At 51.3% G+C, this 115,343-nt stretch carries 97 protein-coding genes and 1 pseudogene (1 of these 98 running past the window's edge); 55 read left to right on the top strand and 43 right to left on the bottom strand.

The features are described from left to right. From BMY16_RS05380 to trpA, 9 genes and pseudogenes are all read left to right on the top strand, one after another. A pseudogene (locus tag BMY16_RS05380) lies at nucleotides 1-2,211 on the top strand (SusC/RagA family TonB-linked outer membrane protein); it begins 456 nt to the left of the window's first position. A 5-nt stretch (nucleotides 2,212-2,216) separates the two neighbouring features. Then, nucleotides 2,217-3,866 (top strand): RagB/SusD family nutrient uptake outer membrane protein, encoded by a 1,650-nt coding sequence (locus tag BMY16_RS05375; RefSeq protein WP_091840700.1) that lies wholly within the window; start codon nucleotides 2,217-2,219, stop codon nucleotides 3,864-3,866. Further along, nucleotides 3,866-4,660, top strand: coding sequence for a C1 family peptidase (locus BMY16_RS05370; protein ID WP_091840699.1), 795 nt, complete (start codon nucleotides 3,866-3,868; stop codon nucleotides 4,658-4,660). Before BMY16_RS05375 ends, BMY16_RS05370 begins: the two co-directional genes overlap by 1 nt. Nucleotides 4,661-4,885: 225 nt before the next feature. Then, entirely contained in the window at nucleotides 4,886-6,091 is a 1,206-nt protein-coding gene (gene trpB, locus BMY16_RS05365; protein WP_091840697.1) for a tryptophan synthase subunit beta, read from the top strand. 16 nt (nucleotides 6,092-6,107) lie between these two features. Beyond that, a complete protein-coding gene (locus BMY16_RS05360) occupies nucleotides 6,108-7,499 on the top strand; it encodes an anthranilate synthase component I family protein (protein WP_091840696.1) in 1,392 nt (463 codons plus the stop codon). Further along, nucleotides 7,496-8,059 carry an anthranilate synthase component II gene (locus tag BMY16_RS05355; protein ID WP_091840694.1) on the top strand — a complete coding sequence of 188 codons (564 nt, stop codon included), beginning with the start codon at nucleotides 7,496-7,498 and terminating at the stop codon, nucleotides 8,057-8,059. The genes BMY16_RS05360 and BMY16_RS05355 overlap by 4 nt, the downstream gene beginning before the upstream one ends. 59 nt (nucleotides 8,060-8,118) lie before the next feature. Beyond that, nucleotides 8,119-9,117 carry an anthranilate phosphoribosyltransferase gene (gene trpD, locus BMY16_RS05350; protein WP_091841031.1) on the top strand — a complete coding sequence of 333 codons (999 nt, stop codon included), beginning with the start codon at nucleotides 8,119-8,121 and terminating at the stop codon, nucleotides 9,115-9,117. A gap of 6 nt (nucleotides 9,118-9,123) precedes the next feature. Further along, nucleotides 9,124-9,729: a phosphoribosylanthranilate isomerase gene (locus BMY16_RS05345; RefSeq protein ID WP_091840693.1), complete on the top strand. Its 606-nt coding sequence runs from the start codon at nucleotides 9,124-9,126 to the stop codon at nucleotides 9,727-9,729. 12 nt (nucleotides 9,730-9,741) lie between these two features. Then, nucleotides 9,742-10,521 carry a tryptophan synthase subunit alpha gene (gene trpA / locus BMY16_RS05340; RefSeq protein WP_091840691.1) on the top strand — a complete coding sequence of 260 codons (780 nt, stop codon included), beginning with the start codon at nucleotides 9,742-9,744 and terminating at the stop codon, nucleotides 10,519-10,521. Here trpA and cysS read toward each other — a convergent pair whose 3' ends face one another. After that, nucleotides 10,522-12,033: a cysteine--tRNA ligase gene (cysS, locus tag BMY16_RS05335; protein WP_091840690.1), complete on the bottom strand. Its 1,512-nt coding sequence runs from the start codon at nucleotides 12,031-12,033 to the stop codon at nucleotides 10,522-10,524. Between the two features lie 22 nt (nucleotides 12,034-12,055). Then, nucleotides 12,056-12,748, bottom strand: coding sequence for an SIR2 family NAD-dependent protein deacylase (locus tag BMY16_RS05330; protein ID WP_091840688.1), 693 nt, complete (start codon nucleotides 12,746-12,748; stop codon nucleotides 12,056-12,058). A 179-nt stretch (nucleotides 12,749-12,927) separates the two neighbouring features. Here BMY16_RS05330 and BMY16_RS05325 point away from each other — a divergent pair, with 179 nt between their 5' ends. The 9 genes from BMY16_RS05325 (at nucleotide 12,928) to BMY16_RS05285 (ending at nucleotide 21,964) form a co-directional block, all read left to right on the top strand. Continuing rightward, on the top strand, nucleotides 12,928-13,533 hold the full coding sequence (locus BMY16_RS05325; RefSeq protein WP_091840687.1) for an FKBP-type peptidyl-prolyl cis-trans isomerase: 606 nt from the start codon (nucleotides 12,928-12,930) through the stop codon (nucleotides 13,531-13,533). Between the two features lie 55 nt (nucleotides 13,534-13,588). Beyond that, on the top strand, nucleotides 13,589-14,467 hold the full coding sequence (locus BMY16_RS05320) for an FKBP-type peptidyl-prolyl cis-trans isomerase (protein WP_091840685.1): 879 nt from the start codon (nucleotides 13,589-13,591) through the stop codon (nucleotides 14,465-14,467). Next, the gene (locus BMY16_RS05315; RefSeq protein WP_091840684.1) at nucleotides 14,467-15,315 is read left to right on the top strand and encodes an FKBP-type peptidyl-prolyl cis-trans isomerase; all 849 of its coding nucleotides are present in this window, start codon (nucleotides 14,467-14,469) and stop codon (nucleotides 15,313-15,315) included. Before BMY16_RS05320 ends, BMY16_RS05315 begins: the two co-directional genes overlap by 1 nt. A gap of 113 nt (nucleotides 15,316-15,428) precedes the next feature. Next, the gene (locus tag BMY16_RS05310) at nucleotides 15,429-15,908 is read left to right on the top strand and encodes an Lrp/AsnC family transcriptional regulator (RefSeq protein WP_091840682.1); all 480 of its coding nucleotides are present in this window, start codon (nucleotides 15,429-15,431) and stop codon (nucleotides 15,906-15,908) included. Beyond that, nucleotides 15,905-17,626, top strand: a complete 1,722-nt coding sequence (locus BMY16_RS05305) for a membrane dipeptidase (RefSeq protein WP_091840681.1) — start codon at nucleotides 15,905-15,907, stop codon at nucleotides 17,624-17,626. The genes BMY16_RS05310 and BMY16_RS05305 overlap by 4 nt, the downstream gene beginning before the upstream one ends. A gap of 7 nt (nucleotides 17,627-17,633) precedes the next feature. Next, complete coding sequence (locus BMY16_RS05300) at nucleotides 17,634-18,665, top strand: M28 family peptidase (protein ID WP_091840680.1); 1,032 nt, start codon at nucleotides 17,634-17,636, stop codon at nucleotides 18,663-18,665. A gap of 49 nt (nucleotides 18,666-18,714) precedes the next feature. Then, nucleotides 18,715-19,305, top strand: coding sequence for a GNAT family N-acetyltransferase (locus BMY16_RS05295; RefSeq protein ID WP_091840678.1), 591 nt, complete (start codon nucleotides 18,715-18,717; stop codon nucleotides 19,303-19,305). Then, nucleotides 19,292-21,019: a hypothetical protein gene (locus BMY16_RS05290; RefSeq protein ID WP_091840677.1), complete on the top strand. Its 1,728-nt coding sequence runs from the start codon at nucleotides 19,292-19,294 to the stop codon at nucleotides 21,017-21,019. The genes BMY16_RS05295 and BMY16_RS05290 overlap by 14 nt, the downstream gene beginning before the upstream one ends. Beyond that, nucleotides 21,020-21,964 (top strand): lysophospholipid acyltransferase family protein, encoded by a 945-nt coding sequence (locus tag BMY16_RS05285; RefSeq protein ID WP_091840675.1) that lies wholly within the window; start codon nucleotides 21,020-21,022, stop codon nucleotides 21,962-21,964. It abuts the gene before it with no gap. 5 nt (nucleotides 21,965-21,969) lie between these two features. On the opposite strand, the gene BMY16_RS05280 is transcribed toward BMY16_RS05285, so the two are convergent. Then, entirely contained in the window at nucleotides 21,970-23,106 is a 1,137-nt protein-coding gene (locus BMY16_RS05280) for an ATP-grasp domain-containing protein (RefSeq protein ID WP_091840674.1), read from the bottom strand. 143 nt (nucleotides 23,107-23,249) lie between these two features. On the opposite strand from BMY16_RS05280, the gene BMY16_RS05275 reads away from it, so the two are divergent. From BMY16_RS05275 to BMY16_RS05250, 6 genes are read left to right on the top strand one after another with little or no spacing between them, the layout of a single operon-like run. Next, nucleotides 23,250-24,143: a glycosyltransferase family 2 protein gene (locus tag BMY16_RS05275; RefSeq protein ID WP_091840672.1), complete on the top strand. Its 894-nt coding sequence runs from the start codon at nucleotides 23,250-23,252 to the stop codon at nucleotides 24,141-24,143. After that, entirely contained in the window at nucleotides 24,127-24,921 is a 795-nt protein-coding gene (gene kdsA, locus BMY16_RS05270) for a 3-deoxy-8-phosphooctulonate synthase (RefSeq protein ID WP_317614774.1), read from the top strand. Before BMY16_RS05275 ends, kdsA begins: the two co-directional genes overlap by 17 nt. A gap of 11 nt (nucleotides 24,922-24,932) precedes the next feature. Then, a complete protein-coding gene (locus BMY16_RS05265) occupies nucleotides 24,933-25,790 on the top strand; it encodes a class I mannose-6-phosphate isomerase (RefSeq protein WP_091840668.1) in 858 nt (285 codons plus the stop codon). Next, nucleotides 25,787-26,440: a ribulose-phosphate 3-epimerase gene (locus BMY16_RS05260; protein WP_091840666.1), complete on the top strand. Its 654-nt coding sequence runs from the start codon at nucleotides 25,787-25,789 to the stop codon at nucleotides 26,438-26,440. The genes BMY16_RS05265 and BMY16_RS05260 overlap by 4 nt, the downstream gene beginning before the upstream one ends. 9 nt (nucleotides 26,441-26,449) lie before the next feature. Beyond that, complete coding sequence (locus tag BMY16_RS05255) at nucleotides 26,450-26,929, top strand: KdsC family phosphatase (protein WP_091840665.1); 480 nt, start codon at nucleotides 26,450-26,452, stop codon at nucleotides 26,927-26,929. Between the two features lie 5 nt (nucleotides 26,930-26,934). After that, on the top strand, nucleotides 26,935-28,908 hold the full coding sequence (locus tag BMY16_RS05250) for an LTA synthase family protein (RefSeq protein ID WP_170836014.1): 1,974 nt from the start codon (nucleotides 26,935-26,937) through the stop codon (nucleotides 28,906-28,908). Here BMY16_RS05250 and BMY16_RS05245 read toward each other — a convergent pair. Genes BMY16_RS05245 through BMY16_RS05235 form a run of 3 tightly spaced genes read right to left on the bottom strand, consistent with a single transcriptional unit; the run spans nucleotide 28,862 to nucleotide 31,626 of the window. Next, nucleotides 28,862-29,845: a lysophospholipid acyltransferase family protein gene (locus BMY16_RS05245; protein ID WP_091840662.1), complete on the bottom strand. Its 984-nt coding sequence runs from the start codon at nucleotides 29,843-29,845 to the stop codon at nucleotides 28,862-28,864. The two genes, BMY16_RS05250 and BMY16_RS05245, sit on opposite strands and share 47 nt — an antisense overlap. Before the next feature lie 21 nt (nucleotides 29,846-29,866). After that, nucleotides 29,867-30,997, bottom strand: coding sequence for a glycosyltransferase family 4 protein (locus BMY16_RS05240; protein WP_091840660.1), 1,131 nt, complete (start codon nucleotides 30,995-30,997; stop codon nucleotides 29,867-29,869). Next, the gene (locus tag BMY16_RS05235; protein ID WP_091840659.1) at nucleotides 30,994-31,626 is read right to left on the bottom strand and encodes a DUF4294 domain-containing protein; all 633 of its coding nucleotides are present in this window, start codon (nucleotides 31,624-31,626) and stop codon (nucleotides 30,994-30,996) included. Before BMY16_RS05235 ends, BMY16_RS05240 begins: the two co-directional genes overlap by 4 nt. 1,210 nt (nucleotides 31,627-32,836) lie before the next feature. Here BMY16_RS05235 and BMY16_RS05230 point away from each other — a divergent pair. Next, nucleotides 32,837-34,822, top strand: coding sequence for a ComEA family DNA-binding protein (locus tag BMY16_RS05230; protein ID WP_091840657.1), 1,986 nt, complete (start codon nucleotides 32,837-32,839; stop codon nucleotides 34,820-34,822). An 18-nt stretch (nucleotides 34,823-34,840) separates the two neighbouring features. On the opposite strand, the gene BMY16_RS05225 is transcribed toward BMY16_RS05230, so the two are convergent. Continuing rightward, nucleotides 34,841-35,230, bottom strand: coding sequence for a GtrA family protein (locus tag BMY16_RS05225; RefSeq protein ID WP_091840656.1), 390 nt, complete (start codon nucleotides 35,228-35,230; stop codon nucleotides 34,841-34,843). A 110-nt stretch (nucleotides 35,231-35,340) separates the two neighbouring features. Here BMY16_RS05225 and BMY16_RS05220 point away from each other — a divergent pair, with 110 nt between their 5' ends. The 3 genes from BMY16_RS05220 to BMY16_RS05210 are packed head-to-tail and all read left to right on the top strand — an operon-like array spanning nucleotide 35,341 to nucleotide 38,223. Then, nucleotides 35,341-36,393, top strand: a complete 1,053-nt coding sequence (locus tag BMY16_RS05220) for a CDP-glycerol glycerophosphotransferase family protein (RefSeq protein ID WP_091840654.1) — start codon at nucleotides 35,341-35,343, stop codon at nucleotides 36,391-36,393. 4 nt (nucleotides 36,394-36,397) lie between these two features. Further along, a complete protein-coding gene (locus BMY16_RS05215) occupies nucleotides 36,398-37,498 on the top strand; it encodes a pyridoxal phosphate-dependent aminotransferase (RefSeq protein WP_091840653.1) in 1,101 nt (366 codons plus the stop codon). Further along, on the top strand, nucleotides 37,495-38,223 hold the full coding sequence (locus tag BMY16_RS05210) for a phosphocholine cytidylyltransferase family protein (protein WP_091840651.1): 729 nt from the start codon (nucleotides 37,495-37,497) through the stop codon (nucleotides 38,221-38,223). Before BMY16_RS05215 ends, BMY16_RS05210 begins: the two co-directional genes overlap by 4 nt. Here BMY16_RS05210 and BMY16_RS05205 read toward each other — a convergent pair. Beyond that, on the bottom strand, nucleotides 38,215-39,258 hold the full coding sequence (locus BMY16_RS05205; protein WP_091840650.1) for a glycosyltransferase family 10 domain-containing protein: 1,044 nt from the start codon (nucleotides 39,256-39,258) through the stop codon (nucleotides 38,215-38,217). The genes BMY16_RS05210 and BMY16_RS05205 overlap by 9 nt on opposite strands. A gap of 104 nt (nucleotides 39,259-39,362) precedes the next feature. Between BMY16_RS05205 and BMY16_RS05200 the strand changes: the two genes are divergently transcribed. Next, entirely contained in the window at nucleotides 39,363-40,352 is a 990-nt protein-coding gene (locus tag BMY16_RS05200) for a lysophospholipid acyltransferase family protein (protein WP_091840648.1), read from the top strand. On the opposite strand, the gene BMY16_RS05195 is transcribed toward BMY16_RS05200, so the two are convergent. From BMY16_RS05195 to miaB, 4 genes are read right to left on the bottom strand one after another with little or no spacing between them, the layout of a single operon-like run. After that, nucleotides 40,341-42,281 carry an LTA synthase family protein gene (locus BMY16_RS05195; RefSeq protein ID WP_091840646.1) on the bottom strand — a complete coding sequence of 647 codons (1,941 nt, stop codon included), beginning with the start codon at nucleotides 42,279-42,281 and terminating at the stop codon, nucleotides 40,341-40,343. The genes BMY16_RS05200 and BMY16_RS05195 overlap by 12 nt on opposite strands. Further along, nucleotides 42,278-44,101: an LTA synthase family protein gene (locus BMY16_RS05190; RefSeq protein WP_139207129.1), complete on the bottom strand. Its 1,824-nt coding sequence runs from the start codon at nucleotides 44,099-44,101 to the stop codon at nucleotides 42,278-42,280. Before BMY16_RS05190 ends, BMY16_RS05195 begins: the two co-directional genes overlap by 4 nt. 2 nt (nucleotides 44,102-44,103) lie before the next feature. Further along, a complete protein-coding gene (locus BMY16_RS05185; protein WP_091840643.1) occupies nucleotides 44,104-45,930 on the bottom strand; it encodes an ABC transporter ATP-binding protein in 1,827 nt (608 codons plus the stop codon). 20 nt (nucleotides 45,931-45,950) lie between these two features. Beyond that, the gene (gene miaB, locus BMY16_RS05180) at nucleotides 45,951-47,312 is read right to left on the bottom strand and encodes a tRNA (N6-isopentenyl adenosine(37)-C2)-methylthiotransferase MiaB (protein WP_091840642.1); all 1,362 of its coding nucleotides are present in this window, start codon (nucleotides 47,310-47,312) and stop codon (nucleotides 45,951-45,953) included. 343 nt (nucleotides 47,313-47,655) lie between these two features. Between miaB and BMY16_RS05175 the strand changes: the two genes are divergently transcribed. Beyond that, complete coding sequence (locus BMY16_RS05175) at nucleotides 47,656-48,885, top strand: site-specific integrase (RefSeq protein WP_091840640.1); 1,230 nt, start codon at nucleotides 47,656-47,658, stop codon at nucleotides 48,883-48,885. A 4-nt stretch (nucleotides 48,886-48,889) separates the two neighbouring features. Next, nucleotides 48,890-49,264 carry a hypothetical protein gene (locus tag BMY16_RS05170; RefSeq protein ID WP_091840639.1) on the top strand — a complete coding sequence of 125 codons (375 nt, stop codon included), beginning with the start codon at nucleotides 48,890-48,892 and terminating at the stop codon, nucleotides 49,262-49,264. Nucleotides 49,265-49,328: 64 nt separating this feature from the next. Here BMY16_RS05170 and BMY16_RS05165 read toward each other — a convergent pair whose 3' ends face one another. The 5 genes from BMY16_RS05165 to BMY16_RS05145 all read right to left on the bottom strand — a co-directional run bounded on the left by BMY16_RS05165 (nucleotide 49,329) and on the right by BMY16_RS05145 (nucleotide 54,699). Then, entirely contained in the window at nucleotides 49,329-52,175 is a 2,847-nt protein-coding gene (locus BMY16_RS05165) for a TOTE conflict system archaeo-eukaryotic primase domain-containing protein (protein WP_244512912.1), read from the bottom strand. A gap of 5 nt (nucleotides 52,176-52,180) precedes the next feature. Next, nucleotides 52,181-53,215 carry a nucleotidyl transferase AbiEii/AbiGii toxin family protein gene (locus BMY16_RS05160; RefSeq protein WP_091840636.1) on the bottom strand — a complete coding sequence of 345 codons (1,035 nt, stop codon included), beginning with the start codon at nucleotides 53,213-53,215 and terminating at the stop codon, nucleotides 52,181-52,183. After that, on the bottom strand, nucleotides 53,208-53,813 hold the full coding sequence (locus BMY16_RS05155) for a DUF6088 family protein (RefSeq protein ID WP_091840634.1): 606 nt from the start codon (nucleotides 53,811-53,813) through the stop codon (nucleotides 53,208-53,210). The genes BMY16_RS05160 and BMY16_RS05155 overlap by 8 nt, the downstream gene beginning before the upstream one ends. Before the next feature lie 204 nt (nucleotides 53,814-54,017). Beyond that, a complete protein-coding gene (locus BMY16_RS05150) occupies nucleotides 54,018-54,329 on the bottom strand; it encodes a helix-turn-helix domain-containing protein (protein WP_013064966.1) in 312 nt (103 codons plus the stop codon). A gap of 31 nt (nucleotides 54,330-54,360) precedes the next feature. Then, nucleotides 54,361-54,699 carry a helix-turn-helix domain-containing protein gene (locus BMY16_RS05145; RefSeq protein ID WP_091841030.1) on the bottom strand — a complete coding sequence of 113 codons (339 nt, stop codon included), beginning with the start codon at nucleotides 54,697-54,699 and terminating at the stop codon, nucleotides 54,361-54,363. A gap of 1,083 nt (nucleotides 54,700-55,782) precedes the next feature. On the opposite strand from BMY16_RS05145, the gene BMY16_RS05140 reads away from it, so the two are divergent. The 3 genes from BMY16_RS05140 to BMY16_RS05130 all read left to right on the top strand — a co-directional run bounded on the left by BMY16_RS05140 (nucleotide 55,783) and on the right by BMY16_RS05130 (nucleotide 57,861). Beyond that, complete coding sequence (locus BMY16_RS05140) at nucleotides 55,783-56,313, top strand: DUF3408 domain-containing protein (RefSeq protein WP_244512910.1); 531 nt, start codon at nucleotides 55,783-55,785, stop codon at nucleotides 56,311-56,313. A gap of 205 nt (nucleotides 56,314-56,518) precedes the next feature. Continuing rightward, nucleotides 56,519-56,905 (top strand): plasmid mobilization protein, encoded by a 387-nt coding sequence (locus BMY16_RS05135; RefSeq protein ID WP_091840633.1) that lies wholly within the window; start codon nucleotides 56,519-56,521, stop codon nucleotides 56,903-56,905. After that, nucleotides 56,902-57,861 carry a relaxase/mobilization nuclease domain-containing protein gene (locus BMY16_RS05130; RefSeq protein ID WP_091840631.1) on the top strand — a complete coding sequence of 320 codons (960 nt, stop codon included), beginning with the start codon at nucleotides 56,902-56,904 and terminating at the stop codon, nucleotides 57,859-57,861. Before BMY16_RS05135 ends, BMY16_RS05130 begins: the two co-directional genes overlap by 4 nt. Nucleotides 57,862-57,875: 14 nt before the next feature. Here BMY16_RS05130 and BMY16_RS05125 read toward each other — a convergent pair whose 3' ends face one another. Together BMY16_RS05125 and BMY16_RS05120 are read right to left on the bottom strand one after the other, a co-directional pair. Next, complete coding sequence (locus BMY16_RS05125) at nucleotides 57,876-59,039, bottom strand: ABC transporter permease (RefSeq protein WP_091840630.1); 1,164 nt, start codon at nucleotides 59,037-59,039, stop codon at nucleotides 57,876-57,878. Further along, on the bottom strand, nucleotides 59,036-60,214 hold the full coding sequence (locus BMY16_RS05120; protein ID WP_091840628.1) for an ABC transporter permease: 1,179 nt from the start codon (nucleotides 60,212-60,214) through the stop codon (nucleotides 59,036-59,038). Before BMY16_RS05120 ends, BMY16_RS05125 begins: the two co-directional genes overlap by 4 nt. Before the next feature lie 136 nt (nucleotides 60,215-60,350). Here BMY16_RS05120 and BMY16_RS05115 point away from each other — a divergent pair, with 136 nt between their 5' ends. Beyond that, nucleotides 60,351-61,283, top strand: coding sequence for a helix-turn-helix domain-containing protein (locus tag BMY16_RS05115; RefSeq protein WP_170836013.1), 933 nt, complete (start codon nucleotides 60,351-60,353; stop codon nucleotides 61,281-61,283). Here the strand turns inward: BMY16_RS05115 and BMY16_RS05110 are convergent. Further along, nucleotides 61,280-62,125, bottom strand: coding sequence for a patatin-like phospholipase family protein (locus BMY16_RS05110; protein WP_091840625.1), 846 nt, complete (start codon nucleotides 62,123-62,125; stop codon nucleotides 61,280-61,282). The genes BMY16_RS05115 and BMY16_RS05110 overlap by 4 nt on opposite strands. A 186-nt stretch (nucleotides 62,126-62,311) precedes the next feature. Between BMY16_RS05110 and BMY16_RS05105 the strand changes: the two genes are divergently transcribed. The 3 genes from BMY16_RS05105 to BMY16_RS05095 are packed head-to-tail and all read left to right on the top strand — an operon-like array spanning nucleotide 62,312 to nucleotide 64,487. Continuing rightward, complete coding sequence (locus BMY16_RS05105) at nucleotides 62,312-63,019, top strand: NTP transferase domain-containing protein (RefSeq protein ID WP_091841026.1); 708 nt, start codon at nucleotides 62,312-62,314, stop codon at nucleotides 63,017-63,019. Then, nucleotides 63,016-63,810 carry an ATP-grasp domain-containing protein gene (locus BMY16_RS05100; protein WP_091840623.1) on the top strand — a complete coding sequence of 265 codons (795 nt, stop codon included), beginning with the start codon at nucleotides 63,016-63,018 and terminating at the stop codon, nucleotides 63,808-63,810. Before BMY16_RS05105 ends, BMY16_RS05100 begins: the two co-directional genes overlap by 4 nt. Further along, complete coding sequence (locus BMY16_RS05095; protein ID WP_091840622.1) at nucleotides 63,807-64,487, top strand: HAD family hydrolase; 681 nt, start codon at nucleotides 63,807-63,809, stop codon at nucleotides 64,485-64,487. The genes BMY16_RS05100 and BMY16_RS05095 overlap by 4 nt, the downstream gene beginning before the upstream one ends. Here the strand turns inward: BMY16_RS05095 and BMY16_RS05090 are convergent. From BMY16_RS05090 to BMY16_RS05045, 10 genes are read right to left on the bottom strand one after another with little or no spacing between them, the layout of a single operon-like run. Continuing rightward, complete coding sequence (locus BMY16_RS05090) at nucleotides 64,467-65,405, bottom strand: CDP-alcohol phosphatidyltransferase family protein (protein ID WP_091840620.1); 939 nt, start codon at nucleotides 65,403-65,405, stop codon at nucleotides 64,467-64,469. The two genes, BMY16_RS05095 and BMY16_RS05090, sit on opposite strands and share 21 nt — an antisense overlap. Then, nucleotides 65,402-66,403, bottom strand: a complete 1,002-nt coding sequence (locus BMY16_RS05085; protein ID WP_091840618.1) for a lysylphosphatidylglycerol synthase transmembrane domain-containing protein — start codon at nucleotides 66,401-66,403, stop codon at nucleotides 65,402-65,404. The genes BMY16_RS05090 and BMY16_RS05085 overlap by 4 nt, the downstream gene beginning before the upstream one ends. Nucleotides 66,404-66,408: 5 nt before the next feature. After that, a complete protein-coding gene (locus tag BMY16_RS05080; RefSeq protein WP_091840616.1) occupies nucleotides 66,409-67,734 on the bottom strand; it encodes an inositol-3-phosphate synthase in 1,326 nt (441 codons plus the stop codon). Nucleotides 67,735-67,744: 10 nt separating this feature from the next. After that, nucleotides 67,745-68,317, bottom strand: a complete 573-nt coding sequence (locus BMY16_RS05075; RefSeq protein ID WP_091840614.1) for a LolA family protein — start codon at nucleotides 68,315-68,317, stop codon at nucleotides 67,745-67,747. Nucleotides 68,318-68,334: 17 nt separating this feature from the next. After that, on the bottom strand, nucleotides 68,335-69,066 hold the full coding sequence (fabG, locus tag BMY16_RS05070; RefSeq protein ID WP_091841024.1) for a flexirubin biosynthesis SDR family reductase FlxB: 732 nt from the start codon (nucleotides 69,064-69,066) through the stop codon (nucleotides 68,335-68,337). A gap of 56 nt (nucleotides 69,067-69,122) precedes the next feature. Further along, nucleotides 69,123-70,520 (bottom strand): phytoene desaturase family protein, encoded by a 1,398-nt coding sequence (locus BMY16_RS05065; protein ID WP_091840612.1) that lies wholly within the window; start codon nucleotides 70,518-70,520, stop codon nucleotides 69,123-69,125. 2 nt (nucleotides 70,521-70,522) lie between these two features. Then, nucleotides 70,523-70,969 (bottom strand): hotdog family protein, encoded by a 447-nt coding sequence (locus BMY16_RS05060; RefSeq protein WP_244512907.1) that lies wholly within the window; start codon nucleotides 70,967-70,969, stop codon nucleotides 70,523-70,525. Continuing rightward, nucleotides 70,966-71,208, bottom strand: coding sequence for an acyl carrier protein (locus tag BMY16_RS05055; RefSeq protein WP_091840611.1), 243 nt, complete (start codon nucleotides 71,206-71,208; stop codon nucleotides 70,966-70,968). The genes BMY16_RS05060 and BMY16_RS05055 overlap by 4 nt, the downstream gene beginning before the upstream one ends. A gap of 5 nt (nucleotides 71,209-71,213) precedes the next feature. Beyond that, nucleotides 71,214-72,440 carry a beta-ketoacyl-[acyl-carrier-protein] synthase family protein gene (locus tag BMY16_RS05050; RefSeq protein WP_091840609.1) on the bottom strand — a complete coding sequence of 409 codons (1,227 nt, stop codon included), beginning with the start codon at nucleotides 72,438-72,440 and terminating at the stop codon, nucleotides 71,214-71,216. Between the two features lie 18 nt (nucleotides 72,441-72,458). Next, nucleotides 72,459-73,610 (bottom strand): N-acetyltransferase, encoded by a 1,152-nt coding sequence (locus tag BMY16_RS05045; protein WP_317614773.1) that lies wholly within the window; start codon nucleotides 73,608-73,610, stop codon nucleotides 72,459-72,461. Between the two features lie 131 nt (nucleotides 73,611-73,741). On the opposite strand from BMY16_RS05045, the gene BMY16_RS05040 reads away from it, so the two are divergent. The 3 genes from BMY16_RS05040 to BMY16_RS05030 all read left to right on the top strand — a co-directional run bounded on the left by BMY16_RS05040 (nucleotide 73,742) and on the right by BMY16_RS05030 (nucleotide 77,903). After that, complete coding sequence (locus BMY16_RS05040; RefSeq protein ID WP_091840608.1) at nucleotides 73,742-76,303, top strand: DUF5686 and carboxypeptidase-like regulatory domain-containing protein; 2,562 nt, start codon at nucleotides 73,742-73,744, stop codon at nucleotides 76,301-76,303. A 20-nt stretch (nucleotides 76,304-76,323) separates the two neighbouring features. Beyond that, the gene (locus tag BMY16_RS05035; RefSeq protein WP_139207128.1) at nucleotides 76,324-76,899 is read left to right on the top strand and encodes a hypothetical protein; all 576 of its coding nucleotides are present in this window, start codon (nucleotides 76,324-76,326) and stop codon (nucleotides 76,897-76,899) included. A 116-nt stretch (nucleotides 76,900-77,015) separates the two neighbouring features. Further along, complete coding sequence (locus tag BMY16_RS05030) at nucleotides 77,016-77,903, top strand: Abi family protein (RefSeq protein WP_244512905.1); 888 nt, start codon at nucleotides 77,016-77,018, stop codon at nucleotides 77,901-77,903. Between the two features lie 62 nt (nucleotides 77,904-77,965). Here BMY16_RS05030 and BMY16_RS05025 read toward each other — a convergent pair whose 3' ends face one another. Together BMY16_RS05025 and BMY16_RS05020 are read right to left on the bottom strand one after the other, a co-directional pair. Then, nucleotides 77,966-78,949 (bottom strand): HlyD family secretion protein, encoded by a 984-nt coding sequence (locus BMY16_RS05025; protein WP_091840604.1) that lies wholly within the window; start codon nucleotides 78,947-78,949, stop codon nucleotides 77,966-77,968. Nucleotides 78,950-79,088: 139 nt separating this feature from the next. Further along, entirely contained in the window at nucleotides 79,089-80,546 is a 1,458-nt protein-coding gene (locus BMY16_RS05020) for a TolC family protein (RefSeq protein WP_244512942.1), read from the bottom strand. Between the two features lie 190 nt (nucleotides 80,547-80,736). On the opposite strand from BMY16_RS05020, the gene BMY16_RS05015 reads away from it, so the two are divergent. The 4 genes from BMY16_RS05015 to BMY16_RS05000 all read left to right on the top strand — a co-directional run bounded on the left by BMY16_RS05015 (nucleotide 80,737) and on the right by BMY16_RS05000 (nucleotide 83,239). Further along, on the top strand, nucleotides 80,737-80,952 hold the full coding sequence (locus BMY16_RS05015) for a winged helix-turn-helix domain-containing protein (protein ID WP_091840600.1): 216 nt from the start codon (nucleotides 80,737-80,739) through the stop codon (nucleotides 80,950-80,952). Further along, the gene (locus BMY16_RS05010; protein ID WP_091840599.1) at nucleotides 80,952-81,779 is read left to right on the top strand and encodes a metallophosphoesterase family protein; all 828 of its coding nucleotides are present in this window, start codon (nucleotides 80,952-80,954) and stop codon (nucleotides 81,777-81,779) included. Before BMY16_RS05015 ends, BMY16_RS05010 begins: the two co-directional genes overlap by 1 nt. Beyond that, nucleotides 81,754-82,446, top strand: a complete 693-nt coding sequence (locus BMY16_RS05005) for a hypothetical protein (protein WP_139207127.1) — start codon at nucleotides 81,754-81,756, stop codon at nucleotides 82,444-82,446. Before BMY16_RS05010 ends, BMY16_RS05005 begins: the two co-directional genes overlap by 26 nt. 304 nt (nucleotides 82,447-82,750) lie before the next feature. Beyond that, nucleotides 82,751-83,239 (top strand): hypothetical protein, encoded by a 489-nt coding sequence (locus BMY16_RS05000; protein WP_139207126.1) that lies wholly within the window; start codon nucleotides 82,751-82,753, stop codon nucleotides 83,237-83,239. Between the two features lie 11 nt (nucleotides 83,240-83,250). Here the strand turns inward: BMY16_RS05000 and dgt are convergent, their stop codons facing one another. Further along, entirely contained in the window at nucleotides 83,251-84,588 is a 1,338-nt protein-coding gene (gene dgt / locus BMY16_RS04995; protein ID WP_091841019.1) for a dGTP triphosphohydrolase, read from the bottom strand. A 120-nt stretch (nucleotides 84,589-84,708) separates the two neighbouring features. Between dgt and dut the strand changes: the two genes are divergently transcribed. From dut to BMY16_RS04975, 4 genes are read left to right on the top strand one after another with little or no spacing between them, the layout of a single operon-like run. Next, nucleotides 84,709-85,146 (top strand): dUTP diphosphatase, encoded by a 438-nt coding sequence (dut, locus tag BMY16_RS04990; RefSeq protein ID WP_091840594.1) that lies wholly within the window; start codon nucleotides 84,709-84,711, stop codon nucleotides 85,144-85,146. Further along, nucleotides 85,146-86,798 (top strand): tetratricopeptide repeat protein, encoded by a 1,653-nt coding sequence (locus tag BMY16_RS04985; RefSeq protein ID WP_244512903.1) that lies wholly within the window; start codon nucleotides 85,146-85,148, stop codon nucleotides 86,796-86,798. The genes dut and BMY16_RS04985 overlap by 1 nt, the downstream gene beginning before the upstream one ends. After that, entirely contained in the window at nucleotides 86,795-87,652 is an 858-nt protein-coding gene (locus tag BMY16_RS04980) for a lipoprotein insertase outer membrane protein LolB1 (protein WP_091840590.1), read from the top strand. The genes BMY16_RS04985 and BMY16_RS04980 overlap by 4 nt, the downstream gene beginning before the upstream one ends. A 33-nt stretch (nucleotides 87,653-87,685) precedes the next feature. Next, nucleotides 87,686-89,299, top strand: a complete 1,614-nt coding sequence (locus BMY16_RS04975; protein ID WP_091840589.1) for a murein hydrolase activator EnvC family protein — start codon at nucleotides 87,686-87,688, stop codon at nucleotides 89,297-89,299. On the opposite strand, the gene BMY16_RS04970 is transcribed toward BMY16_RS04975, so the two are convergent. Continuing rightward, complete coding sequence (locus BMY16_RS04970; RefSeq protein ID WP_091840587.1) at nucleotides 89,296-90,360, bottom strand: M20 family metallo-hydrolase; 1,065 nt, start codon at nucleotides 90,358-90,360, stop codon at nucleotides 89,296-89,298. The genes BMY16_RS04975 and BMY16_RS04970 overlap by 4 nt on opposite strands. Nucleotides 90,361-90,366: 6 nt before the next feature. After that, nucleotides 90,367-91,314, bottom strand: a complete 948-nt coding sequence (locus BMY16_RS04965) for a TerC family protein (RefSeq protein WP_091840586.1) — start codon at nucleotides 91,312-91,314, stop codon at nucleotides 90,367-90,369. Nucleotides 91,315-91,421: 107 nt separating this feature from the next. On the opposite strand from BMY16_RS04965, the gene BMY16_RS04960 reads away from it, so the two are divergent. Further along, complete coding sequence (locus BMY16_RS04960; protein WP_091840585.1) at nucleotides 91,422-92,618, top strand: ComEC/Rec2 family competence protein; 1,197 nt, start codon at nucleotides 91,422-91,424, stop codon at nucleotides 92,616-92,618. Nucleotides 92,619-92,717: 99 nt separating this feature from the next. Here the strand turns inward: BMY16_RS04960 and BMY16_RS04955 are convergent, their stop codons facing one another. Both BMY16_RS04955 and BMY16_RS04950 read right to left on the bottom strand, forming a co-directional pair. After that, nucleotides 92,718-93,617 carry an AEC family transporter gene (locus tag BMY16_RS04955; protein ID WP_244512901.1) on the bottom strand — a complete coding sequence of 300 codons (900 nt, stop codon included), beginning with the start codon at nucleotides 93,615-93,617 and terminating at the stop codon, nucleotides 92,718-92,720. A 48-nt stretch (nucleotides 93,618-93,665) separates the two neighbouring features. After that, on the bottom strand, nucleotides 93,666-96,389 hold the full coding sequence (locus tag BMY16_RS04950; RefSeq protein ID WP_170836012.1) for a triple tyrosine motif-containing protein: 2,724 nt from the start codon (nucleotides 96,387-96,389) through the stop codon (nucleotides 93,666-93,668). Between the two features lie 266 nt (nucleotides 96,390-96,655). Here BMY16_RS04950 and BMY16_RS04945 point away from each other — a divergent pair, with 266 nt between their 5' ends. The 5 genes from BMY16_RS04945 to BMY16_RS04925 all read left to right on the top strand — a co-directional run bounded on the left by BMY16_RS04945 (nucleotide 96,656) and on the right by BMY16_RS04925 (nucleotide 109,042). After that, nucleotides 96,656-99,793, top strand: a complete 3,138-nt coding sequence (locus BMY16_RS04945; RefSeq protein WP_091840580.1) for a SusC/RagA family TonB-linked outer membrane protein — start codon at nucleotides 96,656-96,658, stop codon at nucleotides 99,791-99,793. Nucleotides 99,794-99,824: 31 nt separating this feature from the next. Next, complete coding sequence (locus tag BMY16_RS04940; RefSeq protein WP_091840578.1) at nucleotides 99,825-101,498, top strand: RagB/SusD family nutrient uptake outer membrane protein; 1,674 nt, start codon at nucleotides 99,825-99,827, stop codon at nucleotides 101,496-101,498. 33 nt (nucleotides 101,499-101,531) lie between these two features. Beyond that, nucleotides 101,532-102,131 carry a hypothetical protein gene (locus tag BMY16_RS04935; RefSeq protein WP_139207125.1) on the top strand — a complete coding sequence of 200 codons (600 nt, stop codon included), beginning with the start codon at nucleotides 101,532-101,534 and terminating at the stop codon, nucleotides 102,129-102,131. A gap of 108 nt (nucleotides 102,132-102,239) precedes the next feature. Beyond that, nucleotides 102,240-106,835, top strand: a complete 4,596-nt coding sequence (locus BMY16_RS15965; protein WP_411267765.1) for an alginate lyase family protein — start codon at nucleotides 102,240-102,242, stop codon at nucleotides 106,833-106,835. A gap of 2 nt (nucleotides 106,836-106,837) precedes the next feature. After that, nucleotides 106,838-109,042, top strand: a complete 2,205-nt coding sequence (locus BMY16_RS04925) for a glycoside hydrolase family 2 protein (RefSeq protein ID WP_091840574.1) — start codon at nucleotides 106,838-106,840, stop codon at nucleotides 109,040-109,042. Nucleotides 109,043-109,217: 175 nt separating this feature from the next. Here the strand turns inward: BMY16_RS04925 and rseP are convergent, their stop codons facing one another. From rseP to tsaB, 6 genes are read right to left on the bottom strand one after another with little or no spacing between them, the layout of a single operon-like run. Then, on the bottom strand, nucleotides 109,218-110,648 hold the full coding sequence (rseP, locus tag BMY16_RS04920; RefSeq protein ID WP_091840572.1) for an RIP metalloprotease RseP: 1,431 nt from the start codon (nucleotides 110,646-110,648) through the stop codon (nucleotides 109,218-109,220). A 24-nt stretch (nucleotides 110,649-110,672) separates the two neighbouring features. Continuing rightward, nucleotides 110,673-111,830, bottom strand: a complete 1,158-nt coding sequence (locus BMY16_RS04915) for a 1-deoxy-D-xylulose-5-phosphate reductoisomerase (protein WP_091840570.1) — start codon at nucleotides 111,828-111,830, stop codon at nucleotides 110,673-110,675. Beyond that, a complete protein-coding gene (gene rimM / locus BMY16_RS04910; RefSeq protein WP_091840568.1) occupies nucleotides 111,827-112,336 on the bottom strand; it encodes a ribosome maturation factor RimM in 510 nt (169 codons plus the stop codon). Before rimM ends, BMY16_RS04915 begins: the two co-directional genes overlap by 4 nt. Then, the gene (gene murA, locus BMY16_RS04905) at nucleotides 112,336-113,652 is read right to left on the bottom strand and encodes a UDP-N-acetylglucosamine 1-carboxyvinyltransferase (RefSeq protein ID WP_091840567.1); all 1,317 of its coding nucleotides are present in this window, start codon (nucleotides 113,650-113,652) and stop codon (nucleotides 112,336-112,338) included. Before murA ends, rimM begins: the two co-directional genes overlap by 1 nt. Then, on the bottom strand, nucleotides 113,653-114,249 hold the full coding sequence (locus BMY16_RS04900) for a DUF4290 domain-containing protein (protein WP_091841017.1): 597 nt from the start codon (nucleotides 114,247-114,249) through the stop codon (nucleotides 113,653-113,655). It lies immediately after the preceding gene. Nucleotides 114,250-114,275: 26 nt separating this feature from the next. Continuing rightward, nucleotides 114,276-114,965, bottom strand: a complete 690-nt coding sequence (gene tsaB / locus BMY16_RS04895) for a tRNA (adenosine(37)-N6)-threonylcarbamoyltransferase complex dimerization subunit type 1 TsaB (protein ID WP_091840565.1) — start codon at nucleotides 114,963-114,965, stop codon at nucleotides 114,276-114,278. Nucleotides 114,966-115,343 lie beyond the last annotated feature (378 nt).

Raw genomic sequence — 115,343 nt, 5'->3', positions numbered from 1 at the left:
CGTGGCAAGGGGCAGCCGTTCCACATTTCCTACGACGGCAGCATAGGCTTTGAGTCGGTGTTCAAACGGGTAGAGATGCTCAGCGCCGACGAGTTCCGTAATACGGCCCGGCAATACGGATTCGACATCATCGACAGGGGATATGACACAGACTTCAACAAGGCCATCGAGTGTACAGGCTTTGTGCAGAACCACCATGTCGCCTTCGGCGGCGGTAATTAGAAGGCCAATTATCGTGCCTCTGTGGGCTTTCAGCGCCATAAGACAGTGATTAAGACGCAGGACTACCGTAACATCATTGCCAAGCTCGACATCACCCAGATGGCCTTCGACAACCATCTGACGGTGGACCTCGGTATGGTGGGCTCTGTGCAGAAGCGCGACTATCTGCCTTTCCCCCAGCAACTCTATTATTCGGCGGCCACCTTCAACCCCACCTTTCCGGACTTTCCTGAAGTTGACGGGAAATATGATCAGGTGACGGAAGCCCTCTGGATCAGCAACCCCCTCTCGCTGTTGGAGATGAAACAGAACGAGGACGGCGGCCATTTCAACATCCACATGAAGGCGAAGGTGGACATCACGAAAACGCTGACCCTGAGGGCCTTCGGATCGTACTCCTACAGAACCGACGATGACTCTCACTACTATCCCACCACGGTGTGGAGCAAGGGTGAGGCCTATCGCGATCATGAGAAGAGCGAGGACCTGAGAGGTAACCTGTCGCTGACCTACGCCACCAAGAAAAAGAACTTAGAGCTGAGCGTGATGGCGCTCGCCGAGGCCGAACTGCAGAGGAAAACCGGATTCAACGTGACTGTAACCAACTTCTCGACGGATGCCTTTGGCTACGATAAGCTGTCGGCAGGTGCCACGCGCCCTTGGGACGGTACGGACTCCTACTATAGGGAGGCCCGTATGGAATCGTTTCTCGGACGTGCGCAGGTGACCTTATGGGATCGATACACGCTGACGGTCAATGCCCGTGGCGACGCCTCGTCGAAGTTCGGAAGGAATCACCGCTGGGGTTTCTTCCCCTCCATCAGTGGAGCCTGGGTGATCAGCAGGGAGCGCTGGATGCAGTCCCTGAAGTGGCTCTCAAACGCTAAGCTGCGTATCGGCTACGGTCTGGCAGGTAGTCAGGGCGGTATCGACTCCTACAACTCCATGCAGCTTCTGGCACCCAACGGTGTGGTGCCCTATGCCGGCTCCATCACCACCACCCTCGGCATCATCCGCAATTCCAATCCCGACTTGAAGTGGGAGGTGAAGAAGACCTTCAACGTGGGTCTTGACCTTTCGATGTGGGAGAAGCGCATCGCCTTGAGCGTAGACTACTACCGTTCAAAGACCACCGACATGCTCTATGTCTACACCGTTCCTGTGCCGCCATTCCCCTACGATAAGTTCCTGGCCAACCTCGGTTCGATGCAGAACAGTGGTCTTGAGATAGGCTTTGGCATCACCCCCTTGCGCACGAAGGACGTGGAGCTGACCATCAACATGAACTGGTCGTTTGAGCGCAACAAGCTGCTTGCCCTCGACGGCGACTATAACGGCCAGCACCTGACGGCTCCACAGTCGAAAGGCATCTCTGCCCTCTGGGGCGCAGGCTTCCATGGATCGAGCACCGTGGTGAAGCAGATCGTAGGAGAGCCCCTGGGTGTCTTCAAACTGCCGCACTGCAAAGGCATCGTAAAAGATTCCGAAGGTTTGAAGTATTATGACGTGACGGACGAAAGCTATGTCTGTGGACAGGCCACGCCCAAGGCCGTCATGGGTTCGAACATCGCCCTGCGCTATCGTCATTGGGACATCACCACGCAAATCAATGGTGCCTTCGGACACAAGATTTACAACGGTACGGCCCTCTCGTATATGAACGTGCTCTCGTTGCCCAACTACAACATCATGAAGGGTGCGCCCGAAGAGGCGATCATGGATCAGACCATCAGCGACTACTGGCTTGAGAACGGCGACTACGTGAACTTCGACTATGTGACCGTAGGCTGGACAATTCCCATCAGGATGAAATACATCCAGGGGCTTCGCCTGTCTGTCTCAGTCAACAACCTCGCCACCATTACTGGCTACAGCGGGGTGACGCCGATGATCAACTCGAGCGTCATCAACGGCACCCTCGGCATCGACGACAAGAACGTCATGCCTGCCTATCGCAGTTACACTTTCGGTCTCAGCATGAAATTTTAAGCACTATGAATACAATCCATCAGATAGTATGTAGGGGGAGGAGAAGTCTTTTGCTTCTTGGCTTTTTTGCCCTTTTGCCCGCATCCTGTTCGCTCGAAGAACATCCTCAAGACCAGATTGCCGACGAATTGGCCCATGCCACCCCAGAGATGCTTTTCAAGAATACCGTCACCACCTTATATAATTATGTGGGAGGTGCTACCGACGGCCAAGGACTGCAAGGCACGTGTCGGGGCATCTATGACCTCCAGACCTTCGGATCGGACGAAGCCATTATCCCCACCAGAGGCCACGACTGGTACGACGGTGAGATGTGGCAGCATATGTACAGGCACTCATGGGACGGCGATCACGAGCTGTTGTACAACTCCTGGACCTATCTCTATAAGGCCATCACACTCTGCAACCGTTCGATAGAACACCTTGCAGAAAGCCGCAACATCATCTCCGACCAAGAATACAAGGCTTATACGGCCGAAGTGCGCGCCCTCAGAGCCATCTACTACTGGTATCTGCTCGACCTCTTCGGACGTGTACCCATCGTCACGAACACCCGCCTCTCGATGAATGAAGTCCTTCAGTCGGAGCGCAGCGAACTGTTCCATTTCGTCTACGACGAGCTCGTCGAGGCCAGCTATGATCTGGAAAAACAGAACAGTGTGTCGCAAGGCGATTACTATGGCCGTGTCACCTTTGATGTGGCGCTCTTCGTCTTGGCTAAGCTCGCCCTGAATGCAGAGATCTATCTTGATGACGATTGGACGGACAAAGAATACCTCGACGGCAAGGAGATCATGTTAGACGTCTACGGACAGAAGATGAATGCCTGGGAGACGGTCATCTTCTTCTGCAACTACCTGGCGAACAATTATTATCTAGAACCTGTCTACAGTATGAATTTCGTGGTGCGCAACGAGAACTCCGCCGAGAATATCTGGGTCATCCCCATGGATAAAGACCTCTATGGCAACACACAGCAGAATATCATGCGCTCGTGGCACTATCGTCATGCAGATGCCTATGGTATCACAGGCGAAAACGGCTCATGTGCCACCCTGAACACCCTTCGTGTCTTCGGCTATGGCACGGATGACGAGGATCCACGTTTCGAATTGAATTATTGGGCAGACGAGGTGTATGACCGCAATGGGGAGCTCGTCCTCGATCGCACAGGAAACCCTCTTGTCTACTATCCAAACGCTGTGAAGATGGATCTCAGCTACGATCCCTTCGTGGAAACGGCTGGTGCCCGAATGAAGAAATACGACATAGACAAGAACGCCACGAAGAACGGCATTCTCATGGATAACGATATTGTGCTCTTCCGTTTTGCCGATGTCCTGTTGATGCGTGCTGAGGCTAAGTGGCGCAATGGCCAGGACGGTAGCTTCGACTTCAATAATGTACGTGATCGTGCGGGGGCCAGTTTTCGCGAGTTGACGGCGGAGACTCTGCTCGATGAACGGCTGCTCGAACTCTGCTGGGAGGGGTGGCGACGTCAGGACATGATTCGTTTCCGTCAGTATAAGAGTCTCTTCACGGGTGATGAGTTCGATGATCCTGTCGACGAAAGCGACGGCCACACCACTGTATTCCCCATCCCCAAGGATATGCTCATCCTGAATCCTCACTTTACACAAAATCCGGGATACTAATGAAGAAATTGGTCATCATAGGTCTTTTAGTATTGTTCTGCGGGTGTGCTGCCCAACAACAGAAGACCTATCATCACGAAGTGCTGAACCGCATGACCCCTATCAAGGATCAGGGCGAGAGTGAGACATGCTGGATCTATGCCATGCTTGCTGCCATCGAGACGGAACATCTGGCATGGGGCGACTCCGTGAACCTCTCACCTTATTATATAGAGAAGATGCTGGAGCAGGAACCCAATGCCCCCAAGAGCAAGCGCGGTGAGTGTGCCACCCTGCTCAGACTGATAGAGAAATATGGCATTGTGGGCTACGACGCCATGCGGAAGGTAGATACCCCGGCTCCTAAATGGGTGTTCATGCTCGGTGCCACCTATACGCCACAGGAGTTTGCCCGTAGCGTATGCAAGCCGGGGGAATATATCCAGCTGATGAGCAATAGCCGTAAGCCTTACTATCAGGAGATGGAACTGGAGGTGGAGGACAACTGGCTGCACGACCGTTACCTGAACATCCCCATGGACTCGCTGATTCTTAAAACCGAACATGCCGTGCGACACCATCATGGCGTTTGTTGGGAGGATGCCGGCCACGGCATGGCCATCGTGGGTATTGCCCATGACGATCAGGGGGAGAAGTATTTCATCATGAAAAACTCATGGGGCACCAACGGTCCTTACAAGGGGTTGGAATACCTCTCGTTTGAACAATTCAGGAAAACCACCGTTGCCGTCGAGATGACAAATGAAGCCTACTATGAAAAAAAATCGCCGAAAAATTTGGCAGATAGAAATTAAATGTTTACCTTTGTCGCCGAAATGTTACAAAAACGACGCTAAATTAGAAATAATGATAAGAATGGCAAATAACTATTGGTGGTGGCGCAGCTCAAGATTCGAAAGATCGTGAGAAGATAGCCCGTACCCAAGCATTTGCTAAAAAAGATACTGAGAGGCCTGTCGTTCTTGCGACGGGCCTCTTAAATTTTTCCATCAGCACTCAACAATATAAAACTAAATAATATGAGCAAGTATCAAGTTGACAAAAACGGTTTCTACGGAGAGTTTGGCGGTGCATATGTGCCAGAGATTCTCTACAAGTGTGTTCACGACCTGCAGGAAGCCTACCTCCCCATCATCGAGTCGGAGGATTTCAAACAGGAGTATCATGCCCTCTTGAAAGACTATGTGGGTCGTCCCTCACCACTCTATTTCGCCAAGCGCATGAGCGAGCAGTACGGCTGTCAGTTGTATCTGAAGCGTGAGGACCTGAACCACACGGGTGCCCACAAGATCAATAATACCATCGGTCAGATTCTGCTGGCCAAGAAGATGGGAAAGACGCGTATTATCGCTGAGACAGGTGCCGGACAGCATGGTGTGGCCACAGCCACAGTCTGTGCCCTGATGAACATGAAGTGCGAGGTGTTCATGGGTGCCACCGATGTGGAGCGCCAGCATACCAACGTGGAGCGTATGAAGATGCTGGGTGCCGAGGTGCATCCCGTCCGTACTGGAAACATGACGCTCTCTGATGCCTGCTCTGAGGCTATCCGCGACTGGTGCTGTCATCCTGCCGATACTTTCTATATCGTAGGCTCCACAATGGGTCCCCATCCTTATCCCGACCTTGTGGCCCGTATGCAGAGTGTCATCTCCGAGGAGATCAAATGGCAGTTGAATGAAAAGATAGGCCGCGACTATCCCGACTATCTCATCGCCTGTATCGGCGGTGGTTCGAATGCCGCTGGCACCATCTTCCACTATATGGACGACGAAAGGGTCAAGATTGTCTTGGCCGAGGCTGGTGGCCACGGTTGGGAGACCAACTACACGGCAGCCACCATCCACAAAGGCTCTACGGGTATCCTGCATGGTGCCAAGATGCTCGTGATGCAGAATGAAGACGGCCAGATAGAAGAGGCTTTCACCATCTCTGCCGGACTCGACTACCCCGGTGTGGGCCCCATGCATTGTAACATGGCCAGGCAGGGACGTACCCAGGTGCTCTCTATCAACGACGACGAGGCTATCTATGGCGGTTATGAACTTACCCGTATGGAGGGCATCATCCCTGCCATCGAGAGTGCCCACGCCATCGCTGCCCTGAAGAAACTCTCCTTCAAACCCACGGACGTGGTGGTGCTCACCGTCAGTGGTCGTGGCGACAAGGATGTGGAGACCTATCTGAACAACAAACAGATGGCTAAGGAATATGGTAATTTCTAATGGACAATTGAAAATTATGAATACATTCAAATATACGACAAGCAGCAAGACTATTCTGGCGGATCTGTATACGCCTGTGGGTGTGTATATGCGACTGAGAGACCTCTATCCGCAGAGTGCATTGATGGAGAGCTCCGACTACCACGATGCCAACAACTCACGTTCGTTTATCGGTATCAACCCCATCGCCAGTGTTGCCATCGGACATGGCGTCGCCACCGTCAGCTATCCTGACAGCAGCACCATGACCCATGAAGTAAATAAGGACTACCGTTCTGATAAAGCCATCCACGCCCTCATCGACCGGATAGAGGTTTCGGGGGCTGATGCCAAGGACTGCGGTCTCTTCGGCTATACTTCGTTCAATGCCGTGCGCTATTTCGAGGACATCGCCGTGAAGGATGAGACCCAGGCCAAGAATGATGCCCCCGACCTGCTCTATATATTATATAAGGTGGTGATCGTGTTCGACCATCATAACAACCAGCTGAAGGTGGTGACACTGGGTGAGCCTCAGGACATCGATGACATGCTGAAGGCCATGAACAAGGCCAGTGTGAAAGCCTATGACTTCCACCCCGTGGGTGAGACCACCAGTCCGCTCACCGACGAGGAGCATAAAGCCAATATCCGCCGCGGCATCCGGCATTGTCTGCGAGGCGACGTGTTCCAGATCGTGCTCTCGCGCCGTTTCGTCCAGAAATATGAAGGCGACGACTTCAAACTGTACCGTGCCCTGCGAAGCATCAACCCCAGTCCCTACCTTTTCTACTTTGACTTCGGTGGTTTCCGCATCTTCGGTTCCTCACCCGAGACCCACTGCCGGATAGAAGGTAAGAAAGCGTATATCGACCCCATTGCCGGCACCACGAGACGTACGGGTGACGAAGAGGCCGACCGCCAGGGTGCTGAATACCTGCGTAACGACCCTAAGGAGAATGCCGAGCATGTGATGCTGGTAGACCTTGCCCGTAACGACCTGAGCCGCAACTGTCACCATGTCAAGGTCGACTTCTATAAAGACCTGCAGTACTATTCTCATGTCATCCACCTCGTCTCTCGCGTCAGTGGCACCCTCGACGACTGTGCCGACCCCATCAAGGCTTTTATCGACACCTTCCCTGCCGGTACCCTCAGTGGTGCCCCTAAGGTACGTGCCATGCAGCTCATCTCCGAATATGAGCCCCACAACCGTGGTGCCTACGGTGGCTGTATCGGTATCATAGGCCTCGACGGCTCGTTGAATCAGGCCATCACCATACGTACCTTTGTCTCCCGTAACGGTGAACTGTGGTTCCAGGCTGGTGGCGGCATCGTGGCCAAGAGTGATGAGGAGTACGAACTCCAGGAAGTAAACAACAAATTAGGGGCTTTAAGGAGGGCCATCGAAAAAGCAGAAGCATTATGAAAATAGTCATCATCGACAACTACGACTCGTTTACCTATAACCTGAGTCATTTGGTCAAGGAATTAGGTGCTGAGGTCACCGTACTGCGTAATGACCAGTTCCAGCTTGCCGACCTCGAGCCCTATAGCAAGATTATCCTCTCGCCGGGTCCCGGCATCCCCTCTGAGGCAGGTCTGCTGCTCGATGTCATCCGTACCTATGCCGGCAAGAAACCCATCTTGGGTGTCTGCCTAGGGCATCAGGCTATTGGCGAGGCTTTCGGGGGAAAGCTCGAGAACCTGAGCGATGTCTTCCATGGTGTCGCCACCCCCTGTCACATCATCAGCGACGACCCCCTCTTCAGTGGTCTCGACCACGATATCACCATCGGCCGTTACCACTCGTGGGTGGTCTCTAAAGACGGTTTCCCCGACTGTCTGGAGGTGACTGCGGAAAGTGACGAGGGACAGATCATGGCCCTGCGCCACAAGACACTGAACGTCCGCGGCATTCAGTTCCACCCTGAGAGCGTGCTCACCCCCGACGGACGCAAGATGCTGCAGAATTGGATGTTTCTTTAAGATTGAAAATTGAAGATTGAAGATTGAAAATTGAAAATTGAATAAATATGGCACAGACAATGAAAGACATCCTCAACAGGATGCTGAACCACGAGGAACTCTCTCGTGAAGAAATGAAGAATATTCTGGTGGGCATCACTCAGAGTGAGTATCCCACCGAACAGATCACTGCCCTGCTCACTGCCTTGCAGATGCGTGGCGTCACCGTCGACGAGCTGTTGGGCTTCCGCGATGGTATCCTCGAGACGGGTGTTCCCGCTATCCTCAATGCCGACCGTTATATCGACGTCGTTGGCACCGGTGGCGACCGTAAGAACACCTTCAACATCTCCACCACCTCCTGCTTCGTCATCGCCGGTGCTGGCTATAAGGTGGCCAAACACGGCAACTATGCAGCCACCAGTGTCAGCGGCGCCTCAAACGTCATCCAGCACCACGGCATTAAGTTCACCGACGACATCGACCGCCTGAACCGTTCACTCGATGAGGCCGGCATCGTCTATCTCCATGCCCAGCTCTTCGCCAAGGCCATGAAGTTCGTGGGCCCCATCAGGAAAGCCCTGCAGTTCCCCACCATCTTCAACCTCCTGGGGCCGCTGGTCAACCCCAGCCAACCCAAGTGCCAGCTCTTAGGTGTGGCCAACCTCGACCAGATGCGCCTCTATCATCAGGTGTATCAGAAGATTGGCATCGACTACGGTATCGTGAACTCCATCGACGGCTACGATGAGATCTCTTTGACAGGCGACTTCAAGGTTACCACCCGTCAATACGAACGTATCTTCAAACCCAGCGACCTCGGTTTCGAGATTGCCAAGCCCGAGGAACTCGTGGGTGGTGCCACGGAAGAAGAGGCTGCCCAGATCTTCGACAGTGTACTCGAGAACCGTGCCTTGCCAGCCCAGAAAAACATCGTGTTGGCCAATGCCGCCTTCGGTATCCAGGTGCTCGAGAAGGGTGAGAAGTCTGTCGAGGAGTGTATCGCCATTGCCCGTGAGAGCATCGACAGCGGTGCAGCCCTCCGTACCTTCAAGAAGTTTGTCGAACTCAACTCGTAGGCGACCATGGTCATTAAGGTATGTGGCATGCGTGAGCCGGAGAACATCCGTGAGGCCGAAGCCCTCGGTATCGACCTCATGGGATTCATCTTCTGGCCGAAGTCCAGTCGTTTTGTCAGTGAGCGACCTGCCTATCTGCCTACAACATGCAGGCGGGTAGGGGTGTTTGTCGATGAACATATAGAGGAAGTGCAGCGTATCGCCGGGGAATATGCCCTCGACATCATCCAGCTTCACGGCCATGAGTCACCCGACTACATCCGCCAGCTCCATCTCTCATGTTCGCTCATTAAAGCCTTCAACATCGCCACGATCGACGACTTCACCGCCTGCATCCCCTACGAGGGACTGGTTGACTACTTCCTCTTCGACACGAAAGGCCAGCGTGTTGGGGGCAATGGACAGAAGTTCGACTGGAGTGTGCTCAAGGCCTACCGTTGTCAGACACCGTTCCTGCTCAGCGGTGGCATCGGCCCCGACGATGCCTTACGTATTAAGGCTTTCAGTCATCCGCGCTATGCTGGCATCGACCTCAATTCCCGCTTCGAGTTGTCCCCTGGCCTCAAAGACATCGATAGCATCAAGAGTTTTTTGGAAAAGGTAAAAAGGTAAAAAAGTAAAGATATGGCAAATAAAATCAATCAGTTATTCGAAAATAGCAAGGACCGGAAGCTCCTGTCGCTCTATTTCTGTGCTGGCTGTCCTACGCTCGACGGCACAGCCGACGTCATCCTCACCATGCAGCGTCGTGGCATTGCCATGATCGAGGTGGGCATCCCCTTCAGCGATCCCCTCGCCGACGGCCCCGTCATCCAGAGTGCTGCCACCCAGGCTCTCCGCAACGGCATGACCCTGCAGAAGCTCTTCGGTCAGTTGGCTGCCATCAAGGATCAGGTTTCTATCCCCCTCGTGCTGATGGGCTATCTTAATCCCATCCTTCACTATGGCATCGAGGCGTTCTGCAAGAGTTGTGTGGAGAGTGGTGTCAGTGGCGCCATCATCCCCGATCTGCCCTTCGACGACTATCTGAACATCGTCAAGCCCGTGGCCGACAAGTACGATCTGCGTATCATTATGCTCATCACCCCGGAGACCAGTGGGGAGCGTATCCGTTTCATCGACGAACATACCGACGGCTTCATTTACATGGTATCCTCTGCCGCCATCACCGGTGCCCAGAAGAGCTTCGACGAGGCCAAGCAGGAATACTTCCGTCGTATCAACGCCATGAACCTGCGCAATCCCCGTATGATAGGCTTTGGCATCAGCAATGCCCAGACGCTCAAGGCTGCCCAGGACAATGCCGCCGGTGCCATCATCGGCTCTAAGTTCGTAACCCTCTTAAACGAAGCCGAGGGCCATGCAGACATAGCCCTCGACAACTTGTATAAAGCGTTGGAGTGATTACTTATTCAGCTTCCAGGTGACACCGTCCTTGGTGTCCTTCACCTCAAAGCCGGCAGCGGCGAGCTCATCGCGGATCTTATCCGAAGTAGCCCAGTCTTTGTCGGCTTTTGCTTTGGCTCTCAGTTCCAGCACCATGTCCATCACCTTGCCGAAAGCTTCCTCACGGGCATCGTTGGAGCCCTTGTTCTCGGCCTTCAGTCCGAGGATGTCGAAGGCAAAGAGGCTCATCGTCTCCTTCAGCTCCTTCAGGCAGTCGGCACAGATGGTGGCCTTATGGTCCACGAGCTTGTTGATGGTGGTGCAGGCCTCAAAGAGATAGCTGATCACCTGAGGTGTGGCAAAGTCGTCGTTCATCGCGTCGTAACACTTCTGGCGCAGTTCCGTCACCACCTTCTTCGTCTCGGCGTCACACTCTGCCGACGCCTGTACGCGCTCCAGGTCGCTGATGGCGTTCAACAGCTTCTCCAGTCCCTTCTCGGCAGCCACCAGGGCCTCGTTCGAGAAGTCCACGGTGCCACGGTAGTGGGCACTCAGCACGAAGAAGCGGATGGTCATCGGCGAATAAGCCTTCTCCAGCAGCGGGTGGTTGCCTGTAAAGAACTGCTCCAGCGTGATGAAGTTATTATACGACTTACCCATCTTCTGTCCGTTGATGGTCAGCATATTGTTGTGCATCCAGTACTTCACGGCCTGATGTCCCATCGATCCCACGGCCTGTGCTATCTCACACTCATGGTGGGGGAACACGAGGTCCATGCCGCCACCGTGGATGTCAAACTCCTCACCCAGATACTTGCGCCCCATGGCCGTACACTCACAGTGCCAGCCAGGGAATCCGTCGCTCCAGGGTGATGGCCAGCGCATGATATGCTCTGGCTGTGCCTTCTTCCACAGGGCGAAGTCGGCCTGGTTCTTCTTCTCTCCCACACCGTCTAGCTCACGGCTGGCATCCTTGATGTTCTCCAGCGAACGGCCAGAGAGAACACCATACCTGAACTGGGAGCCGGTGCTCTCCGCTCTCTTATTATACGCCTCGATGTCGAAATAGATGCTTCCGTTGCTCTCGTAGGCAAGGCCGTTGTCCAGGATCTGCTGCACCAGCTGCTGCTGTTCGATGATATGTCCTGAGGCGTGGGGCTCTATCGAGGGGCGCAGCACGTTCAGTGCATCCATCGCAGCATGATAGCGGTTCGTATAATATTGGGCTATCTCCATGGGCTCCAGCTGCTCCAGTCTTGCCTTCTTGGCAATCTTATCCTCTCCCTCGTCGGCATCGTGCTCCAGATGTCCTACGTCGGTGATGTTCCTTACATAACGTACCTTATAGCCCAGGTGCTTCAGATAGCGGAACACCAGGTCGAAGGTGATGGCCGGACGGGCATGCCCCAGATGGGGGTCGCCATACACTGTAGGACCACACACATACATACCCACATGGGGTGCATTCAACGGCTCGAAGCGCTCCTTCTGCCGTGTCAACGTATTATAAATGACCAGTTTAGAATCCATATCTTTCTGTTTGTTCTTTTTCTTACTTCATGAGGGTTTCCATTAGCTCCTTCATACCCTCCGAGGCTCCCTTCTGTATCTGCTTGACGCGACTGCCTGCATTCACGGGGTTGGGGTCGATGAGGTAGATGGGGGTGTCGGGCTTGGCATAATGCATCAGTCCGGCAGCGGGGTAGACCACCAGTGAGGTGCCGATGATGATCAGGATGTCGGCCTCTTGCACCTCTTCGGCAGCGATGGTGATATTGGGCACGGCCTCACCGAAGAATACGATGTAGGGGCGCAGCAGCGAACCGTCACCGGCCTTGGTGCCCGGCTCTACCTCACAGTTGTCTGCCGTCAGCTGTATCTGATAGCGCGGGTCGTCGACGTCGCGGCTCGAACACACCTTCATCAGCTCGCCGTGCAAGTGGATTACCTTCTTCGAACCTGCCATCTCGTGGAGATTGTCCACGTTCTGGGTCACTACGGTCACGTCATATTGCTCCTCCAGCTTTGCCACGAGTTTGTGGCCCTCGTTGGGCTGCACGTTCCAGCACTTCTTGCGGAGCATGTTATAGAAGTTTGTTACAAGTGTCGGGTCAGCCTCCCATCCTTCATGGGTGGCCACCTTCGATACGGGATAGTTCTCCCAGAGACCGTCGGCATCGCGGAAAGTCTTCAGTCCGCTCTCCACCGACATGCCTGCACCGGTCAATACAACAATCTTTTTCATGTGTTTATTTGATTTACGACGGTGCAAAGATACGAAAAAAATAGAGTTAACCGTTAAGAATTAAGAAAAAATGTGTGGCGGTAGTAAAATTTTCACCTTTCACTCTTCGCTTTTCACTTTTTTGTTGTACCTTTGCGCCCGAATTTTGAGAGATAACACATTATTTATATAAAGAAAGAATGGATAAATTAAGTTATGCTTTGGGTCTGGGCATCGGTCAGCAGCTGTCCCAGATGGGTGCCAGTGACATCAGTGCCGACGATTTTGCACAGGCCATCAAGGATGTGCTCGAGGGCAACGAACTGCAGGTGTCTCACCGTGAGGCTCAAACGATTGTACAGGACTATTTCCGTAAGCAGCAGGAGAAGCTTCAGGCCGAGCGCGCCGAGCAAGGAAAAGCGCATAAGGAGGCTGGTGAGAAATACCTCGCCGAGAACAGCAAGAAAGAGGGCATCGTCACGTTGCCCAGCGGTCTGCAGTATCAGGTACTGAAAGAGGGCAACGGCAAGAAGCCTAGTGCTAAAGACACGGTGATGTGCCACTACGAGGGAACACTCATCGACGGTACAGTCTTCGACAGCAGCTATCAGCGCGGCGAGCCTGCCACCTTCCCCTTGCAGCAGGTCATTGCCGGTTGGACCGAGGGTCTGCAACTCATGCAGGAGGGTGCCAAGTATCGTTTCTTCATCCCCTACCGTCTGGCTTACGGCGAGGGTGGTGCAGGTGCCTCTATTCCCCCGTTTGCAGCCCTGATCTTCGATGTTGAACTGATTCAGGTCGTGTAAAGGTAAAAGGGTAAAAAGGTAAGAAGGTAAAAAAGTAAAATAAACAATTACGAAAATGAAAAAGATTACATTTGCTGCGATTGCAGCTGTAGCTGCCGTGATGATTGCGTCATGCGGCAACAACACTCCCAGAGCAAGTCTGAAAACTGATGTCGACACCCTGAGCTATGCGCTCGGTATGTCTCAGACACAGGGTCTGAAAGAGTATCTCGTTGGTAGCCTTGAGATGGACACCGCCTACATGGCCGACTTCATCAAGGGTCTTAACGAGGGTGCCAACGCTGGCGACAACAAGAAGAAGGCCGCCTACTATGCTGGTATCCAGATTGGTCAGCAGATCTCTAACCGTATGCTGAAGGGCATTAACCACGAGGTATTCGGCGACGACTCTACGAAGTCCATCTCCCTGAAAAACTTCATGGCTGGTTTCGTCAGCGGAACCACTGGCAAAAAGGGTCTCATGACCGTCGACTCTGCTCAGATGGTAGCCCAGCGCCTCATCTCTGTGGTGAAGGCCAGGGAGCTTGAAAAGACCTACGGCCCCAACAAGGTGGCTGGTGAGAAGTTCCTCGCCGAGAATGCCAAGAAAGAAGGTGTGAAGACCCTCGCCAACGGCGTTCAGTACAAAGTCATCAAAGAGGGTACTGGTGCCATCCCCACCGACACCTCTCTGGTGAAGGTTCACTACGAGGGCCGTCTGATCAACGACTCTATCTTCGACAGCAGCTACAAGCGCGGCGAGCCCACCACATTCCGTGCCAACCAGGTCATCAAGGGTTGGACCGAGGCTCTCTGCCACATGCCTGCCGGTTCTGTATGGGAGGTTTACATTCCTCAGGATCAGGCCTATGGCGAGCGTGAGCAGAACATCATCAAGCCTTTCTCTGCACTGATCTTCAAGATCGAGCTCATCGAGGTTAATCCTAAGAAGTAATGAAGAAGTTCATCATGATAGCACTCGCCCTCGTGGCGGGTGCTTCTTCGTTTGCACAACAGCTGAAGACCAGTAGCGACTCGGTCAGCTACACCGCTGGCATGACCATCACCAACGGTCTTGTGCCCTTCCTGCTCCAGCAGAAAGTCGACACCACGCTGATGGCCGACTTCGTGCGTGGTTTCATGGATGCCGTCAAGGTCACCTCCGACCCTAAGCAAAAAGCCTACATGGTCGGCATGAACATCGCCCAGCAGGTCAACGAGCGCATGTTCCCCGGCATCCGGAAAGACTTCGAGCAGACGCCCGACTCCATCAATGCCGACCTCTTCTACCGCGGCTTTGCCGACGCCCTGCTCGGCGACACCACCCGTTTCACCGTGGCGGCTGCTGAGACCTACTTCACCACGAAGCAGCAGGCCGACAAAGCCGCCCGTGAAGAGCGCCTCTACGGAGCCACCCGCGACGCAGGTCGAAAGTTCCTCGAAGAGAATGCCAAGCGCGACGATGTCGTCAGTCTCCCCAGTGGTCTGCAGTACAAGGTGCTCGTCAAAGGCCAGGGTGAGGTGCCCCAGTCGTCCGACAAAGTGAAGGTCCACTATGAAGGTCGCCTGCTCGACGGCACGGTCTTCGACAGCAGCTACAAGCGTGGCGAGCCTGCCGAGTTCACCCCCATGCAGGTCATCAAAGGCTGGACCGAAGCCCTCACCCTCATGCCTGTGGGTAGCAAGTGGCAACTCTACATCCCCTACGAGCTGGGTTACGGCGAGCGGGGAGCTGGAGAAAACATCAAACCTTACAGCATGCTCATTTTCGATGTCGAATTACTCGAAATTGTGAAAGAATAACCAAGTGTGTCACGGAAGTGGCACACTTTTTTTCAAATTTTTCCCTTAAAAGTTGCAAAGTTCAATAAAATTGCTTACTTTTGCTGACAAATTGTAACTAAAAGGGAAAGAAGATGGACAAAATTGATTTTCTTGACAAGAAGATTCTGAGCATTCTCTCCAAGAACGCCCGAATCCCGTTTAAGGATGTAGCCGCCGAATGCAACGTGTCGCGTGCCGCCATCCACCAGCGTGTTCAACACCTCATCGACGCTGAAGTCATCACCGGCAGCGGCTTCGATGTCAACCCCAAGAGTCTCGGCTACAGCACCTGCACCTATGTAGGCATCAACCTCGAGAAAGGCTCGATGTACAAAGAGGTGGTAGAGTGCCTGCGCCATATCCCCGAAGTGGTGGAGTGCCACTTCACCACCGGCCCCTACACCATGCTTGTCAAGCTCTATGCCCGCGACAACGAACAGCTCATGGAGCTGCTCAACGGCAAGCTGCAAGGCATCCCCGGCGTCGTGGCCACCGAAACGCTCATCTCCCTTGAGCAGAGTCTCAAGCGCGAGATTCCCATTGCTCTCGACGAAGACGAACGGAAGTCATGAAACACTTCGAGCTAAAAACCTACCTCGATGACATCTATGCCCGCTTCCCCGAAGCCGACGGGAAGCCCGTCATCGGCATCACGGGCAACTACGAAGACCTCACCTGTAAACTCGGCCAGGGCTACTATCAGTCTGTGGTAGCCGCCGGTGGTGTACCCCTCGTGATACCCCCTGTTGACTCTGCCGACGTCATCATCAACACCCTCGACCGCATCGACGGTCTCATCCTCAGCGGCGGTGGCGACATCAACCCCCTCTGGGCTGGTGAAGAGCCCTCGCCCCTGCTCCATGGCATCAACAAAGAGCGCGACCTGCCCGAGCTACTCATCGCCCGTCTGGCCTACAACCGTCAGCTGCCCATCCTCGGCATCTGCCGTGGCATCCAGACCCTCGCCGTCGCCTTCGGTGGCAAGGTCTCTCAGGACATCGGTGCCACCTGCACCATCAAGCACTCCCAGGATGCCGACCGCTCCGAGCCTACCCATAGTGTGAAAATAGAGCCCGACTCACTCATTTCCGTGGCCTACCGGGCCACGGAAATGAGTGTCAACTCCTTCCACCATCAGGCTGTCAGCGACCCCGGTCCGCTCTTCCGCACCGTGGCCACAGCCCCCGACGGCATCATCGAAGCCATGGAGAGCAATGAATACAAATCCATCCTCGGCGTCCAGTGGCATCCCGAATGCCTTGCCGACGGACTGCCCCTCTTCCAGTGGCTCGTCGGCGAAGCCGCCAGCTACCGTGCCGCCCACCGTGTCCACGACCGTGTACTCACCCTCGACACCCACTGCGACACCCCCATGTTCTTCCCCGAAGGCATCCACTTCGACCAGCGCGACCCCAAGATCCTCGTCGACCTGCAGAAGATGACCGAAGGGCGTCAGGACGCCACCATCATGGTGGCCTACCTGCCGCAGCCCACCGACCATCCCACCGCCTTTGCCGACCGTATCTTCGACAAGATAGAAGAGATAGTGGCGCAGAACAGCGCCCATATCGCCCTTGCCCGGACTCCCGACGACCTCTGGATCAACAAGCACCGGGGGCTCAAATCCATCATGCTCGGCATCGAAAACGGCATCGCCCTTGACGGACAGCTGCAGAACCTGCAGCACTTCCACGACCGTGGCATCGTCTACATGACCCTCTGCCACAATGGCGACAACGACATCTGCGACTCCGCCTCCCGTAGCAACGCCACCCATGGCGGTGTCAGTGCCTTCGGCGAGCAGGTCATCCACGAGATGAACCGCCTGGGCATCCTCGTCGACATGAGCCATGCCGGTGAAAAGAGCTTCTACGATGCCCTCGACATCAGCCGTGTGCCCATCGTATGCAGCCACAGCAGCAGCCGGGCGCTCTGCGACCATCCCCGCAACCTCACCGACGATCAGATGCGGGCCCTCGCAGCCAAAGGCGGTGTGGCGCAGACCACCATCTACAATGGCTTCCTGCGCCGCGACGGTCAGGCCACCATCCTCGACGTCCTTGCCCACCTCGAGCATGCCATCCAGGTGATGGGCATCGACCATGTGGGCCTCGGCACTGACTTCGACGGCGACGGTGGCGTCCCCGGACTCGCCAACAGCTCCGAGCTCCTCAACTTCACCCGTCAGCTCCTTGCCCGCCGCTACAGCGAAGCCGACATCCAGAAGATCTGGGGCGGCAATTTTCTCCGTGTCATGCGCCAAGCGCAAGAAAATGAAAAAATGAAATAATGAAATAATGAAAAATTTATTTTTGCAGCAAGTAAAAACGCCAAAGGTAATAACCTTTTTACCTTTTTACCTTTTTACCTTTTTACTTTTATCCTCCTGCGGCCTTCGCCAGCAGACGTCCGTCGTTGCTGCCGAAACCACCGAAGAGCCCGTCGGCCCTGCTTTCTGTGCCGATAGTGCCTACGTCTTCTGTGAACAGCAGTGTGCCTTCGGTCCTCGCATCATGAACAGCGAAGCCCACGATCGCTGTGCCTCCTGGATAGCCAACAAATTCCAGCGTTATGGCCTCACGGTCACCCCCCAGCATACCAACCTCCGCGGCTACGACGGCACCACGCTACGTGCCACCAACATCATTGCCAGCTACCGTCCCGACCTCAGCGAGCGTGTCCTCGTCTGTGCCCACTGGGACAGCCGTCCCTGGGCCGACAACGATCCTGACCCCGCCAACCACCGTACGCCCGTCATGGCGGCCAACGATGGTGCCTCGGGTGTTGCCGTCATGCTCGAGCTGGCCCGTCAGCTCAAGTCGGAGAGTGCAGGCATCGGCATCGACTTCATCTGCTTCGATGCTGAAGACTGGGGCACGCCTCAGTGGAGCGATGTGGCCGACGCTGGCAACACGTGGGCCCTCGGCTCGCAATACTGGGCTGCCAATCCCCATGTCGCCGGTTACAAAGCCCGTTACGGCATCCTGCTCGACATGGTAGGCGGTCAGGGCGCCATGTTCTTCAAGGAGGGCATGTCGATGCAATACGCCCCTGATGTGGCCGACCGTGTATGGCGTGCAGCCCAGGTGGTAGGCTTCGGCAGTATGTTCCCCAACAAGCCCGGCACCTACGTCACCGACGACCATGCGCCTGTCAACAGCGTGGCCCATATCCCGTGTATCGACATCATCCCCTACTATCCCGCCTGCGAGCAGAGCAGCTTCGGTCCTACGTGGCACACCGTCAGCGACGACATGCAGCACATCGACCGCACCACCCTCCAGGCCGTCGGTCAAACGCTCATCCAAGTGCTCTACTCTGAGAAGTAAGTTCTTTCATTGCTGTGAGTAGAATTTTTTAGTGATAATTATTGCTAAAATGACTATAATTAAACAGATTCACGAAACAGCAGTTACTAAAGAAGCCTTGTATGCATTAGCCAATAAGGCGTTCAGCATGTGGTCAGATTATCATTTGGAAGAAAAGTGGATGTACCGTACAATAGAAGAGTTCAAGAAGGCAATAGAAAACGCAATGATTTTTGTTGCACTTGATGCTGACAGCGAGGAATTGTTAGGTATGCACTGCTTTAGGGTGAACATGAAAAAAAAACGAGCATATAGTTTTTATCTGGCTGTATTGCCAAAGGTTCACAGACAGGGAATCGCCACAAAGATGATAGCGTATGAGTCAGAAGTACTACGTCGTATTGGTATGACACACATTAAAAGTAGCACTACAACTGATGCCAACTGGTCTGTACAATGCCATCTGAAGAATGGATACAAGCTGATTGGTTTCAAGAAGTCAGATTCCGATGGCCATAAAAGCTTTATCTTTCGAAAGCAATTGGAACCAGTAATGCTCAACACATGGTCTGGGGTGTTGGCCGCTATCCGCCATCCCATCTATTCTCTTTACAGTTCTGCATTTTTTTGTCACTGCCGTTTTTTGTATGATTACAAGTGACAATGGTGTGTGGCAGCTATTCTCTTTTAGAAATAAACAAATGCTGTTCAAAATTCTATTTTATATTAGGTACTATCGTAAAAAAGTAAAGTTTTTACTACAACGACTCTTTAAAAAGAAGTATGTTGTTTATCATCTTTTCCCCTTCAATACCTTAAAAGTGACGTTGAAGGATGAAGATGTACATGAGCTTTATCAAATCTGCGAGATACTGGATAAACATGGCATCCACTATAGACTGACCGATGGGCTTGCACTGGGCCTATACAGGGAGCATCATTTCATCCGGCATGATAACGACTTCGATTTCGATCTGATGGATTTTGATGCGTTGGACGTTTTGAAGGAAGAGATGTTGCAGCGTGGTTATAAGGTCGGAAGAGAAGCATATTTTTTAGAGAAGCTTCAGCAAATTGTTTTTTATAATAAGGATAGCCTTATTGTCGATTTCAGCATTTGGTTCAGAGAAGACGGTGTATTAAAGCATTATGGTGAGGAACACTTTGTACGGATTCAAGAATTGAAGTATTTTGAGACATTGACTGATTATGAATGCTATGGCTATACCTTTAAACTCCCTGGTCACATGGAAGACTGGTTAGTCAAACGATTTGGTGAAGATTGGCGTGTTCCTAAGACTTATAAAGGTGATTGGAAACAGGAATGTAAAGATATACATCGTTTTTTTACTTGGCTAATAGTCGGTATAGTCCTCTCGACGTATCAGGTATCCTATGCGCAGGAAATAGGGTGGGAGGTTAATGCCCGGGGGTTCTTCAATAATTTGGAAGGGAAAAAATCTTCATACCGTCAGGCAAATACTTATGCTGGATTCCGAATACAACCCCAGGTTTCATTGGGCGTCAAAGAAAACACCCATCAATTGGTGGCTGGTTACGATGCGTTGATTGATTGGGGGGGCGAGAACTATCTGGATAAGGAGGGTTTTTTAGCTTACTACAAATATCAGAATCAATACTTAAGGGTTTTATTGGGGAAATATCCTCGTCGTTTGATGGTAGAGGAGATGCCTGAATATCTGATTTGCGATTCCATACAGATCTACCGGCCGAACATGACGGGTTTTGACTTTCTGTATAAGACGAAGAGCGGCTATATCGAAGCATTCCTTGATTGGACCTCTAAACGTGGAGCCGATTCACGTGAGCAGTTTATGGCTGGTGGTATGATCCAGTTCAATGTCGGCGGATTCCTTCTTGGTGCCAATGGCTATTATTATCATTATGCTTTGGAATTTGGAGGTGAAAGTTATAAAGTCCATACGATGCACGACAACACGATGATTCATCCTTATGTGGGACGTAACTTCAAACTGTCGGCAACGACCGACTCCCTGGGTGTAAGAGTAGGAACTATTATCAACTTCGATAGAGACAGGGGCCTTGAGAAGCAGCCTCAGGCTCGTATGGGTTTTCTTGGCGAGGCAGGCTTGAGATGGAAAAAATGGGGTGTGAATGAGACTTTCTATTGGGGTGCTGGTTTGCAACGTTTAGGTGCGGATGGCTTTGGCGAGTATTATTGGGGTGATCCTTTCTACCGTTCTCCAATCTATAATCGTACCGATTTATCATACTTGATAACCTTTGACCGGTATGCCACGTTGAAGGTTGGTTTTATTATCCATATCACAGACAAGGGTGTTCAGACAAGTCAGCTGCTGACATTAATTGCTTCACTGCCTGGAAAAAAGTAAATGAAGGAAATCGGAGTTAAAATACTTATTGGCCTATTGGTGATCATAGCAAGTGTGCCGCTGGGTCTGCTCTACATACTCAGTGACATATCGTATGTTATTATTTATCACCTCTGGGGTTACCGACGTGAGTTGGTTAGAAAGAATCTTCGGCGCTCTTTCCCGGAATATACGGACAAGGAACTGCTTATGATAGAACATAAATTCTATCACCACTTTTGTGATCTGATGGCAGAAGGACTGAAAATGTTGAATATGAGTGACAAAGAGCGTGAGCGTCGTGTCGTCATAAAAGGTGTTGAACTCATTGAACAGGCAGGAGCTGAGGGAAGACCGGTCTTCGTGTATTTTGGACATATTGGCAACTGGGAATGGGTGCCTGACATATCTAGCCGTGTCAATCCTCCCCTTCCCAAAGCTGCTATCTATGAGACCCAAAGAAATACTTTCTCCAACAATGTGATATTACGAGTGCGCGAACGAATCTATCCTCATGCCATGTTGTTCTCTCAGAAAAAAGCTGCACGGGCTTTGCTCAAACTTAAACAGAAGTATGGTAGCTTTCTGTTGGGGTTGATCTCAGACCAATGTCCACCCTATCACCGATTGGTCCACTGGACGACTTTCCTCAATCAGGATACACCTTATATTACGGGTGGGGAGGCGATAGCCCGTAAGATAAATGCAAAGATACTGATGGCCCTGGTCTCAAAACCACGTAGAGGGTATTATGACATAACTGTAATCGATGTGCAGCCTACGGCAGAAGAACTGGCCGATGATGGCGGCTATCCCTATTCTCTGGCTTTTATGAGATTGTTGGAGGAGAATATCCGAAAGCAGCCGGAAATCTATCTCTGGACGCACAACCGATGGAAGTATCGTCGTGAGTACTATTCAGAAAGAAATTGGAAGATCATCGATACCAGGAAGAATCCAGATTGATGATATTAGGGAATATGAGTGAAACGCAAACACTCTCTGCGCGAGCTCGTAAATAGCCATACAAGAACGGGCATTGGGTCTCTAAGGTTGAGTAGCATATATTTGTCTGTACGACAGAACTGCCAGAACCATTTCAGGGGATTCATGGATCCGTGGGCAACACTCGACTTGAAATCCTGAATCTCAGTCATGCCCGTAAAACGTTGTTTCCTGGTAGTGAGGGCTTCTGGTAAATCTTTTTGAGCCATATTGACCAGTCTGCACCATTCCGCAGGTAAATTAATGCCAGGGGTTACCTTGTAGATACCCCCGTCAACTCTGAAGTTCACCTCCATGAAATAGCGTTTACCGTTGACATCTTCTAGGAATTCTATATCAAAGAGTCCTTCATAGCCTATCTCTTTCATCATGGCAGTACATTTTTTCCAGAAGTCGTCATGTTGGCATTTGATGATGTCGCCATAATAGCCAAATGCATCATTTGAAAAACGACTGATAGCATCATAATAGTCGATGTAAACCCTTCCCTTCAATGCCATCCCGAAATAGTCAATCTCGTATTTCTTCTGAATATACTCCGTAACAAGGAATCTGTCTGAGGCAATGATCTTTCGTTTCTCCTCCAGTTCCTCCTTGCTCCGACAGATACTTTCGTCTCCTTTCCCGCCATCAACAGTCCTTATGCTTTTTGTAAAGACGGGATATCGGATAGAGTCAGGAATCGCCTCTTCTCTCGACAGTTCTATAGTCCAAGGGATGGAAAAACCATGTTTCTGGGCCATTTTGGCCATGTTTCTTTTATCCATCCAATAGCCAAGCTTACCCTGTTCACTGGCATTCATCAGCACAAATTTCTCTTTCAGTTCATCTAAATGCTGGTCTATCAGGAAAGCAGGAACATCTGGTATGGTCAGAAGGATAGGCTTTTCATCGTAGTAAGGATAATGGTGTAGCAGATGGTCAAGAATGGCCTCGGCAGATTCAAATTTTTTCCCTTTACTGATGTATTTACTCGAAAGAATGAGGTCGCATTTATGACCAAAGCAGTAACACTCTGGCCTATACCCGCCTTCACCAAGGCATCTGATTAAGCCCAGGCTGTGATATCCGTTACCACAAAATACTACAACTCTTTGATCCATCCTATGATATAGACTCCCTAATATACTGTTTGCAAAGATAGTCATTTCTTTTATATCATGGACTCTTTTATTAAAAAATCATCTATTTATTTGTTTTTTTATTTAATAATATGTATCTTTGTCGCTTGTAATAGGAAACAGATATGCGAAAGTTCTCAATACTCATTCCTAGTTGGAATAATCTTGCTTATCTTCAGGTTTGTGTACAAAGCATTGAGCGGAATTCTGCTTGTAGTCATGAGATCCTTGTTCATGTGAACGAAGGTAGCGATGGCACTTTGGAGTGGGTCCGACAAAAAGGCTTGAGATATACCTATTCCGATCAGAATGTTGGTGTCTGCTTTGCATTAAACTCACTTCGTACCCTGGTGACGACCGATTACATGGTGTTCATCAATGATGACATGTATCTGTTGCCTGGCTGGGATTCTGTTTTTGACGAAGAAATCAGTCGCGTGGGGAACAATCGTTTTTTTTTCTCTTCAACAGTTATCCAGCCCAAGCCCGATGTGCTGAAGCATTTGAGTGTGCTTGTGGCAGACTATGGTTCGTCCCCAGAGTCTTTTAGAGAAGAGGAACTCCTGGCGCATTATCAGGATATGCCCTGTGAAGACTGGCTTGGCGCCACGTCACCTCCAAATATCGTGCATCGTGATATCTGGGATTTAGTGGGCGGCTATAGCATTATCTATTCGCCAGGCGAGGCATCGGATCAGGATTTCTCTGCCAAATTGTGGTTGGCTGGCATCAGGGATTTCCGCGGATTGGCCCATAGCAGATGCTATCATTTTATGAGCAAGTCTGTCAGTCGTATGAAAATGAACTGGGGCGGTCTTCAGTTCCTACGTACTTATGGACTTACACTCAGGTTGTTCAGAAGAAATATTCTTCATGTCGATGATCCCGTTTCTGCTCCTGTAGACAGATATTGGGATTTCTTGTTTAATTTGTTGCGTAGCAGGCTGAAGAGACTATCTACGGCATGTCGTGATACAAAAGGATTAAAGTTGTTAGATGAGTATGGTAAAAAACAATAAGTTCAAGCTGTTGGCAGGTCCTTGTGTGATTGAGTCCGAAGAGCATGTGATGTTCCTGGCTGAGGCTCTGAAATGCATTACGGAAAAGTTCGATGTGGATTTCTATTTCAAGGCTTCCTGGGATAAAGCCAACCGTACCAAGGCCACCAACTATCGTGGTCCCGGACTTCAGGAGGGCTTACGTATCCTTGAGAAGGCCAAGACCGAGCTGGGTGTCCGTATCGTCACCGACATCCATCTGCCCGAACAGGCTGAGGCAGTGGCCCAGGTGGCCGACATCATCCAGATACCCGCCTTTCTATGTCGCCAGACCGACCTGTTGTATGCCGCAGCCAAGACCGGACGCACCGTCAACATTAAGAAAGGCCAGTTCTCCAGTCATGAGGAGATGAACAATGTGGTGGGCAAGATGGAATACTTCGGCTGCAGGGATTTCATGTTGTGCGAACGTGGCAATTGCTTTGGTTATCACGATCTCGTAGTCGACATGACCGGCCTTGTCCGATTGGCTCAGATCGGCTATCCGGTCATCTTCGATGCCACTCATAGTGTTCAGGTGAGCGGCGGTGGCCTGAACCATGGCAATAGCGGCAACAGCGCCTATGTGCCTTATCTGGCTAAGGCCGCAGTGGCCACAGGTGTGCTGGCGGGTCTGTTCATGGAGGTTCACAACGACCCGTCCATGGCCCTGTGCGACGGCAGTTGTATGCTAAGGCTCGACGAGACTGAAAAACTGCTGAGTCAGATCATGCGCATCCGTGCCGTTGTCATGGAATAAATAGATGAGATATGCTGATACTGAAGACGATCATACACAAGACCATCTGGGGCGGACATCTCTATTCGCTCTATTGCCGCGAAGGGATATCCAACGAAATTCTCAATGGGGCATGGAAAGGCCAATGTCTCAACGATGTGTTCCCCCTTTTTAAGGCAGACTTCCACCTTGCCCATTATCCGTACTTTCCACTGACGCTGGCATTGACCGAGGCCCGTCTGAACCTGAGCATACAGGTGCATCCCAACGATCAGACGGCCAATCAACTTGAGCATCTGCCCCGTGGCAAACGCGAGTCGTGGTACTTTCTCAAGGCCCCTCATTCTGGCACCATCATCAACGGGTGTACCTGTCGCGACAAGGCCGAAGAAGAGATGATGATCCGTCATGGTGAGTTCCTGAAGATGGCCGATACGCTGCCCGTCAAGGTGGGCGACTATGTCTTTGTCGAGCCGGGAACGCTTCACGCCATCACTGCCGGCAGTCTGGTCTTCGAGATTGAAGAAGGCTCCGATTCCACCTATCGTTTCTATGACTACGACCGTGTTGGCGCCGATGGTATCCCCCGTGAGCTCCACCTCGACAAGGCCAAGGCTGCCCTCGACTTCCGCCTCAAGTCCAAGGTGCAGACTTACGGTGGCCGTGAGATCCGGGAGAAGACCTACGCCACCCGGCTCATCAAGGATACAGCAACTTATCACAACGAAAGCGCTACGCTGGAGTGTTTCACCCTCGTGGAGGGTTCTCTTCTTTGTCACGACCTTCAGGTAGACGAAGGCTCCACGCTTCTGTTGTGGCCTGGCGAAATTCTCGATACCAGTCAGGTCCGACTCGCTTTCATCTCTAAAATATTGGAGGAAAGCCTATGATCTATTCACCCTCACTGATGTGCGCCAGCTTCGACAATCTAAAGGCCGAGGCACTGAGTCTGGAGGCTGCCGGTGCCACCCGTCTGCACCTCGATGTCATGGACGGTCAGTATGTTCCCAATTTTGCTTTGGGTCTGGGTGATGTCAAGTCTGTATGCCGCAACACGTCGCTTGTCACCGAACTCCACCTGATGATCTATCATCCCGGCCAATACATCAAGATGTTTGCTGATGCAGGTGTCGATATCATCTATTTCCATCCCGATGCCGACGACGACCCTCAGGCCGTCATCCGTCGCATCCGTGAGCGTGGTCTACAGCCTGGCATTGTCATCAATCCAGAGGCCACCATCGAGAGTCTGCAGCCATACTATGAGTTGGTCGATCATGTATTGGTCATGGGTGTCAAGCCCGGTCATGCTGGTCACCTCTACCTGCCCCACGTCGATCAGAAGCTCGAGGAGCTCATCGCCATCAAGAACCGTTACCATTTGGAAATCATGATAGATGGCGCCTGTTCCCTGGAACGGATGGTCAAATGGAGCAAACGGCATGTCGACGGTTTCGTCTTGGGAACCTCGTCGCTCTTTGGCCATCGAGGGTCCTACAAAGATATTATTGATCATATAAAGCGCGCTTGCGGAGAATAGAGAGAAACTATGGATAGGAAAATCAAGATTTTGGTGATGGATGTCGACGGTACGCTTACCGACGGTAAGATCAACATCGGCCCCAACGGTGAACTGTTCAAGTCGTTCGACATCAAAGATGGTTATGCCATCAACGAGCTGCTGCCCGCCCATGGCATCATCCCTGCCATTATCACTGGCAGGATGTCGCAGATTGTGGAAAACCGGGCCCGTGAGTTGCATATCACAGAGCTCTACCAGGGACGTCACGACAAATTAGACACCCTCAAAGCCCTCATGCGGAAATACGGTTGTACGAAAGAGAATGTGGCCTATATCGGCGACGACATCCTTGATATCGTCTGTATGAAAGAATGTGTGTTAGTGGGTTGTCCTGCCGATGCCTGTCAACAAGTGCGCCACCTCGCCCACTATGTCTGCACCTGTAAGGGCGGTGCCGGTGCTGTCCGGGAGTTCATCGAGTATGTGATTGATTATAACGGCCAATGAACACCATGAAAAACGATCTCAGCCGTCAGCCGGCCATCATCATGGCTGTCAATTTTCTTATCCTGATGGTCATCTACATGCTGTCCCGATGGTTCTTCTTCTACATGAACCTCGACAGTTTCCCTGATGTCACCTTCCGTCAACTGCTAACCATGTCGTTGGGAGGCCTGCGGTTCGACCTCAGTGCCCTGCTGTTTCTCAACCTCCCCTGCATCGTTCTTCAGTTCCTGCCCCTCAAATGCCGCCACACCGTTGGTTATCAGCGCATTGTCAAGGTGCTGTTCCTCATTCTTAACAGTCTCGGCATTGTCATCAATATGGCCGATGTCGTCTATTTCCCCTTCGGTGGCCGCCGCGCCACCTCTGTTGTCTTCTCTGAATTCAGCTCAGAGAGCAATCTATTCACGATTCTGCTCCATAGTATGACGGGCTATTGGCCTGTCTGGCTGTTTGGCATCGCCATGATAGCTGCCCAAATCCTATTATATGTATCTCCCATCAGCGACAAAAGACTTCAGCCGTCCTTCCCCCCCGACAAAGTGTATTACCCTCTCCATACGGTGATACTCCTGATGGCAGCGACACTGGTGGTGGGAGGTATCCGAGGGGGATATGGTTTGAAGATGCATCCCCTTCGTCAAGACTCTGCCAGCATCTACTGCAAGAATCCCTTGGAGTCTGCCATAGTGCTCAATACCCCCTTTACGCTCCTCTCCACGTTCTACATGACCGGCTATGATGATCCTCACTTCCTCCCCGACGAATCTCTCGATGGCATATTCAGCCCCATCCGCAACAAAGAGCCCAAGGGTGGTCAGATGCAGCGTCTCAACGTGATCGTCTTCATCATGGAGAGCTTCTCAAGGGAGTATATAGGTTTTTTCAACCGCGACAACGCCGGTGGGCTTTCTCAGAGTTACACGCCCTTCCTTGATTCGCTGCTCACCCAAAGCTACAGCTTTGAGTATGCTTTCGCCAACGGCACCCGTTCCGTTGATTGTATGCCCGCCACCTTTGCTGGTATCCCCCGCTATATTGAGCCTTACTGCTACTACGTCTACTCCACCAACACCCTTCAGGGCCTGCCTGCGATGCTCCGTGAGGAGGGTTATACCACCGCCTTCTTCCATGGTGCGCCCAACACCACCCTCGGTTTCAAGGGCTTTGCCAATGCCATCGGCTTTGAACACTATGATGGTATGGATGAATATGGCAACGACCAGGATTTCGACGGCACCTGGGCTATCTTCGATGAACCCTATCTGCAGTACTTTGCCCGGAAGAGCGACGAGATAGCTCATCATGGCAAGCCTTTCCTCCTCACAGTCTTCACAGCCACCAGTCACGATCCTTTCCGTATTCCCGACCAGTATAAATCTACCTTTACCCGTGGTGAGATCCCTATTCACAAGACCATCAGCTATGCCGACTACGCCATCCGCCGCTATTTCGAGCAGGTGCGCCACAAACCGTGGTTCAACAACACCGTATTTGTCTTCACCGCCGATCATTGCGGCCCTGCTTGTCGCCAAGACTATCACAACGAGATGGGGCGTTTCCTCATTCCCATCTTCTTCTACACGCCTGGCGGCCAGCTTCCTGTTGGCTGTGACTCCACCCGCCTCATCCAGCAGACCGACATCACGCCCACCCTGTTAGGAATGCTCAACTACCAGAAACCCTTTTTCTCTTTTGGAAAAGATGTGTTTTCCACCAGCCCCTCCTATCTTAACTATGTCTTTTACGATCACAACGGACAGTCGATGTACTACCTCGACGACCTGATGATAACTTACCACGACAACCGTCTCATCGGTATTTACGACTATCGTCATGACTTCTCGCTCACTCACAATCTGATAGGTCATAGGTCTCGTTATCCTCAGCTACCGTTCATGCAGCGTCAGCTTGAGGCCATAATCCAGCAATATGTCACGAGGATGAAGAGTAATGCCCTTCACCAATCCTCTTGGCGATAATATACTGCCTCATATACTCGGGTGTTGTCTTCCAGCGTAGGTGCCCCCACACCCACTGGTCGGGATATTCCCTGATGATGCGCTCCAGTGCGTCGTTATAGTTCTGGGTGTTGTGCCTGAACGTTTCCAGGTCGGTCTCCTTTCTTTCAAACGGGATCTCCGGCAGGATCCTGAAGGTGTAGCGGTCGCTCTCTTCATGGCGGATGGTAAACATCGGCAGCACAGGTGCTCCAGTAGCCAGAGCCAATCGGGCGCATCCAATGGGCGTATAAGCCCTTTTCCCGAAGAAGCTGAGGAACTCGCCGCGTATATGGACGTTATCCTGGTCAATCATAATGATCAGGCACTCCCCTTTCTTCAGTCTTTCCACGAGGGTGTGGAAACAGTGGTTACGCTCGATATTTGCCATGCCGCGTTTCTCCCTGAGCCCCACCATCATCCTGTTCAGGGCGGGGTTGTGTATTCGGCTGCTTACGCCCATCGTCCTGTAGCCCATGATGGGCGGCATGATGGCTGAGAACTCCAGTCCCGGTGTGTGAGGCACCAGGCACAGCACGCCCCTTCCTTGCTCGTAGGCCGCCTTCAGAAACTCCTCTCCTTCAATGGTGAAATAGCGCTCAAACTGCCTCCTCGTCTTCAGGTGGCTCATCAGGGCGTAGTCGGTAAACGCCTTGGCAAAGCCCACATGGGCTCTTCGCCCTATCTCCTGATAGGAGCCCGCCACCGTCTCCTCTCCGAAAGCTGTTTCCAGATTCTTCCTCACTATTGTGCGGGTATGCTTTGACAGACTGTAGAAACATGTCGCCAACCATCCGTGCCACCACAGCACCAACTGCCTCGGCAGCAGCTTTCCCACCACCATAAACGACACGACGACCCCATAGACAATCAGACCCCTGACTGGCCTAATGAAATAGATCCTGAACTTCGATGTCATCTTTGCTTGGTCTGGAAAAAGTTAAAGCAACCTTTCGTAGAGAGCTGTCATCTGGCGGGCGATGTCGTTCTCCTCGAAACGCCGTACGTAGTCCTGGCTATTGACAATGCGCCCTTCTCGGCCTGGTGCTCCTCGTAGCGATTGCCTGATGGCCTCGGCCATGGCCTGTTCATCATCGGGTGCCACATAGAGGCAATCGGGGCCGCCCGCCTCCTCCAGACTCGATCCCGTGCAGGCAACAACGGGCAGGCCGCAGTGGATAGCCTCCACCACAGGGATGCCGAACCCCTCGTACCACGATGGATACACAAACACCTCGGCCATTGTGTAGAAAGCCGGCAGGTGCTCGTCGGGTACGTTGTGTAACAATATGACGCGGTTCTCCATCCCGTGTTTCGCTATATAGTCGTTCACCACCTTCGTATACTGTTTATAGCTTCCCACCACCACCAGTGCCAGGTCGTCTGGCAGATGGTGCAGGGCCTTGACGGCCAGCAGAATATTCTTTCGCGTCTCCACAGTCCCTACGCTCAGCATGAATCGTGCCGGCAGGCTGTATAGTGTCCTTACGCGCTCCTCCAGTGCCTGATTCCTCACAGCCGAGAACCTTGGTGCACATGTTTGGTAAATCAGTGTTATCTTGCTCTCGTCCACGTGGGCATAGGTCATCAGGTCGCGCTTGGTTGTCTCGCTGATGGCCACGAAGTGATCGGCCTCCTGTAAGGTGTGTCTGAATTTCCATCGGTACACCCATCCGTCGTGCTGTCTGTAAAACTCCGGATGGTGCAGGAAGATCACATCGTGAACGGTCACCACGCTCTTAATGCCGCTCTTTCTGATGCCGATGGGCAACTCACCGGCGATGCCGTGGTAGAGCTCTATGCCGTCGCGCTTCAGGTCGCTCACGATGCCGTAGCTTCGCCACAGTCCGCTGCCTAAAGCCTTGGGCAGGAATCCTTTCTTCCAATAGTGAAACTTCACGTTCTCTCGCTCAGCTATTTGTCCTCGTAGGGCGTCTCTTCCCTTGTTGGGTGCATAAAGGTGCAGGTCCAGTCGGCTGTCAGCTGCCAGTATGTTTGTCAGTGTACGGCCATAGCTTCCCAGGCCCGCCGTATTATTCACAATCCTCTTTGCGTCAATTCCTATTCTCATATCTGTCCTGCCTCTACCATCAGCACGATGCGTTCTGTCAGGCGGTCCACGCCCTCGGGTTCATACTCCTTCTTCAGGCTGGCGCCGAATCCCCAGGCAAACACCTGCCAGAACCCGGCGCGCAGTGGTCCCATAAAGGCCTTGATCATGTCGTAGCTCGACGAGTGGCACTCGCGGTCGATCAGTTTGATCAGCAGCTTGCCCTGCGAATACGACAGTTTCTTCATCTTGGGCTTATAGGTCTTGAAGATATCCTCCTCCACGCGCTTGATGTGTGCGTCCTTCTCCTCCTTGGTGGGCAGTGTCTCCAGATACTCCGTGGTCTCTATCAGCATCTGTCTGGCCTGCTTGGCAATGGGCAATACGGCCTTCACGTTCCTCACCAGCCGCATATAGCTCTCTGCCTGTTTCCGGTTCTTAAACGTCAGCTCGGGGTACACATACACGTTGTTCATCTCCATCAGCTGTATGCTGTCGCCTTCGTAGAATGTCTTGCCCACCCTCACCGTCGGCACAAACGTAGGCGAATCCATCTCCGCCAGCACCTGCTCTGCGGTCATCCGCTGCTCCTGTGCCTGCCCTGGCAGCCACATCGCCAAAACCCATATCGTAGACAAAACCTTCTTCATTTCGGGTGCAAAAATAATAATAAGTGTTCAAACTCCAAAATATAAAAACATTTTTTTATTTTTATTCTCGTACGAAAAGACTAATCAACTCAAACTTGTGATCCTCATAAATAGCCTTACGAGTTTCGTTCAGTCCGCATCCGGTCGGCTCGAATCTGAGTACAAAGTTAATGCTAAAACGGCCTCAGGAGCCAGTCCCCATGGCTGGCGGTGTGGCTGGCCCTGGCCCATGGCTGGCACATTCTTCTGTTAAAAAGTTCAGTTACAAATGGGAATAAAAGAGAAATTAAGGGAACGTTTCCTGAAGATGCCATCGATTTTTACGTTCGATGCTAAGCGAATCATCGCCTGCCCCTTTTCTTGTCATCTCGAACGTAGTCGAGAGATCTCTTTCTTTCCTGTCATTCCGAGCGTAGTCGAGGGATCTCATGAGATCTCTCCATGCGCTCCGCTTAGTCGAGATGACAAAGGAAAATGTGCAAGCAAATTCTCCACCCACGAAATAGTTTAAAAATGGCTTAAGCCGTCACCACATGGCCTTTCCTGCTGACTATCAATATATTAAATGGTGACGGCTGCCCTTTTGAGCCGTCACCCTGCCATCACCACAAGTCGATTTTCAAATAAAATTACCATATCTTTGCCTCTTTCGGATATTGGTTTCTCGTTGTTCCCACCATGGGAATAGTTTGTTCCCATTATGGGAACTACTATATTCCCCCGTTTGGAACAACTTGTTTCCCCTATGGAAACAAACTTTTTCCTTTTATCTTTGCTGTTAGGGAACTGCTTGATAACCAATGTTTTAAGCCTTGTTAAAGCCCATTTTTGTCCGTATCTCTTACCAAAAAGCCGCTTCGGTGACGGCTGGGTGACGGCTCAAAAGTGCAGCCGTCACCACTTAAAACATTAAAAATCAGTTGTTTAACCATCGAGGTGATGGCTTAGACCTATTTTGATCTTATTTGTTGTTAGTTTTTTCATGTTGTTGACACTTGTAAATAAACATTACTTGTTCTGCCTCTACTCGAAAAAAGGCAATTCGGAGATACCTATCCAGCCATGGCCGCAGAAGAATGTCATCTTGACTAGGTTTGTTCCGAAGGTCTCAAGAAAGCCGAGTGCTCACGTTCGAAAAAACTCAAATAAAATTTGGTTTTGTTCTCGTTTTTTTGTACCTTTGCAGCGTTAAACTTAAAATGAGTTGCTGATGAAGGCACAAATTCTATTTTTATTGTTATTGGTGGTCTCGGGCGCCTGCGCTCAAGAGGAGCGGCCTTGGGCACAATACTTCAATGAAGTCATGACGGCTGAAGATGTTGAGTCGTCGTCGTGGGAACAGACCTATGATCTGTTGTGCGAGCTGGAACAGAGTCCGCTTGACGTCCGGACTTTGACGCGTGAACAACTGGAGGAATTGCCCTTCCTCTCTGCCCTGCAGATTGAGGAAATCATGGAGTACCTCTATCGTTACGGGTCCATGAAGTCGTTAGGGGAACTGCAGATGATCCGTTCGCTCGACTATACTCGTCGACAGTTGCTTACGTATTTCCTGCAGATCAATGATGAAGAGCCATCGCAGGGGCTCCGTTGGCATGATGTGATGCGATATGGCCACCATGAGCTGATGGCTTCAGGCCGCATCCCCCTCTACGAACGGAAGGGAGACAGCGACGGCTACCTGGGCAGTCCATACCGTCACTGGCTGCGCTATCAGTTCAGTTATGGCGACCAAGTGAAAATAGGGCTGGTGGCAGCACAGGATGCCGGAGAGCCTTTCTTCTCAGACCGTAACAGCTGGGGATATGATTTCTATTCCCCTTATCTGCAAATCAGGAATTGGGGGCGCGTGGAGAGCTTGGTGATAGGCAACTACCGGGTGTCGATGGGCATGGGACTGGTGATGAACAACGGTTTCAGCCTCGGCAAGGTGTCGATGCTCCAGAACCTGGGGCGCGCTGCCAATACCGTCAGGGCCCACTCCTCACGCTCCGACGGTTATCTGCAGGGAGCCGCAATGGCACTTCGTCTGGGCAGAGACCTGAAGCTGACGGCCCTTGTATCCTATCGTGGGATGGACGCCACACTGAACATGGACTCTACGGCTGCCACGATTCTCAGCGACGGCTACCACCGCACGAAAACGGAGATGAAGAAGAAGCACAACCTGCATGTGCTTAAGACGGGCGGTAGCCTGCGATACCAATCCCGCGGCTTCCATCTGGGCGTCAACGGGCTCTATGTCCATCTGAACCGTGAACTGAACCCCAATACCCGCCAACTCTATCGCCGGCATTATCCGCAGGGCAGCCACTTCCTCAATGCCAGCCTCGACTATGGCTATGTAGGTCATCGCCTGGCCCTGAATGGCGAGACGGCTGTCGACGGTGGCGGTCATCTGGCAACCATCCATTCGCTGAGCTGGCGGGTGAGCGACGAACTCAGCCTGATGGCCCTCCAGCGGTTCTACTCCTACAGCTACACCTCGCTCGATGCCCAGAGCTACAGTGACGGCGGGCGGGTGCAGAATGAGAGCGGTGTCTATCTCGGACTCTCGTGGCAACCGTCGCCCGCCTGGCGTGCTGACTATTATGCCGACTTTGCCTATTTCCCTTGGGCCCGCTATCGGGTGTCGCAGTCATCGCATTCGTGGGACCATCTGCTACAGCTTACCCATACCGGCCGACATTGGACGATAGGGGGCAGATACCGTCTGAGGATGAAACAACAGGATAATGCCGACAAGACCGCCCTGGACCATCTCTGGGTGCATCGTGCCCGTCTGAGTGCCGACTATACCCATGACGGCGGCTTCGGCTGTCGCACGCAGTTGGATGGCGGCTACAGTGCCTATGGCGAGGGCGAGTGGGGGGCTATGCTGAGCGAGAGTCTGTCGTACACCTCTCACTGGCTGCGGCTCAATGCAGGTGTAGGCTATTTCCATACCGACAGTTACGACAGTCGTGTCTGGCTCTATGAGAGTGGGCCGCTCTACACCTATTCGATGGGACAGTATTATGGCGAGGGCATCCGCTACTGGCTGATGGCGAAGGCCCAGATAGGCCGGCATCTGACACTTACCGCCAAGGTCGGGGTGACAGACTACTTCGACCGCAACCATATCGGCAGCAGCTATCAGCAGATCGACGCATCGTCCCAGACCGACATCGACCTCCAGCTACGCTGGAAATTCTGAAAAGTGACAGATGGGGGGTCAGGGATTGTGTTTCTTGAAGTGCTTGAAGACAAAGCGGACGACGAGGAAGTTGACAGGGACGGAGATGCAGAAGACGGCAAAGGGTGCCAGGATGCGGTGGACACCTACCCACAGGAAGAAGTTGAAGAGACCCAGCTGCAGGAAGTAGTTGAAGATGTGGGCACCTGCAAAGCCGGCACCGTTGCGCGTGCTGGTCTTTTCACGGAACGTGAAGTGGGCGGAGAGGTAGTAGTTGGCAAAGAAACTGATGATGTAGCCGATGGTGAAAGCGACGTTGAGGTCGATCCAGTATTGCAGCAACCAGTAGATGGCGTAGTGGATGGCTACAGCCAGTACACCGACGATTCCAAAGCGGATGAGTTCGCCAAAGGTCTTTTTTTTGTCCATTTCCTTTCGTTTTAGACTGCAAAGGTAAGGCAAAAGAAGCGATTTTCCAAATAAATTTGCATATTTCGAAGTTTTATGCTATCTTTGCAGCGATTTATGCACCAAAGATAATGAGAATCGTATTGTTCTGTGAGAATAAGTATGCCATCGACATCCTGAAGCCCATCCACGACGAGGCAGTCAGGGAGGGCGGCAATGAGATGCTGTGGTATGTACACAGAAAGCGCATCAGCGAGTTTCCACTCGACGGAGAGGTGGCATGGACCCACGACATGCAGGCCATCTATGATTTCCAGCCGGAGGCCGTGTTCGTGCCGGGAAATATCGTGCCGTACTACCTGCCCGGCGTGAAGATACAGGTGTTTCACGGCTATGCCGCCGAGAAGAAGGACCACTGGGTGATACGACGCTATTTCGACACGTATTTCACACAGGGACCTTTTTTCACCAAGGGCTTTGAGCGCCTGGCGAAGAAGTACGGCGACTTCGAGGTGCTGGAGACAGGATGGCCCCGGCAGGACTGGATATACCGCAACCTGCACACCTTTGACGGTGAGCGGGAGCGGCTGCTGAAGGAGAGCGGCAGGAGCAGGATTGTGCTGTATGCCCCGACATTCTCACCCTCGCTGACGTCGCTGCCGTTTATGCAGCAGGCCCTGGTGGACCTGGTGAGGCAGCGCGACGTGCTGCTGCTGCTGAAGTTCCACCCCCTGACGAAGCCCGAGATCATGGAGGAGTACCGACAGTTGGCCGCCGAGACCGAGGGCATGTTGTGGATTGACGATTATACTGTGACGAAGTATATGCTGATGGCCGACGCGATGATCAGTGATACGTCGTCGACCATTTACGAGTTCCTGCTGCTGGATAAGCCGGTGATCACCCTGCGGGCTGCCGCGAAGGAGATCTACTGGCGCGACATGGCGCAGCCCGAGGAGTTGGTGGAGGCTTACGACGAGGTGACACAGGGTGACGGCATGGCACAGCTGAGGCGCTGGGTGATAGAGAATTACGACCCTTACCTGGACGGACAGGTGGGGCACAGGATGCTCGAGGGGGCGCGCGATTTTATCCGCCGTCACGGGGTGCCTACACACCGGAAACTGAACATCTGGCGTAAGTATACAAGTATCAAGACGTTTGGAAGAGTTAAGAAAGATTGAAGATATGAACTATTTAGACAGGAATGAGTTTAATTTCGAGCCGAGCCAGAAGGTGGTGGAGGCCATCAGGAATTTCGACCCGAAGACACTGTGCTTCTATACCCGTATCTACGACCAGGGAAAGAAGAGCGTGGTGTCGGTACGCCTGAGCGAGATCTACGGCGTGCCCGAGGAGCAGGTGCTGCTGGCTTACGGCGGCGAGGATATCCTGAAGAATGCCATACATTATTACCTGATGAAAGACCCGAGCAGCGAGAGCCATCCGAGCGAGCTCGAAGATGGCCGAGTCGCGAGGGGCTTAGGTGCAGCCAAGGGGGATAATAAGAAGATACTGATTCCCGAGTTTTCATGGTGGTATTATAATAAGGTAGCGGCAGAGTGCTACGGCACGTTCGAGATGTATCCCCTCCACGAACAGGAGGACACGTTTGCCTACGACGTGGACGAGGTGATAGACTATACGAACCGCATACACCCGAGGATGCTGCTGCTGGCCTCGCCGAACAACCCGACGGGTAACAGCCTGACTCCCGAGGAGATAGGACGTATCATGGAGCATATCCCCGACGACACGATGGTGCTCATCGACGAGGCCTATGCCAGCTTCATCACGAGCGACACGGATTATATCGCACCGCTGGTGAATAAGTATAAGAACCTGATCATCTCGAGGACGCTGTCGAAGTTCTACGGACTGCCCGGACTGCGCTGTGGATTCGGATTCATCGGGGCAGGCCACGACCATTTCGTGAGTTATATCAATAAGTATCTGGGGTATAACCGTTTTTCGGAGGCGGTGGCATTGGCAGCGCTCGACAGCGACGACCATTACCGCCATGTGGCCGACGAGATGGAGTGGGGGCGCCAGCTGTATAAGAAGGCTCTGGGCGACAAGCCGGGCTTTAAGGTGTATAAGAGCGTGGCGAACTTCATCCTGATCAAGTACCCGACAGCCATCAAGGAACGGCTGCAGAAGGCACTGGCCGAGCAGGATTATAAGATTAAGTTTATGACCGACAAGGGTCTGGAGGACTGCCTGCGCATCACGCTGGGACGTAAGGAACAGACACAGACCGTGGTCGATACCATATTGCGCTGCTTATGATAGGAGTGATTTTGGCGGCGGGGATGGCGAAAAGGCTAAGGCCCCTGACGGATAAGGTGCCGAAGTGCCTGCTGAAGGTGGGCAACAGGACCTTGCTGGAGCGTACCATCGACGCGATGGCCGCGGCGGGCATCACAGAGTTTGTGATCGTGACAGGCTATAAGAGTCAGATGATGCAGGCATTCCTGAAGATGCATTATCCGCAGGTAAAGTTCCGCTATATCCATAATGCTGATTACGAGCACAATAATAATATCTATTCACTCTGGCTGGCCGGACAGGCGGTGAGGGGGCAGGAGTTCCTGCTGATGGACAGCGACATACTCTGTGACCCGAAGGCCGTGGCCGCCGTGGCGCAGCAACAGGAGCCGGCACTGGCACTGAACCGCCACGAGCTGGGCGAGGAGGAGATGAAGATAGTGGTGGACGGGGATAACCGCATCACGGAGATCAGCAAGACCTGCCGCGTGGAGGATGCCGTGGGCGAGAGCGTGGGCATCGAGAAAATGACGGCTGACTATAGTGAGGCCCTGTTTAAGGAACTCGACCAGATGATTGAGAAGGAGATGCTGATCAATATCTTTTATGAGCGGGCCTTTGAGCGCCTGATTCCGCAGGGACATACGTTTAAGGTCGTGGACACGACAGATTTCTTCTCGTATGAGCTTGATACGCCGGAGGATTTCGAGAAGGCTACCGCGCTTTTGCCAAAGGACTTACTTTAAGGTGTTGCCTTTCCTCAGGTAGTGCAGCTTCGTGAGCAGCTCGTAGTAGTTGCGCTTGAAGGTGTAGTTGAAGAAGTTTTCTGGGGCAAGGCCGGAGCGACAGGGCTGGATGGTGACGGCCTCTTTCGGGGCGTTGGGATTGAGCGTGTCGCAGAGTCGGGCCACATATTCAAACATATTATATTCGTTGAGCACCTTGAGCTTGCATTCGGCGAGCACAGGGGCAGTCTGTTCGTAGCGCTGTGAGGCGATGGCGGCATCGATGAGGGCGATGGCCTGTTCAGGACGGCGGATGTCGATGCGCTCGAAGGAGGCATCGGGGAAGTAGTCAGTCAGGTTGGTGCAGCCGTAGTAGAAGGGAAAGGTCTCGGCGAGATAACAGTCGGAGATCTTCTCGGTCCAGTAGTAGGGCTGTGAGGTGTTTTCAATCACGATATGGTATTTATAGGGGCGCAGCACGTCCCATTTGTCATCGAAGTCGCGGAAACCACGTCCGAAGACGTCGAGACGGTCGCCGTAGTGGGCCTTGAGCTGTTCGACGAAGCGGATGCGGTCGAGGTGGCCGCGGGTGAAGGCTTTGTTGCTGGTGATGACAGAGATGAGGCGGGTCTTCTCGGCAGCGTCGGAGGGCTGGATGAGGCGGTCGTAGTCGAGGGTGTAATGGCAGTGGCCCTCGGCATCCTCGGTATAGCCCACGAACCAGGGCAGGATGGCGGGTCCAAAGTGGACACGGGGGTGGTGCGTCTGGGGCTGACAGGTGCATACCATGCCGAACTGCCGGAGGTATTTGTCGGGGTAGACGAGTACTGAACGGGGTTCGGTGGTGAGCATGATGGTGTTTGCGGGGGCCACATGGCACGTCTGGGGTTCGCGGACACCTTTACCCTGCACTACCCAGAAGTCGGGCGACTCACAGCTGTCGTCGAGGATGAACTGGTAGCGTCCGTCAAGCGAGATGAGGCCGTGGCCCTTGGTCTGTCGGCTCATGATGGTGCCTAATTCCTTGCGATAGGGGGTGAATCTGATTTTATACATGTGTGCAAAAGTACATATTTTCCGCCATTTGTACAAATAATCGCCTAATTATTTGTGTATTCGGCGCGAAATGCCTACCTTTGAAGCCAAAATCGACTGACCGTATGAAGATTCTGTATTACATCATCTATCCGTTGTGGTACTCGTTCTCCTTGTTGCCACTGTCTGTGCTCTATGTCGTGTCCGACCTGCTGTTCCACCTGCTCTACCATGTGTTGCGCTACCGGCGCCATATCGTGAGGAAGAATCTCGTGGAGTCGTTTCCGGAGAAGAGCGAGAAGGAGATACACCATATCGAGCGCGGGTTCTACCACTTCTTCTGCGACTATCTGGTGGAGAGCATCAAGATGATGAGCATCACGCCCGAGGAGATGAAGCGGCGCATGACGTTCAAGGGTACGGAGATCATTAATGCAGTCCTCAAGTCGGGCGGTTCGGCGGCCCTCTATTTAGGTCATTTCTGCAACTGGGAGTGGGTGTCATCGCTGCCGTTGTGGTTTACGAAGGAGGCCGTGTGCGGTCAAATCTACCATCCGATAGAGAATAAGGACATCGACCGGCTGTTCCTGAAGCAGCGTGGCAGGATGGGGGCGGTGTCGATACCCATGGAGTCGACGCTGCGTGAGATTCTGCGCTACCGCAGTGAGAACCAACCCGTGGTGATAGGCTATATCAGTGACCAGGCACCCCACTGGCGCAATATCCACCACTGGTGTAACTTCCTGAACCATGACACACCAGTGCTGACGGGTACAGAGCGTATCATCAGGAAGATGAAGCATGAAGTGTTTTATTTGGATATGAGACGGGTGAAGCGCGGCTATTATGAGGGAGAAATCAGACTTGTTACCCGCGAACCCCTACATCTGGCGGAGTATGAACTGACCACTAAGTATTTCAACCTGCTCGAGGCTTCGATACGCCGGCAGCCGGAGCTGTATCTCTGGAGCCATAACCGCTGGAAGCGTACGAGGGAAGAGTTTAATGAGAAGTATGAGGTGGTGAACGGCAAGGTGGTGCCGAAGGGCGACGAGATAGAACGCCTCCACAGGATTGAGGCCGAAAGGCGCATGAAACAGGCGTTAGGGGGTTAACCTGTTCTGGGTGATGCGCTCCATGTATTGTTGGATGATGGCCTTGAGTTCGAGTTCCATCTGAGCCTGTTCCTTGACCTTTCCGAGAAGATTTTGTTTCATCAGACTGTCGTCTAAACGATAGACGGCCTTGGCATGTTGTCCGTCGAACTGCAGCACATAACCGTATTTCACGTATTGGTAGATGCCGTTGAGGTAGTTGACAGCCCAGGTATCTTCGGCAGGTGTCTTCAGAAGGTCAATGCCGAAGCCGAGGTAGGGCTGGTCGTAACCGAGGTAGCCGAGGATGGTGGGCATGATGTCAATCTGCTGGGCAATGGCGTCGCGCATGCCGACACCCATCTCTCCCGTGGGATCGTAGAAGATGACGGGCGAGCAGAAGCCACCGAGGTCGGTCTTGTATTCCTCGTGGTTGGACATGTTGGTGTGGTCGGAGGTGATGGCGAAGATGGTGTTCTCGAACCACGGTTGTTTCCTGGCACTCTCGAAGAAGAGGCGCAGGGCGTTGTCGGTATAGCGGATGACCTTGTGGATGGGTAGCGCTTCTTCCTTATACACATCCTTATAGGGGGCGGGCACCCGGAAGGGATGGTGGCTCGACAGGGTGAAGACGGCGGCCATGAAGGGCTGCGGCGTCTCGGAGAGCTTGAGGTTCATATATTGCAGGAAGGGCTCGTCGCTGATGCCCCACCAGCCGTCGAAGGCTTCGTCGCCCACCGTCCGTTTGTCGGCCACGAAGTCTTCACGGCCATAGTAGTTCTGGAACTTAGTGGCGCGGGCAAAGGCCATGAATCCCATGGAGCCGCGTTCGGCACCGTGGAAGAAGGCGGTGGAGTAGCCCTTGCCATTGAGGCAGTCGGCGATGCCGGAGATGGCGTTGTTGGAGTAGGGCGAGAGGAAGAAGGGCTCGACGAACATAGGTATCGATGAGAGGATGCTGGGCATGCCGTCGATGGATTTCCGGCCGTTGCAGTAGCTATGTGTGAACGTGAGGGAGTGTGCGATGATGGAGTCGGCAAAGGGGGTGTAGCCTTTGTAGTGCCCGCCGTCCAGGTGTTTGTTGTAGGCTCCGATGTATTCCCGTCCGAAGCTCTCGATGATGATGACCACTACGTTTTTCTTTTTGAACGTGGAGTCGGTGGGGTGATGGATGGGGTCAAAGATCTGTGCCATTTCGGCTTCATCGGAGAAGTAGTCGGGCACCTCGAACTCATTGAAGCCGTAGGTGCGGATGAGGGCGAAGGGGGTGTTGAGCACGATGCCGGCCTCGGTGGGACGGTCGCAGTAGTTGTTGGCATTGGAGATGGTGATGGGGCGCACGTCACGGGTCCAGCCGCCTCGCATGCCAGCCACACAGAAGGGGGCATAGGCGAGCAGGGAGAGGAAGGTGGCGACGGCATAGGGTTTCCACTTCAGCTGTCGGTAGTCGAGGCGTGGCGTGATGTATAGTCGCCACATGCCATAGGCCAGTACGGCTGCCAGGAGGAAGAAATACCAGTGGGCAAGGGCTTCCTGACCGAAGATGCTGCCGAGGTTGTTTTCATTGCCGAACTCATGGAATATGGTGACGGTGGTGCGGCGCATGGTGTACTGGAAGTAGACGGCATCGCAGAGGTTGATGATCAGGGCGAAGGTGTTGACAACGACAAACACCCAGCGGCACAGCGTGTGGTAGGTGGGGTTCTCCTTACGACTGACGGGGAAGAGCATCATCACCACCCAGAGAACGTTGGTATAGAGGATGGCGGAGGTGTCGAAGACGATGCCGCCCCTCAGCAGTTCGAAAAGATGGGCATGGGTGAGGCCCTCGGCAAAGAGTCCCCAGTTCTCGAAGAGGAAGGCCAGACGGGCCACAAAGTAGACCACGTAGGCGATGAGGAGGTTGCCGAGGACGGCCACGAGGGGGTAGAGAAGCTTGTATTGTTTCATTGCAGTTGTTTCAAGTCTTGTGATGTTGTCTGAAGGATAGCCTTGCCGAGGGTGACGGCCGACTGGTTGTCACCTACGATCATCTGCTGGCTGTTGAGGTCGAAGACGGTGAAGCCGGTGCTGTCGACCATGGAGAAGCCGTTGTTATAACAGTGGAAGGCATAGGGACGGGTATAGTTGCTGCTCAGCACATCGCGGCTGAAGCGGTAGTCGTGGTGGGGGAGCCCCATCTGTCCGAGGAGTGTGGCGGCGAGGTCGCTCTGGTTACAGAACGTGGTGATGTGGCGTGGTGACTTGACAGCCCCGCCAATCCAGACGAGGGGGATATGGTTGCGCTCCTGACGGGTCTCGTCGAACGTCTTGTAGTTGATGCCGTGGTCGGGGAGGAGCACGATGAGCAGGTTGTCCCAATAGGGTGTGGCCTTGAGTTGGGTGACAAAGTTGCCGAGACAGTCGTCCAAATAGCTGAACGCATTTTGAATCTCATCAAAGTCTCCCTGTTTCCTTGTCTCCCTGTCTCCCTGTCTCCTTGTCTTAGGTACATCCCAGGGCTCATGGCTGCTCAGGGTGGAGTAGCCCATGAGGAAATGGCGGGCGGTGTCGGCGGTGCAGATTTGCTGGAAGAGCGTCTGGAAGGTGATATCGTCGCGTACACCCCACTTGGCAGATTTCTGTTCCTTATTGGTGTAGTCGGCTTTCCAATGCAGTTTCTCCCAGCCAGTGGCTATCAGGTAGCTGCGCATATTCGTGAAGTTGATGTCGCCTCCGTAGAGGTAGCTGGTGGCATAGCCCTCATGCTGCAGGGTGCGGGCGATGGAAGGCAGGGCTGCGGCACGGTTGGCCATCTTCATCACCGACATGGTGGGGAACGATGGATAGCCGCTGAGGGTGCATACCGTACCTCGGTCGGTGCGGTAGGTGTTGCCATAGCAGTTGTCGAAGGTGATACCTTCCTGCTTCAGCTGTTGCAGTCGGGGCATGGCTTTGGAGAAGACCTCGCCGGCACTCTCCATGAGGATGATGACCACGTTGGGGCGCTGGGTGTTGAGCAGCGTGTCTGTGAGGATGCTCTCCGTGGGATAGCAGTCTTTCAGGAGTGCCTGACATTTTGCGTCGTCGAAGAACGGGTATTCCACAATCTCGCTGACCGTCTTCTCGAACGACTCGAAGAAATTGAATACGGGGTTGACGGCCGAGTGGTTGAGGAACTGGTTCTGTGAGTAGTAGACCTGTCCGATGTTGGTGGTCGACTCATCGAGTCCGCCCCGGATGCCGACGATGAAGACGGGTATCAGCAGCAGGTCGATGATGGTGGCCGCCGTATTGTTCTGGGGTTTTTTGCTCCAGAGGCGAATATGGCTGTAGAGCCACCAGAGGGCATAGGTGCCCAGGAAGAGGATGATTAGTCGGATGGCCATATAGAATCCTGACACGCTGGCCCGCATCTCGGCAGGTGTCTCCAGATACTGCAGACAGGAGCCGTCGAGCTTATAGCCCCAGAAGGAATAGAGGCTGGTGTCGGCGATGAAGGCGAGCATTAAGGCCGTGGCGATGAGGGCGTAATAGATGCGGAGGATGAGGCTTTGCCACTTCTGATTGTCCCACCAGAGCGATGCCAGGGCGATGACGAAGGGGAAGATCAGCAGATAGAGGCTGGTGGAGAGGTCGAGGGTGAATCCGTGGCAGATGACATCCCACACGTCGCCAGCGGTAAAGGTGTGACCCTCGCTGTTGACCAGCATAAACACTACTTTGGCGGCAATGAATACCACTGCTGTCAGCAAGTATACCTTAGCTAAATATATCAGTCTTTGTCTCACTTCTATTGTTGCATTTCATGCAGGCGTTTGTAATAGCCATCCTGTGACAGCAGACCCTCGTGGGTGCCGCGCTCCACAATCCTGCCTTCATGGAGCACACAGATCTCATCGGCATTCTTGATGGTGGAGAGACGGTGGGCGATGGCCACGGTGGTACGTGTCTTCATCAGTCGTTCGAGGGCATCCTGCACCAGTCGCTCACTCTCGGTGTCGAGGGCCGAGGTGGCCTCGTCGAGGATGAGGATGGGAGGATTCTTGAGAATGGCACGGGCGATGGAGACTCGTTGGCGCTGACCGCCGGAGAGACGGCCGCCACGGTCGCCGATATTCGTATCGAAGCCTTGTTCGGAGGCCATGATAAAGTCGTAGGCATTGGCAATCTTTGCGGCCTCCTCAATCTGCTCCTGGGTGGCGTTGTCGACACCGAAGGAGATGTTGTTGCGGAACGAGTCGTTGAAGAGGATGGCCTCCTGATTGACGTTGCCGATCAGTTGGCGCAGGTCGTAGATGCCCAGATCCTTTACGTTGATGCCGTCGATGAGTACCTCACCCTCCTGGACATCGTAGTAACGGGGAATCAGGTCGACCATCGTCGACTTGCCACTGCCGCTCTGTCCCACCAGGGCAATGGTTTTCCCCTTGGGAATCACGAGATTGATGTTTTTCAGTACATATTTCTCACCATAAGCAAAGCTAACATTCTTGAACTCTATCTGGTGCTCGAAACTCTTGATGGGCTTGGGGGTGGCCGACTCCTTGATGGTGTTCTCGGCCATCAGGATCTTGTCGACACGCTCCATGGAAGCCAGTCCCTTGGGAATGTTGTAGCCCGCCTTCGAGAACTCCTTCAGCGGATTGATGATGGAGTAGAGCATCACCATGTAATAGATGAAGATAGGTCCGGAGAGGGTGTGATTGTTGAGTACCAGTACACCACCGAACCACAGGACGATGACAATCATCACCGTGCCGAGGAACTCACTCATGGGGTGGGCCATCGACTGACGGACGTTCACCCTTGTAACATCGTTGCGGTAGGCCGAGTTGATGGAGTCGAAACGACGGTTCATCTTCTCTTCGGCACAGAACGCCTTGATGATGCGGAGGCCGCCGAGGGTTTCCTCCACCTGACTCATCGTGTCGCTCCATAATGCCTGGGCCTTTACGCTCTGGGCCTTCAGCTTACGACCTACCCAACCCATGAACCAGCCCATGATGGGGACGATCACCAGCGTAAACACCGTCAGCTGCCAGGAGATGAATAGCAGCATGGCGAAGTAGCCGATGATCAGGATGGGGTTCTTGAAGAGCATCTCGAGCGATGACATGATGGAGTTCTCAATCTCCTGTACATCGCCGCTCATACGGGCTATGATGTCGCCCTTGCGCTCTTCAGAGAAGAAACCGAGGGGCAGGGAATTGATTTTCTGATAGAGTTGGTTGCGGATATCACGCACCACACCAGTGCGGATGGGTACGATGGTGGCTGAAGAGAGGAAGTAGGCACCCGTCTTCAGGAACGTCATGAAAGCCAGGAAAAGACCGATGACGAGTAGCGTGGTGGTGGGGCCTACCTTGGCAATCAACAGGTTGACGTAGTAGTTCATGTTGTTCATCAGCACCTCCTGAGCATTTGCCCAGTCCCATGCCATCAGGGCAGTGGCTGTCTCGCCGTCGCCCGTCTTGAAGATAATCTGCAGGATGGGGATGAGGGCTGCAAACGAGAAGACGTTGAGGATCACCGAAAGGATATTGAACACCACCGATGCCACCAGGTATTTCTTATATGGCGGTACAAACCGCCTCAGGACATTCAGAAACTCTTTCACTTTTTTACTTTTTTACCTTTTTACTTTTCAACTGCTTCTCCTAATAATGTGGCACTTGTTGACCCTGTGATGCGGACGCGTACCGTTTCACCGATATGATGGCCTGCCTTGTTGAAGACCACCATTTTGTTTTGCTCCGTACGTCCACAGAGCTGTTCTCTGGATCGTTTTGAGAACCCTTCCACCAGCACGTCGAACTCCTTTCCCTCGTCGGCTTTATTGCGGATGGCACTCATCTCTGTCTGCAGGGCAATGAGCTCGTTGAGTCGGCGAATCTTCTCCTCCTCGGCTACGTTGTCGGGCAGATGTTTTGAGGCATAGGTGCCTGGGCGCTCCGAGTATTTGAACATAAAGGCTGAGTCGTAGCCTACCTCGCGCATCAGACTCAACGACAACTGATGATCCTCCTCCGTCTCGTCGTGGTAGCCCACGAAGATATCCGTAGAGAGACCACAGTCAGGGATAATCCTTCGGATGGCTGCCACACGATCCATATACCACTCACGGGTGTACTTACGATTCATCAGCTTCAGAATCTTGTCGCTTCCGCTTTGTACGGGCAGGTGGATGTGCTTGCAGACATTGGGCACCTCGGCGATGACTCGTAGTGTCTCGTCGCTCATGTCCTTAGGGTGAGAGGTGGTAAAGCGTACACGCATCGTAGGCACCTCCTCGGCCACCATCCTCAGCAATTGCGGGAAAGTAATGTCTTGTCTCCCTGTCTCCTCGTCTCCCTTAAAAAGATACGAGTTCACATTCTGTCCCAAGAGTGTTACCTCTTTATAACCCTTGTCTCTCAGGTCTCTAACCTCTCTTAAGATGCTCTCCACGTCTCTGCTTCGCTCCCTACCACGAGTGTAAGGCACAATACAGTAGTGGCAGAAGTTGTTGCAACCTCGCATGATGCTCACAAATCCACCAATCTTGTGGCCCATGGCGATACGCTGGGGCACCACATCTTTATAGGTCTCTGTGGTGGAGAGTTCAATGTTCATCGCCTTATGGCCCGTCTCTGCCTGGGCTATCAAATCGGGCAACGACAGATAGGCATCGGGACCAGCCACGAGGTCGCAATGATGATTGTCCAACAAATCCTGTTGGGCTCGCTCCGCCATACAGCCCAGAAGACCAATGATCAAGGGGTTCTTATTGTCTTGCGATTCCTTCTTGCGCTTGCGACGCTCTGCATCGAGCGCCTCCAAACGATGATAAATCTTCTGCTCTGCGTTATCCCTAACAGAACAGGTGTTCAGGAAGACGGCATCGGCCTCTTCCAACTTCTCGGTGGTCTCATAACCGGCCATCTGCATCACAGATGCCACCACCTCTGAGTCTGCCACATTCATCTGGCAGCCATACGTTTCAATATACAATTTCTTCATTTCGGGCGCAAAATTACAAAATAATGCTGATGTGGCAAAGTAATTTTAGAAGATTAACGCAAATCGGCCTTAAAATAAGGGCAATACGAAGAAATATGAGGAATATTGGAAAATGGTAGGATGCAAATTTGGGAGGATTGATGAAGGAGTTAGGTTGCCAAATCGTAACCCGTTTACGACCTTGTTGACAGTTAAACTTTTCTAAATCCGAAGGGTGTAAAATCGCAGAATGACGCACTTCACTCCGATTGGTTTTCAATGATACGAACTGCACTGTTTTGCCGAAAAAGCAATTCGGAAATTGGTATTATCTTTGCAGCCCGAATAAAAAAAGGATTGAAGTATGTCAAGAAGCACATTCAACATTCTCTTCTATGCCAACAAGAGCAAGGAGAAAAACGGAATTGTCCCTATCATGGGACGAGTAACAATCAACGGATCGCAGTCGCAGTTCAGTTGTAAGAAGAATATCCCACTGACCATGTGGGATGTAAAGGGCAATTGCGCCAAGGGAAGAAGCAAGGAGGCTTTGCAGATTAACCGTGACCTTGATAATATCAAAGCGCAGATTATCAAGCATTATCAGCGTCTGGCTGACCGCGAGGGATTTGTAACGGCCGAGATGGTAAGGAATGCCTATCAGGGATTGGGCAGCGAATATGAGACTCTGCTCGGAGCCTTTGATAAGGATGTCGCCAATCTGAAACGCCGTGTAGGCAAGGACAGGGCAGAAGGAACCTACAAGATACAGATGAGGTCGAGGAACTACATTGCAGATTTCCTTCGGACAAATTACAAGCGGAACGACATTGCCATGCAAGAACTGACACCTGACTTTATCAAAGAGTTCAGTGTGTACCTTAGCAATGAACGTGGCTTGGCGCATTCCACCATCTGGCTGTCGTGCATGCACCTGAAAGGAGTGGTAGGCAGAGCACATGATAATGGCAAGATACAGCGCAATGTCTTCGCCCAGTTCCATATCAGCCCTAAATGCAAGGAACGTACATTCCTGACAGAAGAAGAGTTAAAGACGGTGATGACACATGAGTTTGAAGATGGCAATCTCGCCTTTATCCGTGACTTGTTCGTGTTCATGAACTTTACGGCCCTCTCGTTTGTGGACTTGAAGGAACTGACAACGGATAATATTGTGGAGATTGAAGGTGACAAGTGGATAGTAGGCAAGCGTCACAAGACAGACGTACCCTATCAGGTGAAGCTGTTAGATGTTCCCTTGCAAATCATCGAACGTTATCAGAACTACCCCAAGGAGAATCCCAAATCGATATTCGGTGAGGTCAACTATTGGAGTGTCTGCAAGAAGTTGAAAACGGTGATGAAGGAGTGTGGCATAGACAAGCCTATCTCCGCTCATTGTGCAAGACACGGGTTTGCCACAATGGCTTTAACCAATGGCATGCCCATAGAAAGCGTGAGTCGAGTACTGGGACATACGAACATCGTTACGACTCAGATTTATGCACGTATCACGACCAAGAAGTTGGATAATGACCTGACGATGTTGGGTAACAAGCTAAATGCATCATTCAGTAACATCAAAACAGCATAGACACATGGAACAGAGAAACATCATTGAGTGGAGTGAGCATAGTGAGTACAGGGAACTGACTATACCGAGTGGAGAGATTTGGATGAGTGAGTCCGAACTGGTTGACCTTTTCGGAGTGTTCATCCCGAAACTAAGGAACACCATCCAAACACTCTACAAAGAGGAACTGGTGAAACCCTACGAGACAGAGCGGACTATCAAACAAAGCCGAAACCTGTACCTCACCGTATATGACATGGAGGTTGTTCTGCTGCTTGCCTTCCGTCTTAACTCTTATCAGGCAAGGGCTGTCCGCAAGGAACTGATGGTACGAATTGAACGAGACCACAAGCCGTTTGAGGTGATATTTACAAATGTAGGCCGTAAACAATTCCAATAAAGGGACGATTTGGATTAAGATATTGTTGCCAGTTTACTTCTATATGGAGGAACTGGCAACAATTCTATTTCTCAATAATAGAGGCTAATAAATTCGTGGCTATCTCAGCATTCTTGAATCTAATGAGATTGTCTTCAATAGAGTGGTAACCAAGGATGTTGACGCTGCCATACCATATAATGCTCTTGTCGATAATAGCAGTATGTAGGGAAAGACGGTCAATTGTGATAATCTGCATCCCTTGATGTAGCAAACGAAGAGTATCATCGTTCTCTTCTTTTGTATAGAGTACAACTTCTATTCCATTTGCAGTTAAATCAATAAGTCGCTCTGCTATTTGTGTGTTCCTACCAATCTTTACTCTGGGACATGAAATTACTATAGAACGTTTACACTGAGTCAAGTCTGAAATAAATGGTTGCACGAAGTTCTGACCATCATAGATTAAGTCTGCTGTTGGGAACAGACTTTCAAACATCTCATTATTTCTGATTCTATAGCCGATTGAGGCATATCCTTTCAGACGTTTACGATACATGGATTCGCAAACAGGGACTCGTATGTCGATATAGTCATAGACTTGTACATCCTTTTTCCCCTCAAACTCACGATGCAGTCGGCCAGCGTATTGTTGTAGTCTGCCTTTCCATGCTATGGGCGATACCAGAAACAGCGTATCGAGACGGGCATAGTCAAAGCCCTCGCCGACATACTTGCCTGTGGCAATAATAACAAGTGGCTCAGTGGAAGGAATAGAATGCAGTTGTTCCATCTTCTGGCGTTTCTCCTTGATGCTTTCAGAACCAACAAGAGTAATCACGTTAGGGCAGTGAGGTTTCAGAAGTTCTGCCAATATTGTAACATGCAAAGTCCTGTCAGTTAATATTATTGGCAAACGACCTTCTTTTAGGGCCTCAATAACATCCTTGACTATAAACAAGTTACGATATTCGTCCTCTGCCAGTTGTTGAGCAACTTTCGTAAACGAAAGGTCTTCACCATTTACAGGTCTGAATGGAGTAAACCGAGGCACAAGCAGACGCTGGAAGGTCTGGTTCTGCATCTGGGCTTTGGCATCAGTAGCATATCTGATCGGTCCACATTGCATGAAGAGAATGGGCTGATGCCCGTCTTTGCGAAATGGTGTCGCAGTCAGACCATATACATATCTGGCATTTACTGCCTTCAAAACCTGTTCGTAATTTACAGCCGATATATGATGACATTCATCAGCTATGACCATACCGTAGTCTTTCACAAAGTTTTTTACTTCGTTATCCGTCATGCACGATTGCAAAAGGGCTATGTCGATGATACCGTGAAGTCTGTTTCCCGCTGACGAAAGAGTGCCAATAGGCGAAAGAACTTTTTTCCGTCTGTGTTTTCCAACCTCAACTTCAGGAACATCGTCTATTACAAGAAATTGCTCCAATCTCTGAACCCATTGGTCAAGTAAGGCTTTGGTATGAACCAATATCAGAGTGTTTACGCCATGCTTGACAATAAGGGCAATACCTGTCGTCGTTTTTCCGAAAGCAGTCGTTGCAAAGAGCACACCTGCGCTATTTGCAGCCAAAGCATTAACCGCCTCTTGCTGATTATCTCGGAGTGTGCCGATGAAATGAACAGAAATTGGCCTACCGTGATTAGTCTTGTCATCGTAGCGATAAGTAACCCCTTTCTCTTTAAGCAATGTAGTGACGGCATCCTCACATCCACGAGGCAAAGCAAGATACTCATCTGTTAAGTCAGCACACGAAATGATACGTGGTGTTGAATAGGTGGAGAGTCGCATTGCCTGTTTGCTATAGAATTCAGAATTGCGGAATGAGGCGATACGTCTGAGGTGGTTAAGAACCTTTGATGACAATTGGCTCAATGGTATATAGAGCATATTCGAACGAGTGACAACAACCTCTGACGAGAAGTCTGATCTTTCAATCTTGGTTGCAACGGGGATCTCCCAAGGCTTGTTCTCGCTGGTCTTTGACAATTCGCCAAGTGGCAGGATGTTAGAAGTCTGCCTCAATATCTCTTCCAAAACATCCTCTGAGAGTTTCTTCACATTCAGTAAGTACTCCCATTGATCATCGTATGGCTCGAAATACTCATTCACGAACACACTGTTGCCATTTTTACGAGCATTGCCTTGTAAGGGAAGAGCTACAAGATTACCAAGACCTCCATCTGGCAATGTGTCCTGATTAGGAAAGAATCTGTCATATGACTTGAAATCAATCTTCCCGTTTCTATTCATTGCTTCTGTAAGAATGGCATTGCCCAATCTTCTGGCTTTCACCGCCAGTACAGGAGTCCCAAAGAATATCCACACATGAGCACCATTGCCAGAACGTGAACGCTCGACTGAACAAGGAATGCCCCAACTCTTACATACATTGACAAATGCCAATACGTCTTCCTGATAGCCATGTTCACAGTTCTTATCGTCAAAGTCGGTGCATAACAGGTTGCATGTATTATCCTCCTTGAGGACATATAGGCCAATAACATCTTCACCATTGACATTTTTTCCTTCCAAATGATGGTAAAAGTCATCGTATGTCAATGGCAAGAACTGACGATTTGGGCATTCTGCACATTTATGAGCTTTCTTGTCGCAAAGCAGACGGTTCCACTCATTCTGACAAACAGGCTGATAACCAGACTTACCGCTTGCTTTGCTATACCAGCGTCTGGCGAAGACATCCTCACGTCCTTTGAACAGATTCCGAAACAGTTCAATCTTTTCCTGTAGCGACAATTTTCGCATGGCTGTCGGCTCCTGAACAGCAGGCACAAAATCTTCACCAAGTCGTTTCCTCAACTCGGTATTTTCGACTTCCAGCTTCCTGATTCGTTCAAGAAGTTGTTGCCGTTCAGCCATCCACTCCTGATAATTCTCTAATGGCATAGATATTATAACACCATTTGCCGGAATCGTTTTTGTAACTCTTCAAGCCGCTTTAACAGTGCATCAAAGTCCAAAGGATTGCCATAGATAAAACTCGACTTCATGTTCTCGTAGTCACTACGGAATCTGTTTTGTATCTCCCCAACGGGACAAAAAGAAATCTTGTCTGGCATATCCAGTGAATAGTCAACGCCACCGACGTGATAGAACTTTTTGCGATGCTCCACAATCTCGGTATATAGAGGCACATCCTGCAATGCAGATCTCGCGTATTCAGTATCCATCAGTTTCTCCAAGTCGTAGAGGTGTCGGCTCATGCGAAGTGTCCTGGGATTCCTGCGCTGGTATTCTTCATTCAAGAGAAAGGCTTTCTCAAGAAAGGTGCGCGATGGGGATATGGTAGCAATATCGGTCATTGTTTCACTGTCATCATTCTTGAACTCATCAGAAATCAACGAAGAAATATGCTTCACCTCAAATGGTTCTTTCATTGACAGACAACTGATCTCAATCTTCACCACGGGCTTAACATACGAATGACCAGAATTGAAGATGCCGGGGTAGTGTACCAATAGCACTGTCGGGTCTGCGTCATGGTCAATAGGCTTTTCACCCTCTGCTGTCATGTGAGTTGTGACAGCTTCCACCTTCACGCTAAGACCTATACTTTCCAGTTTCTTTTCAAGCTCACTTTTCAGTTCACCATGCACGAAGTCACGAGAGGCCTTTCGTAGCATCTTTATCTGGTTGTTGTTCTCGCATCTGGCACACGCGACACCTTTTTCTATTAGGAAGAAGTCACGATATAGAGCAATGTCAATGTCTTCACTAAATCGGTTGATGATGTTCCAGCCCTTGCTCAGACTTGTACCTCCCTTGAAATAAGTGTACTTTGATGTACTCAGTTCGAACAATGCCTTTAATACGGTTGTCACCCACCAGTCTTTTTCTATTGATTCTTGGTCGATGTTCTTCAAGTCCGATATACGGTTGACCATATAAAGACGGTCTGCCAAGTTATTATCTATCCATCTACTCATGGTTAATCTCTTTTTTCAATGTTGTTACTATCTTTCGAATCCAGGCAGGTGCAAGTTGCAAATCCTTCTGCCACGTCTTTTCTTCTGGGTGCTCTGTCAACAATTTGCGTATGATGCCGATATGTTCGTCTGTCAGATCTTCTTTGCCAATAGCCTTCAGTGCCTGTACAAGAACGGGCATCAGCTCACCTTTATAGGCAAAGTTCTTGGGGACGCTACGCCTGAGCCGGATAGTACGATTCCCTAATTTAATCTCCCTTGCAGAGCCGCTGGTTATATACTCCGAATTCATAGGCACTTGTGTTGACAGTCCTAAAAGATTCATTGCAGTATTGCCAGTTGGCAGAATCTTGGCTTTGTCGCGTTTGGCGATAGCCTTTATGATGTCGCCCACAGGAGGAAAGACAATGCCAAACTTGCTCCGCATAGGCTTGACATAGATTCCGTAGGAGATTCGCGAAATCAATTCCTGTCCACATAACTCAGACAATATCTGTCTTACATAGACATCATCATAATTTGGGAAACTGTTGTTGAAAAACAGACTTCCATTCTGACTTCTGTTAATCACATTCGTAATGCGCTCTTTTACTGTCATTTATGATATGATATTTATGTTCGCAAACATACAAATATCTGCAAAATTTGTTAGTTCTCGACTGCAAAGATAATACATTTTTCTTAAATGAGAGCAATGTAAAACATATTTTTTCTGGGGGAATGATAGAAAGAAGGATTTTCCATGCCATTCCAAGTGAAATGACACAGAAAATCCAAAGAAAAGACAAGAACAATCATTTTTCTAATCTTTACGGTATGCAGGATGATAGCACTCCTCCAGTAGCTTCTCAAGGTCACTCTCACGATAGAGCACCTTGCCACCCAACTTAATGTAAGGTACAATACCACTGTCACGATATTCCTGCAATGTGCGACGGCTTATCTTCAGGCGATGCGACACTTCCAAGTCCGACAAGTACCGCTCTCCGTTCAGCAAGGGACGGTAGTTGTATGTCACCTTGTCAAACAGCGTCTCAATCTCCTTCATCGACTTCATGGCATCCACCAAGCCGTCAGTTCTCAAAGTAATCAACTCTTTCAGATAATTCTCCATGTTTTACTTTTGTTTATTATTCCATTCCACACTAAACCATTACAGCCCCGTTGGTTCTTGGCTTTCGAGGCTTACGCCATGCAGCATCTTTCTTCCTTTCCGCGACAACCTTCATGATGCTCTCCACATCCTCCGGCTTGTAATACGTCTTGTGACTAATCTGAGAATATGCCAGAGTGCCATTGTCCCTCAGCGTCTGCAACGTTCTCGGACTGATGCGCAACCTGTCGCATACCTCCTGATTGTCCATCCACTCGCCCAGACGCTTGTCTGAGCCACGCTTACCCATCTCCATCATCTTCTTGACGAAGTGATCAAACTGCCCTGCGAACTTCTCGTAGGCATCCTTTTCGATATTTACAATCTCCATCACTATTATATTTTTTAAGTTATACTTCATTTTTATCCAGCTCTTCTTTGAACCGTCGACAAAGGTACTTCAAAAGTTCCTGTTGCCTGTTGCTTGGAAGTTTTCTTGTCTGAATTAACACTTCAGCTTTTCTTTATTCTAATGCCTTCAGAGCTTGCTCACCAGAAAGCGAACGCGCACCTTTGTGTGGCACATGCCAGAAAGGTGCGTATTAGGCTACACCCTTCTATGGCACCTGATTGCGGCATTGCAAGCAACAGGGGGTAGTAGGCTACTCCTATTGTGGGTCGGTGCAAGCACCTTTGTGCCCATTTCCTTCTTGTCGATGCGAAGGTACTACATTCTCTCCATTCTTATTGCCTTTCCAAAGCAAGTGTCACCGAATGTCTCACTAAAACGGTGACATTGGTGACACGATTTCTTCAAATCCAGTGCAAAAGTAACGTTTTCCATGCCTAACTGCTACATTTCTTAGACAACTTGCGCCGTTTTGCCCTCAAAATCGGCGCAATCAGCGCAAGCAAGGCATCTGCCATTTGTTCAATTGCGGTGCGAAATTACAGATTCCTGATGTAACCACCAAATTTTTAGAGGCGGTTGGCGCTCATGGCGTAGATAATGGGTGCCACGTGTGCCACCTCTTTAGCTGAAATCGGGAAAATCAGTTGCTAAATTGCTAAATCAATCAGCCGTTAAACTGATTGTACGTACTAACATTCAAACGTACTAACTTACCAACGTACCAACTTACCAACGTACCAACAATCAAACGTACCAACGGACTTACATACCGACGGACTTACATACCAACAAGCACTACACATTATTATATATATTGGGTACAGTGAAGTCACCATAATCACTGTAGCCATTATATCCATGCAATACAATGTATCCACTATAGCCACTCGGAAAAACAGGGAACCAATCACCAGAAAATCCGCACATCCTCCACGATATATGCAGAATGGGGCAGCTTAATCCAAATGCTTGGAGGGTAATTCCAATCATCTTACTTTTGCCCAGAAAAACGGTCATCAGCGACAGCTCTGACCATAGTAGTAACAATTAAACCAAAATCAAATGACAACTAAAAAGACCAAGAATGTATCTCCGACAAAGGAAGAGAAGGATGAGGCATTGAGAGCCTTCATGTATGGTGACATACCTCGCCCATTAATCAGCATGGATGAACGTTACCCAGATCTTGAAGAGAGCGATAACTCCGTCATCTCCACTGGCATCAATGCAGTGATTTCACCCACTACAAAAGAAGAAGTCCAGAAACAAGAGACTCCGCCAAAGAATGAACAAGAGGAAGAAGCGCAGCCGAAACCTGTTTCTCTTCCTGATGGCAAGCAGACACCTGCCCACCGTGTCAGCAGCAAGCAGCGTAGGCTTTCACTCGATGAGTACGGCACCGTCTTTCTTCCTGTGCCAAAGATTGATCACCCAAAGCCCGTGTTCATCAGCGAGTCACTACGCGACGAACTTGACAAGGTGGCACGAAGGCTTGGAGGCAAGCGTATGAGTGCGTCAGGCATCGTGGAGAACATGGTTAAGCACCACTTTGGCAACTACGGAGAGGATATGGAACAATGGTTTAAACTGTGAGCGATAAGACTGGAGCCTGTGACCAGACTGACGTGGTTTGACACCGAAGGTGGCACAATCGTCTGGAAACTACGTTTGAGTGCGGCGAGGTTATGTTTTCGGCATCCCGAAAACCATCTCGCTCGCACCCACGACGCGAGGGAATCCGCTCCCCATTGGTCGCAGATTCTGTGAGTACAGTCACTAAAGTGAATACACTGGAATTATGATAGCAACAAGGAATCAAGAAAAGAAGAAATCGAAAGGCAGACCGACCGTTGCCGATGCAAGGCGACTGTCAAAGGCTGTCACGGTCAAGTTTTCAAAGATAGACTACGAGATTTTGAGAACAAGGAGCCGTAAGGCGAACAGGCGTTTGGCAGAGTATATCCGAGAGTCTGCCTTACAATCCGAGGTCGTACAGCCCCGTACTGAGGCAGATCTGAAGGAGTATCGAACATTGGTAGGTATGGCGAACAACCTCAACCAACTAACGAAAATGGCTCATCAGGACGGCTTTATCTACCTATACTCGCCAATAGACAACCTGCTTGGAGAGATTACTGATGTGATAAGAGAGTACAAACAAGGTACTAACAAGAAGAAAAGATGATAGGGAAAATCATGAAAGCAGCATCGTTTAGTAGATGCGTCCACTATGTGACAGGCAAGGAAGACGCAAGAATCCTTGCCTCCGATGGCGTATTGCTGACCACGACACAGGACATTATCGACAGCTTTGAGTTCCAACGGCAGATGAATCCCAGAATCTCAAAGCCTGTAGGCCATATCGCCCTGAGTTTTCTGCCAGAGGACAAGGACAAACTGACCGACGAGACGATGACGAAGATTGCCCGTGAGTACATGGAACTGATGGGCATCAAGGACACCCAGTTTCTTCTTGTTCGCCACTTCGATAATGGCAATCCTCACTGCCATCTGGTCTATAACCGCATCAACAACGAGGGCAAGACCATCACAGACCAGAACGATTTTAGACGGAATGAACAGGTCACGAAACAGCTTAAACGGAAATACGGACTGACATTCTCAAAGGGCAAAGGACACACTAAAACCGATAGATTAAGAGGAACTGAAAGGACGAAATACGAGATATACCGCATTGTCATTAACACATTGGCACAGTCAACGTCATGGAAAGAGTTCGTAGGACATCTAAAGGAAGAAGGTGTAGAAATGAAGTTGGTGATGCGAAGGAAAGACAGCCGAGCCCCAAAAGATATACAGGGTATCTGCTTCACAAAAGACGGCTACACCTTCAAGGCTTCACAGATAAGACGTGGCATGGCCTTTGATAAAATGGATGCTGTCATCAAAAAGAATGCACACAAAGCCCAACAAGAGGCGAAAGGTAATCAGCCGCAAACAAGGCACTACGAGCAGCCAAAGGAAGAGCCAAATTCCAAACAGCAAGAACGCAATGAGCCATCTATAGGCATTCCTTCATTGGGCCTGTTCGATTCCAATAATCCCGTCTATGATCCTGCCGAGGAAGAATTCCGCCGACAGATGCTGCGAAAGAAAAAGAAACGGGGGCCAAGACTATAGAAGTGATAGAGGTATCATCCCTGTTTGCCCACCATCTTTATAATATGTCGGCGATACATCATGCAGGCGGTGGTGAAATAGATGGCAGCCTGAATCCAGAGGGCTATGTATTCGGTTCGGATTTCATTGAGTGTGCAGCCCATCGAGGCGATGCGGACATAGCCGTTCATGCCGAAGGTGGAGGGGAACAGGCAAGAGACGAGTTTCCAGAACGGTGGCATAGCAGAGGTCGGCCACGACAGGCCGCTCAGGAACAACATGGGTACCGAGAGGAATACGAAGATGAGGATGCAGTCTTCGCGGCGATATATCAGCGAAGAGAGCGTCATGGCAAAGAAGATGCAGGCCAACAGGTAAGGGACGAGGAAACCGAGGAATGTCAGGTAATCGCCCAGTCGAGGCAGTTGGAACCAGCTGTTGACGCAGGTGAAGGCGTAGATTCCCATGACGAGATAGATACCCAGATAAACCAATGCCTTTCCAACGACAATGTTGGGTGCCCACTTATAATGGCGGTCGAAGGGGATAGTAAATCCTTGCCAGCGTTCGCGAGTGCGCCCCATCTGCATACCAATGCCCAGGAGCAGAGTCTGCTGGAGGATGAGCATCAGCACAGGCGGAATCAGAAACGAGGCGAAGCCTGAAGACGGGTTGTATAGTTTCACATGCTCATACTCTACAGGCATCTTGGTTATCTCTTTATCGCGTTCAGTCATTGACCCTAACCGCTCTATCTTGATGTCCTTGTTCATCTCCAGCGACACATCGGTAGCAGCCAGATACAGGGCTTTGTAGTAGAGCATCGACGACATGTCGCAATAGCAGCCGATGGTGGTCTGACGGTGCTGCCAGATATCGAGGGCAAAGTTGCGAGGAATCTGATAGATGCCGTAGGCCTCGTGGCGCATCACCCATCCCTTTGCCTCCTCCGTCGAACGGCAGCGGGCAACAATACGCACATCGGGCGAGGCATCAATACTACGGATGAATTCTCGGCTACGGATCGAGCCCGACTCATCGACGACAACGGCAGGCACCTCGCGCACCACTTCGTTGGTATATACCCACGAATAGAGCAGCGGATAGGCCAATGGCACGAACAGGATGAATATGAGGATGCCAGGGTCGTGCAGGATGTCCTTCAACTCACTGTAAAATATGTAGGTTATCTTCTTCATGGCAAATATTCGAATTTAAGGAATGCCTTGCGATAACGATAGTGTACCAACAGGGGCGATACACAGAACGCAACGAGCCAGCATACCGATGACCATACATAGCGGACGGGGAATCCGTCGAGTGCCTGGTTGACATAGATAAGGTAGTAATGGCGCAGCGGGAACCAAACTGACAGCGCCTGCAACACGGGGTGCATGTCGGTGACGGGATAGGTAAAGCCTGCCAGCGAGAACGACAGGATGCCCCATAGCGAACAGATGCATAGAGCCACGCGCATCATGCCAGCCTGAATGCCGAACAGCAGTACGCCGAAGCCCTGCGATGCCAGCACCGTGAGCAGTCCGATGAGCATCATCATGCCCAGTCCACACTGACATGGGAACCCGCAGTGGACAAAGAACCACCAATCCATCAGCCACCATTGAACGGTGTAGATTGCGGTCTGCGGCAGCAACTTTGCCCCCAGCGCAATAGACACCCGCTGCCCCGCCATCTGATACCACGCCTTCTGCGTCTGCTGCTTCCACTCGAAGCCGATGGTATAGACGGTGGTCAGCAGGATGAGCAGAATCAGAATGCCCGGCACCACCATGTTCGACAGATATACATTATAGTCAAGTGTTGGATTGCCAATCGGGTGCGGCTCTATCTGGATGGGCTGCAGCCACGCCATCATCTCCGTCTCCGGCAGTCCCTTCGCACGGAGTTTCTCGCGGGTCAGTGCCAGCGGTATCAGTTCGCCCGTCATCTTCATGTCCTTCATAATCAGGTTGCCCGGCACCAGGTAGGCATCGTTAGTATAGAACGACACCTTGGGCTGCCGCGTGCTGATGGCCTCGGCAGTCGTTCCCTTCGGAATGTAGAAGAACGCATAGATTTCGCCCCGCCGCATGGCCTCGTGCGCCTCGCTGAACGAGTAGTACTTCCGGCTCACGTCGGCCATCTCCATCACGTCCAGCACCCGTACCAGTTTGCGCGTGGTCGGCGTGTTGTCCTCGTCAACCACCGCCGCCGGCATGTCCGTCGGCAATCCTTCGGCCATCAGCGAGGTGAAAAACACGACACACAGCACGGGTGCCAGAATCATCACAAAGAGGAATACAGGACGATGAGCCAACATCCTGCATTCCCGCCTTGCGATGGCATATACTAATTGTAGTCTGCTCTGTTTCATGCTGCAAAATTGCAACAAAAATCCCTATCATCGGTGTTCCCGACTTCTCAGATATTGCCCCCGACGGCAACTGCTTCCCGTCCGGAACAATTCTTTTGAAGAAAAAAGTAGCAAATCGCCGGATTTATTCGTAAATTTGCACCAGAAATGCAAACAATATGAAGAAAAGATGAACAGCAACAAGTACATCCACGAGGTCAGCATCAGCGCCATCCGCGACCGCAGCGTCCGCGAGGTCTATGCCGACGGCGACATTGCCATCATCGACAACGTCCGCGAACTCACCGAACTTAACCCCGTCCGCGCCCAGATGAATTTCATCATCCTCTGCTGCGAGGGCCGCATACAACTCGACATCAACGGCAATCGCCGACAGTTGGAGAAGAACGACGTGCTGTTCAGTTGCCCCGATGTGGTGCTCTCCGACTTCATGATTTCCCCCGACTTCGAGTGCAAGATACTCTGCCTCTCCGAGCGCATCATCCACGAACTGCTGCGCGAGCACATCGGCGTCTGGAATCGCGCCGTCTATATCCGCCGCACCAACGTCGTCAGCCTCACCGACGACATCGTGCGCCAGCACAGCCTCTACCACGCCCTCATCAGCCAGTCCATGCACATGCCCGACAGCCAGTTCAGCAAGCAAGCCATGCAATCGCTCATCCAGTCGATGCTCTTCTGCCTGTGCAGCATCCTCTACGAGTCCGACACCGCCGAGCCCCAGACCTACCAGACGCAGAGCCGCCAACTCTTCGACCGCTTCCTCGCCACGCTCACCAAGGAGAAGGTGAAGCGCCGTCCCGTGGGCTACTATGCCGACCTGCTCTCCATCACGCCCAAGTATCTGACGATGGTCTGCGAGCACGAGAGCGGCAAGCCCGCCAAGGACTGGATCAACCAGTACGTCGTCGAGGACGTGCGCTACTACCTGCGCAACACCGCCACCCCCATCAAGGAAATAGCCGACCGCCTCGGCTTCGCCAACATCTCCCACTTCGGCTCCTACGTCCGCCGCCACTTCGGCATGTCGCCGAGTGCGTGCAGGAGCCAGAAGAAAGCGGAGGACTAAAACACCATTGACATAATTTCCGGCAGTTTCTTCTCCGCTGCCTTTCTTCCAAGATTATAGGTCTCTCTCATCTTTGCTCTATCATGGGTAATGTGGCTGATGGGCAGAGTGCTTTCCGGCTGTATGACGATGACATTTCCCTTTGATTCCTGTTCAGCCACATAGAGAAGTTGGCGGTTATACATCTCGTGTCTGTGCGCTAGCGCCTTGCACAACGCAGGATATTTCGAGAGCCGTTTCTCGATAAGCCATTGCATTTTCAAAGGAGTCTTGCGGTACAATGACGGCTGTGTCAGCACAACAAGGTTGCGCTCATATCCCAACCCCTGAAAGTATCGCAGCGGTATAGAGTCCGCTATACCGCCATCTAACAACTGATAGCCATCGACATCTACAATCTTTGATAATACAGGCATTGCCGATGAAGCACGTAGCCATTCATACAGGTTAGTTCCTCCCTGGCTTATCTTCCGATAGACGGCACGTCCCGTATGCACTTCAGTTGCCACCAGATGGAACTCCATCGGATTTCTTTCAAATGCCACATTGTCGAAAGGGTCCAGTTCGTCGGCAATCGTATGGTAGGCAAACTCCGCTCCAAACAGGTTGCCAGTCCTGATGAGTGACTTCAAACTGCAATACCGCCAATCCTTGGCGTATGTCTCATTATAGCGGATGACACGTCGTGTCTGATAGCTCTTGAGATTGCACCCAAAGGCTGCACCAGCCGACACACCTATCATGCCATCAAAGGTCACGCCGCTTTCCATGAGTACATCCAGTACACCTGCCGTAAAAAGTCCCCGAAGCGCACCTCCTTCTAATACCAATCCTGTCTTCATTTCTGCTTCTCTATAGATTTTTGTTTGCAAAGGTACTCCATTTCTATGTCATAGCGGTGTCCCTGACTTCTTCAGAATTGTTTTCGATGGAGAGAAACGACGGAATGTTGCACTTTCACGGAAAAGCAAGACACCACTATTTCCAACCGATGCACTACCTTTGCAACAATGTATAAAGACAAAAAGATGAAATATGCAATCATAGCAGCAGGCGAAGGCTCGCGATTGGCTCATGAGGGCATGACGGTGCCGAAGCCTTTGGTGATGATAGACGGTGAACCGATGATTGACCGTCTGATTCGCATCTTCCTGGCCCAAGGTGCGACAGAGATTGACGTCATCTGTCGTGAGCGCGACGTGCAGACCTGCCATCACCTGCGCCAACTACAGCAGAACCCTGACGTGCCACTGCGATTCATTGCGAAAGACACCCCGAGTTCCATGCACTCACTCCATGAGTTGTCGCCATTCCTGCAAGACAGTTCCTTCATATTGACGACGGTAGATACTATATTTCGTGAATATGAGTTCGCTCAATATGTCTCCGAGTTCCGTCGGGTGTTAGCATCCGGAGAAGCCGACGGACTGATGGCTGTCACCGGCTACATCGACGATGAGAGTCCGCTCTATGTCAAGACCGATGCCACGCTCCGCATCATGTCATTTCTGGACTCTGACCCGCAGCCGAGATACATCAGCGGTGGCATCTACGGACTGACGCCACGCTCCCTCACGACACTCCGCCAGTGCATAGCCCGTGGCGAGAGCCGTATGCGTAACTTCCAGCGGGCATTGCTGGCCGACAACCTGCGGCTCTGGGCCTATCCTTTCACCAAGATTCTCGACATTGACCACCGTGCCGATATATCGAAAGCTAACCGTTTCCTGCAATGAAGATACTCGCCATCACCCGCGCCCCACAGTTCTCACCTAATTCGGTGGAGAGCGACCGCGCCATCATGCAGGCTGTGGCCGACAGGCTTGTTGGCAAGGGTTATAGTGTGACCATCATTTCTGAGACGGAACTCTCAATGTTCAATGTTCAATATTCAATGTTCAATGGAACCATTCTCTCCATGGGACGCCTGCCTCACACGCTGGCCTGGCTCAGTCGTCAGCCTTGCCGTGTCATCAACACCCCTCAGTCCGTCACCGCCTGTTCCCGTTCCTCGTTGGAGCAAATCATGCTGCGCCACCACCTGCCTTGTCCTCCCAAGTGGGGCGACAAAGGCTATTGGCTGAAGCGCGACGATGCCTGTGCGCAGCAGCCCGACGACGTACTCTTCTGCAAAGATGAGCAGGCCGTCGCCGAAGCCATTCGCCAATTCAACCGGCGTGGCATCGCCGACTACGTGCTCAGCGCCCATGTCGAGGGCGACCTGCTGAAGTTCTATGGCGTACAAGGCACCGATTTCTTCCGTTGCTACTATCCCACCGACGATGGCAAGACGAAGTTCGGCCTGGAACGCTACAACGGCAAGGCACGTCACTTCCCCTTTCCCCTCAGCACGCTGCGCCACGATGTTGAAAGGCTGGCCTCACTGGTGGGGTTAGACATCTATGGCGGCGACTGCATCGTACGTCCAGACGGCACCTATTGCATCATCGATTTCAACGACTGGCCCAGTTTCTGTCGCTGTCGTGACGAGGCTGCCGATGCCATCGCAAAACTGGTTACGAAATGATAAAAGCATTGATTTTCGACTACGGAGGCACGCTTGATACGGGTGGCAACCACTGGGGCCAAGTGCTTTGGCATGCCTATCAGCGGTGCAGCGTTCCCGTCAGCGAGCAGCAGTTTCGCGAGGCATATGTACAAGTAGAACGCCTGTTGGGTAGCCAACCTGTCATCCAGCCCGACTTTACCTTCCGTCAGACATTGGCAACAAAAATATCGCTACAGATGCAATTCCTGGAACTAAGTCAAAGTTACGGGCCCACTCTGGTCGATGCTGTCTATAGACTAACGCAGCAGCATACTGCCCATAATGTCGAGGTTCTTACCCAGCTGAAGTCCCGTTACGTCTTGATGTTGGTCAGCAATTTCTACGGCAATCTGTCCGTCGTGCTCCGCGAATTCGGCTTCGACGGCTTGTTCAGCAAGGTTGTCGAGTCTGCTGCTGTAGGCTACCGCAAACCCGACCCTCGCATCTTCCAAATCGCCATCAATGCGCTTGGCCTCCACCCCAGTGAGGTGACCGTCATCGGCGACTCCATCAAGAACGACATCCTGCCAGCCAAAAGCCTTGACTGTCACACCGTTTGGTACAAAGGAGAGCAGTGGACTGACGCTCCCTCGCACCAAATGGTGGTAGACAGGATCATCACGGATTTGGCAGAACTATCGCAAATCATGCGCTAATTCCCAGCACATTCTTTCGTGTCGGCGGCGCATATACTCGCAGAGGGCTGCCATGATGACAATCTCGAAGACGAAGTAGAGCCAGGGGAGGTCGAACAGACAACAGGTGTATAGGACGATGGCACGGGTGTTGAACGTCAGGATGTTGGTGAGCGGCATCAGGGGGAGCGAGAGGGTGCGGAAACGGTCGCGGAACTGCTGTGGGACGGCATCGATGGTGCCATAGCGGGCACGTAGTCTCTGCATCAGTTGCTGGAAACAAGGGGTGCGACGCTCCTGCCCCCGTGTGTAGTTGACGTAGGTCTTCAGGAATGCCTTCCACACGATGTTTCCTTTCCACGGCGTACTGTCGTAGAGCAGTTTCTGTTGTGCTGAGGTGTCGAGTTCGCTGCCAGCCTTGCCATTCAGGAAGTAGAGGTGAATCTGGCGGTAGTAGTCGGCCAGGGCACACTGTCCTGCATGGCAGTGGAAGCCCGACCAGAAGACAGCCACCAGCAGCACCAGCGTGAGCCAAAGGGCGTGGGTCTGACCGAAGCGCCAGACCAGAGCCAGATAGATGGGGATGAACCACACCTCGCTGGCGGCTCCGTCGAGGATGCGCCCCAGACGGGTTTTCTTGCCCGTCATGCGGGCCAGTTGTCCGTCGGCAGAGTCGTAGAAGTTGGCCCACATCAGCAGCAGAACGCCTGCAACGTTATACCAGAGACCGCCGATGCCCTCTGTCCAATAGGAGCCGTGGGCGAAGCAGAGAGCTGACGAAGCGCCGATGATCATCGACAGCACGGTAACCACATTGGGGTGAACGCCGAGCCGCTGGAAGAACTTTGCCCACAGATAGCCTATCGGACGGGTAAAGACACGGTCGAGCCACTCCTCCGTGTCCTGCGATTTGTAAGTTGACTTGATTTCTTTTTTCATTTCAATTTCATGATTACTATACCAATAATAGCCCATACTATTTCACGAACGCGACAGATGATGCTGATAATAAGTCCACCTTCGGGAGCCAGGCCAAACAAGGCCATTGTTAGTGCAAAGCCTCCCTCGCGCACACCTAACTGCAAAGGAATAAACCCTGCAAGATTTGCAAACAGCGAAGTGAAAGCAATGATTAGAAATGCAAATAAGAAGGTAAGAACACCTGCATATTGTCCGAGCATTACAAGTATAAAAAACACCTCTAAAGCCTGAAGCCAGCGACATAAATACTCTAGCAGAAGACTTTGACGGAAAGCTTTCTTGTTATGATTCCAAAGGGCGGTGATTTGCTGATCTATATCAACAAAGCTTAGTCTGTGATTGTCGTAAAACCTACCGACTTTATGATGCAGACCTGGTATTTTCCCTATTAGTAGCACCATCTTTGAGACGAGACCATAATGGTAGCATTTACGAAAAAGCCATATCCCGCCACACGAAATGAGACTCGTCAACACCAACAGTAAAACCATTGTAGAGTCAATAGACCATGTGGCAACAAGTGCCAATATCAAATAGACGGCTACTCCAGTTAGCCAAAACCAGAAATGGCTGAATACATGCATCATGGCAAATAACACCACCGATGATGTAGCCCGCTTTGTGCCGATGAGTCTGGATGTTTCCAGAATTTTGTATGGCATTCCGCCCACACCACCCACAGGAACAGTTGCATTGAGGGCATACCCGGAGACTGTCAGTTGCCAAATCTTCCAGACACTAAATGGACATGGGCCACTGCAACGCATTATAATACGCCAAGCCTGAGCATTCAAGGCATAGATACCTGCCCACAGCAAGATAGCAGCCATTATCCAATAGCCTGCATTGCTGATATAGCCCCATAGTTCAGAGAAACTCACGTCAAAAGTGAGGATCATCACAAAGATGGCAGCAATACCAATTAGGAATAGAAGGCGATTTATTTGCTGGCGCATTGTTTTTAATCCATTTCTTCGTCAGCCTCGTAGCCGCCCATTTCGCGGATGGCGTTTCTCAGCATGGTGTGCTGCTGGAAGAGATTGTTCACGGCTTCCTCGCCCTGCGTATAGTCGTGCATGGGCGATTTCAGGAAGAACGAGAGGAAGCGTTGGATGCCGTAGCGTCCGGCGCGGGCCGCGAGGTCCATCAATAAGCAGAGGTCGAGACAGACGGGAGCGGCCAGAATAGAGTCACGGCAGAGGAAATTGATTTTTATCTGCATGGGATAGTTCAGCCAGCCGAAGATGTCGATGTTGTCCCACGACTCCTTGTTGTCGTTGCGCGGTGGGTAGTAGTTGATGCGTACCTTATGGTAATACTGCGTGTCATCCTGGTTGCCATGCCCGTAAAGGTCGGGCTGCTCGCCAGGCTTGAGAATGGTTTCAAGCACTGACAACTTCGACACCTCCTTCGTGCGGAAGTTCTGCGGTTCGTCAAGCACCAGTCCGTCACGATTGCCGAGGATGTTGGTAGAGAACCATCCGCTGAGTCCGAGGCAGTGGGCGCCAAGTATGGGGGCAAAGCCCGACTTCACCAGTGTCTGCCCCGTCTTGAAGTCTTTGCCACAGATGGGCATCTGCATCTTTTCGGCCAACTGCCACATGGCAGGAATATCGACCGCGGTATTGGGAGCACCCATAATGAAAGGGCAGCCCTCGCTGAGCGCAGCGTATGCATAGCACATCGAGGGGGCGATGTGCTGGCGGTCATCGCCCTGCATGGCCGCCTCTAAAGCCTCTAACGAATAATGCACCTCCTTGTCGATAGGCACATAGATTTCTGTGCTCGCCGCCCACAGCACCACGATGCGCTGACAGCCTGTGTGCGCACGGAAACTGCGGATGTCCTCGCGCAGCATCTCCACCATCTCCCAACGGGTCTTGCAGTCCTTCACGTTGTCGCCGTCCAGTCGCTTGGCGTAGTTTCTGTCGAAAGCTGCCTTCATGGGAACGATGCGCTCCAGTTCCTCGCGTACCGGCTCAATGTCCTCACGCTTCAGCACCTTGGCATAGACGGCACTCTGATAGGCATTCTGCGGATACACGTCCCAGCAGCCAAACACGATGTCGTCGACCGAGGCCATCGGCACGATGTCGGCATAGCTTAGGTATCTTTTTGCCTTTCCCTTCCCTATCCGTATCTTGTCATACTGTGTCATCGAGCCAATAGGCTTGGCTAGGCCCCTGCGGGCCATCAATACACCTGTCATCAACGTCGTGGCCACGGCTCCGCAGCCAACCACCAGAATTCCTAATTTGCCCTCAGCAGGCTTTACGTTTGTTTTCATAAGCTTGTTTCTATTTTGTTTGTTTCTTGAATTTGAAATCTGTAAAAGTATATGTCGTGCTATTGCCACCCCGCTCTTCCATCTTCAGCGTTTTGAACGCGGAGGTCTGGGTGTCGAGGACGAGGACAAACGACTTGAACAGACCACGCCGCCAGAAAGGGCCGGCTGGTGGGGTGATGGTGATGACGACGGTCTGTCCGCTCATTGCTACCGTCACGTCTTTCAGCGAAGAAACGTCTGCCGTGCTGCCGTTGATGAGGCTGGTCAGCACAGTGTGGAAGGTGGTAAACTGCTGATTCCGCCTGCTGTCAGTCTGCATGTCACGCCCTCCGTAGGTCATCGTAAAGGTGGTGCCCTGCATGACGAGTTTTTCCTGATTCCCATTCGTCGTGATGCTCACCAGGTCGGGCTTGCGGATGGTGAGTGTCCCGTGGGTGGTTGTACCCTTAGACGGGGTTTTAGTGACTGTAGCCGTTGCCGACTGGATGGTTTTATAACGTGCTGCCACGCTCTGGAAAGTGGATGTCTGTGCATGAACGATGGTGCAACAGAGGCAAAATAGAAATAATAATGTTTTTCTCATTGTTCTTATTCGTTTTGTCAAGTATAAAGTCCACCATTGACTGAGATTGCTTGGCCTGTGATGTAACTGGCATTCTCAGAAACGAGGAAGGCAACCAGGGTGGCTACCTCTTCAGGATTGCCGAAACGACGGGCGGGAATCTGCTGGCAGAGCGTCCGTTCGTCGAGACCCACGGTCATGTCGGTACGGATGAAGCCGGGGGCGACGGCATTGACGGTGATGCCGCGCGAGGCCACCTCCTGCGCCAGTGCCTTCGTGGCGGCGATGAGTCCGCCCTTTGCCGCCGAGTAGTTAGTCTGTCCGGGCAGACCGCGCAAGCCGCTGACACTGGCAATGTTGACGATACGACCGAAACGGCGGCGCTGCATCTGCGGCAGCAGCGGTTGGGTGACGTTGTAGAAGCCACGCAGGGTGGTGCCTACGACACTGTTCCAATCGTCCACAGGCATCAGGGCCAGCACGCTGTCGCGGCGGATGCCCGCGTTGTTGACAACGACTTCGATGTAGTCCTCAGGATGCGTTTCTTGCCAAGCCGTCAGATGTTGCTGAACTTGCTCATGGTCGGCCACGTCGAACCGCATCAGTTCGCCGTCGCTACCCAAGGCACGAACAAGCGCCAAGGTCAGTTCTGCCTCCTTTTCGTTGCTGGCAAAGTTGATAATCACCTGATAGCCCATCTGGGCCAGTTCTATACAGACGGCACGGCCTATGCCCCGACTGCCGCCAGTCACTAATGCAAATTTGTTCATAGATTTCTTATATTTGTTGTGCGGTAGCAAATTCTTCATTCTTCACTCTTCATTCTTCACTTCAAAATTTCACTGCACGTCTCGAAGGCGGTCTTTACCACTCCTTGCAATCCATGCAGCACAAGGCTCTGCCCGGTCAGCAGCAGGTTGGGGATAGGTGTTCGCGGCGATAGCATCGTCATCATCGGTTGGTGGTAGTCTTTACGCATGCCGTAGGCAGAGCCGTCGGGGGTGGCGGTATAGTCGCGCCAGGTCAGCGGTGTGCTGATATACCGGCGATCGTACTTGTCAGAGAGGTTGGGGATGAAGCGCTCTGCCAACTGGATGCACTCGTCGGCCAACCGGCGCTTCAGGTGTTCGTAGAACATAGGGCGACGCCTTGCACCAGAGTCTTTCCATTCTTCCCACATCGTCCACCTGACGGGTGTCAACAGGTCTATTTGCTCTGTCCAGACACCCTTCTCGGGCACCCTGCAACTGACCATCACACCACCCACGCCGCCGACATCCTCCATGAACGTCCAGACATTAGGTTTGCGATAGATGTACTGGTTGTAGTTGAAATAGGGCACCCGCTGGGGCTTCGTGCGCAGCGATACGGTGAACATGCCTTGCGTATTCTGCTGCGTCACAATCCGCTGGCGGAAAGTGTCTTTCAGTCCCGTCTTTACAAGGCCGCAGGTCAGTGCCGGGTGCAGGCTGCTGATGAACGTGCGACCCTCGAACGTCTCTCCGTTCCGACATCGGGCAGCGGCCACCCTGCCGTCGCGCACTTCCAATTCCTCCACATCGGCACCGCACAACACCTGACCACCGTTTTCGCGGATGGCACTCATCAGCCGTCGGACTATCATGCCGCCGTCGCCACGGAGCCGCCAACTGCTCTCGATGAAAGGAGCCTGACAGTGGGCAAAAGTAAAGAGCGGCAGGGTGTTGCGGCGCAGTTCCATCTTCATCGACGTGCCTGACAGCACATTGACGAGCAGCGGGTCACGGAACATGCCCGTCAGGTATTCGTAGGCCGAGGTCTGCATCAGCCTCCTGGCGTTGTCGCCGCAGTTTCTGAGCATATCAGCATACTGCTCCAGCTCCTTCCGCTCGTGGGGGAACTCGTCGGCCAGCGTCCTTACAAACGCATCGTAGCCGGTGGCAAAGAGGAAGTTGCGACTGCCAATCATCACGTGGTCGAAGCCCTCCGCATCCAACTGGTGCCAGGGCAGCGACATCAGACCCAGTTCGTCGAACAGCGGGCGCAGCGACTGTCCCTCGCCCAGACCGCCAACATAGTGGAAGCCCGTGTCGTACATCAGTCCCCCGCGCCTGTAACTCTGAATGCAGCCTCCCGCCTGCGCCCCTCGTTCCAGCACGAGCACGCTCCGGCCAGTCCGCGACAGAATGGTGCCGCACGCCAGTCCGCCCAGTCCTCCACCAATGATGATGACGTCGTATTGCATAACTATATAAATATTTTCATTTGTGTTTCTGCTATCTGTTCGCCTGCAATACAGGAGGTGGCACGAATGATGGTGGCTCCTGCGAAGGAGAAGCCGAACGAGACGCAGGTCTCTATCTTGTCCCCATTGACAGGTCGGCGACTGCACTCAAAGTGCTTCACCTCGCCGATGATACCCACGGGCGGCTGAGTGGTTCCAAGGCCCCCCTCTGTTCCCCCCGACTGGGGGGATGATAGTGCCTGATAGCCAGCCAGTGCCGATGCCGACTGTGCGATATGCTCTATCAGACCCGACTCTGGCAACTCGCCATTCCTGTACAGGAACATGTTGTCAGAACGCACGGTGAGGGCGGTATGTGCCGTTTGCTCATCGAGTGCTTCAAACTCATCGACCATCAGCATGGGGTTGCGCTGTGGAATGAGCCGTTTGATGTCCTCACCTCGCATCATGCCTGATGGACCAAGATGTATTCGTAGAGGTCGTCAAACCTTTGAATCTTCGGCAGATCCTGCACAGGAATGGTCACCTGGAAATTATACTGCACCAGGGCTACCAGGTCAACCAGGTTCAGACTGTCCAACTGAAGCGTTTCCTTCACGTTGGCATCGGGCATCAGCAGACTTTCGTCCACTTCAAATTCTTCTGCGATAATCGCATTCACTCGCTGGGTAATTTCTTCGCGTGTCATAGTTCTTATTTTTTTACCTTTCCAATAATAAGCGTTGAGTTAGTGCCTCCGAATCCGAATGAGTTCGAGAGGAACATATCGAAATGTGTATCCGTTGTCTCTGGAATGACGTTGACGCAGGCCGTGTGCTCGTCGGGATGATCGAAGTTCAGACTACCCGCTATGAAGTCGTTCTGCATCATCAGTATGGAGTAGATGGCCTCCGAGGCTCCCGCCATCCACATCTCATGTCCCGTCTGGCCTTTTGTCGAGGTGACAGGCACCAGATAACTGCCAAACACTTGATGAATGGCCTCTGCCTCGCGTCCATCGCCGGCTCGTGTGGAAGTAGCATGGGCATTGACGTAGCCGATGTCGTGGGGCGACACACCGCTGTTCAGGAAACAGAGTTCCAGCGAGCGGGCAGGCCCGCTGATGTTGGGTGTCGAGATGTGGTCGCCGTTGCCGGAGAATCCCCAGCCTATAATCTCTGCCAGGATAGGCGCCCCACGGCGCACGGCATGTTCGTAACTCTCTACGACGAGTGTGGCAGCACCGCCTCCCGGCACCAGTCCGTCGCGGTCACGGTCGAAAGGTCGGCTTGCCCTTTGCGGGGCGTCCTCGCGGGTCGAGAAAGCCATCAGGCCATCGAAGGCTGCCACGCTGTACATATTGGCTTCCTGTGCGCCGCCACAGACGATGCAGTCCTGCAAGCCGTTACGAATCAGCATCCAGGCCAGACCAATCGATTGCGAACCGGAGGCGCAGGCGGCAGAAGCCGTCAGATTGATACCCCTCAGGTGGAACAGACAGGCCAGGTTCATCGTCACCGTCGAGTTCATCGACTTGAAGATGGCACCGCCACCGCAGGCCGCCGTCGAACCCGTCTGACGGAATCTGTCTAAGGCCGTCATCGTAGCCTCAGCCACGGAGTCGTTGCCATAGATGAGTCCCACCTCATGGCAGTCGATATAGTCCTGATCCAGTCGGGCCTGACTGAGCGCCTGTCGTGTGGCCATATAGGCATACTGAGCCTCTTCGGGCATCAACTGGCGTGTGTTGCGGTCTAAGTAGGGTTTCAGGTCTGCCTTGGGAACGTCGGCACAGAGGGCAGAGCGGAACCCTGCCTTCTTTCGCTCCGGACTGAAGATGATGCCGCTACGCCCCTGATAGAGCGCATCGCGCACTGCCTCTAACGATGTTCCCAGGCACGACCAGATGCCCATTCCTGTAATGACTACTCTTCGTTTCATATTGTCTTCATTCTTTAGTTATAGTTTCTTCTCATAGCAACGACGCCGCTTGACTGTCTCCGGACTGAAAGCCTTCCATTGCGAGAGTGCCTTGATGTTATCCTCCAACTGTGGCCCCGTCTCAGCCCATCGGATGCCATACTCATGATAAACAGGCAACAGATACTCAAAGAACAGCGCATTGACTCCCAGCCCCTGATAGTCGGGACGAACGGCCACCAGCAGCATCTCCACATGGTCTGCGCGCTGCCACTTCAAAGCCTTCAGCAGATGCCACCAGCCCAAGGGCCACAGCCGTCCGTGCGACTTCTGCAGGGCTTCCACCAGACTAACCATCGTCACCGCAATGCCCACTATCTCGCCCTCCTTGTTCTCCACGACTGGCACCAGCCGAAGATCTACCAGCGGCTGATACTGCCTGATAAACTCCTCCGTCTGTTCTGGCGTGAATTCCGTAAAACCGAACAACTGCGAATAGCACTGGTTGAACAAGTCGAAGGCCTGCTGGGCATAGCCGCCTCGCACGTCCTTCCGTGTCATCGTTCGCACACGAAGTCCAAACATCTCCTTGCTCAGCTGTGCCACCCGCTCAAAACGGGCAGGCAACTGCTCCGGCACTTGCAAGCGGAACTGAATCCAGTCCGCAGCCTTCTGATAGCCCAGAGCCTCCATGTGCTGCGGGTAGTATGCGTGATTGTAGATAGAGGTCATGGCTCCCACGAGGTCGAAGTCCTCCACCAGCATCCCCTCCTTATCAAAGTCGGTGATGCCCAGCGGACCCTGTATGCAGTCCATGCCCCTCTGATAGCCCCACTGTTCTACAGCCGACAGCAATGCCTGGCTTACCTCCGAGTGGTCGATAAACTCTATCAGCCCAAAACACACGCATCGCCTCTCCCACTTTCGGTTTGCCCGATGGTTGATGATGCCTACGATGCGTCCCACGGGCGTACTCCAGTAATAGGCAACGAAAGGCTGTACCTCACAGAATTCAAGTCCCGCGTTCTTGCGTGGGTCGAACATGTCGCGTATGTCGCGCTCCATATCCGGCACGTACTGCGGACAGTCTCTGTAGAGCCTGCTCGGCAAACGGACAAAGTCGTCCATTTCACGTCGGGTTGTTACCCTTTTTACTATCAAGTCGTTCATCATGGCTGCAAAAGTACACACAAATTGTGACACCGTGGTGTCGTCGATTTCCGCATAAATGTATCGGAAAAGAAGCAATACCAAAACGCGGCAAATCCAAAGAAATCCAGAACACCAAGTTGTCGTACTTAACCAGTACTTTTGCAGCAGTTATGAGACGAATTGTTACATTTACATTGATGATAATTGCTGCCCTGAACTTGCAGGCACAGCAAATTGGCGGACACGTGACGGATGCGGAAACGGGAGAACCGATTCCACTGGCAAGTGTAGTATATAAAGGACATGACGTGAGTACTCTCTGCGATGAACAGGGGCGATATCTGATTAGCCGCCAGAATGGTTGGAACCTGACCTTCAGTGCAGTGGGCTACAAGCCGCGCATTATTGCGGTGAATGAGAGGACGAAGCCCTTGCAGGACATCAAACTAAAGCCTGACAACCAAATGTTGACGGAGGTAAAGGTCAAGGCCAAACGCCGTAGATACAGTCGACGGGACAACCCTGCCGTGGAACTGATGCGGCGCGTGATAGCGGCAAAGAAGCAGACCGACTTGTCGCGTTACGACTACTACCAATATAATAAATATGAGAAGTTGACGCTGGCCATGAACGACCTGCAGCCAGAACAACTGGAGCGCAAGCCGTTCACTAAGGCGACGTGGCTGCTGGAGCAGGTGGAACGGTGTGAGTACAACGGCAAGATGATTCTGCCCATCAGTGTAGATGAGACGGTGTCGCAAAAGGTGTACAGACGGGAGCCGCGTGCAGAGCGGACCATCATTCGCGGACAGCAGTCGTCGGGCGTGAACGACCTCTTCCAGACGGGTGACATCCTCAACATCGTGGTGAAAGATGTGTTTACTGATATCAACCTCTACGACGACCAGATACGTCTGCTGCAATATCCCTTTACTTCGCCCATTGGCAAGGATGCCATCGCCTTCTACCGTTTCTACATAGAGGATACGGTCTATGTGGAGCGAGACCGCTGCATCCACCTGCACTTCCTACCCAACAACCAGCAGGATTTCGGATTCCGTGGCGACCTCTACGTGCTCGACGACTCAACGCTGCACGTGCGCCGCTGCGAACTGACATTGCCCAAGAAGACGGATGTGAACTTCGTAGAGAACCTGCGTGTGGAGCAGGAGTTCACACGTTTGGACAATGGCGAGTGGGTGCTGACGAAGGACGATATGCTTACTGAGATGAAGTTTGCGAAATTCCTTCGGCAAGTGCTCGTCATCCGCACCACGCGGCTGTCGGACTATGCCTTCGACCCGTTGCCGAAGTCATTGTTCAAGGGCAAGCGACAGGAGGTGCGCGAAGCCGATGCGCAGATGCGGGGCGACGACTTCTGGGCGCAGTACCGCAAGGTGGAACTGACAAAGAGCGAGAGTGGCATGGCGGCATTCGTGAAGCATATCGAGCAGGTCAAGGGTCTCAAATATGTGGTGTTCGGACTGAAGGCGCTGATAGAGAACTTCGTGGAGACGGGCAGTCCTTCGAAGGTGGACATCGGACCTGTGAACACGCTGCTGACCCACAACTACATCGACGGATGGCGCACACGAGCCAGTGCACAGACTACCGCCAACCTGCACAAGCACCTGTTTCTGAAGGGCTATTACGCCCACGGATTCAGCAGCCACAAGAACTACTACGACGCTGAGGTCATCTGGTCGCTGAATGCCAAGGAGTACCTGCCCCGCGAGTTCCCGCGACGCACACTCTCGTTGCAATCCACATACGATGTCTGCTCACCCAGCGATCGCTTCGTGCCTACCGACAAGGATAACTTCCTCGTCGCTTTCAAGTGGGCCGAGATTGACAAGATGATGACCTATAACCGCCAGCGTCTTGCGTTCGACTACGAACTGGAGGGTGGTCTGCGCATCAGTACGGCCCTGAAACTGGAAGAGAACGAGGCCTGCGGTGCCATGTCGTTCCGTCGGCTTGACGAACCACGAATAGACTATATTGACCGAAAGGCCTTCCACCGTGAATTCCTTCGCACCACAGAACTTCATGCCGAACTGCGCTATGCAGCCGGTGAGACTTACGTCAACACCAAGCAGCGCCGCCTGACCATCAATCTGGATCAGCCCGTCTTCACCATTGGGCATACGCTGGGGCTGAAAAACGTCTTCGGTGGCGACTATGCCTACAACTACACCGAGGCCAGCATCTACAAACGCTTCTGGATGAAGTCGTGGGGCAAGATAGACTGCCACCTGAAGGGCGGCATACAGTGGAACCAGGTGCCTTATCCGCTACTTATCCATCCTGCCGCCAACCAGTCGTATATCATCGAGGACGAAACGTTCAACCTCATCAACAACATGGAGTTCCTGAACGATCGTTACGCCTCGCTGATGGTGTCGTGGGACATGAACGGCAAACTACTGAACCGAGTACCACTGCTGCACCGCCTGAAGTGGCGCGAATACTTTGCCGTCAACGTGCTCTGGGGCGGACTGGCGGACAAGAACAATCCACTATTGTCGGAGAATGCTGGTGAGCATCGTCTGATGTACTTCCCTGAAGACTGCTACGTGATGGACGGCAGCAAACCATACGTAGAGGGTGTCATCGGTATCCACAACATCTTCAAACTGCTGCATGTGGAATACGTGCGCCGCTTCAACTACCGCGACCTGCCCACCTGCGAGAAGCAAGGTGTCCGCTTCACCATGCGAATGACGTTCTAATCATCAAACAAAATATGGTCATGGATATGCAACTATATGTCAATCCGAAGTATTCGGACTTTGAGCGGCAACTGATAAAGGTGCCTCAGGGGAATGTGCGCTATGAGCAAGTCTATGAGGACGGACGGAACTTTGTGGCAAGAGTATCTACTGGTGGCAAGAGTTTCGTGGTCAAGCAGTATCGTGAAGTTCCTTTCTGGAAACGAATGCTCTATTCAAGCCTCTTGAAGAGCAAGGCTCAACAGGCTTACGAGAAAGCCAACTATCTGCTTGAACACGGAATAGAGACTGCCCCGCCTGTGGCTTATATTGTTGTCAGGCGGATGGGCTTCTACCACACCTCCTATTTCGTTTCCGAATATCTGCCGTACATTCCTGGCAGACGGATGTGGCATCTCATCAAGGTTAGACGCGAGCACGAGAAGATATTGACGGGTTATATGAACTTCAAACGGCTATTGACGGAAAAAGGCATAGACATCACCGACGCAGACCCCAACAACACATTAGTATATAAACGTGGTGACGAATACCATTTCGCCCAAATAGACATCAATCGCATCAAGATTCGCGGTCGATATTTCTGTCTGAAATAAATTTTTGCTAAAAAGTTTTGCGGTTTCAATTATTATTCGTACCTTTGCAACGTCAGACTCCGCCACGCTTCCCGTTGACCAGCGTACCAGGGCGGACCTTTTTTGTATATAGGCTTATGGAATATAACAAACCCGCACTCAGTATCAGTGACCAACTTATTGCCTTGCAACAGCGAGGAATAACAATTCTTGATTCTGCAAAGGCAGAACAATTCCTCAATAATGTCAGTTACTTCCGATTCGCTGCCTACTTGCGAGTATTCATGCAGCCCGATGGTAAATACCGTTCAGGCACCACTTTCGAACAGGTAGCCACATTGTATTCTTTTGATGTTGAACTCCGCAAACTCTTGTTTGGGGCTATTCAGAGAATTGAGATAGCCCTTCGCTCACAGGTCATTCACCAGTTCTCCCTTGCTCATGGCCCGTTTTGGTTCCTTGATGTATCATTGGCCACAGACAAGAGAAAGTTTGCCGAGAATCTGACCACTTTGCAACGAGAACTGGAACGTACCAAGGAGGAGTTTATCAAGGAGCATACATTGAAGTATGGCACATCCAATTTTCCACCTGCTTGGAAAATGCTTGAACTGATATCCTTTGGCTGTCTTACCCGGCTTTATCGCAATTTTTCCGATACGCCTGTCCGCAAACGTATAGCCAGAAGCTTTGGAGTTTCAAAGCCAGAAGCACTGGAAAGCTGGATGGTAGCGGTTAATGTGCTTCGCAATCACTGCGCCCATCACGCCCGTGTTTGGAATCGAAATTTTCCTAACAGGCCACAATTGCCACCTGTCATGCGCAATGTATGGGTTAATGTAAATGGCATTGCTCCAACTAGTCCCTACGCCCTTTTTTGTTGCATTGCTTACTGGATGAACGGCATTGATGCACAAAATACATTTGTTGCAGACATTAAAGCCCTATTTAAGAAGTACCCCACCATTAGCCCATCGGCTATGGGGTTTTCGCAGCAATGGGAACGCGAACCGCTTTGGCGATAGCCTTATAGATTCTCCACATCTGTAAACGAAAAGCATTCCACTCATTATATAATTCCCGCTTTTTATCTAAGCACCAGCGACATGCCTGGCCGCAGACCGTCGGGGCGGTCGATGGGGCGGGCCTTGACCTCGAAGGTCTTCAGGTCGTAGCCGCCGTTGGCCTTGGTGGCCTTCCAGACGGCGTAGGTGCCTTGGTCTTTCAGATAATAGACGCGCATACGGATCTCCTTGTTGAAGGAGGGGACAAAGGCGGAGATGTCTGAGCCGACGGTGATGCCGTGGAGTTGGTCTTCGCGCATGTTGAACGTGCCGTAGAGGTCGCTCATGACGGCTATCGACATGATGGGCGAGCCGGTGCCGACGAGTTCGCCGAGTTTGGGATAGACATCGGTGACTTCACCCTCCATCTGTGCCGTCTGCACCGTCTCGCGGACGTAACTGCCCACCTCATCGACGGCTCCACGGGCACGGCTGACCTGTGCCGTGGCGGCGTCCTTGTCCTCGCGGCGGGCACCGTTCACCGCCATGTCATACTGGCTCTGAGCGGCATGCATCTGAGCCTCGGCGGCGCGGTAGTGGGCGTAGGCCTCGTCGCGCTTCTGGGCCGACATGACACCCTCGTCGAAGAGATGCTGGATGCGGCGGTAGGACTTCTCGGCAATGTCGAAAGAGGCCTGCGCCTGCTGCAGCACGCTATGGGTTGACTGTATCTGCTCCTGACGGGTGCCGTTGAGGGCCTTGCGCTCCATGGCTGCCGCTGCCTCCTCGGCACTCTGTGCCTGCTGCATCTTGGCCTGTACCTCGGGCACATCGAGGATGGCCAGCGTGTCGCCCACATGGACGTAGTCGCCCTCCTGCACCCGCAGTTCCACGATGCGCCCGGCCACTTTGCTCGACACGCGATACTCGGTTACTTCGACTTGTCCCTGAATGACGTCCTTGTCGCCGGACGACTGGAACAATCCTACCACGACGACTACGGCGATGATGACTGCAAAGCCTGCTATGGAAAGCAGAATTGTGCTATGCTGATTTGCTTTTGACATAATATTTGAACTTTGAATTTTGAACTTTATGATTACATAGAGCGGTAGCAAATTTTTCACTTTTCACTCTTAACTTCGTTGACTTTTGTCACGACTCGGCCAAACAAGCAAGCTTGATGGCTCTCGCTGCTCCAAAAGTTCACTTTTCACTTAAGACACCAAGCGCTTTCTGCAAATCGGTTTGCGAGAGGCGGACATCGATTTCAGCATCAATCTGCTGCGACTGCGCCTGAAGCCAGGCTGTCTGCGCCTCCATAACGGCGGTTGTCGAGATGACCCCCTCCTTGAAACCCAGGTTGGCGGTGCGCAGGTTCTCGTCGGCATGACGGATGTCGCTGCGGGCCATAGCCAACCGCTTGTAGGCTTCATCCACGCGGAAGGCGTTCTGGCTAACTTGCAGTTCTATCTTCTCGCGGGCCTCTTCCAGTTCGAGAGAGGCAATGGCGGTGGCTCCCTTTGATGCGCGTACCTTATATCTTACGTCGCCCCAGTTCCAGATGGGTACTCTGGCGACGATACCGATATGCCAAAAGCCGTCGAACTTCTTTTCGAAGCCGTTCAGCACGTTGGGATTGCTCACCGCATAGCCGCCTGTCAGGGCTATTTGTGGCAGACCAGTAGCACGGAGCAGGCGGGTGGACTGCTTAGAAATGTCTACCGTATTTAGGAGCATTCGGAGTTCGGGACGCAGGTTCATGGCCAGAGTAACATTCGGAGTGAGTGCCGTCTCTTCCGTCGCGACAATTTCTTGACTACTTTCGTCTGTCAACGTAATCTGATCGCTGACGGGCAGCCCTATGCGCTGGCAGAGTAGCATTTTCGAGAGCACCAGTCCGTCGTTGACCTTGGTGACATTCATCTCGGCCTCGTTTACCTTCACGCCGACGCTGAGCAGGTCACTGCGGGTGGCTACACCCTCGATGACCATCCGACTGACATCACTTTCCAGTTGCCTCACCAGTTGGAGATAACTCTCAGCCAGACGCTTCTTGTGCGTCAGCGACACCACCTGCCAGTAGGCTTGATCCACATCGTAGATGGTCTGTTGCCGCTGCTGCTCTGTCTGGTTGGCCGTCATCTGCTCACTCAGGTCTGCCATCTTGTTGGCCGCAACGATAGCACCACCCATATAAATAGGTTGTGTCAACAGGACCGAGCCAGCAAAGATGTTTCGCGAGTCAGTGCGCAGGGCATCCACCAAGTCTTGCCCCTTGGCGTTCATCAGCGGGGCAAGGTTAGATGCATTGAGGCCCGTCAGTTCCTGAACGCCTGGAGCAACCGCCGAGCCAAGATTCGACAACGCAGTCTTCTGCTCGTCACTCAGCAGCGAAACTTCTTTGCTCGTGTGTTCGTATGCACCGATGGCATTGACATGAGGCAAGTATTTGGTACGTGCCGAACGTCGGACGTCTGCCGCCACCTCCTGCTTGGTTCTTGATATCTGCATCTGCTTGTTATTCTGCAACGCCATCGCCCGACAACTGTCCAAAGTCAGTAGCCTCATTCCCGAGCCAGCAGGCTCGCCTACCCGTAGCCTTTGTGCGCCGACAGGCATCGTCACTGCCACAAGCCATGCTAAACTTATACATCTATTCAATCTTTTCATATCGGCTGCAAAAGTAGCGACAATTTGCGACACTTGGCTGTCGCAGATTTCGGCTTAATTGTACCCAACGAGAAGTACGCCCGAAGAATGGCATCTTTCAGGAAGTCCAGAACACCAAAGTGTGCGTTTTTTGCGCTACCTTCGCACTCAGAAAGAATGTTTCACTAAAATACAACGACTTATGAACAAAGAAGAAATTGGAACAAATGCAGGACTGGTCTGGCAGACATTACATGCTAATGGAGCCATGTCGTTCGATGACTTAATAGAGACAACGGGACTTGACACGGAGTCGGCTTACAGTGCCTTGGGATGGTTGGCCCGTGAGGACAAACTGGATTTCCAGGAGCAGAACGGAGTGGTCTCGCTGTATGTGTATCAAGAGAAGTACTATTGATGCGGTATAGGAATCTATATTCTCCACTGCTATCCATCGTCCTTCTGGCATCATGCGACGATGTGTTTCAGACGCACCCCTACGATGTGCATATCAAAGGAGAGCACAATCTGAACACGAAGAATATGGCCAGAATAGAAGAGGCTTTTACAGACAATGATACACTGCGTATCGCTTTCATCAGCGACACGCATCTGTGGCACTCAGATGCACGAGACGAGGTGGCAGACGTAAACCATATGAACGTCGATTTCGTCGTGCATTGTGGCGACCTGACGGATACGGGGACAACGAAGGAGTTTGAGTGGTCGCGTGACATTTTGAATGGTCTTCGTATGCCGTATGTGGCACTGATAGGAAATCACGACTTCCTCGGTACAGGTGACCAGACGTATAGCGTAATGTATGGCAAGATGGACTTCTCGTTTATTGCAGCCCGTGTGAAGTTCGTTTGCCTGAACACCAATGCCACAGAGTACGACTATATGGCTGCTGTGCCTAACTTCGACTTCATGGAAGAGGAAACGACTCGAGACTCTGCGCGTTTTGACCGCACCGTTATCGTGATGCATGCACCACCCTACAGCGACCAGTTTAATAATAATGTGTGCAAGGCGTTCCGTCGTTACCTCGACTTCTTCCCTGGGCTGATGTGCTGCGTCTATGGACATTGTCACGGGGATGACGTTGGCAGCCTCTATGATGATGACCTTAGACAATCGGTGCGCACCGTTGTCTTTTGGGGCATCGACTGCGCCGAGCATCGTAACTATCGTATCATGACTATAACCCCTGATGGCTATGAGATGGAACAGATTCGTTATTAATATCTGTCTGTTGGTGCAGGTGGTTGCTGTGTTTGCACAAGATAGTATCAACGTCGTCAATCAGGAAAACGCCACCTACAGACATCGTGTCGAACTGCGTCAGCGCCGATGGGCCTCGCTCATCCCCAATCAGTTTGTCATCCAGAATGCCGGCAACATGGGTGTTCTATCTGCGGGCATCGGTTGGGGCTATGGCCGTCAGCACTGGGAAACGCATCTGCTTTGGGGCTATATCCCCAAACATCAAAGCACTCGTGGCAAACTGACGATGACACTGAAAGAGAACTTCATACCCTGGAACCTGCCCATAACAGGCCCGCACGACACATCGGCAACAGCATGGAAACGCGGCTGGACGCTAAGCCCACTCACCGCCAGCCTCTATGTCAACACGGTCTATGGCCATGAGTTCTGGAAGAGCCAGCCCAGTCGCTATCCAGACAAATACTACGAGTTCATGTCCACCAAGTTCCGTCTGAATGTCGCCCTCGGACAGCACATCACATGGGAGATTCCCAGCAACCGCCGTAAGTATGCCAAGAGTGTCACGTTGTTCTACGAAGTCAGTTCCTGTGACCTCTATATCCGCGCCAAGTTCCAAGACAGCAGTGTGCCACTGAAGGACATCCTCGGCTTGTCGATAGGAGTAAAGCTACAGACATTATAATGTAGAAATAATGAAAGATATTTGGTGATTTCAAATAATTATCGTACCTTTGCATCCGACAAAAGATCCATGTAACGGCTGGTGGGTTGGAGTCAGGAGTTCTTTGAAAGCAATTTGATGCAGAACGTGGAATTGAGAACGGTCTCCAAATCGTAACCCGCCACATTTCTCAATCCCCCGAACTGACTTTATTTATTAGAAAGATTGCTTTTTCTTCCAAAATTACAAAATAAATCTTGATTTATTTGTATTTTGCAGAAAAAATGCATTATATTTGCACCATTAATTCTTGAATGAAACAGAAATGATGAAAGTTAGAAGCTTGTTTTTGTGCTTATTTGGCGGTCTTCTTGGTTTGGTGGGCTGTACAGTAAAAAGAATGCCCGAGGGCTCTCTGGTACGTGTGGAACTAACCCGTAGTGGAACGATGGCTGGCTACGAGTGGTATGGTTGTGCAGAGCCTGATTCTACGGGCGTTTTCGTACTTCGTGCCATGAAAGAGAGCTATGGCCCTTTGTTCCAGAAACAGCTTTCTCATGAGACCATGAACCAATTCCGACAGATTATCGAAGACGAGAAGATGTTTAAGTACAAAGAGTCTTATCGCCCCAAGATGGAAGTGCTCGATGGCTGGGGTTGGTCTTTCAGGGCCAAATTCTCTGATGGCTCATCCATCTCCTCCCATGGTTCTAACGCCTCTCCCAAAGGCGATGGTCTCGCCCGTATTCAAGGTCTAATGGCCGAGCTCATCCAAGACGGCATCCAAGTAGAATTCCCTGAAGAAGAAAATTGACATTTCCGTAGTCACACAATCGGAAGCGAGATGCCATTGATTTTTTGATAGACGTCAAGGGCGTAGACATCAGTCATGCCACTGATGTAGTCGATGACGGCCATGAGGCGCGTTTCGAGGTCAGGGGCGTCGATGTCGTATTGGCTCGACACACGACTGATCAAGTGCTTGGAATAGAAACGCTCAGGATGGACGGCAGCCCCGATGAACTGCTGCATGAGCGTCTGGATGATCTGATAACCAGAGAGTTCGACATCGAGCACGGGGCGACTCTTGTAGATTTTCTTAACAGAAAGTTGGCAGCAACGTTCGTATGCCTCCTTCTGCAACTCGCCAATATGGTCGATGAGGCTTCCTTGGAATGTGGCATTAAGAATATCCTCTTCGTGCTCTACAAACACTCTGACGCACTCGTTCTCGAGTTTTCCGATGACGCAGGCCCGCAGATAGACCACCTTTTCATTATCGTCTGTCACGCCTTCCTCATTGATGCGCTGAAGGATGTGCTGCTGACTCTCGGCATCGAAGAAACCCAAAAGCATCTGCATGGTTTCATCATGCGAAAGAATTTTAAGTTTGTGGGCATCTTCAATGTCCATAATCTCATAGCAGATATCATCGGCAGCCTCAACGAGATACACTAATGGATGGCGGGCAAAACGGAGTGGCTCGCCCATCGCAGAGAGGCAAGGCATGCCCAGTTCTTCGGCAATTCTGAGATAGGACTCTTTCTCGGACTCAAAGAAGCCGAACTTACCTTTCTTGCCAGCTGCCGACGAGGAGTAGGGGTATTTCACGATGCTGGCCAAGGTTGAATAAGTCATGACAAAACCGCCAGGTCGGCGGCCCTTGAACTGATGCGTCAACAAGCGGAAGGCATTGGCATTGCCCTCGAAGTGGGTGAGGTCGTTCCAGAACGTAGGACTCACTTCGCGCTGCAAGTCACAACCCGGGCCTTCGAGGAAGTAGGCCTCCATGGCCTTCTCACCACTATGGCCAAAGGGCGGATTGCCCAAGTCGTGGGCGAGACAGGCGGTAGATACAATCTGTCCGATTTCCTGAAATAGCGCATCCTTCAGCTCGGGGTGCCGCATGGTGAGCTGCTGGGCCACGTCGTTGCCCAGCGACATGCCTACGCTGGCCACTTCTAAAGAGTGCGTAAGGCGGTTGTGTACGAAGATGCTGCCAGGCAGGGGAAAGACCTGTGTCTTGTTCTGCAGACGACGGAAAGGAGCGGAGAAAATCAGACGGTCGTAATCGCGTTTGAACTCCGTTCTGTCATCGTGGCGCTCAGGGTGGCGATGCTCCTGCCCGAGGCGCTTATTGGATATCAGTTGTTGCCAATTCATCATATTTCGGGTGCAAAAGTAACTATTTTCACCTAAAAAACCATATTTTTCGGGTAAAATTATGGCTAATTGGGAAAAAAGCATTACTTTTGCACGTGATTAAAATAGAATTTTAAAAGTATGCTTAAAATACAAGTCGTCAACAAGGGCCATCAACCTTTGCCACAGTATGCCACTCCGCAGAGTGCCGGTATGGATCTGAGGGCTAATCTTGATGCCCCTGTCACCCTGAAACCTCTGGAGCGTAAACTGATTCCCACAGGTCTTCACATCGCCCTGCCCGCCGGTTTTGAGGCGCAGGTGAGACCCCGTAGCGGTCTGGCCCTGAAGAAGGGCATCACGGTGCTGAACACCCCAGGTACGATCGATGCTGACTATCGTGGAGAAATCGGTGTTATCCTGATCAATCTCTCGCAGGAGGATTTCGTGGTGGAAGACGGCGAGCGTATCGCCCAGATGATTATCGCCCGTCATGAGCAGGGAGAGCTGATTGCCGTAGAAGTGCTCGACGAGACGGAGCGTGGTGAAGGTGGATTCGGACATTCGGGAGTTAAGTGATGAATAAGAGAGTGATTATCAGGTCGAGGATGATGTGCTGGACGCTATTGCGTGCAGCATGCCTGATGCTTTTCGCTTTCCACTTCTCATCTCTTCCTGCTGTGGCTCAGTCGAGTAGAGAGTTCGACCAGTTCTTCCTCGAGGCGATGATACAACGTCAGAAAGGAAACAATGCTGCTGCCTTCGATTTGTTACGCCATTGTCAGGAACTCAATCCCGAGGCGCCTGAGGTGTATTATTTCTTGGCCCAATATTACAGTGCCCTGAAGAATACGGAGAAGTCGGTGGACTGTTTCAAGAAGGCCGCCGCCCTGCAGCCAGACAACGTGACCTATATGGAGACGCTGGCTCAGATATATATCCGACAGCAGGACTTCGCTCAGGCCATCCCCGTGGTGGAGAAGATCTATGAGCGTGACAAGGAACGCCTGGATCTGTTGGAGATTCTCTTCCAACTCTATCAGCAGGTGGGGCGCAACGACAAGGCTGTAGAGGTGCTGAACCGTATCGAGGCCATCGACGGTAAGAGCGAGCGTATCTCCATGGCCAAGAGTGAGATTTTTACACGACAGGGTAATAAGAAAGGTGCCATCGCCGAGATCAAGGCCCTGGCCCAGAAGTATCCCAACGACCTGAACTACATGGCTCTCTATGCGGAGACCATGATGATGAACGGGCAGGTGAAGAAGGCCTTGAAGGTATATGACCAGATACTACAACAGGAACCCGACAACAACCGTGTGTTGATGTCGCTGCGTACCTATCATCAGGCATTGGGACATCAAACGGTGGCCGATTCGCTGACGGAGCGTGTATTGCTCAATGGCAATGCCACATCGGAGGAACGTGTACACCTGCTGCGCCAGGAGATAGCTGCCTGTGAACAGGAGGGGGGCGACAGTACCCGTGTGTTGCAACTCTTCAGAAAGATGCTTGCCCGTCCGCAGTCGGATGAAGACATGGCACTGCTCTGTGCCTCGTATATGAATGCGAAGCAGATGCCGAAGGACAGTATCAGCCGTGTGCTGGAACAGGCACTGGCGATAGCCCCCGATAATTCGATGGCTCGCCTGCAGCTTGTGGGTTATGCCTGGGAAAAGGAGGACATGGATCGCGTGGTTTCTCTCTGTCAGGATGCCCGCCAGTATAACCCCGACGAGATGGCCTTCTACTATTATCAGGGCATCGCCTTCTATAAGCAGGAAAAGCTCGACGAAGCCCTTTCTGCTTTCAAGAATGGCATCGGGGTCATCAAGGATGACAGCAACCCAGAGATTGTGTCGGACTTCTATGCCGTGATGGGTGACATCCTTCATCAACAAGGACAGGCTGAAGAGGCTTTCGCTGCCTATGATTCCTGTTTGGTTTGGAAAGAAGACAATATTGGCTGCCTGAACAACTATGCCTATTACCTCAGCGAGCGAGGTGAACGACTCTCAAAGGCTGAGGAGATGAGCTACAAGACGATTAAGGCTGAGCCGAAGAACTCGACCTATCTTGACACCTACGCCTGGATCCTCTATATGGAGAAACGTTATGCCGAGGCAAAGATCTATATCGAGCAGGCCGTACAAAACCTAGACGAGAAGCAAGACAACAGTGTGATTCTGGAACATGCAGACAAAATAAAACTTAAAATAAAAGAAGAATGAAACGTACAAGTATTTTCAAGGTGGCAGTCCTTGCATTGCCGTTGCTATTATCATCGTGCGGAATTTTCCACAAGAAGGCAAAAGAACCGACAGTACTTACTGCCGAGCAGCGCAGCAAGGCCAACTTTATCGGACAGGTGCAGGACAATGCACAAACAGCCAAGTTTATTACCTCTAAGGTGAAGTTCTCCGTTGAAGTGGGACCTCAGAAGCTGACGCTTACTGGTAACCTCAAGATGAAGCGCGACGACGTGATCCGTCTGCAGCTGATGGCCTTCGGATTCGTGGAGGCAGGACGTATTGAACTGACCAAGGACTATGTGCTCATCATGGACCGTATCAACAAGCAGTACTTGAAGGCACCTTATATCCAGGTGGACTTCCTGCGTAACAGTGGTCTGAACTTCAACTCTTTGCAGGCCCTCTTCTGGAATGAGCTCTTTAAGCCCAACCAGAACAAAATCATGAAGCATGCCGTAGACACCACGAAGACCTACTCGACCATCGAGAGCGGTGACGACATGATCATCAGCCTTGAGGAGGGAAAGATGGACTATAGTTGGCTCGCCAGCAAGAGCACAGCCCTCATCCGTATGGCAAACATCCTTTATAAGGATCGTTTCAACGGCAATACCCAGCTGAACTGGGACTATAGCCAGTTTGAACCCCTGCAGAAGAAGAACTTCCCTCATAAGCATAACATCATTCTGACCACTCCTGAGAAGGAGGTGAAGTTGGGTATGACACTCAACTACATCGGATCGGAAACGGAATGGGAAACGAGAACGGAGATCTCCAACAAATACCGTGAGGTAACTGTGGATGAGATTCTCAGACGCTTCATGGCGCTATAGACTACGACAATTTGAAAATACGATAAGATAAACGTGAAGAGACTTTTTCTCCTCTGGTTATTGGTGTGCTTCGTGGCATCTGTTCCTGCTCAGCAAAAGCGGACAGCTGCCACGAAGGCACGTACGACTACCACTAAGCAGACCACCAGGAAGTCTGCCACCAAGAAAAACACGAAGAAAAGCACGACTGCCAAGAAAAAGACCACGACAACGGCCAAGCAGCCTACCGTCAGTGGTCTGAAGAAGGAGCAGCAGCAGGTGCGTAATACTATTAAGGAACAGGAGCTGAAGCTGAAGGCCAATGAGCGGGATGTAAACAAAAGACTACAGAACCTGTTGGTCATCAACAACGAAATTGCCGACAAGCGCAGAACCATCGATACCATTCGTCATGACATCACTAAACTTGACGGAGACATTGATCTGCTTGGGGATCAGCTCCAGATGTTGGAACAGGAATTGGCTGAGCGCAAGCAGCGTTATTTGAAATCCATGCGTTACCTGTATCGTAACCGTGATATCCAAAGCCGGATGATGTTCGTGTTCAGTGCCAAGAACTTCTCGCAGATGTATCGTCGTATGCGTTTCGTCAACGAATATGCATCTTATCAGCAGACACAAGGTGAAGCTGTGATATCGATGCAGGAACAAGTGAAAGAGGCTTTTCATGAATTGTCGGCTGCCAAACGGCAGAAAAACGATTTGCTCTATCGCGGTGAACAGGAGAGGAAATCACTGGAAAACAAACAGGTGGAACAGCAGGCGGTGGTTAACTCGCTGAAGAAACAGCAGAAGACCATCCAAAGCATCATCGATAAGCAGAGGAAACGCGATGCAGAACTGAATGCGCAGATCGACCGACTCATTGCCGAAGAGATTGCTCGTGCAAAGGCTCGTGCCGAGGCTGAGGCCAAGCGCAAGGCTGCTGAGGCAGAAGCCAAGCGTAAGGCAGAGGAATTGGCAAGGAAGAAAGCCGCCGCCGAGGCTGCCCGGAAGGAAAACGAGCGCCGTATTGCCGAAGCCAGGGCCAGAGAGGAAAAGGCAAAAGCCGCAGCCAGGGCTGCTGCCCGTAAGTCGGCACAAGAGAAAGCCGAGGCAGAGCGTAAGGCCAGGGAGGCGGAGAATGCCAGGTTGGCTGCAGAGCGCAAGGCTGCTGCCGAGGCTAAAGCCCATGAGAAGGAGGTGGCTGCTGTCAAGAAAGAGGTGGCAGAGACTTATACCGTCTCATCGGTAGATCGTCAGTTGAGTGGCTCCTTCGAGAGTAACCGTGGACGGTTGCCCATGCCGATTGTCGGCAGCTACAGGATCATGAATCATTTCGGAACAAACACTGTGACGGATGTCAAGGGGCATGTGACGCTGGATAAGAAAGGCATCGACATCAAGGGGCAGCCAGGAGCTACCGTACGTTGTATTTTCGATGGTGAGGTCAGTGCTGTCATGGGCTATGGAGGTACAACGGTGGTTATCGTGCGCCATGGTACTTATCTATCGGTGTATTGCGATTTGGCTTCTGTCAGCGTCAGCCGTGGGCAGAAGGTAAGTGCCCGTCAGACAATAGGCCGTGTAGGGTCCGACGGCGTGATGCAGTTCCAGTTGAGAAAGGGAAATGAAAAATTGAATCCGGAAAGATGGCTGGCGCGTTAAAGCGTCAGACCATCTAACAGGCTGACGTAAGTGTCGATGGCCTGCTGAATCTCCGAAATCTTTATATACTCATCTGCGGAGTGGGAACGGCTGGAGTCGCCAGGTCCCAACTTGAACGAGGGGAAGGGCATGAGAGCCTGATCGCTAAGTGTGGGGGAACCGAAGGGCTGCATGCCATGTTCCATGCACCTGCGGATAAGCGGATGATCCTGAGGAATACTCGAGGAATGGAGACGGAACGAACGGGCTTTGAGTTCGCACTTTGTCATCTTCTTGCAAAGGAATTCAAAGAGATATTCGTTCTGATAGAATTCATTGGTACGTACATCTATGACAAAGTGGAGCGTGTCGGGGATGACATTGTGCTGGGTGCCTGACTCTACAACGGTTACCGTCATCTTGGTGGGTCCTAACAATGGGCTGGACTTACGGAACTTGTAGTCGCGTAGCCATACCAGGTCGTCGAGGGCTTCGTAGATGGCATTAACACCTTCATTACGGGCAGCGTGGCCAGACTTACCATAGGCATAGCCGTCGATAACCATCAGGCCTTTCTCTGCAATGGCAGGTTGCATGCCTGTAGGCTCACCGACAATGGCCACGGCAATATTCGGCAACTTGGACAAAACACGACTGAAGCCGTTGGCACCAGAAACCTCTTCTTCGGCTGAGGCCACCCATAACAGGTTGTAGTTACGGGGACGATGGAGCATGATACGATAGGCCTGTAACAACGATACCAGTCCGCCGCCGCAATCATTGGAGCCCAGACCATAGATCATGTCACCTTCTTGTGTTGGCAGGAAAGGGTCACGGGTCCATGTGCTGACGGGTTTCACCGTATCGATATGGGCATTAAGCATAATCGTCGGACGGTTATTATCCCAATCAGGACAGCCCACCCACAGGTTGTTGCCATCGCGGCCATGGGGAAGTCCCCACAAATTCAGATACTCTGATAACTTGTCGGCTGCCTTGTCCTCATTCCTGCTGACTGAAGGGATGGCAATCAGTTCCTTCAGAAGCGTTACGGCATCATTGGTGTAGTCGGTTGTATTCATAGGGTCTTAAGTTTTTGTTCTGGAAATGATGACGGACAGTCCCATCGATAGGACAAGTACGCCAAAGATGATGGCAAGGGAGAGGGGCGTGGGCACCTCGATGTCCCATCCCACCTCAAGTAGCATCTTCACGCCGACAAAGCTCAGGATAATACCGAGACCGTATTTCAGGTAGGTGAAGTATTTGGCCACGGCAGCCAGTGCAAAGTATAGGGCACGCAGGCCGAGAATGGCGAAGATGTTAGACGTAAGGACGATAAACGGATCACGGCTGACCGAGAATACGGCAGGTATGGAGTCCACGGCAAAAGCCACGTCAGTAGTCTCTATCACTAAGAGTGTGATAAATAGTGGTGTGGCAAGGCGTCGCCCTTGTTCAATAATGAAGAAACGGTCGCCATGCATCTGGTCTGTAACGGGGAAGAACTTCTTGAATAGTTTTACGAAGATATTCTTGGAGGGGTCTACCTGTTCTTCGTCATTGTGGCTGAACATCTTAATGCCCGTGTAAATAAGAAAGAGCCCGAAGAGTCCGAGGATCCATTCGAAACGCGAGATCATCGCCGTACCAGCAAAGATGAAGATGCTGCGTAATACCAAGGCACCAAAGATGCCCCAAAAGAGTACTTCGTGCTGGTATTTACGTTCAACTCCAAAGAAGGAGAACAGCATCAAAAAGACAAAGAGGTTGTCCATCGACAGCGACTTCTCTATCAGATAACCTGCCAAGAACTCCATGGCCTTCTCGTGGGCATCGCCTGGATAGAAGAGATAGATGCCGCCACAGAATATGAGTGATACGGCAATCCATACGACGGTCATCTTCAAGGCTTCCGACACACTGACCTCATGCTGTCCCTTTTTGCCAAACGACTTCAGGTCGATGAACAGCATGATGAACACTAACACATAAAACAATATCCACGCCCACATGGGCAAGCTTACTATTTCCATATCGGTTGCAAAGTTAATGCAAATTACGCAAAACACCAAATTTATTCGGGTTTTACTTGTATGTTTCTGCGGAATGTTGTATCTTTGCAGTGCTAAATCTGAATGATATGAAAAGCAAGTTGTTTGAAATAGCGCCCTTATTACCTCTGGCTGTCTGCCTGATGGCTGGAATAGTTGTGGGAAGATATGTGTCGCTGCCTGTCTCGTGGTGGCTTCTGTTGTCAGGTGGCGTTGTCGTCACCCTGCTCTTATGGCGTTTTGTTCATCTGCAGACGTTGGGTATCATCCTTTGCTTTGTCTTCTTGGGGGCAGCCATGATGGAACGACAGCATCCCGCAGAGGGATATCCGCAGTCGGAAGCCTCTCAGGATTCAAGACTATCGCGGTCGAGAACCTTCTTCCTTCATCAGCGTGACAGGCTTCTTCAGCGCTTGTCAGACGGTGGCCTGGAGGGGGATGCCTATGCTGTGGTAGCGGCGATGGCGCTGGGTGATAAGTCGGCACTGACAAAAGATTTGAGGGAAACCTATTCTGTGACGGGAGCTTCACATGTGCTGGCACTCAGCGGCCTTCATTTAGGCATAATCTATATGCTGCTCTCTCTGCTTGTCTTAGGGCGACGATGGCGGATGTTTTCACAGTTGTTCCTGATTGTTTCTATATGGGGGTTTGTCTTTCTGGTAGGCATGTCCATGAGTGTGGTCCGTGCGGCCATCATGATCAGTGTCTATGCGCTGCTGTCGCTGGGCCATCGCGATAAGATGTCTGTCAATACCCTGGCGTTTACTGCCATCGTGATGCTGATGGTCCATCCGCTGTCGCTCTTTGACGTGGGATTCCAGTTGTCGTTTATGGCGGTATTCTCGATATTGGTCTGGTATCCCTTCTTCGAGGGCCTTATTCCGCAGCCGTTCTTGATGTCCCATCGTCTAGTTAAGTGGCTTTGGACTATGCTGGCGGTCTCTTGTGCCGCCCAACTGGGCACAGCCCCGCTGGTAGCTTACTATTTCGGTCGTTTCTCATCTTTGTTCCTGATAACCAATTTAGTGGTGATCCCTGCTGCCACACTGATTCTCTACCTCTCCCTTATTGTCCTGTTTGTGCCTTCCATCGCGTACCTATTATATAATATAGTAACCATCCTCAATTCTTTCCTGGAGAGGATGGCCCTTCTCCCGTGGGCCAGTATCGAGGGATGCCATCCCTCCGTCTTGCAGACAATAATGGTTTATGTCGTGATAGCGGCGCTTTATCTGTTGATAGACAGGCTCTCTTGCATCTCCCGTACGTCTCCGCAAAAGTAAAACAACTTGTTTTACTTTTATGGAGACTATTTCCAACAGTTGAAAAGACTATCTCTTAGAAGGTAAAACAAGTTGTTTTACTTTCGAGTAAATGATCCCTTAGTGGAACAGCAACGTCAGGGCGGGGATGCTGAGCATGGAGAGAAGGGTGGTGATGAACGTCACTCCGGTGATCATCGTTGTGTCCTTCTCATACTTCAGGCAGAGGATGGTGCCATAGGTGGCTACGGGCATGGCAATCACCAGCGTGTTGATATTGACTACCAATGGTGAGAAGCCTAATGCACCCATTAGGAAGTGGATACCGACGGGCAGGATTGCCAGGCGGAAGAGTGTGGTGGCATAGACGGTGCGATTGCCTAACAGTGAACGCAACGGAAGATTCGACATCGACGAGCCGATGATCAGCAAGGCGGCAGGTACGGTGATGTTGCCCAGCATAGTCAGGGGCTGACTGATGACCTCGGGTATGTTGTCGATCTCAAGTGCCACAATCGCCATCGTCAGATAGGCGGCGAGCATCGGGGTGGAGTAGAGCACCTTCTTCTGGAACCTCTCGCCTTCTACCTCGCCTTTTCCTGTAATAAGCACTGTGCCTATGGTGAAGACTGCAAAGGTATTCACGACATTCAGCACGGCAGCATAGAACACGGCCTCGTGGCCGAAGATGGAGGCGACGACGGGATAGCCCATGAAGCCGACATTGCCAAACATCAAGGCAAAGCCGATGGCACCCTCGTCGTCTTTCTTCTTCGTCAGATAACGAGGCAGCAGAAAAGCGATGCCGGCGAGCACAGCATATGTAATCACGCTGATAAGCAACAATGGCAGAATGTACTCACGGTCAGGCAATTCGCCCGTCATAGCCGACGACAGAATCAGTGCCGGACATGTCAGATTAATCACCAGCCTCGACAACTGTCTGTCAAAGTCGCCTCCCAAATATCCCAATTTGCCTGCGCCGTATCCCACGAGCACAAGGGCAAACAAAGTCATCATCACTACAAACATGCTGCAAAGGTAGTACTTTTATTCTGATTTTTCGTGTTATAGAGCTTGCAGAAAGTCTGTGAGGCTTTCTTTTTGAGATAGCGCAAGTTTCTGACGAATGCGATAGCGTGCAATCTCTACACCACGGATGGAGATGTTGAGCAGCGGCGCTATCTCCTTCGACATGAGGTTCATGCGGATGTAGGCACAAAGCATTTTCTCCTTGTGCGACAGCTGTGGATAGTGCTCGCCAAGGGTCTTCAGGAAGTTATGATGCACGCTGTCGAACGAGTTGCGGAAGGCCTCCAGGTCATCGTCGTGTTCGATGTTAGTATCAATCTGACCTATCAGTCGCACTACGCGGCGCTTAATGGCAGGCAGGTTCTCCTCGCTCAGTCCGTTGTTGATGCTCACGGCCGTCTTCTTGATTTCTTGCAGCATCTCGTTCTTACGCACCACATTCATCCGCGAACGTACCAGCTCGTCCTGCCGGGCCCGCAGTTCTATCTGTAGCTTCTCCTCCTCCAGGTTCTCAATCTGTTCGTCTTTCTCCTTGATGAGTTGCTGGCGGCTCTGCATGATGCGATGGTAGAGTGCGTAGATGGCAACCATGATACTTATTATATATAAGGTATAAGCCCACCATGAGCGATACCATGGGGGGAGGATGGTAAATTCAAAACCGGTATCGTTGCCTGTGGTGCCATCGGGGCTAATGACCTTGACGTGGAATGTGTATTGACCTTCAGGCAGGTTGGTATATTCCTTGATGTGCAAGCGGGTGTAAGGGCTCCAGTCTTGTTCGCCAGAGCCTTCGAGCCAGTAGCTGAACCTTACGGGTTGCGAGGGGTCGTAGCTGTTGGCACTGTATTCGAACCGTATGGAGTTGTTTGCCCAGCTGATGCGTGGCTGCTCGGCTTTATAGTAGAGCGTATCGGCATTGTTGCCGATGACAATACGGCGTATGTAGGGCTGGATGGTACGTGTGCTGTCTTGGGGCTGTTGGGTGTAGAGTAGGGCAAATCCGTCTTCTGTGCCTATAACGGCTTGTTGGCGGTCGGTAAAGCTCACGCTCTCGAAGTCCTCCATCAGACAGTTGTTCAGATAGCTGCGATGCCGCTTGCCGTCGCTTATATGCATGGCACCATCGGTAGCATACCAGATGTGGCCATCGGGAGCCTGGAATATATAGGTGTAGGCAGTATGTCCATCCAGCTGTTCCTCAAGAGATGTGTGGTTTACCAGTTGGTCGTGGCTGGCATCATAGCGGAAGAGACCCTGCCTGCTGGCAATCACCATCTCGCCATTCACCTTGGCGATGTAGACATTGTCGCCCTTGGGCAGCGTGGCAGAGTTGTAGCACTTCTTGCTGTCCACGCTTTGCAGATTGGGTGAGAGCACCAATCTGTAAAGCCCCTTCTCCTTGTTGGCCACCCATACCGCATTGGTGATATCCTCTATGTATAGCGTCTTGGCAGAGATGTCGGCGCCCTTCACCTCTTCGGCCATATGCCAGCCTTGCGGTGAGTGGCGCATGAGCCGCAATCCCCAATAGGAGCTGGTCAGTAGCACATCAGGGTGTCCAGCCAATGGACGGACGGCCCATACACCACGGTTGTCATAGTGAGTGATGTGCTGCCCGTTGATGCTGAGAAAGAATTGACGACCACCACAGAATAGCTGCCCTCCGATGGTGTCGAGGCAAAGCACCTGGCTGCCTGTGCCCTCTATGAACCTTATTTTGCCATCGGCCATGGTATAAAGACCTTGATTGGTGCCCAGATAGAGGCTACCCTGATAGTTCACACTGCAGTTGCCGCTGCCGATGGGCGATTGGCGACTGCTGAGAAACCGAAGTGGTGACCATAGCTGTACGCAGTCGAGACCATTGTCGAGTGCTAGCCATAGGTTTTTGTCGGAATCGAAGGTGGCAGAGAGTACGGTCTTGTTCTGTAAGCCGTTGTTGGTTGAGATGCGTTCTGCCTTATGCTGGGTCATGTCGATGAGCATTACACCATCTTGCATGGTTCCTAAGGCCAGTGTGGTTCCTGACAAGGCTGCACACGATAGTTGCATGTTGTCGATCTCGGTGGAAATGTTTAATGGCTGTAGCTTGTTGTGGCTGTAAGTGAACAGACCCTTATTACTTGTGACGATGAGCAACTGTTGCTGCCAGGGTAGTATGCCCACAATGTTCGACGTCTCGCGGATGTCAATGCCTGGCAGCGGTACGAACTTCTTGTCCACCAACACCGAAAGTCCCTTATAAGAGGTAACGTAAAGCCGGTTGTAAACCACTGCAGAGTAATGAACTCCAGGGTGGCAGTCGATCCTTGTCTTATAATCATTAATATAGAAAGCCTCATCACTCTGAAAGAATATGTCACTGCCAATGCGGTGGATATGCCAGATATTGATACGCTCATTCTGGTTGGCCCCTCCTGAGAGATTCTGGTATATCATCTTACCTTTGGCATTACGAATGTATCGGCCGAACTGTCCTAAGGCACCCACGTAAATGGTGTCGCCTATAGGCAGCACCGATCGTACCTTGGTGTTACCTGTTAAGGGGTAGGTGGTCCAGTTGGTGCCATCAAACTCCAACAGACCGTTGTTGTTGGCAAAGTACATCCAACCTTCAGGACTTTGGCCTATCTGCCAGTTCTGGTTGCCCGAGTGGTACGACAGACGAGAATAGTTAACCACAGCCCGCTGCCAAGGAGCCTGGGCTGCAACTTGTATTGCAACGACAGCAATGAGTGATAACAACCATTTCTTCATACCTATCATATTTTTCGGCAAAGATAAGCATAATTATTGAATCGTGCAATATTATATGAGAAAAAAACATGAGAAAGGATGTAGTAGTTTGCTGATTTGTAACAGACTGATTCTTAATTGGATATGTTTTTTGTGAGAAATAGGTGATGTAGTGCATGTGCCGGTTTGTAGTAATCAAGATGTGGCCGAAAGTTTGTGGCGAGAGAAGATAAGACGTAATTTTGCGCCATCAATTTTATTATTTCAAACTAAATACCTGTTTTTATATGAGAAAAAAAACATTGTCAACAAGAGGCATGCAGCTAGTACTTATTAGTTGTATGCTGTTACTCATGGGAGCAAGTGCATGGGCACAAGGAACCCAGACCATTAAAGGAACTGTACTCGAAATGAGTACGCATGAACCGATGATCGGTGTAAGTGTGGTGGAGAATGGTACATCTAACGGCACGGTGACCGATTTCGATGGCCATTTCACATTGGCAGGTGTCAAAACTGGTGCTACCATTCAGTTCTCGTTTATTGGTTACAAGAGCATCACAATGCCTGCAGCCAAGGCCCATGGTCAGATTTTGATGAGCGAAGACGACAAGACTCTGAGCGAGATTGTGGTTGTGGGCTACGGTACTCAAAAGAAAGTAAACCTCTCGGGTGCTGTGTCGGCCGTAGATGGTGAGAAACTGGCAGCCAAGCCATCGAGCAATGTCCTCGATGCTATGCAGGGAGAGCTGCCTGGTGTGGCAGTATTGCGTAGTAGTGGTGAGCCTGGTAGTGAGACCAGTGGCTTGCGTATCCGTGGTTTCTCTTCGGTCAATTCTACCTCAACCCTCGTACTGATTGACGGCGTGGAGGGCGATCTGTCGCTGCTCAATGCCGATGATATCGAAAGCATCTCGGTATTGAAAGATGCTGCTGCCTGTGCCATCTATGGTGCTAGAGCTGCTGCGGGCGTCGTGCTCGTTACCACAAAGAATGGTGGTGAGGGCAAACCAAAAATCAGCTATAGTGGCTATTACGCTACCAATCTGCCTGGCAATATGCCCGAGCGCCTGCCTGCATGGGAAGAGCAGGAGTGGATCAATATTGGCCGACAGAACCAGGGCGGTAAACCGGAATGGAATCCTGAGCAGTCGAGCTGGGTGGGCAACAGCAATTTTAACTATCGTCCAAACAATACCAACGGCCGTTGGGATCAGTTCTCGGCCACCAACTGGGTGGATGAGGGCACACGTGGACACTCTGATCAGACCAACCACAGCATCTCGGTATCAGGCGGAAGCAAAAACATCAATTACCTCATTTCGGGTAATTACTTCTTTAAGAATGGCATGCTGAAGTATGGTAAAAATGATAATACCCGTGTAAATCTGCATGCCAAGGTGAATGCAGAACTGAATAAGTATATCGCTGTTGGCGTAAACCTACAGTACCAGTCGAAGAAGAACAATGGGCCTTCTGCAGGTGCAGGAGCAATACTGAACAACCTTTATGGCTCACGGGCCAGACAGCTGTTATATAATCCTACAGAGGATGTGAACTACGATGTGAATCCCTATAACGGCGACCTGCAGTTCAATCCTATACAAGTGATGAAGGAAGGAGGATTGTCAGAAACACTCTATGAGTCCTATGTTGGCAAGGGTGACCTAACCATCAAGAACTTGGTGAAGGGACTGCGCATCAACCTGAATGCCAGTCGTCGTGCAGGTTACTATACTGGTCGTACTGAGCGTCATTATCTGGTGTGGTATGGTATGACGGGCGACAACGTGCGTCAGACTTACAATAACCCCAACCAATTGTATCGCGTCAAGAACAACGATTTCCACGATTTGTTTGAGGCTACTGCAAATTATGAGTTCGACGTGAAGCGCCATAACATCAAACTGTTGGCAGGCGCCTCATACGAGAACTACCGCAAGGACGAGTTCTCGGCCACAGCCAAGAACATGAACTCCAACGATTTCTATTCATTCAACTACTATGATGCCTCAGAGGCTACCAACACCATATTGGGTGACAATATCGCACCTTGGTCGATGATGTCATATTTCGGCCGTCTGAACTATAACTATGCAGATCGATATCTATTGGAGGCAAATATCCGTTACGACGGTTCTTCACGTCTGGCGCCAGAGAAGCGTTGGAAGGCATTCCCATCCGTATCGGCTGCTTGGCGCATCAGCCAGGAAGAGTGGTTCAAGGTCGACTGGGTGAGCAACCTGAAACTGCGTGCCTCATGGGGACAGTTGGGTAATGGTGCCATCCTGGGACTCTACGACTATATCCCCACTATTGCACAGAGTACGGTGTATATGGGCGAGAAATCGTATTATCAGAGTCAGTTGGCCTCAAAGGACAAGGCTTGGGAGACTATCGAGACAACCAACGTAGGTGTAGACCTCGGATTGTTGAACGGCCGCTTGAACGCCTCGTTCGACTATTATTGGAAGTATAACAATGATATGCTGTCGAAACTCCAGTTGCCACACACCATAGGTATCGGCATTCCTAATGTGAACGTAGGTAAGCTTAAGACCTGGGGCTGGGAACTCGAGATTAAGTGGAACGACCATATAGGCGACTTCAGCTATCAGGTGGCATTCAACATATCGGATGCTCAGAACAAACTGCTGGAGTATGATGGCGCTGACGTAATTTCTGCAGGTACAGTAGGGCTGCTTGAGGGTTATGCTATGAACACCATCTGGGGCTATAAGACCGATGGCTACTGGAGCAGTCTCGACGAATATAAGCAGTATAAGGAGGCGCATCCTGGTTACAAATCGTTCAGCGACGGTAAGGTAGGGGCTGGCGATGTGCGCTATCTGACACTGCCTGATAAGGATGGAAACATAGGTCATCAGGTAGGTGCCGGCGATGGCACTAAAGAAAACCACGGCGATCTGGTATATCTGGGCGATGCTAACGGACGTTATCTCTACGGCCTGAATCTCTCGGCTCAGTGGAAGGGATTCGATCTCTCAATGATGTTCCAGGGTGTGGGCAAACGCAAACTACTGATAGATACTGAGGCCATCGCACCCTTTGGGCGCACCTATCAGATGCCTTGGACCATCCATCGTGACTATTGGACTGAAGACAACCAGGATGCCGCTTGGCCACGTTTGTACAATTATAATGGCGACATGTTTAACTTCCAGCCTTCAGACAAGTGGGTGCAGAATGCTGCTTATGTGCGACTGAAGAATATCACGCTGGGCTATACCATCCCTGTATCGAAGAGGTACATCCAGAAGTTGCGTGTTTACATCAGTGGCAACGACGTATGGGAGAAATCAGACATCTTGAAAGTGTTCGACCCCGAGTCGGGCAATAATGTAGGCCGTAACTACTATCCATTCTTCCGCACATGGGCCTTCGGAGTGAACGTTACACTTTAATTTAGAATCAACAATTTAGAGTAAAAGAGTTATGAAAAAGAATATCATAAAAACCATATGTGCTGCAGGAGCTGTTTGTGGTATGATGCTGCTGACGAGCTGTGAATTAGACCGTCTGCCAGAGACAACACTTGCCGATAATACTTTCTGGCAGAGTGAAACCGACCTGCGTGGCGCTTGTAATAAACTGTATGTTGACTTGCCTGGTTTCGACCATGACCGTCGTGCCGACGACATTATCGGTACGGCTGCTAACGGCACTTCGAGTGGTAACTGGAGCCTGCCTTCTACTGCTGGCGACTGGACAAACCCATATAATAGAATAGGTGTATGCAATAATATTATAACCAAGGGCGCTGAGGCACCTCTGAGTGATGCCCAGAAGAACCGTTGGCTGGCTGAGGCTTACTTCTTCCGTGCTTTCCACTTCTTCGATTTGGTAAAGAAATACGGCGATGTACCTCTGATATTGAAGGCTTTTGACTCTACCAGTGACCCAGATATCAAGATGGCACGCACGCCTCGCGAAGAGGTCATCCTGCAGTGCTATAGCGACTTGAAGTTTGCTGAGGAGTGGTTGCCGGAAATTGATGCCGTGAGCTCCGATGCCGACTGGGGACGCGTGTCGAAGTCTGCTGCCCGCGCACTGATGATGCGTATAGGTCTCTACGAAGGTACATTCGTCAAGTACCATGGTCTTGCCAGCGACTCGAAGGCTCACCTCAAGGTGGCTGTGGATGCTGCTGAGCGGATTATCAAAAGTGGTAAGCATGCCCTTTACCCTGACTATCAGAAGCTGTTCTACTTTGATGGCGAGGGTCGCCAGAATAAGGAAAATGTGTTTGTAAAGGTGTACGGCCCTAATGGCGCAGGTGCCACCATCATGCATGGCAACTCGCGCCAATTGGAGAATGGTGTGAGCGTAACACGTCAGACTATCGACCAGTATTTGTATACCGATGGCCTGCCCCGTGAGAAGAGTGTGCTGGCCATGGTCCCGGAGATACATTACAACGATATCTTTGAAAACCGAGATCCACGTCTGGCCATGACCATCTATCATAAGGACGAAGAGGCCTACAAGGGTGGCTACACCCCATTCAGCAATCAGCATGGCAATGGCTATGGTATCAAGAAGGGCTTTATGCTCGACGAGTGGACCACCAATAGTAAGGAGACTGTTGACAAGATGATCATCCGTTATGCCGAGGTGCTGCTTTCGTATGCCGAGGCTCTCTTCGAACTCAATGGTAGCATCACCGACCAGCAGCTGGATATGACGGTGAATGCCATTCGTGCCCGCAGTGGTTTCCAGGCTAAGTTGACCAATGATTTTGCCAAGCAGAACGGTCTTAGCATCCTTGACGAGATCCGTCGTGAGCGTCTGGTAGAGTTTATCGACGAGGGCTTGCGTTACAATGATATTATCCGCTGGAAGATTGCTGAGAAGGTGTTGCCTGTCACCATGCTCGGCCTGAAGTATAATGAAGACGATACCAGTGCTCAGCGTGAGGATCTGCAGAGTCGACTGACCACTGAGGGTGGTATGTACAAGGGGCAGAAAGTGTGTGATCAGGCAGATATCTATGTGATTGAAGAGGCTGGCACACGTTCGTTCAATCCTGCAAGAGACTACTATTACCCCATCCCAACCTATGAGATTGCTACATCCGAGGGAAGTGTGGTACAGAATCCTGGCTGGTAAACAATGATTATAAACTAAAAAAGGACTTTATTTATGAAAAAGATATTATATCCAATCGCTTGTGCTCTGTGCACAATGATTCTTGGCATTTCGCTCTCAAGCTGTAGTGACGATGCCTGGGGAAATGACAACTCGGAGACAGAGAATGTATTCTACTTTGGATTCGAAGACTGGGGCCGCCTGAACAATGGTGTTACTTATACCGTTGCTCAAGGACAGACGGTAGAGATTCCTGTTCAGTTCTGGTGCGCTGGCTCCCGTGTTTTCGATGCTGAGGCTTTCTATTATGCAGACACCCAACTGACTTTGGGCACAGACTTCCAGATAGTCGATGGTAACGGCAATCAGCTTCAGCCCAATGCTAAAGGTGCTTTCGGTATGACGTGGCAGCTTACTGGACCTGATGCTACCAATAACCATCGTGTGCAGCACATCTACCTGAAGGCACTTAACGGTGCTAAGGGCGATGTTACCGTTACTACTTTTGATCCGAAGGATGTAGACGCCGATGGTAAGGTGAGAATCTCGAATGGCTCGGCTGATGGTGTCATCTATACGCCAAACAACATTAACAGCCAGTATGAGGTACATTGCTTTACGCAGAATTATAAGGTGAAAGTAACGATCCAGTAAATTAAAGATGATATGAGGAATTATAGGTTAGTTGTATTCATACAGTTGGTTTTGTTAGTCGTAAAGGCAAGTGCGCAGTCTATTTGGGACTGCGCCCACCTTGCCCAAGTGAAATCCTGCCTGGAACAGCCTGCCTATGCTACGGCATATCACCAACTGACAGATGAGGCCGACAGACTAATGATGGTACAGCCTGTATCAGTGATGATGAAGGCTAAAGCTCCGGTTAGTGGCAGCAAGCATGACTATATGAGTCTGTCGCGCTACTATTGGCCGGATCCGAACGAACCGGACGGACTGCCTTACATCGCCCGTGATGGCGAGTCGAACCCTGAACTCGAGAATTACGACCGTCCCAAACTGGCCGAGATGGCAGGACGCGTAACCACTCTTTCGCTGGCATGGTACTATAGCAACGATGAGCGCTATGCCCAGAAAGCTGTGGAGCAGCTGCGTGTGTGGTTTATGGATAAGGCCACTCGCATGAATCCTAACCTAGACTATGCCCAGATCATCCCGGGAAAGTTTGACGGCAAGGGGCGCTGCTATGGTGTGATTGATGGCTATTCGTTTGTAGAGATGCTTGACGCGGTGCTGTTGCTAGAACGTTCTAAGTCGTTTACCGCCAACGACTCAAAAGCCATGAAGCAGTGGTTCTCTCAGTTCCTTAATTGGATACTTACAAGCAAACAGGGCATAGAAGAAGGACTGCAGTTGAATAATCATTCGACGGCCCATGACGTTCAGGTGATAGCCTACGCCAAATATGTAGGTAACCAAAAGGTGCTCAGAGAATATCTGGGCGAGTTCTTTACGAGGCGAATGGTGCCACAGATAGAACCTGATGGCAGGCAGCCCCGTGAGCTGCGTCGCACATTAGCTTTCGGCTATTCGCAGTATAACCTGAGTCATATCATCGATGTGTTCCAGATAGCACGTGCAGCGTCGTTCAACATGCAGCCGGAAGCACTTCCGCTGTTGGAGAAAGCGGCCGACTTCCTGGCGAAGTATCTAGGGAAGAAGGTTCAGGAGTGGCCTTATCAGCAGATTAGCGAGTGGGACAATAAGCAGAACCAGTTTGCCAAGGATCTCTATCGCCTGTATCTGTTGGATTCGAAGCGTCATGAGTATCTGAGGCTGGCGCAGCAGCATATTGTGAAGCGCTTTGCTGATCGTTTTTTTCTGCTGTATTACAAACCAAACAGCATTGACAATGCCTTTGCTGCTGCTGATACTCAACTGCGCTGCCTCTTGAAGAATACAGAGAAAGCCCGATGGGACTCTAAGGACAAAAGCAGAATAATGCCACGATGTGTGGAGAAGGATGGCTCATTGCGACTGGTTGGCATGCGCGACTGGTGCTCGGGCTTCTTTCCTGGTTCGCTGTGGCAGATGTATGAGTACTCGCATGATGCTTTCTGGCGTGATAAAGCGGCAGAAAACACCTGGATGATTGAGGACGTTAAGTATCATGACGGTACGCACGATCTGGGATTCATGATGTATAACTCGTTTGGTCAGGCCTATCGGCTGACAGGCGAACAGGCTTATCGTGATGTCGTCATCCAGTCGGCTAAGACACTCGCCACACGCTTCAACGAGAAGGTTGGCTGTATCCGCAGCTGGAGCTGGGGCACGCCTGACCGCTGGAAGTTTGCGGTGATCATCGACAATATGATAAACCTGGAATTGCTGTTTGAGGCATCGAGACTTACTAACGATAAACGTTATTACGATATGGCGGTGAGCCATGCTAACACGACCCTGAATAATCATTTCCGTGAGGATGGCTCGTCATACCACGTGGTAGACTACAATCCCGAGGATGGTAAGGTCATCAAGCGCATCACCCATCAAGGCCTTTTTGATGAGTCGGTGTGGAGTCGTGGGCAGGCTTGGGGCTTATATGGCTTCACCATGTGCTACCGTTATACCCATGATGAGGCTTATCTGCGCCAGGCTCAGAAGATTGCGCGTTTCTTCTTCTCTCAGCAGGACATGCCGGCGGACCTGATTCCTTATTGGGATATGCGCGACCCTGCTATACCCAATGCGCCTCGCGATGCATCGGCTGCGGCTGTCTTTGCGTCAGGACTCTATGAGTTGGCAACCTATTCGGATGCAGAACAAGCTAAGGAGTATCGGCGTGTCGCTGATAAAATCATCTCGTCTTTGGTGTCAAAATATAGTTCTGAACCTGGTACTATGCAAGGCTTCCTGCTACTCCATTCAACAGGCAACTATCCTGCTAAAGATGAGATTGATGTGCCTATCAACTATGCTGATTATTATTTCTTGGAGGCTTTGCACCGTTCACGTTCTGCGGTAGCGGGAGCATCGGTGAAGACCCTTAACGATGGTTGGACATTCGAGGGAACACCCGTTAACCTGCCACATACCTGGAATGTCGATGCCTATACGGTGAAGGACTACCAAAAGGGCTCTTTTACTTATGAACGGCAGTTGATGTGGGAGAGAAGCACCCTTGAGACGTGGCTGAAGATAGATGCTGCTTTCAAACATGCTGAAGTGCTGGTTAACGGACATCCCGTTGGTCAGCACATCGGCGGTTATACGGCCTTTGCCTTTAACCTCACACCCTATCTGCACGATGGTAGTAATACGCTTCAGGTCAAAGTGTCTAATCAGGATGATGCCATCGCACCCATCTCGGCCGACTTCACCTTTATGGGCGGTATCTACCGCGATGTGTGGCTGATAGAAAAGGCGCCAAAGCATTTTGAGGTGGTGGATGGCGTGAACGTGACTGCTGATACTTGCAACGTGACGGTTGACTGTAGGGTGGCTGAGCCTATGGACTGTGAGGTGGTATGTGTGTTATTGGATGCCGAAAGCCATGTTCTATCGCAAAGCCGTAGCAAGGCGGATGATAGCACCAAAGTGATTCTGCCACTCCCCGAGAACCCACAGTTATGGTCGCCAGAATCACCTTATTTATATAAAGTAGTAGTTAACTTGCAGAGTAAGGATGGCCGAGTGGTCTACGATCGTCAGGAACGAGTCGTAGGCGTCCGCTGGTATGCCTTTGATGCTGAGCAGGGTTTCTTGTTGAATGGTAATCCATATAAACTGCATGGTGTGTGTATCCACCAGGATCAGAAGCCATTCGGCATAGCGCTCGATGATGATCAGCATCGTCGTGACTTCCGACTGATGAAGGAGATGGGCGTGAACTTTGTGCGCCTGGCACATTATCCACAGGACGACGCCCTACTGGAAATGTGCGATCGCGAAGGTATGCTGGTATGGGAAGAGATACCTGTTGTGGATATGGTGCCCGAGGGCGAAGCCTTTGCCAAAAACTGCGAGAGTCAGTTGCGTGAGTTGATTCGTCAGCATAAGCATCATACGTCTGTGATTCTCTGGGGGTATATGAATGAAATCCTGTTGCAGACACAGCGCCGTTATCAAGGTGCACAACTCGATTCTGCCATTCAGCGTACGCTCCAGTTGGCTGGTAGTTTGGAAGAGATCGTTCATGAAGAAGATCCGACGCGTGTGAGTGTGATGGCCTTTCATGGTAGCAACGATTATAATAAGTTGGGTTTGAGTGATGTCCCTCAGGTGGTGGGCTGGAACCTCTATCAGGGTTGGTATGGCTCTGATATGACCGACTTTGAGCGCTTCCTGGAGAGACAACATCGTGACCAACCTGGTCACCCAGTCATCGTAAGTGAGTATGGAGCTGGCAGTGACCTCCGACTGCACAATCCTAAAAACGCCGTTGCATTCGATTTCTCGATGGACTATCAGCAGCGTTACGCAGAGCATTATCTGCCAGTGATAGAACAAACACCCTATGTTTGTGGGGCGGCTTATTGGAATTTCATTGATTTTGCCTCGGCCAACCGTGATGAGTCGATGCCTCGAATCAACAACAAAGGCTTAGTCGCTAACAACCGAAGGCCTAAGGATGTTTACTATTATTACCAGGCCTCATGGGTGAAGAAACCTGTGGTCCACATTGCCGTGCGCGATTGGTTGGAGCGTACTTCGCTTGAGCGCATGATGGCTGTGAAAGTATATTCGAATCAGTCGGCTGTCGAACTGATACATAACGGTCGCTCGTTAGGCATAAAGAAGGTAGAAAACAGTATGGCTGTGTTCGATGTGGATTTTGCCGATGGTATAAACACGTTACGTGCCATTGCTGGCGGTATCGGGGATATGGCTAACGTAAAATATGCGCAGCCCTTAGGTGAAATTGCTGTGAATATTGGTAGTAACTGTCATTTCCAGTCAGATGCCTCAGGCGTTACTTGGCTGCCCGATCAGCCTTATGGCGAGACTGGTTGGGGCTTTATTGGTGGCAAAGCCATACAGACACAGACGGAAATCAAACTTACTGCAGACGGACCACTCTATCAGACCATGCGTGAGGGCATGGAGGCCTATCGCTTCGATGTTCCCGCAGGGCAATACGAACTGGAACTGCTTTGGACTGATACATGCACCCCCCAAACGGAGAGTGCCTATCTCCTGGACCGGAAAAGTGAGGGTGCTGCAAGCGCAGGTGCTTTTACCGTATCTGCGAATGGTCAACTGATGGATGCCAATCTGGCGTCGCCGCAGCCCTTCGCTGCTTTCCGTCGCAGATATCTGATTGATAATACTGATAATCATATGACCGTTTCGTTCAGTCCTAAGGGCTGTCTGTCGGCTATCAAAATTAGAAAACTATAGTGATGCAAACCTTTTTTTCTCGATTCATACTAACGGCCTGTGTGCTGGCTTCTTCTGCCAGCGCGCAGGTCAAACTTCGTGTTGATACAGGCTGGCTGTTTGCCCGTCAGGATGCAGCCAATGAGTGGCAGCATGTGACTTTGCCCCATTGTTATAATGCCCTTGACGGCGTGAATCCTGATGCGAAATACTATCAGGGCACAGGCTGGTATCGCACCTCGTTACGGATTGAGAATCCTTATCCCGAGGGTCACACTCTGCTGGAGTTTGAAGGAGCCGGGCAGAAAACCGAGGTGTATGTGGATACCACGCTTGTCGGCACGCATGTCGGTGGCTATGACCGATGGACAGTTGACATCACCCGTTTCGGAAACGGACCGATACCGGTAGTCGTGAGATGCGACAACAGTCGTGATGTACAGATGATACCTTCTAATCTCTCGGATTTCTGTCTCTATGGTGGATTATATCGCCACGTCAATCTGCTGTATATGCCTAAGGATTATATAGAAGATGTATGTATTGATGTGTGGGGAAACCGGATTACCGTCGATCAGCAGTATCCGCTCCAAGTAGAAATCATCGCACCTGATGGAAAGCGGGTATATAGAGGGGATAACCGAAAGCCGATAACGATAAAACATCCTATGCTTTGGGATGTGGATGCCCCGCAATGTTACACGGCACGTATCCGTTATGGTGAGCAACGGATAGAGAAACGGTTTGGGTTACGTACGTTTGAGTTCAAGGAGCATGGCCCATTTTATCTTAATGGCCGACGGTTGTTACTTAATGGTACTCATCGGCATGAAGACCATGCCGGGGTAGGGGCGGCGATGACCGATGAGCAGATTCGTCGCGAGATGCAACAAATCAAGGACATGGGTGCCAATTTCATCCGTCTGGGGCATTATCAGCAGAATGATCTGGTGCTGCAGCTGTGCGACTCATTGGGCTTGTTGGTGTGGGAAGAGATTCCCTGGTGCCGTGGCGGCGTGGGTGGCGAGCGCTATCAGGCACAAGCTCATCGTATGCTCCGTAATATGATTAATCAGCACCGCCATCATCCATCGGTCATCCTGTGGGGACTGGGTAATGAGAACGACTGGCCCGGCGACTTCGGAAACAAGGTGGATACCCTTGGTATCAGAACACTGATGACCTCGCTGAATACCTTGGCACACCAGCTCGATCCTCACCGCATGACTACCATCCGCCGCTGTGATTTCTGCGCAGATATAGTCGATGTCTATTCGCCATCCATCTGGGCTGGCTGGTATGCCCGCAAGTCTACCGACTATCGTGAGATGGAGCAGGCAGCCATTAAGCGCTTCCCACGTTTCTTGCATGCCGAGTGGGGAGGTGACAGCCATGCCTGCCGCCATGCAGAGGGCGGTTTTGATATAGAGGCCGGCGATAGGAATGGCGACTGGTCGGAGAGTTATATCGTGCGATTATTTGATTGGCATCTGAAGGAACAGGCACAGATGGATAACCTGACGGGTTCGGCCTTCTGGACATTTAAGGATTTCTGTACGCCTTTGCGCCCTAATAACCCTATTCCCTATGTCAACCAGAAAGGTGTTTGCCAGCGCGATGGAACACCTAAGGAGAGCTATTATGTGTTCCAGAGTTATTGGACCGATAAGCCCATGCTTCATATCTACGGTCACACCTGGCCCATCCGCTGGGGCAACGAGGGTGAACAGAAAGAAGTGCTTGTTTATTCGAATGAACCCGAGGTAGAGCTGTTTGTGAATGGTGTCTCGTATGGTAAGAAACAGCGTTGTCTGACTGACTATCCGGCACAAGGCTTCCATTGGCAGGTGCCGTTTGTTGCTGGAGAAAACCATATTCGTGCGGTATCACCTCATCTTACCGATGAGATAACCTGTGAATATCAAACAGAAAAGTGGGGTGCTCCCGCACAGATCAAATTGAGTTATCGGAATGGTTTGGTGACTGCTTTGATTTGCGATCAAGCAGGTACCCCTTGCCTGGATTCCAAAGACTGGATTGAATTCTCACTCATTGGTGATGGCTTTATGCATCAAGACGAAGGCTCAAACACGGGTTCGAGTCGTATACAGGCTGCCAATGGCAGAGCTTCCATTCGTATTGATCTTACGGGCAAGGTAATAGTTCTTGCAAGGCTATCTTTAATGCCTTCAATAGTAAAACAACTTGTTTTACCTTCTAAGAGATAGTCTTTTCCGCTGTTGGAGATAGTCTTTTACAAAGTAAAACAACTTGTTTTACTTTGAGTGAGGGCATTAAAAAAAGAGTGATAGATGTCTTTTTTCTATCACTCTTGTATCTTGTTGATATTAAATGCGCTACAGCAAAAATGATGCTTTTGCGTATTTTTCGCTCTTTAAAAACTTACATGTAACCTAACCAGCGCAGTATATCGTTGAGGTTCGCGAATACCATCAGGAGTATCAGCAGTCCGAAGCCAACGTATTCAGCTCGGATCATGAATGTCTCTGAAGGTTTGCGACGTGTAATCATCTCATAGAACAAGAACAGTACGTGACCACCGTCAAGGGCGGGGATAGGCAGGATGTTCATGAAGGCTAGGATGATGGAGAGGAAGGCTGTCATCTTCCAGAACAGATACCAATCCCACATGGGTGGGAAAAGGCTGCCGATAGCACCGAAACCACCAAGAGACTTGGCACCGTCAGCCGTAAACACGTATTTCATGTCTCCTACATAACCGGCCAGTACGTTCCATCCGTACTCGATGCCAGCTGGAATGCTTTCCAAGAAACCATATTCACGTGTATAGGGCTCGTAGAGGCCAGCAAGGCTCTTAACAAAGAACCCCAGTTTTAACTCTGGTGTCAGGGTAACGGTTGCAGTGTCACGAACAGTAGCTGGTACCGCCGTCTTATCGTCGGTATTGCTCATGGCAAGTCCCTCGCGCTCGATGACGATGGTAGCCGTACGTACTTTCAGACTATCGGCCTGGGTCTTGGCTGCGGTCATCATGTCTTCCAGGATTCCCAGCTGATCAGTGAATTCATTATAGCTGTCGATGGGCTTACCGTTGATGGCAACGATCTTGTCGCCTTTCTGCAGGCCCATGGAGGCGGCAGGGGAGTCGGCCATCACGCTGTCGACCTCAGCAGGAATCAGCGGACGGACGAAAGAGGGCTCTGCTTTGAGCATACCCAACAGGTTGATGTCACCGGGAAGGCTCAGGGCCATCTCCTTGCCATCGCGAATCAGGTCTACACGCTTGGCTTCGCTGATATCACGATAGAGATCGGCTGAGAAATCCTTGAAGGCTCCCTTTTCTGTACCTATCAGGATATCGCCATCCTTGAAGCCTAAGGCTTTGGCCTCGGCATTGAACTTCATACCCATCGTCATGTCCTTTACAGGGATGTAGGTGTCACCCCAATAGAAGAGTATCATCGAGTAAATGAAGAGAGCGAGGAGGAAGTTTACCAGCACACCGCCAATCATGATGAGCAGGCGCTGCCAGGCTGGCTTGGAACGGAATTCCCATGGTTGTTCGGGTTGCTTCATCTGTTCGGTGTCAAAACTCTCGTCAATCATACCGGCTATCTTACAATAGCCGCCAAGGGGGAGCCAACCGATACCATACTGTGTATCACTATTCTTAGGCTTCCATTTAAATAGTGAACCATCCCATTTCCAAATGCCGGGGTCGAAGAAGAGATAGAACTTCTCGACGCGCACTCCGAAGAGCTTGGCAAAGAAGAAGTGGCCACCCTCATGGAGCAGCACTAAGAGTCCTATTGCCAGCATAAACTGCAATAGACGAATCAGAAATATATCCATAATCTTTTTACCTTAATCTAATTGTTATTTGTTCATCAGTTCTGTGGCGATACGGCGCGCCTCTGCGTCCGTCGCAATATAGGTGTCATATGAAGGGTTCTTGTCGAAGGTGGCGCGTTGCATGGTCTCAGCGATAATGTCGCCCATCTGCAGGAACCCACATTTGTCTTCGAGGAAGCCGCGGTTGACAATCTCGTTAGCGGCGTTCACGATACATGGCATGTTGCCGCCTTTGTCGATGGCCTCAAAAGCAAGAGCCAGACAACGGAATTTCTTCAGGTCAGGCTCAAAAAACTCCAGATGCTGTGCCTTGAAGAGATCCAGACGCTCACCGCTCAGATGCAGACGCTGGGGGAAAGAGAAGGCATACTGGATGGGCAGACGCATGTCGGGTACGCCGAGTTGGGCCTTGACACTGCCATCCTGGAATTGAACGGCACTATGTACTATCGATTGCGGGTGGATAAGCACCTGAATCTGCTTGGCATCAACACCGAAGAGCCATTTGGCCTCAATCACCTCGAAACCTTTATTCATCATTGAGGCGGAGTCAATGGTTATCTTGGCACCCATGTCCCATGTCGGATGACGCAGGGCGTCAGCTTTGGTTACGTGAGCAATCTCCTCCATCGATTTCAGACGGAATGGACCGCCAGAGGCAGTAAGCAAGATTTTATCGATGGGATTCTGGTCTTCGCCGACCAGACTCTGGAAGATGGCAGAGTGCTCGCTATCGACGGGAAGGATGGGGGTGTGGTATTGCTGGGCCAGTTGCAGAATCAACTCTCCAGCCACAACCAGCGTCTCTTTGTTGGCCAGGCAAATGGTCTTGCCAGCCTTGATGGCATGGATGGTGGGGTTCAGTCCTGAGAATCCTACCATAGCCGTCAGTACCATGTTAATGGGGCCAGCCTCCACAATTTCGTCGAGAGCTTTGGCACCGGCATATACCTTTACGTCTGGCATGTCGCTCATGAGCGATTTCAACTCGTCATAGCGCTGCTCATTGGCAATGACAATGGCTGCAGGCTTGAACTTGTGTGCCTGTTCTGCCAATAGCTGTACTTTGTTGTTGGCGGTCAGACAATATACTTCATACAGGTCTGAATGTTCCTCAATAACCTCGAGGGCCTGTGTTCCGATAGACCCGGTAGAACCGAGTATGGCTATTTGCTTCTTCATAATTCCAAGATGCCTTCCGGCAATTCAATTTCTATTTGTTGTTTCTTTGTATCTACGTTGGTGATTAGCTCCTCTGAGGCAGGAATCAGTTTGCCGTTTTCCAGTTCAAAGAGGATATTAATGGTCGTGTCATCAATGGAAGCGATCTTGCCGACAACTTCCCCTGTTTGCGCTTGTACGAGTTCAAAGCCTACAAGGGCAGCCCATGAAAGACCGTCATTGTCTCCGTCGGCTAACTCGCGTGGGAAATATACATCACAGCCCGTTAGTTCTCTGGCCTGTTCCTGTGTATCCATCCCTTCAAACTTCATCAGGGCGTTGCTGTCGGTCTTAAAACGGTATTCCTCAATGAAGAATGGCACGAGAATGCCGTCAATGTCAAGAATCAGGTAGTCGGCATCAGTACGGTCAAACACGTCATCATCGAAGAGAAAGCTGATCTCTCCCTTGATGCCGTGCACTTTGCCCAGCTTACCGATTTTATATACCTCTTCTCTCTTAATCATTATTCACTTCTGGTTATTTTCGCTCCCAAGGCATTCAGACGGGCCTCGATATGCTCATAGCCACGGTCTATCTGCTCAATGTTCTCAATACGGCTTGTTCCATTTGCGCTCATGGCTGCAATCAGCAAGGCGATACCTGCACGGATGTCAGGGCTCGACATGCGACCGCCACGGAGGGTAATCTTACGGTCATGGCCTACAACGACGGCACGGTGAGGATCGCAGAGAATAATCTGGGCTCCCATGTCAATGAGCTTGTCGACAAAGAACAGACGACTCTCGAACATCTTCTGATGGAACAATACTGAGCCGCGAGCCTGTGTGGCAACAACGATGAGTACAGAGAGTAAGTCTGGCGTCAGGCCGGGCCAAGGGGCATCAGCCAGTGTCATGATGGTACCGTCAATAAAGGAAGGCACTTCATAGTGCTTTTGACGAGGAATCACCAGGTCATCATCTTCAACCTTAATCTTCACACCCAAACGACGGAAAGCGTCAGGGATGATGCCGAGGTCTTTCACGGAGACATTCTTGATGCGGATGCCGTCGCCACACATGGCTGCCATACCGATGAATGAACCAACCTCAATCATGTCTGGCAGAATCTTGTGCTCTGCACCATGCAGACGTGTTACACCCACAATCGTCAGCAGGTTGGAACCAATACCGCTGATGTTAGCACCCATCTGGTTCAGCATGTGACAGAGTTGCTGGATATAGGGTTCGCAGGCGGCATTGTATATGGTAGTCGTCCCTTTGGCGAAGACTGCTGCCATAATGATATTGGCAGTACCTGTCACAGATGCCTCGTCAAGCAGCATATAGGCCCCTTTCAGATGTTTGGCTGCAATCTCATAGACATCGCGCCCTGGCACATGGTTGAACTTGGCCCCTAATTTCTCAAAGCCGAGGAAGTGGGTGTCAAGCCTGCGGCGTCCTATCTTGTCACCGCCAGGCTTGGTAATGACGGCCTTGCCCATCCTTGCAAGCAATGGCCCAATCATCATTACACTACCTCGAAGCTCTGCACATTTGTGCACAAACTCATTACTCTCGAGATAGTTGAGGTTCAGGCTGTCAGCCTGGAAGGTGAATGTGCCTGAGGATCTGGGCTCCTCTGCCTTTACCTTCACACCAATGTCTCGCAACAGCTGAATCAAGTTGTTCACGTCGCGGATGTCGGGAATGTTGTGGATGGTGACCTCGTCATCTGTCAGCAAAGAGGCACAAATCACCTGCAGGGCTTCGTTCTTAGCTCCCTGCGGTGTGATAGAACCTTGCAGCAGATGTCCGCCTTCGATGATGAATGATGCCATTTATTTCTTTTTCTTCTTGTTCTTTCCTTCGTCGGTACTTGTTAGCTTCTCAAACCTGAAGTTGTTCAGGTCCAGCTGAATAATGCCATCAGTGAAGTGTGCCAGATCATTGGCTACGCGCTCATCATCCATCGATCCATGGCCCCATGTGGCGAGGTCTCGTTTCATCTGGTTGGCCGTATAGAAGGTCAGCGCGTCGCGCTCTTCTCCTGCCGGCATGGTCTTCAGCTTCTCAAACAACTCTTCCACAAGCCTACCGTAATGGCGCAACTTGACGCGCTCTTTGGGCAACTTCATGGGTTGAGGCTTCGAGAGGATCTTGTCGGCACCAGAGATGTCATAGGGCCAGTCAATATCCAACTCTCGATGACTCATCAGGTAGAGGTGGTCCCAGAGCGTCTGCTCGTAGTTGGTATTGTCCTTCAACAGTGGATTCCTCGTCTCCATCTGCCTGATGATGGCCTGGGCGCATTTCAGTCTTTCTTCCTTTGTTGGTAACTCACAGGCGTAAGCAATCATCTTTTGAATCTCACGGCCATACTCAGGCATGATAAGCTTCTCGCGTTGCGTGTTGTAGTCTAATCCTTTGATATCCATATCGCGTTTGTTATTTCTTTTTTCCATTAAAGCAGTTTTTTCGGCATCTTGGCCACGAAATCTTTCAGATAGTAAGGCACGAAATAGGCCACGTCTTCCGTCTGCCCGCCCAGCAACCGCTTTTCTGCCAAAGGCTGCATCCACTTGGCCAAGGGCTCAATTCCTTCTATCAGGTGGGCATTCGGATGACTGATGGCCCCCATACACTTTTTGGCACCGTTGCCGAAGAAGTAAACGGGGCGCTGGTCGAGATACTCCTTATAAGTTTCGCTATCCACAATGTCTGCGCCAATCTCCCTGACGGGTTTTAATGCGCGGTCGTAGATGCCTGCATAAACTTCCATTCTCCTTGCATCGAGCATCGGACAAAGCAGGGCGTCCTCCTCCACCATCTCACGGAGCAAGATGGGTACGCACAGCAGTTCCAGCGTCGGAACGGCAATCAATTTCAGATTCCTGCCGTAGCAGATACCTTTTGCCATCGACACACCGATACGCAACCCTGTATAAGAGCCGGGACCGCAACTCACGGCAACAGCATCAAAAGGGATGGCATGGTTATCAGTAAACGATAGGGCTTCATCCACCATCGTACCAAGTCGCTCTGCATGGTTCGGGCCGCTGTGGTCATCCTGCTCAAAGATAACATGCGAATCCTCCGATACGGCAACGGAGCAAACGTCAGTACTGGTTTCTATATGTAATATCGTCGACATCTTCTTTTGTTCTTTATATTAATAAGGTGCAAAGGTACGCATTTTTCCGTCAACAACCATCGTTTTATCAGAAATTAACGCTTTGCCTGGAGTTAGCCGTAGTAAAGTCGGGGTTTAGTCGTAGTAAAACCGTTGCTTAGTCGTAATGTGGCTCTTCCTTATAATATATAATAAGGTGTATGGGTGTCTTCCATTTGATATATGTCAAGAGGTGTAAAAATACCCCTTAAACAAATGAAAATTTTCCCCGAAAAGTTTTGGCGGTTCGGAAAAAGTTCGTACCTTTGCACCCGCTAAACGAGAAGACAAGCTCGCAAGGCAGAAAAGAAAGAGTTCTTTGAAAGATTTACATAGACAGAAGTAGTACAAGAAGCGAGT

This window comes from Prevotella sp. ne3005, from assembly GCF_900110085.1.
Lineage (GTDB): Bacteria > Bacteroidota > Bacteroidia > Bacteroidales > Bacteroidaceae > Prevotella.
The sequence above is the reverse complement of the archived record's forward strand: the minus strand, read 5'-3'. Positions and strand labels throughout refer to the sequence as shown.

Excerpts from the sequence above, each read along its gene's own strand:
- BMY16_RS05375 (WP_091840700.1), top strand. The coding sequence starts at position 2,217 with ATGAATACAATCCATCAGATAGTATGTAGGGGGAGGAGAAGTCTTTTG.
- BMY16_RS05370 (WP_091840699.1), top strand. The coding sequence starts at position 3,866 with ATGAAGAAATTGGTCATCATAGGTCTTTTAGTATTGTTCTGCGGGTGT.
- trpB (WP_091840697.1), top strand. The coding sequence starts at position 4,886 with ATGAGCAAGTATCAAGTTGACAAAAACGGTTTCTACGGAGAGTTTGGC.
- BMY16_RS05360 (WP_091840696.1), top strand. The coding sequence starts at position 6,108 with ATGAATACATTCAAATATACGACAAGCAGCAAGACTATTCTGGCGGAT.
- BMY16_RS05355 (WP_091840694.1), top strand. The coding sequence starts at position 7,496 with ATGAAAATAGTCATCATCGACAACTACGACTCGTTTACCTATAACCTG.
- trpD (WP_091841031.1), top strand. The coding sequence starts at position 8,119 with ATGAAAGACATCCTCAACAGGATGCTGAACCACGAGGAACTCTCTCGT.
- BMY16_RS05345 (WP_091840693.1), top strand. The coding sequence starts at position 9,124 with ATGGTCATTAAGGTATGTGGCATGCGTGAGCCGGAGAACATCCGTGAG.
- trpA (WP_091840691.1), top strand. The coding sequence starts at position 9,742 with ATGGCAAATAAAATCAATCAGTTATTCGAAAATAGCAAGGACCGGAAG.
- cysS (WP_091840690.1), bottom strand. The coding sequence starts at position 12,033 with ATGGATTCTAAACTGGTCATTTATAATACGTTGACACGGCAGAAGGAG.
- BMY16_RS05330 (WP_091840688.1), bottom strand. The coding sequence starts at position 12,748 with ATGAAAAAGATTGTTGTATTGACCGGTGCAGGCATGTCGGTGGAGAGC.
- BMY16_RS05325 (WP_091840687.1), top strand. The coding sequence starts at position 12,928 with ATGGATAAATTAAGTTATGCTTTGGGTCTGGGCATCGGTCAGCAGCTG.
- BMY16_RS05320 (WP_091840685.1), top strand. The coding sequence starts at position 13,589 with ATGAAAAAGATTACATTTGCTGCGATTGCAGCTGTAGCTGCCGTGATG.
- BMY16_RS05315 (WP_091840684.1), top strand. The coding sequence starts at position 14,467 with ATGAAGAAGTTCATCATGATAGCACTCGCCCTCGTGGCGGGTGCTTCT.
- BMY16_RS05310 (WP_091840682.1), top strand. The coding sequence starts at position 15,429 with ATGGACAAAATTGATTTTCTTGACAAGAAGATTCTGAGCATTCTCTCC.
- BMY16_RS05305 (WP_091840681.1), top strand. The coding sequence starts at position 15,905 with ATGAAACACTTCGAGCTAAAAACCTACCTCGATGACATCTATGCCCGC.
- BMY16_RS05300 (WP_091840680.1), top strand. The coding sequence starts at position 17,634 with ATGAAAAATTTATTTTTGCAGCAAGTAAAAACGCCAAAGGTAATAACC.
- BMY16_RS05295 (WP_091840678.1), top strand. The coding sequence starts at position 18,715 with ATGACTATAATTAAACAGATTCACGAAACAGCAGTTACTAAAGAAGCC.
- BMY16_RS05290 (WP_091840677.1), top strand. The coding sequence starts at position 19,292 with ATGATTACAAGTGACAATGGTGTGTGGCAGCTATTCTCTTTTAGAAAT.
- BMY16_RS05285 (WP_091840675.1), top strand. The coding sequence starts at position 21,020 with ATGAAGGAAATCGGAGTTAAAATACTTATTGGCCTATTGGTGATCATA.
- BMY16_RS05280 (WP_091840674.1), bottom strand. The coding sequence starts at position 23,106 with ATGGATCAAAGAGTTGTAGTATTTTGTGGTAACGGATATCACAGCCTG.
- BMY16_RS05275 (WP_091840672.1), top strand. The coding sequence starts at position 23,250 with ATGCGAAAGTTCTCAATACTCATTCCTAGTTGGAATAATCTTGCTTAT.
- kdsA (WP_317614774.1), top strand. The coding sequence starts at position 24,127 with ATGGTAAAAAACAATAAGTTCAAGCTGTTGGCAGGTCCTTGTGTGATT.
- BMY16_RS05265 (WP_091840668.1), top strand. The coding sequence starts at position 24,933 with ATGCTGATACTGAAGACGATCATACACAAGACCATCTGGGGCGGACAT.
- BMY16_RS05260 (WP_091840666.1), top strand. The coding sequence starts at position 25,787 with ATGATCTATTCACCCTCACTGATGTGCGCCAGCTTCGACAATCTAAAG.
- BMY16_RS05255 (WP_091840665.1), top strand. The coding sequence starts at position 26,450 with ATGGATAGGAAAATCAAGATTTTGGTGATGGATGTCGACGGTACGCTT.
- BMY16_RS05250 (WP_170836014.1), top strand. The coding sequence starts at position 26,935 with ATGAAAAACGATCTCAGCCGTCAGCCGGCCATCATCATGGCTGTCAAT.
- BMY16_RS05245 (WP_091840662.1), bottom strand. The coding sequence starts at position 29,845 with ATGACATCGAAGTTCAGGATCTATTTCATTAGGCCAGTCAGGGGTCTG.
- BMY16_RS05240 (WP_091840660.1), bottom strand. The coding sequence starts at position 30,997 with ATGAGAATAGGAATTGACGCAAAGAGGATTGTGAATAATACGGCGGGC.
- BMY16_RS05235 (WP_091840659.1), bottom strand. The coding sequence starts at position 31,626 with ATGAAGAAGGTTTTGTCTACGATATGGGTTTTGGCGATGTGGCTGCCA.
- BMY16_RS05230 (WP_091840657.1), top strand. The coding sequence starts at position 32,837 with ATGAAGGCACAAATTCTATTTTTATTGTTATTGGTGGTCTCGGGCGCC.
- BMY16_RS05225 (WP_091840656.1), bottom strand. The coding sequence starts at position 35,230 with ATGGACAAAAAAAAGACCTTTGGCGAACTCATCCGCTTTGGAATCGTC.
- BMY16_RS05220 (WP_091840654.1), top strand. The coding sequence starts at position 35,341 with ATGAGAATCGTATTGTTCTGTGAGAATAAGTATGCCATCGACATCCTG.
- BMY16_RS05215 (WP_091840653.1), top strand. The coding sequence starts at position 36,398 with ATGAACTATTTAGACAGGAATGAGTTTAATTTCGAGCCGAGCCAGAAG.
- BMY16_RS05210 (WP_091840651.1), top strand. The coding sequence starts at position 37,495 with ATGATAGGAGTGATTTTGGCGGCGGGGATGGCGAAAAGGCTAAGGCCC.
- BMY16_RS05205 (WP_091840650.1), bottom strand. The coding sequence starts at position 39,258 with ATGTATAAAATCAGATTCACCCCCTATCGCAAGGAATTAGGCACCATC.
- BMY16_RS05200 (WP_091840648.1), top strand. The coding sequence starts at position 39,363 with ATGAAGATTCTGTATTACATCATCTATCCGTTGTGGTACTCGTTCTCC.
- BMY16_RS05195 (WP_091840646.1), bottom strand. The coding sequence starts at position 42,281 with ATGAAACAATACAAGCTTCTCTACCCCCTCGTGGCCGTCCTCGGCAAC.
- miaB (WP_091840642.1), bottom strand. The coding sequence starts at position 47,312 with ATGAAGAAATTGTATATTGAAACGTATGGCTGCCAGATGAATGTGGCA.
- BMY16_RS05175 (WP_091840640.1), top strand. The coding sequence starts at position 47,656 with ATGTCAAGAAGCACATTCAACATTCTCTTCTATGCCAACAAGAGCAAG.
- BMY16_RS05170 (WP_091840639.1), top strand. The coding sequence starts at position 48,890 with ATGGAACAGAGAAACATCATTGAGTGGAGTGAGCATAGTGAGTACAGG.
- BMY16_RS05165 (WP_244512912.1), bottom strand. The coding sequence starts at position 52,175 with ATGCCATTAGAGAATTATCAGGAGTGGATGGCTGAACGGCAACAACTT.
- BMY16_RS05160 (WP_091840636.1), bottom strand. The coding sequence starts at position 53,215 with ATGAGTAGATGGATAGATAATAACTTGGCAGACCGTCTTTATATGGTC.
- BMY16_RS05155 (WP_091840634.1), bottom strand. The coding sequence starts at position 53,813 with ATGACAGTAAAAGAGCGCATTACGAATGTGATTAACAGAAGTCAGAAT.
- BMY16_RS05150 (WP_013064966.1), bottom strand. The coding sequence starts at position 54,329 with ATGGAGAATTATCTGAAAGAGTTGATTACTTTGAGAACTGACGGCTTG.
- BMY16_RS05145 (WP_091841030.1), bottom strand. The coding sequence starts at position 54,699 with ATGGAGATTGTAAATATCGAAAAGGATGCCTACGAGAAGTTCGCAGGG.
- BMY16_RS05140 (WP_244512910.1), top strand. The coding sequence starts at position 55,783 with ATGACAACTAAAAAGACCAAGAATGTATCTCCGACAAAGGAAGAGAAG.
- BMY16_RS05135 (WP_091840633.1), top strand. The coding sequence starts at position 56,519 with ATGATAGCAACAAGGAATCAAGAAAAGAAGAAATCGAAAGGCAGACCG.
- BMY16_RS05130 (WP_091840631.1), top strand. The coding sequence starts at position 56,902 with ATGATAGGGAAAATCATGAAAGCAGCATCGTTTAGTAGATGCGTCCAC.
- BMY16_RS05125 (WP_091840630.1), bottom strand. The coding sequence starts at position 59,039 with ATGAAGAAGATAACCTACATATTTTACAGTGAGTTGAAGGACATCCTG.
- BMY16_RS05120 (WP_091840628.1), bottom strand. The coding sequence starts at position 60,214 with ATGAAACAGAGCAGACTACAATTAGTATATGCCATCGCAAGGCGGGAA.
- BMY16_RS05110 (WP_091840625.1), bottom strand. The coding sequence starts at position 62,125 with ATGAAGACAGGATTGGTATTAGAAGGAGGTGCGCTTCGGGGACTTTTT.
- BMY16_RS05105 (WP_091841026.1), top strand. The coding sequence starts at position 62,312 with ATGAAATATGCAATCATAGCAGCAGGCGAAGGCTCGCGATTGGCTCAT.
- BMY16_RS05100 (WP_091840623.1), top strand. The coding sequence starts at position 63,016 with ATGAAGATACTCGCCATCACCCGCGCCCCACAGTTCTCACCTAATTCG.
- BMY16_RS05095 (WP_091840622.1), top strand. The coding sequence starts at position 63,807 with ATGATAAAAGCATTGATTTTCGACTACGGAGGCACGCTTGATACGGGT.
- BMY16_RS05090 (WP_091840620.1), bottom strand. The coding sequence starts at position 65,405 with ATGAAAAAAGAAATCAAGTCAACTTACAAATCGCAGGACACGGAGGAG.
- BMY16_RS05085 (WP_091840618.1), bottom strand. The coding sequence starts at position 66,403 with ATGCGCCAGCAAATAAATCGCCTTCTATTCCTAATTGGTATTGCTGCC.
- BMY16_RS05080 (WP_091840616.1), bottom strand. The coding sequence starts at position 67,734 with ATGAAAACAAACGTAAAGCCTGCTGAGGGCAAATTAGGAATTCTGGTG.
- BMY16_RS05075 (WP_091840614.1), bottom strand. The coding sequence starts at position 68,317 with ATGAGAAAAACATTATTATTTCTATTTTGCCTCTGTTGCACCATCGTT.
- fabG (WP_091841024.1), bottom strand. The coding sequence starts at position 69,066 with ATGAACAAATTTGCATTAGTGACTGGCGGCAGTCGGGGCATAGGCCGT.
- BMY16_RS05065 (WP_091840612.1), bottom strand. The coding sequence starts at position 70,520 with ATGCAATACGACGTCATCATCATTGGTGGAGGACTGGGCGGACTGGCG.
- BMY16_RS05060 (WP_244512907.1), bottom strand. The coding sequence starts at position 70,969 with ATGATGCGAGGTGAGGACATCAAACGGCTCATTCCACAGCGCAACCCC.
- BMY16_RS05055 (WP_091840611.1), bottom strand. The coding sequence starts at position 71,208 with ATGACACGCGAAGAAATTACCCAGCGAGTGAATGCGATTATCGCAGAA.
- BMY16_RS05050 (WP_091840609.1), bottom strand. The coding sequence starts at position 72,440 with ATGAAACGAAGAGTAGTCATTACAGGAATGGGCATCTGGTCGTGCCTG.
- BMY16_RS05040 (WP_091840608.1), top strand. The coding sequence starts at position 73,742 with ATGAGACGAATTGTTACATTTACATTGATGATAATTGCTGCCCTGAAC.
- BMY16_RS05035 (WP_139207128.1), top strand. The coding sequence starts at position 76,324 with ATGGATATGCAACTATATGTCAATCCGAAGTATTCGGACTTTGAGCGG.
- BMY16_RS05030 (WP_244512905.1), top strand. The coding sequence starts at position 77,016 with ATGGAATATAACAAACCCGCACTCAGTATCAGTGACCAACTTATTGCC.
- BMY16_RS05025 (WP_091840604.1), bottom strand. The coding sequence starts at position 78,949 with ATGTCAAAAGCAAATCAGCATAGCACAATTCTGCTTTCCATAGCAGGC.
- BMY16_RS05015 (WP_091840600.1), top strand. The coding sequence starts at position 80,737 with ATGAACAAAGAAGAAATTGGAACAAATGCAGGACTGGTCTGGCAGACA.
- BMY16_RS05010 (WP_091840599.1), top strand. The coding sequence starts at position 80,952 with ATGCGGTATAGGAATCTATATTCTCCACTGCTATCCATCGTCCTTCTG.
- BMY16_RS05005 (WP_139207127.1), top strand. The coding sequence starts at position 81,754 with ATGAGATGGAACAGATTCGTTATTAATATCTGTCTGTTGGTGCAGGTG.
- BMY16_RS05000 (WP_139207126.1), top strand. The coding sequence starts at position 82,751 with ATGATGAAAGTTAGAAGCTTGTTTTTGTGCTTATTTGGCGGTCTTCTT.
- dgt (WP_091841019.1), bottom strand. The coding sequence starts at position 84,588 with ATGAATTGGCAACAACTGATATCCAATAAGCGCCTCGGGCAGGAGCAT.
- dut (WP_091840594.1), top strand. The coding sequence starts at position 84,709 with ATGCTTAAAATACAAGTCGTCAACAAGGGCCATCAACCTTTGCCACAG.
- BMY16_RS04985 (WP_244512903.1), top strand. The coding sequence starts at position 85,146 with ATGAATAAGAGAGTGATTATCAGGTCGAGGATGATGTGCTGGACGCTA.
- BMY16_RS04980 (WP_091840590.1), top strand. The coding sequence starts at position 86,795 with ATGAAACGTACAAGTATTTTCAAGGTGGCAGTCCTTGCATTGCCGTTG.
- BMY16_RS04970 (WP_091840587.1), bottom strand. The coding sequence starts at position 90,360 with ATGAATACAACCGACTACACCAATGATGCCGTAACGCTTCTGAAGGAA.
- BMY16_RS04965 (WP_091840586.1), bottom strand. The coding sequence starts at position 91,314 with ATGGAAATAGTAAGCTTGCCCATGTGGGCGTGGATATTGTTTTATGTG.
- BMY16_RS04960 (WP_091840585.1), top strand. The coding sequence starts at position 91,422 with ATGAAAAGCAAGTTGTTTGAAATAGCGCCCTTATTACCTCTGGCTGTC.
- BMY16_RS04955 (WP_244512901.1), bottom strand. The coding sequence starts at position 93,617 with ATGATGACTTTGTTTGCCCTTGTGCTCGTGGGATACGGCGCAGGCAAA.
- BMY16_RS04950 (WP_170836012.1), bottom strand. The coding sequence starts at position 96,389 with ATGAAGAAATGGTTGTTATCACTCATTGCTGTCGTTGCAATACAAGTT.
- BMY16_RS04945 (WP_091840580.1), top strand. The coding sequence starts at position 96,656 with ATGAGAAAAAAAACATTGTCAACAAGAGGCATGCAGCTAGTACTTATT.
- BMY16_RS04940 (WP_091840578.1), top strand. The coding sequence starts at position 99,825 with ATGAAAAAGAATATCATAAAAACCATATGTGCTGCAGGAGCTGTTTGT.
- BMY16_RS04935 (WP_139207125.1), top strand. The coding sequence starts at position 101,532 with ATGAAAAAGATATTATATCCAATCGCTTGTGCTCTGTGCACAATGATT.
- BMY16_RS04925 (WP_091840574.1), top strand. The coding sequence starts at position 106,838 with ATGCAAACCTTTTTTTCTCGATTCATACTAACGGCCTGTGTGCTGGCT.
- rseP (WP_091840572.1), bottom strand. The coding sequence starts at position 110,648 with ATGGATATATTTCTGATTCGTCTATTGCAGTTTATGCTGGCAATAGGA.
- BMY16_RS04915 (WP_091840570.1), bottom strand. The coding sequence starts at position 111,830 with ATGAAGAAGCAAATAGCCATACTCGGTTCTACCGGGTCTATCGGAACA.
- rimM (WP_091840568.1), bottom strand. The coding sequence starts at position 112,336 with ATGATTAAGAGAGAAGAGGTATATAAAATCGGTAAGCTGGGCAAAGTG.
- murA (WP_091840567.1), bottom strand. The coding sequence starts at position 113,652 with ATGGCATCATTCATCATCGAAGGCGGACATCTGCTGCAAGGTTCTATC.
- BMY16_RS04900 (WP_091841017.1), bottom strand. The coding sequence starts at position 114,249 with ATGGATATCAAAGGATTAGACTACAACACGCAACGCGAGAAGCTTATC.
- tsaB (WP_091840565.1), bottom strand. The coding sequence starts at position 114,965 with ATGTCGACGATATTACATATAGAAACCAGTACTGACGTTTGCTCCGTT.